The sequence below is a fragment of the Diplocloster hominis genome (genome assembly GCF_032380655.1).
Classification (GTDB): Bacteria; Bacillota; Clostridia; order Lachnospirales; family Lachnospiraceae; genus Diplocloster; species Diplocloster hominis.
This window is the reverse complement of the sequence record NZ_JAWDIY010000009.1, coordinates 1-115,343: the sequence shown is the minus strand read 5'-3', so window position 1 is coordinate 115,343 and position 115,343 is coordinate 1. Positions and strand designations below refer to the sequence as shown.

General features: G+C 52.6%; 116 protein-coding genes and 1 pseudogene (1 of these 117 running past the window's edge). 30 read left to right on the top strand and 87 right to left on the bottom strand.

What is annotated here, in order from left to right; translation table 11 throughout:
* From ABC831_RS10465 to ABC831_RS10425, 9 genes are all read right to left on the bottom strand, one after another.
* Positions 1-254, bottom strand: the 5' portion of a protein-coding gene (locus tag ABC831_RS10465) for a hypothetical protein (protein WP_343248074.1). 43 nt of this gene lie to the left of the window's left edge; the window shows 254 of its 297 coding nt (coding positions 1-254); its start codon is at positions 252-254; the stop codon falls past the left edge of the window.
* A 21-nt stretch (positions 255-275) separates the two neighbouring features.
* A complete protein-coding gene (locus tag ABC831_RS10460; protein WP_343248073.1) occupies positions 276-671 on the bottom strand; it encodes a Fur family transcriptional regulator in 396 nt (131 codons plus the stop codon).
* A gap of 616 nt (positions 672-1,287) precedes the next feature.
* Entirely contained in the window at positions 1,288-2,130 is an 843-nt protein-coding gene (locus tag ABC831_RS10455) for a DegV family protein (protein ID WP_343248072.1), read from the bottom strand.
* A 5-nt stretch (positions 2,131-2,135) separates the two neighbouring features.
* Positions 2,136-2,588: a MarR family winged helix-turn-helix transcriptional regulator gene (locus ABC831_RS10450; RefSeq protein WP_343248071.1), complete on the bottom strand. Its 453-nt coding sequence runs from the start codon at positions 2,586-2,588 to the stop codon at positions 2,136-2,138.
* 460 nt (positions 2,589-3,048) lie between these two features.
* Complete coding sequence (locus tag ABC831_RS10445; protein ID WP_343248070.1) at positions 3,049-4,791, bottom strand: ABC transporter ATP-binding protein; 1,743 nt, start codon at positions 4,789-4,791, stop codon at positions 3,049-3,051.
* A complete protein-coding gene (locus tag ABC831_RS10440; protein WP_343248069.1) occupies positions 4,785-7,991 on the bottom strand; it encodes an energy-coupling factor transporter ATPase in 3,207 nt (1,068 codons plus the stop codon). The genes ABC831_RS10445 and ABC831_RS10440 overlap by 7 nt, the downstream gene beginning before the upstream one ends.
* Positions 7,992-8,005: 14 nt before the next feature.
* Entirely contained in the window at positions 8,006-8,692 is a 687-nt protein-coding gene (locus ABC831_RS10435; RefSeq protein WP_343248068.1) for an energy-coupling factor transporter transmembrane component T family protein, read from the bottom strand.
* Complete coding sequence (locus ABC831_RS10430) at positions 8,692-9,279, bottom strand: MptD family putative ECF transporter S component (protein WP_069431337.1); 588 nt, start codon at positions 9,277-9,279, stop codon at positions 8,692-8,694. Before ABC831_RS10430 ends, ABC831_RS10435 begins: the two co-directional genes overlap by 1 nt.
* Before the next feature lie 144 nt (positions 9,280-9,423).
* A complete protein-coding gene (locus tag ABC831_RS10425) occupies positions 9,424-10,341 on the bottom strand; it encodes a helix-turn-helix domain-containing protein (RefSeq protein ID WP_343248067.1) in 918 nt (305 codons plus the stop codon).
* 455 nt (positions 10,342-10,796) lie between these two features.
* Between ABC831_RS10425 and dapD the strand changes: the two genes are divergently transcribed.
* From dapD to ABC831_RS10395, 6 genes are all read left to right on the top strand, one after another.
* Complete coding sequence (dapD, locus tag ABC831_RS10420) at positions 10,797-11,495, top strand: 2,3,4,5-tetrahydropyridine-2,6-dicarboxylate N-acetyltransferase (RefSeq protein ID WP_343248066.1); 699 nt, start codon at positions 10,797-10,799, stop codon at positions 11,493-11,495.
* A 65-nt stretch (positions 11,496-11,560) separates the two neighbouring features.
* Complete coding sequence (locus ABC831_RS10415; protein WP_343248065.1) at positions 11,561-12,640, top strand: M20 metallopeptidase family protein; 1,080 nt, start codon at positions 11,561-11,563, stop codon at positions 12,638-12,640.
* The gene (locus ABC831_RS10410) at positions 12,634-13,785 is read left to right on the top strand and encodes a pyridoxal phosphate-dependent aminotransferase (protein WP_343248064.1); all 1,152 of its coding nucleotides are present in this window, start codon (positions 12,634-12,636) and stop codon (positions 13,783-13,785) included. The genes ABC831_RS10415 and ABC831_RS10410 overlap by 7 nt, the downstream gene beginning before the upstream one ends.
* A 28-nt stretch (positions 13,786-13,813) precedes the next feature.
* Positions 13,814-14,701 (top strand): 4-hydroxy-tetrahydrodipicolinate synthase, encoded by an 888-nt coding sequence (gene dapA / locus ABC831_RS10405; protein WP_343248063.1) that lies wholly within the window; start codon positions 13,814-13,816, stop codon positions 14,699-14,701.
* A gap of 1 nt (position 14,702) precedes the next feature.
* Positions 14,703-15,446 carry a 4-hydroxy-tetrahydrodipicolinate reductase gene (gene dapB / locus ABC831_RS10400; protein ID WP_343248062.1) on the top strand — a complete coding sequence of 248 codons (744 nt, stop codon included), beginning with the start codon at positions 14,703-14,705 and terminating at the stop codon, positions 15,444-15,446.
* Entirely contained in the window at positions 15,443-16,759 is a 1,317-nt protein-coding gene (locus ABC831_RS10395; protein WP_343248061.1) for an aspartate kinase, read from the top strand. The genes dapB and ABC831_RS10395 overlap by 4 nt, the downstream gene beginning before the upstream one ends.
* Before the next feature lie 205 nt (positions 16,760-16,964).
* Here the strand turns inward: ABC831_RS10395 and ABC831_RS10390 are convergent, their stop codons facing one another.
* The 29 genes from ABC831_RS10390 to ABC831_RS10255 form a co-directional block, all read right to left on the bottom strand.
* The gene (locus ABC831_RS10390) at positions 16,965-17,729 is read right to left on the bottom strand and encodes a TMEM164 family acyltransferase (RefSeq protein ID WP_343248060.1); all 765 of its coding nucleotides are present in this window, start codon (positions 17,727-17,729) and stop codon (positions 16,965-16,967) included.
* On the bottom strand, positions 17,726-18,250 hold the full coding sequence (locus tag ABC831_RS10385; protein ID WP_343248059.1) for a YcxB family protein: 525 nt from the start codon (positions 18,248-18,250) through the stop codon (positions 17,726-17,728). Before ABC831_RS10385 ends, ABC831_RS10390 begins: the two co-directional genes overlap by 4 nt.
* 85 nt (positions 18,251-18,335) lie before the next feature.
* Positions 18,336-18,902 (bottom strand): hypothetical protein, encoded by a 567-nt coding sequence (locus ABC831_RS10380; protein WP_343248058.1) that lies wholly within the window; start codon positions 18,900-18,902, stop codon positions 18,336-18,338.
* Between the two features lie 132 nt (positions 18,903-19,034).
* Positions 19,035-20,252, bottom strand: coding sequence for a sensor histidine kinase (locus ABC831_RS10375; protein ID WP_343248057.1), 1,218 nt, complete (start codon positions 20,250-20,252; stop codon positions 19,035-19,037).
* Positions 20,249-20,950, bottom strand: coding sequence for a response regulator transcription factor (locus tag ABC831_RS10370; RefSeq protein WP_343248056.1), 702 nt, complete (start codon positions 20,948-20,950; stop codon positions 20,249-20,251). The genes ABC831_RS10375 and ABC831_RS10370 overlap by 4 nt, the downstream gene beginning before the upstream one ends.
* 91 nt (positions 20,951-21,041) lie before the next feature.
* The gene (locus tag ABC831_RS10365; protein ID WP_343248055.1) at positions 21,042-21,779 is read right to left on the bottom strand and encodes a hypothetical protein; all 738 of its coding nucleotides are present in this window, start codon (positions 21,777-21,779) and stop codon (positions 21,042-21,044) included.
* Between the two features lie 224 nt (positions 21,780-22,003).
* Positions 22,004-22,600 carry a helix-turn-helix domain-containing protein gene (locus ABC831_RS10360; protein WP_343248054.1) on the bottom strand — a complete coding sequence of 199 codons (597 nt, stop codon included), beginning with the start codon at positions 22,598-22,600 and terminating at the stop codon, positions 22,004-22,006.
* 68 nt (positions 22,601-22,668) lie between these two features.
* Positions 22,669-23,808, bottom strand: a complete 1,140-nt coding sequence (locus ABC831_RS10355) for a DUF4317 domain-containing protein (protein WP_343248053.1) — start codon at positions 23,806-23,808, stop codon at positions 22,669-22,671.
* 128 nt (positions 23,809-23,936) lie between these two features.
* Positions 23,937-24,149 carry a helix-turn-helix transcriptional regulator gene (locus ABC831_RS10350; protein ID WP_343248052.1) on the bottom strand — a complete coding sequence of 71 codons (213 nt, stop codon included), beginning with the start codon at positions 24,147-24,149 and terminating at the stop codon, positions 23,937-23,939.
* A gap of 185 nt (positions 24,150-24,334) precedes the next feature.
* Complete coding sequence (locus tag ABC831_RS10345; RefSeq protein ID WP_343248051.1) at positions 24,335-25,543, bottom strand: hypothetical protein; 1,209 nt, start codon at positions 25,541-25,543, stop codon at positions 24,335-24,337.
* 2 nt (positions 25,544-25,545) lie between these two features.
* Positions 25,546-26,157, bottom strand: a complete 612-nt coding sequence (locus ABC831_RS10340) for an ABC transporter ATP-binding protein (protein WP_343248050.1) — start codon at positions 26,155-26,157, stop codon at positions 25,546-25,548.
* Between the two features lie 93 nt (positions 26,158-26,250).
* On the bottom strand, positions 26,251-26,751 hold the full coding sequence (locus ABC831_RS10335) for a hypothetical protein (RefSeq protein ID WP_343248049.1): 501 nt from the start codon (positions 26,749-26,751) through the stop codon (positions 26,251-26,253).
* A 13-nt stretch (positions 26,752-26,764) separates the two neighbouring features.
* A complete protein-coding gene (locus ABC831_RS10330; RefSeq protein ID WP_343248048.1) occupies positions 26,765-29,491 on the bottom strand; it encodes an ABC transporter permease in 2,727 nt (908 codons plus the stop codon).
* Positions 29,488-30,171, bottom strand: coding sequence for an ABC transporter ATP-binding protein (locus ABC831_RS10325; RefSeq protein WP_343248047.1), 684 nt, complete (start codon positions 30,169-30,171; stop codon positions 29,488-29,490). Before ABC831_RS10325 ends, ABC831_RS10330 begins: the two co-directional genes overlap by 4 nt.
* A gap of 361 nt (positions 30,172-30,532) precedes the next feature.
* A complete protein-coding gene (locus ABC831_RS26510; protein WP_425524581.1) occupies positions 30,533-30,772 on the bottom strand; it encodes an ABC-2 family transporter protein in 240 nt (79 codons plus the stop codon).
* A 13-nt stretch (positions 30,773-30,785) separates the two neighbouring features.
* Positions 30,786-31,148, bottom strand: coding sequence for a DUF6483 family protein (locus tag ABC831_RS10320; protein ID WP_343248046.1), 363 nt, complete (start codon positions 31,146-31,148; stop codon positions 30,786-30,788).
* On the bottom strand, positions 31,145-31,837 hold the full coding sequence (locus ABC831_RS10315) for a signal peptidase II (protein WP_209284978.1): 693 nt from the start codon (positions 31,835-31,837) through the stop codon (positions 31,145-31,147). The genes ABC831_RS10320 and ABC831_RS10315 overlap by 4 nt, the downstream gene beginning before the upstream one ends.
* 114 nt (positions 31,838-31,951) lie before the next feature.
* The gene (locus ABC831_RS10310) at positions 31,952-32,956 is read right to left on the bottom strand and encodes a sensor histidine kinase (protein WP_343248045.1); all 1,005 of its coding nucleotides are present in this window, start codon (positions 32,954-32,956) and stop codon (positions 31,952-31,954) included.
* A complete protein-coding gene (locus tag ABC831_RS10305; RefSeq protein ID WP_343248044.1) occupies positions 32,953-33,624 on the bottom strand; it encodes a response regulator transcription factor in 672 nt (223 codons plus the stop codon). The genes ABC831_RS10310 and ABC831_RS10305 overlap by 4 nt, the downstream gene beginning before the upstream one ends.
* 30 nt (positions 33,625-33,654) lie before the next feature.
* Positions 33,655-34,641 (bottom strand): immunoglobulin-like domain-containing protein, encoded by a 987-nt coding sequence (locus ABC831_RS10300; protein WP_343248043.1) that lies wholly within the window; start codon positions 34,639-34,641, stop codon positions 33,655-33,657.
* 15 nt (positions 34,642-34,656) lie between these two features.
* Complete coding sequence (locus ABC831_RS10295) at positions 34,657-36,069, bottom strand: hypothetical protein (RefSeq protein ID WP_343248042.1); 1,413 nt, start codon at positions 36,067-36,069, stop codon at positions 34,657-34,659.
* A 42-nt stretch (positions 36,070-36,111) separates the two neighbouring features.
* Entirely contained in the window at positions 36,112-37,362 is a 1,251-nt protein-coding gene (locus ABC831_RS10290) for a serpin family protein (RefSeq protein WP_343248041.1), read from the bottom strand.
* 72 nt (positions 37,363-37,434) lie between these two features.
* Positions 37,435-38,091, bottom strand: coding sequence for an ABC transporter ATP-binding protein (locus tag ABC831_RS10285; RefSeq protein ID WP_343248040.1), 657 nt, complete (start codon positions 38,089-38,091; stop codon positions 37,435-37,437).
* A 23-nt stretch (positions 38,092-38,114) separates the two neighbouring features.
* Positions 38,115-40,160 carry an FtsX-like permease family protein gene (locus ABC831_RS10280; protein WP_343248039.1) on the bottom strand — a complete coding sequence of 682 codons (2,046 nt, stop codon included), beginning with the start codon at positions 40,158-40,160 and terminating at the stop codon, positions 38,115-38,117.
* A 257-nt stretch (positions 40,161-40,417) separates the two neighbouring features.
* Positions 40,418-42,181, bottom strand: a complete 1,764-nt coding sequence (locus tag ABC831_RS10275; protein ID WP_343248038.1) for a cyclic nucleotide-binding domain-containing protein — start codon at positions 42,179-42,181, stop codon at positions 40,418-40,420.
* 14 nt (positions 42,182-42,195) lie between these two features.
* Positions 42,196-43,407 carry a glycosyltransferase gene (locus ABC831_RS10270; protein WP_343248037.1) on the bottom strand — a complete coding sequence of 404 codons (1,212 nt, stop codon included), beginning with the start codon at positions 43,405-43,407 and terminating at the stop codon, positions 42,196-42,198.
* Entirely contained in the window at positions 43,404-44,564 is a 1,161-nt protein-coding gene (locus ABC831_RS10265) for a hypothetical protein (RefSeq protein ID WP_343248036.1), read from the bottom strand. The genes ABC831_RS10270 and ABC831_RS10265 overlap by 4 nt, the downstream gene beginning before the upstream one ends.
* 928 nt (positions 44,565-45,492) lie before the next feature.
* Positions 45,493-46,278: a class B sortase gene (srtB, locus tag ABC831_RS10260; protein ID WP_343248035.1), complete on the bottom strand. Its 786-nt coding sequence runs from the start codon at positions 46,276-46,278 to the stop codon at positions 45,493-45,495.
* A complete protein-coding gene (locus ABC831_RS10255) occupies positions 46,262-46,882 on the bottom strand; it encodes a recombinase family protein (RefSeq protein WP_343248034.1) in 621 nt (206 codons plus the stop codon). Before ABC831_RS10255 ends, srtB begins: the two co-directional genes overlap by 17 nt.
* A 241-nt stretch (positions 46,883-47,123) precedes the next feature.
* On the opposite strand from ABC831_RS10255, the gene ABC831_RS10250 reads away from it, so the two are divergent.
* Both ABC831_RS10250 and ABC831_RS10245 read left to right on the top strand, forming a co-directional pair.
* Positions 47,124-47,375 (top strand): hypothetical protein, encoded by a 252-nt coding sequence (locus ABC831_RS10250; protein WP_343248033.1) that lies wholly within the window; start codon positions 47,124-47,126, stop codon positions 47,373-47,375.
* Between the two features lie 39 nt (positions 47,376-47,414).
* Positions 47,415-48,542: a MobA/MobL family protein gene (locus ABC831_RS10245; protein ID WP_343248032.1), complete on the top strand. Its 1,128-nt coding sequence runs from the start codon at positions 47,415-47,417 to the stop codon at positions 48,540-48,542.
* On the opposite strand, the gene ABC831_RS10240 is transcribed toward ABC831_RS10245, so the two are convergent.
* The 3 genes from ABC831_RS10240 to ABC831_RS10230 all read right to left on the bottom strand — a co-directional run bounded on the left by ABC831_RS10240 (position 48,428) and on the right by ABC831_RS10230 (position 52,497).
* Complete coding sequence (locus ABC831_RS10240; protein WP_295718497.1) at positions 48,428-49,483, bottom strand: NAD(P)-dependent alcohol dehydrogenase; 1,056 nt, start codon at positions 49,481-49,483, stop codon at positions 48,428-48,430. The genes ABC831_RS10245 and ABC831_RS10240 overlap by 115 nt on opposite strands.
* Before the next feature lie 940 nt (positions 49,484-50,423).
* Complete coding sequence (locus ABC831_RS10235) at positions 50,424-51,722, bottom strand: tyrosine-type recombinase/integrase (protein ID WP_117822224.1); 1,299 nt, start codon at positions 51,720-51,722, stop codon at positions 50,424-50,426.
* A gap of 109 nt (positions 51,723-51,831) precedes the next feature.
* Positions 51,832-52,497 carry a helix-turn-helix domain-containing protein gene (locus ABC831_RS10230; protein ID WP_117822225.1) on the bottom strand — a complete coding sequence of 222 codons (666 nt, stop codon included), beginning with the start codon at positions 52,495-52,497 and terminating at the stop codon, positions 51,832-51,834.
* A 183-nt stretch (positions 52,498-52,680) separates the two neighbouring features.
* On the opposite strand from ABC831_RS10230, the gene ABC831_RS10225 reads away from it, so the two are divergent.
* Positions 52,681-52,896: a helix-turn-helix domain-containing protein gene (locus ABC831_RS10225; protein ID WP_117822226.1), complete on the top strand. Its 216-nt coding sequence runs from the start codon at positions 52,681-52,683 to the stop codon at positions 52,894-52,896.
* Between the two features lie 98 nt (positions 52,897-52,994).
* On the opposite strand, the gene ABC831_RS10220 is transcribed toward ABC831_RS10225, so the two are convergent.
* Positions 52,995-53,165, bottom strand: a complete 171-nt coding sequence (locus ABC831_RS10220) for a hypothetical protein (protein ID WP_343248151.1) — start codon at positions 53,163-53,165, stop codon at positions 52,995-52,997.
* On the opposite strand from ABC831_RS10220, the gene ABC831_RS10215 reads away from it, so the two are divergent.
* The 3 genes from ABC831_RS10215 to ABC831_RS10205 all read left to right on the top strand — a co-directional run bounded on the left by ABC831_RS10215 (position 53,154) and on the right by ABC831_RS10205 (position 56,114).
* Positions 53,154-54,575 carry a MobA/MobL family protein gene (locus ABC831_RS10215; RefSeq protein ID WP_343248031.1) on the top strand — a complete coding sequence of 474 codons (1,422 nt, stop codon included), beginning with the start codon at positions 53,154-53,156 and terminating at the stop codon, positions 54,573-54,575. The genes ABC831_RS10220 and ABC831_RS10215 overlap by 12 nt on opposite strands.
* A 185-nt stretch (positions 54,576-54,760) precedes the next feature.
* Positions 54,761-55,036: an autorepressor SdpR family transcription factor gene (locus ABC831_RS10210; RefSeq protein ID WP_117822228.1), complete on the top strand. Its 276-nt coding sequence runs from the start codon at positions 54,761-54,763 to the stop codon at positions 55,034-55,036.
* The gene (locus ABC831_RS10205; protein ID WP_181983873.1) at positions 55,029-56,114 is read left to right on the top strand and encodes an SdpI family protein; all 1,086 of its coding nucleotides are present in this window, start codon (positions 55,029-55,031) and stop codon (positions 56,112-56,114) included. The genes ABC831_RS10210 and ABC831_RS10205 overlap by 8 nt, the downstream gene beginning before the upstream one ends.
* Before the next feature lie 109 nt (positions 56,115-56,223).
* On the opposite strand, the gene ABC831_RS10200 is transcribed toward ABC831_RS10205, so the two are convergent.
* The 3 genes from ABC831_RS10200 to ABC831_RS10190 form a co-directional block, all read right to left on the bottom strand.
* Complete coding sequence (locus ABC831_RS10200) at positions 56,224-56,370, bottom strand: hypothetical protein (RefSeq protein WP_173826188.1); 147 nt, start codon at positions 56,368-56,370, stop codon at positions 56,224-56,226.
* Entirely contained in the window at positions 56,367-56,747 is a 381-nt protein-coding gene (locus ABC831_RS10195) for a TnpV protein (protein WP_117822230.1), read from the bottom strand. Before ABC831_RS10195 ends, ABC831_RS10200 begins: the two co-directional genes overlap by 4 nt.
* A 417-nt stretch (positions 56,748-57,164) precedes the next feature.
* Positions 57,165-57,683: a DUF1836 domain-containing protein gene (locus tag ABC831_RS10190; RefSeq protein WP_343248030.1), complete on the bottom strand. Its 519-nt coding sequence runs from the start codon at positions 57,681-57,683 to the stop codon at positions 57,165-57,167.
* A 179-nt stretch (positions 57,684-57,862) separates the two neighbouring features.
* Between ABC831_RS10190 and ABC831_RS10185 the strand changes: the two genes are divergently transcribed.
* Entirely contained in the window at positions 57,863-58,696 is an 834-nt protein-coding gene (locus ABC831_RS10185) for a DegV family protein (protein ID WP_343248029.1), read from the top strand.
* Positions 58,693-59,301 (top strand): hypothetical protein, encoded by a 609-nt coding sequence (locus ABC831_RS10180; protein WP_343248028.1) that lies wholly within the window; start codon positions 58,693-58,695, stop codon positions 59,299-59,301. The genes ABC831_RS10185 and ABC831_RS10180 overlap by 4 nt, the downstream gene beginning before the upstream one ends.
* 82 nt (positions 59,302-59,383) lie before the next feature.
* Here the strand turns inward: ABC831_RS10180 and ABC831_RS10175 are convergent, their stop codons facing one another.
* The 13 genes and pseudogenes from ABC831_RS10175 to ABC831_RS10115 form a co-directional block, all read right to left on the bottom strand.
* Positions 59,384-60,115, bottom strand: coding sequence for a GTP pyrophosphokinase (locus ABC831_RS10175; protein ID WP_343248027.1), 732 nt, complete (start codon positions 60,113-60,115; stop codon positions 59,384-59,386).
* Positions 60,073-60,399, bottom strand: a complete 327-nt coding sequence (locus tag ABC831_RS10170) for a transcriptional repressor (RefSeq protein WP_425524580.1) — start codon at positions 60,397-60,399, stop codon at positions 60,073-60,075. Before ABC831_RS10170 ends, ABC831_RS10175 begins: the two co-directional genes overlap by 43 nt.
* A gap of 16 nt (positions 60,400-60,415) precedes the next feature.
* A pseudogene (locus tag ABC831_RS10165) lies at positions 60,416-60,604 on the bottom strand (hypothetical protein); the annotation flags it as partial.
* A 239-nt stretch (positions 60,605-60,843) separates the two neighbouring features.
* Positions 60,844-62,256 (bottom strand): ABC transporter ATP-binding protein, encoded by a 1,413-nt coding sequence (locus ABC831_RS10160; protein WP_343248026.1) that lies wholly within the window; start codon positions 62,254-62,256, stop codon positions 60,844-60,846.
* Complete coding sequence (locus ABC831_RS10155) at positions 62,253-62,951, bottom strand: energy-coupling factor transporter transmembrane component T family protein (RefSeq protein WP_343248025.1); 699 nt, start codon at positions 62,949-62,951, stop codon at positions 62,253-62,255. Before ABC831_RS10155 ends, ABC831_RS10160 begins: the two co-directional genes overlap by 4 nt.
* Positions 62,948-63,550, bottom strand: a complete 603-nt coding sequence (locus ABC831_RS10150; protein WP_343248024.1) for an MptD family putative ECF transporter S component — start codon at positions 63,548-63,550, stop codon at positions 62,948-62,950. The genes ABC831_RS10155 and ABC831_RS10150 overlap by 4 nt, the downstream gene beginning before the upstream one ends.
* Before the next feature lie 40 nt (positions 63,551-63,590).
* Positions 63,591-65,354 carry an ABC transporter ATP-binding protein gene (locus tag ABC831_RS10145; RefSeq protein WP_343248023.1) on the bottom strand — a complete coding sequence of 588 codons (1,764 nt, stop codon included), beginning with the start codon at positions 65,352-65,354 and terminating at the stop codon, positions 63,591-63,593.
* Positions 65,354-67,108 carry an ABC transporter ATP-binding protein gene (locus ABC831_RS10140; RefSeq protein WP_343248022.1) on the bottom strand — a complete coding sequence of 585 codons (1,755 nt, stop codon included), beginning with the start codon at positions 67,106-67,108 and terminating at the stop codon, positions 65,354-65,356. The genes ABC831_RS10145 and ABC831_RS10140 overlap by 1 nt, the downstream gene beginning before the upstream one ends.
* A complete protein-coding gene (locus ABC831_RS10135; RefSeq protein WP_343248021.1) occupies positions 67,105-68,559 on the bottom strand; it encodes an ABC transporter ATP-binding protein in 1,455 nt (484 codons plus the stop codon). Before ABC831_RS10135 ends, ABC831_RS10140 begins: the two co-directional genes overlap by 4 nt.
* Positions 68,560-68,561: 2 nt before the next feature.
* Positions 68,562-69,260, bottom strand: coding sequence for an energy-coupling factor transporter transmembrane component T family protein (locus ABC831_RS10130; protein ID WP_343248020.1), 699 nt, complete (start codon positions 69,258-69,260; stop codon positions 68,562-68,564).
* The gene (locus ABC831_RS10125; RefSeq protein WP_343248019.1) at positions 69,261-69,863 is read right to left on the bottom strand and encodes an MptD family putative ECF transporter S component; all 603 of its coding nucleotides are present in this window, start codon (positions 69,861-69,863) and stop codon (positions 69,261-69,263) included.
* 84 nt (positions 69,864-69,947) lie between these two features.
* Positions 69,948-70,562 carry a TetR/AcrR family transcriptional regulator gene (locus ABC831_RS10120; RefSeq protein WP_343248018.1) on the bottom strand — a complete coding sequence of 205 codons (615 nt, stop codon included), beginning with the start codon at positions 70,560-70,562 and terminating at the stop codon, positions 69,948-69,950.
* A 544-nt stretch (positions 70,563-71,106) separates the two neighbouring features.
* A complete protein-coding gene (locus ABC831_RS10115) occupies positions 71,107-72,408 on the bottom strand; it encodes a transposase (protein ID WP_343248017.1) in 1,302 nt (433 codons plus the stop codon).
* 134 nt (positions 72,409-72,542) lie between these two features.
* Here ABC831_RS10115 and ABC831_RS10110 point away from each other — a divergent pair, with 134 nt between their 5' ends.
* From ABC831_RS10110 to ABC831_RS10075, 8 genes are all read left to right on the top strand, one after another.
* Positions 72,543-74,132: a PucR family transcriptional regulator gene (locus tag ABC831_RS10110; RefSeq protein WP_069431291.1), complete on the top strand. Its 1,590-nt coding sequence runs from the start codon at positions 72,543-72,545 to the stop codon at positions 74,130-74,132.
* Between the two features lie 158 nt (positions 74,133-74,290).
* Positions 74,291-75,478, top strand: coding sequence for an S-methyl thiohydantoin desulfurase domain-containing protein (locus tag ABC831_RS10105; RefSeq protein ID WP_343248016.1), 1,188 nt, complete (start codon positions 74,291-74,293; stop codon positions 75,476-75,478).
* Between the two features lie 58 nt (positions 75,479-75,536).
* Complete coding sequence (locus ABC831_RS10100; RefSeq protein ID WP_069431289.1) at positions 75,537-76,646, top strand: S-methyl thiohydantoin desulfurase family protein; 1,110 nt, start codon at positions 75,537-75,539, stop codon at positions 76,644-76,646.
* A 94-nt stretch (positions 76,647-76,740) separates the two neighbouring features.
* Positions 76,741-78,072 (top strand): cytosine permease, encoded by a 1,332-nt coding sequence (locus ABC831_RS10095; RefSeq protein WP_343248015.1) that lies wholly within the window; start codon positions 76,741-76,743, stop codon positions 78,070-78,072.
* Positions 78,073-78,078: 6 nt separating this feature from the next.
* Positions 78,079-78,795, top strand: a complete 717-nt coding sequence (locus tag ABC831_RS10090; RefSeq protein ID WP_343248014.1) for an aspartate/glutamate racemase family protein — start codon at positions 78,079-78,081, stop codon at positions 78,793-78,795.
* A 15-nt stretch (positions 78,796-78,810) separates the two neighbouring features.
* Entirely contained in the window at positions 78,811-80,253 is a 1,443-nt protein-coding gene (locus ABC831_RS10085; RefSeq protein ID WP_343248013.1) for an aminoacyl-histidine dipeptidase, read from the top strand.
* Between the two features lie 188 nt (positions 80,254-80,441).
* Positions 80,442-82,082 carry a tryptophanase gene (locus ABC831_RS10080; RefSeq protein ID WP_343248012.1) on the top strand — a complete coding sequence of 547 codons (1,641 nt, stop codon included), beginning with the start codon at positions 80,442-80,444 and terminating at the stop codon, positions 82,080-82,082.
* Between the two features lie 8 nt (positions 82,083-82,090).
* Positions 82,091-82,552: a GNAT family N-acetyltransferase gene (locus ABC831_RS10075; RefSeq protein WP_343248011.1), complete on the top strand. Its 462-nt coding sequence runs from the start codon at positions 82,091-82,093 to the stop codon at positions 82,550-82,552.
* Between the two features lie 97 nt (positions 82,553-82,649).
* Here ABC831_RS10075 and ABC831_RS10070 read toward each other — a convergent pair whose 3' ends face one another.
* From ABC831_RS10070 to ABC831_RS10000, 15 genes are all read right to left on the bottom strand, one after another.
* The gene (locus tag ABC831_RS10070) at positions 82,650-82,856 is read right to left on the bottom strand and encodes an ATP-binding cassette domain-containing protein (protein WP_343248010.1); all 207 of its coding nucleotides are present in this window, start codon (positions 82,854-82,856) and stop codon (positions 82,650-82,652) included.
* A gap of 32 nt (positions 82,857-82,888) precedes the next feature.
* Positions 82,889-83,107, bottom strand: a complete 219-nt coding sequence (locus tag ABC831_RS10065; RefSeq protein ID WP_343248147.1) for an ATP-binding cassette domain-containing protein — start codon at positions 83,105-83,107, stop codon at positions 82,889-82,891.
* Entirely contained in the window at positions 83,050-83,229 is a 180-nt protein-coding gene (locus ABC831_RS10060; protein ID WP_343248150.1) for a hypothetical protein, read from the bottom strand. The genes ABC831_RS10065 and ABC831_RS10060 overlap by 58 nt, the downstream gene beginning before the upstream one ends.
* Positions 83,230-83,284: 55 nt before the next feature.
* On the bottom strand, positions 83,285-83,557 hold the full coding sequence (locus ABC831_RS10055; RefSeq protein ID WP_343248009.1) for a hypothetical protein: 273 nt from the start codon (positions 83,555-83,557) through the stop codon (positions 83,285-83,287).
* Positions 83,558-83,650: 93 nt separating this feature from the next.
* On the bottom strand, positions 83,651-83,812 hold the full coding sequence (locus tag ABC831_RS10050) for a hypothetical protein (RefSeq protein ID WP_343248008.1): 162 nt from the start codon (positions 83,810-83,812) through the stop codon (positions 83,651-83,653).
* 44 nt (positions 83,813-83,856) lie between these two features.
* Positions 83,857-84,648, bottom strand: a complete 792-nt coding sequence (locus tag ABC831_RS10045) for a class I SAM-dependent methyltransferase (protein ID WP_343248007.1) — start codon at positions 84,646-84,648, stop codon at positions 83,857-83,859.
* Between the two features lie 250 nt (positions 84,649-84,898).
* Positions 84,899-85,600 (bottom strand): L-2-amino-thiazoline-4-carboxylic acid hydrolase, encoded by a 702-nt coding sequence (locus tag ABC831_RS10040; RefSeq protein ID WP_343248006.1) that lies wholly within the window; start codon positions 85,598-85,600, stop codon positions 84,899-84,901.
* Positions 85,601-85,615: 15 nt separating this feature from the next.
* Positions 85,616-86,221, bottom strand: coding sequence for a class I SAM-dependent methyltransferase (locus ABC831_RS10035; RefSeq protein ID WP_343248005.1), 606 nt, complete (start codon positions 86,219-86,221; stop codon positions 85,616-85,618).
* Between the two features lie 193 nt (positions 86,222-86,414).
* Complete coding sequence (locus ABC831_RS10030) at positions 86,415-86,993, bottom strand: TetR/AcrR family transcriptional regulator (RefSeq protein ID WP_119980289.1); 579 nt, start codon at positions 86,991-86,993, stop codon at positions 86,415-86,417.
* A gap of 226 nt (positions 86,994-87,219) precedes the next feature.
* Positions 87,220-88,665, bottom strand: coding sequence for a carbon starvation CstA family protein (locus tag ABC831_RS10025; RefSeq protein ID WP_343248004.1), 1,446 nt, complete (start codon positions 88,663-88,665; stop codon positions 87,220-87,222).
* 193 nt (positions 88,666-88,858) lie between these two features.
* Positions 88,859-89,605 carry a LytR/AlgR family response regulator transcription factor gene (locus ABC831_RS10020; protein ID WP_343248003.1) on the bottom strand — a complete coding sequence of 249 codons (747 nt, stop codon included), beginning with the start codon at positions 89,603-89,605 and terminating at the stop codon, positions 88,859-88,861.
* A 41-nt stretch (positions 89,606-89,646) separates the two neighbouring features.
* Positions 89,647-91,383 (bottom strand): LytS/YhcK type 5TM receptor domain-containing protein, encoded by a 1,737-nt coding sequence (locus tag ABC831_RS10015; protein WP_343248002.1) that lies wholly within the window; start codon positions 91,381-91,383, stop codon positions 89,647-89,649.
* Positions 91,383-91,631 carry a hypothetical protein gene (locus tag ABC831_RS10010; RefSeq protein WP_177809362.1) on the bottom strand — a complete coding sequence of 83 codons (249 nt, stop codon included), beginning with the start codon at positions 91,629-91,631 and terminating at the stop codon, positions 91,383-91,385. Before ABC831_RS10010 ends, ABC831_RS10015 begins: the two co-directional genes overlap by 1 nt.
* 8 nt (positions 91,632-91,639) lie before the next feature.
* Positions 91,640-92,152, bottom strand: a complete 513-nt coding sequence (locus ABC831_RS10005) for a ferritin (RefSeq protein ID WP_343248146.1) — start codon at positions 92,150-92,152, stop codon at positions 91,640-91,642.
* Positions 92,139-92,537 (bottom strand): Fur family transcriptional regulator, encoded by a 399-nt coding sequence (locus tag ABC831_RS10000; protein WP_343248001.1) that lies wholly within the window; start codon positions 92,535-92,537, stop codon positions 92,139-92,141. Before ABC831_RS10000 ends, ABC831_RS10005 begins: the two co-directional genes overlap by 14 nt.
* A gap of 193 nt (positions 92,538-92,730) precedes the next feature.
* Between ABC831_RS10000 and ABC831_RS09995 the strand changes: the two genes are divergently transcribed.
* The 5 genes from ABC831_RS09995 to ABC831_RS09975 are packed head-to-tail and all read left to right on the top strand — an operon-like array spanning position 92,731 to position 95,370.
* Positions 92,731-93,141, top strand: coding sequence for a rhodanese-like domain-containing protein (locus tag ABC831_RS09995; protein ID WP_343248000.1), 411 nt, complete (start codon positions 92,731-92,733; stop codon positions 93,139-93,141).
* Positions 93,142-93,143: 2 nt separating this feature from the next.
* Positions 93,144-93,560 carry an RrF2 family transcriptional regulator gene (locus ABC831_RS09990; protein WP_119980183.1) on the top strand — a complete coding sequence of 139 codons (417 nt, stop codon included), beginning with the start codon at positions 93,144-93,146 and terminating at the stop codon, positions 93,558-93,560.
* 9 nt (positions 93,561-93,569) lie between these two features.
* Positions 93,570-93,893 carry a thioredoxin gene (gene trxA, locus ABC831_RS09985; protein WP_333559093.1) on the top strand — a complete coding sequence of 108 codons (324 nt, stop codon included), beginning with the start codon at positions 93,570-93,572 and terminating at the stop codon, positions 93,891-93,893.
* Positions 93,894-93,903: 10 nt separating this feature from the next.
* Entirely contained in the window at positions 93,904-94,827 is a 924-nt protein-coding gene (gene trxB, locus ABC831_RS09980; protein WP_343247999.1) for a thioredoxin-disulfide reductase, read from the top strand.
* Positions 94,828-94,839: 12 nt separating this feature from the next.
* A complete protein-coding gene (locus tag ABC831_RS09975; RefSeq protein ID WP_343247998.1) occupies positions 94,840-95,370 on the top strand; it encodes a ClbS/DfsB family four-helix bundle protein in 531 nt (176 codons plus the stop codon).
* 127 nt (positions 95,371-95,497) lie between these two features.
* Here ABC831_RS09975 and ABC831_RS09970 read toward each other — a convergent pair whose 3' ends face one another.
* From ABC831_RS09970 to ABC831_RS09945, 6 genes are all read right to left on the bottom strand, one after another.
* Positions 95,498-96,397, bottom strand: a complete 900-nt coding sequence (locus ABC831_RS09970; protein WP_343247997.1) for a DUF4300 family protein — start codon at positions 96,395-96,397, stop codon at positions 95,498-95,500.
* Between the two features lie 307 nt (positions 96,398-96,704).
* The gene (hcp, locus tag ABC831_RS09965; protein ID WP_343247996.1) at positions 96,705-98,303 is read right to left on the bottom strand and encodes a hydroxylamine reductase; all 1,599 of its coding nucleotides are present in this window, start codon (positions 98,301-98,303) and stop codon (positions 96,705-96,707) included.
* A 23-nt stretch (positions 98,304-98,326) separates the two neighbouring features.
* Positions 98,327-99,016, bottom strand: coding sequence for a DUF2249 domain-containing protein (locus tag ABC831_RS09960; RefSeq protein ID WP_343247995.1), 690 nt, complete (start codon positions 99,014-99,016; stop codon positions 98,327-98,329).
* 4 nt (positions 99,017-99,020) lie between these two features.
* Complete coding sequence (locus tag ABC831_RS09955) at positions 99,021-99,278, bottom strand: DUF2249 domain-containing protein (RefSeq protein WP_343247994.1); 258 nt, start codon at positions 99,276-99,278, stop codon at positions 99,021-99,023.
* 25 nt (positions 99,279-99,303) lie between these two features.
* Complete coding sequence (locus tag ABC831_RS09950; RefSeq protein ID WP_154024935.1) at positions 99,304-99,459, bottom strand: rubredoxin; 156 nt, start codon at positions 99,457-99,459, stop codon at positions 99,304-99,306.
* A gap of 34 nt (positions 99,460-99,493) precedes the next feature.
* Positions 99,494-100,207 (bottom strand): ATP-binding protein, encoded by a 714-nt coding sequence (locus tag ABC831_RS09945; protein ID WP_343247993.1) that lies wholly within the window; start codon positions 100,205-100,207, stop codon positions 99,494-99,496.
* 103 nt (positions 100,208-100,310) lie between these two features.
* On the opposite strand from ABC831_RS09945, the gene ABC831_RS09940 reads away from it, so the two are divergent.
* Genes ABC831_RS09940 through ABC831_RS09930 form a run of 3 tightly spaced genes read left to right on the top strand, consistent with a single transcriptional unit; the run spans position 100,311 to position 104,562 of the window.
* Positions 100,311-100,970, top strand: coding sequence for a Crp/Fnr family transcriptional regulator (locus tag ABC831_RS09940; protein WP_343248145.1), 660 nt, complete (start codon positions 100,311-100,313; stop codon positions 100,968-100,970).
* Between the two features lie 17 nt (positions 100,971-100,987).
* Positions 100,988-103,504: a ribonucleoside-diphosphate reductase subunit alpha gene (locus tag ABC831_RS09935; RefSeq protein ID WP_343247992.1), complete on the top strand. Its 2,517-nt coding sequence runs from the start codon at positions 100,988-100,990 to the stop codon at positions 103,502-103,504.
* A gap of 14 nt (positions 103,505-103,518) precedes the next feature.
* Positions 103,519-104,562, top strand: a complete 1,044-nt coding sequence (locus ABC831_RS09930) for a ribonucleotide-diphosphate reductase subunit beta (protein WP_343247991.1) — start codon at positions 103,519-103,521, stop codon at positions 104,560-104,562.
* Positions 104,563-104,867: 305 nt separating this feature from the next.
* Here ABC831_RS09930 and ABC831_RS09925 read toward each other — a convergent pair whose 3' ends face one another.
* The 8 genes from ABC831_RS09925 to ABC831_RS09890 form a co-directional block, all read right to left on the bottom strand.
* A complete protein-coding gene (locus tag ABC831_RS09925) occupies positions 104,868-105,260 on the bottom strand; it encodes a S26 family signal peptidase (protein WP_343247990.1) in 393 nt (130 codons plus the stop codon).
* An 87-nt stretch (positions 105,261-105,347) separates the two neighbouring features.
* Entirely contained in the window at positions 105,348-105,863 is a 516-nt protein-coding gene (locus ABC831_RS09920; protein ID WP_343247989.1) for a sigma-70 family RNA polymerase sigma factor, read from the bottom strand.
* A complete protein-coding gene (locus tag ABC831_RS09915) occupies positions 105,860-106,324 on the bottom strand; it encodes a zinc-finger-containing protein (protein WP_302927870.1) in 465 nt (154 codons plus the stop codon). Before ABC831_RS09915 ends, ABC831_RS09920 begins: the two co-directional genes overlap by 4 nt.
* Before the next feature lie 416 nt (positions 106,325-106,740).
* Entirely contained in the window at positions 106,741-107,334 is a 594-nt protein-coding gene (locus ABC831_RS09910) for a hypothetical protein (RefSeq protein WP_343247988.1), read from the bottom strand.
* A gap of 76 nt (positions 107,335-107,410) precedes the next feature.
* On the bottom strand, positions 107,411-107,683 hold the full coding sequence (locus ABC831_RS09905; protein WP_069431245.1) for an HU family DNA-binding protein: 273 nt from the start codon (positions 107,681-107,683) through the stop codon (positions 107,411-107,413).
* A 603-nt stretch (positions 107,684-108,286) separates the two neighbouring features.
* The gene (locus ABC831_RS09900) at positions 108,287-112,618 is read right to left on the bottom strand and encodes a SpaA isopeptide-forming pilin-related protein (protein ID WP_343247987.1); all 4,332 of its coding nucleotides are present in this window, start codon (positions 112,616-112,618) and stop codon (positions 108,287-108,289) included.
* Positions 112,619-113,334: 716 nt separating this feature from the next.
* A complete protein-coding gene (locus ABC831_RS09895) occupies positions 113,335-113,748 on the bottom strand; it encodes a hypothetical protein (RefSeq protein WP_343247986.1) in 414 nt (137 codons plus the stop codon).
* A gap of 38 nt (positions 113,749-113,786) precedes the next feature.
* Complete coding sequence (locus ABC831_RS09890) at positions 113,787-115,193, bottom strand: S1 RNA-binding domain-containing protein (RefSeq protein ID WP_343247985.1); 1,407 nt, start codon at positions 115,191-115,193, stop codon at positions 113,787-113,789.
* Positions 115,194-115,343 lie beyond the last annotated feature (150 nt).

Genomic DNA, 115,343 nt, shown 5'->3' with positions numbered 1-115,343 from the left:
CGGACAAGCTCCGCGCAGGAGGGAATGACCCTGCACAGGGCATACCTGACCGCCGCGGCGAAAACCGCGGCAGCACCGGCAAGCCCAATGCTCTTGAGCAGATTTTCGCAGACCTGCAGCTGGTGGCAGATGGCGCAGTCCTCGCCGGAGCAGTTATGGTTGGCTTCGACCGCAATATAGACAGCGGAGGACAGCATGACAGCCGCCAGCACGGCTGCCAGCAAGCCTGTGATCAAACGAGATTTTTTGGTCATAGCCTGTCCTCCTTCCGAATGTTATTCTTCCCTGCAATCCGCGCAGGTGCCATAGAGAACCGTGTCGGCGGCGTCCAGCGTGAATTGCTCACTCTGCGCCAGGTGCTTTGCAAACAGGGCGGCGTTGCCGCTTGCCATGTGAAAGGTTCTGCCGCATTTTACACAGCTCATGTGCAGCGCACCCTTGCAGCTTTCGGCGTCAAGGTACTGAAAGTAGACCTCCCGCGTGCCGCTCTTGCTGCTGCGCCGCACTTTTTCTTCCGTCTCTAACTGTGCAAGGTTCCGATATACGGCGCTGAGGCTGATTTTTTCATCCGCCAGTGCGTCCGCAATTTGCCGTGCGGACAGCAGCTCATCCGGGTGCCGGCTCAAATAGGCAAGCAGAGCCTTCCTCTGCTGCGTGCTGTAACTGGACAAGTCACCACGCCTCCAATTTGCAATTCATTTGCAAATTAGTATACACAAGGAAAGCAGAAAAGTCAATATGCGATTTATTCGCAAATTAAACGCTTTCAATGAACGCCGCCGTGTAAAAGCACAACGGAAGCATCCGGCAGATTTTGGACTGAGGGTTTTTATCGTCTTTGCCAGGAGCCCCGCCTAACTGCGGTAATGGTGCACAGCGGCAGGTTTTTTCTCAAATGCTTTATGCTAATGTGTCCCAAAAGCGTGTTTGAGATTGCACTAACAGTAGAAGCATGGCAAGCCGAGAGGGCGGTATTAGAACAATTATTTTTTCGATGCTTTCCGGAATTGCCTGCATTGTTTACGTAACCGATAATCGTGGTGAATAATACAACTTCCACCTTATCAATCAAACCCTCGAAACACGAACGGCGGGACGGGCTTTACCGTCGCGCCGCTCTGCCTTTTCAGCGGTCGAGGTCCTGCCTGTGCGTAGGCTGCTCTTTGGGGTTTTCCTCCCGCAGCATCGCGCAAACGCCCTTCTGCACCACCGTTTTATTTGACGATGGTGCGGAAGGGCCATACCTTTATTGCAGCTTCTTCAATCGCTATTGTTCCGTTCTTCCTTTTATCTATTCTTGAAAAATGCCACCACAACGGCGCCGGGACCGAGGTGTGTTCCGATCACGCTGCCCACCGTTGTGTAGCGAACCTCCCGCAAATGCCCCTCCCAAATGTGGCGGCTGTCCTCTATGTACTTCAATAAAAGCGCATCGGAAAGTCCGCTGTAGCCAAGCAGCACCGGCTTGCTGAAATCAATGCCGCCCGCCTCATTGATCTCCTGAACGAGCAGATTGTTTCCCATCTTAGAGCCGCGCGCTTTTCCAAGCAGATGTATTTCACCGTCGGTGACGGAGATCACGGGCTTGATGTTCAGTATCCCGCCGGCAAATGCGGCTGTCTTTGAAATGCGACCGCCCCGTTTGAGGTATTCGAGGGTATCCACCAAGGCAACAATGACAATATTTTTCTTCTCTTCCTCCAAAGCCTTCGCAATTTCCTCTGCGGAGGACCCCGCGTCCAAAAGCCGGAACGCAAGCTCTACAAGGATGCCGGTCCCCATTGCCGCGCTTGCGCCGTCCACAACATAGATGTTTTCATATTCCGCCGCCGCAATCACGGCGCTTTGATACGTGCCGGAGAACTTGGACGCAAGAGTGATGACAACGGTGGCTTCTCCCGCCTGCCTTGCCATTTCAAACGCGCCGATGAAGTCGTTCGGGGTTGCCTGACTGGTGGTGGGCAGTACATCGCTCTCGACCAGCTTTTCATAGAAGGTCGTGTGGTCGATGGTCACGCCGTCGATATATTCCTCCTGACCGAAGTGAACGGTGAGGGGAACCGTATAGACCCGCTCTTTGATCTCGGGGATCAGGTCCGCAGTGGAATCAACAATGACCCTTGTTTTCAATTACATCACATCTCCTTTTCTTCACTGTTTTGGACGATAGCCTCAAGGCTTCTGCTGATGGTGGATAGACAACGGTAGAATTCAATCCGTTCATTCTCCGTGAGAGCATGGCTGATCGTTTCAAGAATGCCGCCGATCTTATCTGCAATTCTTTTGCCGGCATCCCGCCCCTTATCCGTCAGGCGCAAGGGGCTTTTGTACCGCTTGGCGCCGGTGTCGCGCAGGAGAAAGCCGTTGGTCTCCAGATAGTCCACCGCACGGGAAATGGTCGCCTTGTCCTCCTCGCAATGCTCGCACAGCTCCGCTGAGGTCACGCTTCCCAGCGAATAAATGTAGTACAGACAGGACACATGGACGCTTCTAAGGTGATAGTCGGCCATCTCCTGATTTTTGATTTTCCGTATGTCGCGGCTGATTCTGTTGATTAAAACTGTAAATGTTTCAAATCTCTCCTGCATGACTATCCTCCACTTCTGTAAATGTTGAAGTTTCAACAAGAGAACTTTAACACAGAGATGTTGAAATGTCAATATAGTCCCTGTGTAGCTTCTATTCATTGATTGAGGTATCCCGCGGCGTGAGGTGGCCTCGGCGCGGTTTTCGTGTTGCTCACAGAGAGGAAAAAAGCGGGACGCCGAGAATACAGCAAAGCCCCGCCGGAATTGCTCCGGCGAGGCTTTGCTTTTGACCACATAAAATGCCATAGGCAGATGTGGAACACAAAGTGTTAGGAAAGGGATTAAAATCAAGAGGAAACCGCTAAAAGCGGCTAAGAAGTTCAGGAAAGTGTTGCGGTACTGTCATATTGGAGGTAAAGGGATGACAAGCACAGAGTTGAAACACCGTGTAAAGCTGCAGGAGTGGGCGGCACGAATACAGGACTGCCGCAGCAGCGGCCTGTCAGTGCGGGCTCATAATCTACTGTGCTACTTTCCATGCCTTTGCGTTCTGGCGAATATTCCAGTATTTCTGATAAATACCCTCCTGTAAAACAAGCTCGTCATGCTTTCCATGCTGAACAAGTTTCCCGTTGTCGATGACTAAAATCTGCTCTGCGTCCCGAATGGTAGACAGGCGGTGTGCAATTACAATCAGTGTCTTATCTTTTACTAAAGTGCTGATTGCCTGCTGCAAATACACTTCATTTTCGGGATCAACGCTTGCGGTGGCCTCGTCCAAAAGGACGACAGGGGCATTTTTCAGCATGGCGCGGGCAATGGATATTCTCTGTTTTTCGCCGCCGGACAGAGTAGAACCGCCCTCTCCAATCATAGTATTGTAGCCCTCTGGTAATAAGGAAATAAAATCATGGCAGCGTGCCTTTTTAGCTGCTTCTACAACCTGCTCATGGCTTGCTTCCGGGCAACCAAACTTAATATTGTTTTCAATGGTATCTTTGAATAAATAGACATTTTGAAATACCATGCTCATATTTTTAAAAAGGCTGTCAGATGTAAATTCCCGAACATCTTTGCCACCTATGGTAATGCTACCGCCTTGAATATCCCAAAAGCGGGAGATCAGACGGGTAATCGTTGTCTTTCCACCGCCGGAAGGCCCGACTATGGCGGTCATTCCTCCCTGCGGAATGGTAAAGCTGACATCATCAAGAATTTTCGTTCCCTGTTCGTAGGAGAAGCTAACATGATCAAAGACAATATCATAACTTTTTAAGGAAATATCTCCGCCCCCGTCATCAATATTCTTTTCTCCCTTAATCCGTTCCACACGGTCAAGGCTTGCTTCCATGGAGCGTATCATGGCGGTCATTTGTCCCATTACCTCTACAGGATTGAAAATTGAGAATGAAGCAATGAGGATAACCGCAAGGCTTGAAAAATCCAGTTCCCCGCCTAAAGCGAAAATCTGTGATACTAATATGATAGCGCAGGCAGCTACACGGAAAACCGTAGAATATGCCATATTCATAGGTGCGAAATCCCGTTCAAGAGCGTAAGACGCTTCCATACTTTTTTCATAGGCCTTTTCAATGCCACTTAATTTTTTCTCTGCCATATTGAATGATTTGATGACGGATATTCCCTGCACATATTCCAACGTAGCCTCAACAGAAGCAGCCTGTACCTGCCGCTGTTTTGCAGTCAGTTCTTCTCCCTTTTCCTGCATACGCCCATAAATTAGGAACGAGCAGAGAACACCTAAAATAAAAATCACACCAAGCCGCCAGTCAAACATCAGAATGAATATGCTGGTCACCACCATGTTTACCATTCCGGTTGTTACACGGTCAAGAAGGTGCATGGAGTAGTTTTCCAAAAAATTAAGGTCAGTTGTAACCGTTGTTGTAATGTCCCCCATATTTCGCTCATGGAAAAACCCCATACCCACATTACGCAGCTTATCTCCTAAAGTAATTCGCTCTCTGGAAACAAACTCAAATCCCGCTGTGCTTTGAAAACTATACACCAAGTATTTGAACACCATGCGGACAACAAGAGAGATTAACAGTATACCAAAAAGTACAAGCCAGTCATTCCCTGTAAATGCTTTGTTGTTCTGTATTTTTGTGAGGGTATAGAACACAGCCCCGACAGGGAACATTGCCACAATTGAGTCTATAAAGCTGAATACAAAACTTGCATAGATACGCTTTGACAAATCACCACTCAACCGCAATACTCGTTTAATTACTTTCAGCATAATATTTCCGCCTCCTTGTTCATACTCCAATCCATTGCCGATATATGGGCTTTCCACATATCCAAATAGGTCTGTGAAGAAGATAATAGCTGCTCATGGGTTCCTTCCGCTGAAATCGCACCATCCTCCAACACTAAAATTTTATCTGCGTACATGATAGTGGACAGGCGGTGCGCAATCACAATCAGCGTTTTCCCTTTTGTCAGATGGTCAATGGACTGCTGCAATTTATCTTCATTCTCCGGGTCGGTAAACGCCGTAGCTTCATCAAGAATAATAATCGGAGCGTCCTTTAGAATTGCCCTCGCAATCGCCAAACGCTGCCGTTCCCCTCCCGAAAGGCGGGCACCTGCATCCCCGGCGTTGGTATCATAACCCTTAGGGAAGCGGGCAATAAAGTCATCACATCTCGCCAGTGACGCAGCCCGTTCTACTTCTGCATCCGTAGCATCCGGCTTACCGATTCGGATATTGTCCCTCAGGCTCATATTGAACAGAAAATTATCCTGTGAAACATAACTGATTTTTTCGGAAAGCTCGGATAACGGCAGATTGCGAATATCCGCGCCGCCCACAGTTACCGCACCCGCGCTCACGTCCCAAAAGCGGGCAATGAGTTTTGCCAGAGTTGATTTCCCCGAACCGGACGGACCTACCAACGCTGTGACTGTCCCAGCCTTTGCCGTAAAGGAAACGCCATGGATAACCTCGATTGCTCCGTAGCTGAAATGAACATCTTTCAGCTCCACATCATTGCCGCTACTGTGTTGTGCTTCTATCGGCTCGGGCAACTCCTTTGCTTCTAAAAGTGCCATAATACGGGGCTGTATCTCATAAATTGCGGCAATGTCATGCCAAAACTCAATCATTGCCTGTAAAGAGCCAACAAGCCCCATAGAGAGAAGAATACATAAAATAACCTCGTTTAATGTCGTAGTACCACCCGAAAGAAGTACAACGCCGACGGGCAAAACAAATGCAATCGTTGAGGGCATAACAACCTGACTGATACTCATAAAAGGATAGCAGTGCTTATACCATGCGGTAGTAATATCCCGCACTTTCAATACTGCTCCCTTAAACCGTCCCATCGAAGAAGCAGTCTGATTGAACATACGGATAACTTCCATACCATTTACATACTCAACAATGGTTGCGTTCATATCTCCATTCGCGGACATATATTCTTTCATCCTCTCGCTGCGCCCTATCATCATGCTATAATAGATAACATTTCCCAAAACAGCCGAAGCAAGAGAAGCAAGCGCCATACGCCAATCCACAAAAAGCAGATAGGCAAACACAAAAATCGGAATGAGAATACTTGCTGTCATTTCGGGAATGGCATGAGCAATCTGTCCTTCAAGTCGTTCCGTATCATCAATGACTAATTGCTTAAATTCGCCGGAAGATTTTTCCTGTATTGTCCCCATAGACATTTTTGACATCTTCCGCATAATTGCACAGCGGATATTCTGTATGATTTCATACGCTGCCTTGTGGGAGCATAGGGTTGATTTTGAATATAGAAAATGTTTTAGAAAATATCCTGCTAAAGCCACCAAGGTCAAGCTGACTGCCCATTCTATGGTCAAAGCATTGTCTAACGCTTTCCCAAGCAACACAGCTACAGCAGCGTATGGAACCATACCAAACGCAGAGGACAGAACAGAAAGGATAACAGAAATCCTCAAAAGTCCTTTCCTCTGACTGGCAAACTGCAAAATACCCCTTAAAGGCGATTGCTGTTTTTCTCTTTTGTCCATGTTTTCCTCCTTATTTGAAATAGTCAGTAATTCATCTGTTAATCCTTCAAGAAATTCTGCGTCATGGGTTACAATGAAAATCAGCATTCCCTGTTTTTTCAGTTCACGCAGAATATTCTTTAGACGGAGCATATTCCGTCCGTCAAGCCCACTCGTCGGCTCGTCCAAAACAAGAATATCCGATTTTGCAGCGATGGAAGCAGCAATCGTGACCCGCTGCTTTTGTCCGCCGGACAAGGATAGCGGGTGTCTTTCGGAATATTCGGCCAAGCCGAACCTGTCAAGAATGTTTGTTGTTTCCTCTTTTGAAGATCGAACGTTTTTTTGCTTATTTTTTCGTGCCGCCAATTCCATTTCATGTGTAACGCTTTCCGTAAAAAGCTGATAATCCGCGTCCTGCATAACAAAGTATGTTTTTTTCAGCAGCTCTCTATGGGCCATTTTTTTGCCGTTCAGACGAATTTCCCCAGTTCGCGGTGCCATAAGTCCGCACAGCACTTTAGAAAATGTTGTTTTCCCGGAACCGTTCGCACCGACAATTCCAATAATCCGACCTTCTTCGCCCCATGTAAAGCAAAAATTCAAATCATGGATAATTTCCTGCTTTCCGTAGTAAATACAGAGGTTTTGACACGTCAGCTCGTTTGCATCAGACCTCGCAGGAGTTTTCCTTGTAGGAAAAGGCACATTTTGTATGCTGCGTAAGCCGTATTCTTGCAGCACATCGGGCGAAAGGCAAGCAGCCTCCGCCGCACCCCATATTTTTTCAATTCTCCCTTTGCGCATATATACATATCGGTCGGCAATTCCTCCAAGCCAGGAAAGGCGGTGTTCAGAAATAATGAGAGTTTTCCCCTCGGCTTTTAGTGTAAATAAAAGCTCACGGAGATTTTGTATTGTTTCTCCATCAAGGTTTGCCGTCGGTTCGTCCAAAACAATGACATCGGTATCCATTGCATAGATAGAAGCAACTGCCAGCCGCTGTTTTTCGCCGCTGGATAACCCAAATAAACTCCGATCTCGCAGTGCGTCAATATTCATTCGGGAGAATGCGGCGTCCACGTTCTGATTTATCCGCTCCGTGGAAAAGGCAAGATTTTCACACCCGAAAGCTACTTCGTCCGTTGTGTTTACTGCAAAAAATTGTGAACGGGGATCTTGAAACACTGTGCCAATTTTGCGACTAACCTCATACTGTTCCAATTTGTTTACTGGAACACCCTCGTACAATATTTCTCCTGTAAGCGTTCCTTCAAAAAAGTTGGGTATTAAACCATTGAGGCATCGTGTTAAAGTTGTTTTTCCGCAGCCACTTTCTCCCGTTAAAATAACGCACTCTCCTTTACGAATTTCCAAATCAATTCCATAAAGAGCGTTTATCTCCGGGGCGGCATCATATTGAAATTGTAAATTTCTTATTGTGATCATACTCATTCTGAACCTCCGCGCTATCCGCACAATGAATAAAGAAGTGTTCCGATATTAGCGCAAATCACCATCATCAGATACACAATATCCTTTATTCTGATTTTCAGAGGAACTCTCATCCCTCTTGGCACAGGGTTTTCGATTGCACGAGTGACCGCAGCCGCAGATAATTCATCCGCTACCTTTATACAGCGCATGATAAAGGGAATAATTATGTATTCTGTGGTCATGGCAGGAGCTTTTACAAAAGTAATCACATTTAAGGGGACGCCCCTTGTTTTCATGCCGTTTCTAATCTGTTCAAGCTCATGGCGAATAGTGGGAATAAATCGCAATGCGACAGCAAGCGCAAGCGCAGCTGATTTAGGGCAATGTAATTTTTGAAGCCCCATGAACAGCTCACTCACGGTCAACGCCTTTAGTGACAGAACCATTACGCCCAGTAAGGGAGAGAGCTTGCGTAATAGGAAAACGGGCTGGACTATGATTTGCGGAGCGTTGCTCTCATTCAGTAAGGCATACAATCCGACAAGGAACGCAAACCATACTCCCAGCCGCAAAGCCTCCTTCGGGTGTTGCAAATATAACAGAAAGCTCATCAGAAAAATCACTTCACAAAGCATGGCTAACGGCTTAAAAATCCAAAATGCACATATCCCTGAAAGCGCAATCTGAATAATCACTATCCGGGGGTCTATGCGGTGCATTAAATCACTCCTGCTTTTTCAAAATGCTTCTTCAACATTCTCTTTGCAATTACAGCACCTATCACAATCGCGATCAACGTAACCGGAATTGCAGCAAGCCCAGTCGTAGAATGTGCTGCTGCAATCATTGCATCCACGGTTTCCTTTGGACGGTCAAATCCATACCAAAATGCGGGATAATAATAGAGGGGTGCGATGGCACCTAAATAATATCCAACTGAATACAATCCAAAAGAAACGGTAAGCATTTTGTAATTCTGATACTTTGATTTGCTGGCAAGGACTTCGCCTACAACGCCAAACCCTAACATCCAAATCAAGACAAAAATACCGCCAAACAGCCCCCATAGAATGCCGACAATAGCAAAAGTCAATAAGACTGCGCCTTTCTTATGTACTTTTGCCATAATCAGCATATAAAGCGGCGCAGATAAAACAGCAACAACCGCAACGGAATACATATTCAACACCATGCTAATTCCCATCAAAGCTCCTGCTACCATTGTCACCACAAAAAGGAGTGCGCTAAAGATGCCTATGGTTGCAATGTCCTTCATTTTTAATTTGTTTTCATTAGTTCTGCTCATAGCAATAACCTCCAAGTTTTTGGTTAGATAACGCTAACTGCTATTAGTATAGCACGATGATTTTCTGCATAGTGTCACTATCGGAAGTTCCTATGTCACAAAAGAAAGAACTTCATGCGGTCTTTTCAGACTTACATGAAGTTCTTATCTATTGTTTTTTAACATTTCGCCGGGGGATATTCCATAATGCTTCCGAAAAAGCTCGATGAAATATCCCGTATGAGAATACCCCACCATCCATGTCACTTCCTGCACTGTATGTTTCCCAGTTTTCAATAATCGTATCGCTGCTTCCAGCCGTTTTTCTACAACATAATCATTAACTGTAACTCCAAAGCACCGCTTAAATCCATCCTTTAATTTTTGCTCGTTGATAGCAATCGCCTTTGCAACAATTGGAATTGTGAGGGGGTGGGCGAAGTTCTCACCAATAAATTCTCGTGCCTTCAACAGCGCATTGTAATCTTCCACACTGATACGGATGCCAAAGTCATTTGTAGGAGATTTGCAAATAACCTCGTCGCAGTAAACAGCAATTAACTCAAAAATTTTTCCTTGCAGATAGATCTTTTTCATTTCATCACAAAAGTGGCAAGCAAGGATTTCAGAGAGAATTTTACTGATGTTTGGTGTGTAGGTATATACTCTTACGGGCGCTGTTTTTCTTGTATCATATAATGCCCCCCTTATTTTGATACAGGTGAAAATTTGCTCAAAGATTTTTTCATCCAAAGCAATGCTAATGCCTTTGAATTTTCTGTTTCCGCTTATTTTACTTCGGCACTCCTTAAATGTTCCGTAGCGTACTTGGCTCTGCTGTGCCGCAATTTGAAATTGATGAACAACCTCGTTATTGATGTAAGACCACTCCATATTGCCATCAATGCAAAAGGAAATCTGAAACAGGCTCAAATCGTCGTGTGTTGTTGTCATTTCAATATCTTCCTGTGAAACAAACTCTGATGTTGTCAACAATATTCCATCGGTAATATCAATGTTTTCAATAGTACCATCCATGAGGGGAATGAGATATTGATTATCGGCTGTTTTATTCGCCTGCATAATCTGACTTGATGCAGCAATGCTTACAGCGGTGGGAACAAAACGAGCCTCAGGGTATGAAATAATAATAAGTCAACACCTCCTTGCGGTTAGCTGCCTCTAACTAATGCGCAAAAATCAATCTGCCGAAAGTACTGGCAGATACTTATATGCAAGTATAGCATTTTTTTGAGTTGTATTCAAGGGCAAGAATCTAAATGTTTTTCCGCCTACAAACACAGAAAAGTTCCTTATGAAGAAGGCAAAAGAAAATTTATCTACACTGGAATCGACAGTGATTTATTTTTCTTTGTGGAGAAGATGGCTGTATGTTTATTTTCTTAATTCATCACTTGACATTGTGGCAAAGAAATGAGCATTTTTTGCAATAATCTGCGCATTGCTGTGCATTGTATTGCATCGAAGTATCCGATATGATGAATTTACAGTAAATAAGCATGAAAAGGAGCGCACACATGAACGCAGCGGAACTGATCGAATATATCCGCACTGCCGAAAAGAAAACGCCAGTCAAGGTCTACATTTGGGAGCGTTTTCCGACGAGTTTTCCGAACGCCAAGATCTTTCCGGCCGGGGACGGGGCAAAAATCGTATTTGGCGACTGGCGGGACATCGGCCCCGCCATCGAGGCGCAGCAGGACGCCATTGCCGATATCGTGATCGAGAGCACCTGCCGCAATTCAGCCGTTCCTCTGCTGGACACGAAGGGGCTGAACGCCCGGATCGAGCCGGGCGCCATCATTCGCGAGCAGGTCGAGATCGGAGAGGGCGCGGTCATCATGATGGGCGCCATCCTCAACATCGGCGCAAGCGTGGGCGCGGGCACCATGATCGACATGGGCGCGGTGCTCGGAGGCAGGGCGATGGTCGGCGCACGCTGCCACATCGGCGCAGGCGCGGTGCTGGCCGGGGTGATTGAGCCTGCGAGTGCACTGCCCGTCGTCGTGGAGGATGAGGTGCTCATCGGGGCGAATGCCGTGGTGCTCGAGGGCTGCCGCATCGGCCGCTGTGCGGTCGTCGCCGCAGGTGCGGTCGTCATATCGGACGTACCGCCTGAGAGCGTGGTCGCCGGATGCCCCGCGCACATCATCAAGCACAAAAGCGATGTGTCCGCTGCAAAAACAGCGCTGGTGGACGCCCTGCGGGAGCTTTGAGCCGCGGACGCACGACATTCAAAAAGCAGCAAGGAAGGTTTACAAATATGCAAACGCTCACCCCCATGACAGCGGACAGGCGCGCCCTGCACCGCATCCCTGAGCTGGGCGACGAGCTGCCCAAGACCATGGACTATTTACAAAACGTCCTCGGCACGCTCGGCTGCGAGGTGTTTTTCCCGCTTGACAGCGCCGTATGCGCCTATTTTGACTTCGGCGCGGCGGATACGCTGGCGTTTCGCGCTGAAATGGACGCGCTGCCCATTGCGGAGCAGACAGGTCTGCCGTTTTCTTCTCAGCACAGCGGGCGCATGCATGCCTGCGGTCACGACGGGCACATGGCGATGGCGCTGGATCTTGGCCGCAGGCTGCGCGGAAAGGAAAATCTGCCGCACAACGTCCTGCTGGTGTTTCAGCCCGCCGAGGAAACGACCGGCGGAGCCAGACGGCTTTGCGAAACAGGGCTTTTTGAGCGGCTGCGCGTCAAGGCCATTTTCGCCCTGCATCTCTGGCCGGGGCTTCCTGCCGGGACGCTCGCCGGTTTGCCCGGCCCCATGATGGCGCGCTCGGCCGAGGTGACGTTCACCGCCACGGGCCGCTGCGCACATTTCTGCTCCGCCGGCTCCGGCCGTGACGCGCTCGCAGCCTGCGTGGAGTTTTACAGCCGCGCCGCGGCATTGCCGCTTCCGCAGGCTCCGCAAAGTCTGCTCGGCTTCGGGCGCATGGAGGCCGGAAGCGTCCGCAACGCAGTTGCCGGAAGCGCACGGCTGGAGGGCAGTCTGCGCGCGCTCGATGATGCTGCGTTTTGCAGCATCCGGGAGGCGCTGGAGACGATCAGCCGCCATGTCGCGCAAACCAGCGGCTGTGCGGCCGCCGTCCATTTCAGCGAGGGCTACCCCGCTGTTGTGAATCCGCCCGATCTGCTCCGCAGGGCTTCTGCGCTGTTTCCCATCGAGGCGCTGACCGCGCCGAGCATGGCAAGCGACGATTTTTCATACTATCAGCAGCGGCTTCCCGGCCTGTTTCTGTTTTTGGGCTGCGGCGAGACATCGGCGCTGCACACGGCGGCGTTCGATTTTGACGAGCGCGTGCTTGAGGCCGGCGTGCGCTATTTTGAGACAGTCGCGGGAGGAACGGTATGGTAGACAGGCTCTGCACATCGCTCGCGGGGCTCTCTTTGAGCGCCATTCGCCGCTATACCGCCCTTGCCGCAGAGCGTGAGGACTGCATCACGCTGACCATCGGCGAGCCGGATCTTCCCACGCCCGCACCCATATGCGAGGCCGCCGTCCGCGCACTTGCAGGCGGCAGCACCCACTACACCGCAAACCAGGGCAGCGCTTCGCTTCGTGCGAAAATCGCCACCTATGAGGCAAAAACGCGCCATCTTGATTATGCCCCGGACGAGATTATCGTCACTGCCGGTGCAACGGAAGCCATTTACTGCGCGCTGACCGGCATCCTCGACCCCGGCGACGAGGTCGTGATCCCGACGCCTGCCTTCGGGCTTTATGAGACCGTGACGCGCCTTGCCGGCGCCGTCCCTGTGTATCTGGATACATCGCGGACAGGCTTTCAGCTGACGTATGAAGCGCTGTCCGCCGCCATCACGCCGAGGACAAAGGCGCTCGTGCTCAACAGCCCGAACAACCCGACGGGCGCGGTATATGAGGAGCCCTCTCTGGCCGCCATCCGCCGCGCAGTCGGAGACAAGCCCATCTTTATACTCTGCGACGACGTTTACCGCGGGCTGTGCATGCGGCCCTGTCCGGATCCTGCGGCCCTGCCCGGCCTGCGGGAGCGGCTTTTGATCGCCCAGAGCTTTTCAAAGCCGTGGGCGATGACGGGCTGGCGCATCGGATATCTCATGGGCAGCGCACCGGTCATCCGAAAGCTCACTGCACTCCACGGGCATATTCTGACCTGCGCGCCCAGCATGCTCCAGGCCGCCTGTGAGACGGCGCTGGAAACCGACACGGCGCCGATGCGCGAGACCTACGCAAAAAGACGGGCGCTGGTGCTGCGCCGCCTCCATGCGATGGGGCTTTGCTGCCCCGTCCCGGAGGGCGCGTTTTATGCCTTCCCGGATATCCGTGCCTTCGGCCTTTGCTCCGAGGCGTTCTGCCTTCGTCTGATCGCGGAGGCCGGGGTCGCAGCAGTACCCGGAAGCTGCTTCGGAACAGAGGGGCATATCCGCATATCCTACTGCTGCGGCGAGCAGACGCTCGAACGCGGCATGGATCGTCTCGAGGCATTTCTGGAAAAGCTCAAACAGGAAAGAAGAACTTGACGACCTACAGAAACAGGAGGTAGCTCAAATGAAACAGAAAACACTTTTCCGCGGCATCGCCACGGCGCTTGCCACCCCGATGACATCTTCCGGCGCCATCGACTATGACGCCTACGGCAGACTCATAGACTGGCAGATCGAAAGCGGCGTCGCCGGGCTTGTCACCTGCGGCACAACGGGCGAGGCGTCCACAATGACCGCTGAGGAGCACCGCCAGACGATCGCCTTTGCCGTAAAGCGGGCCGCCGGGCGCGTGCCGGTCATCGCAGGCACCGGCGCAAACTGCACCGAAAAAGCCGTCGAGCTGACACGGTTTGCCTGCGCCGCCGGAGCGGATGCCTGTCTGGTGGTGACGCCCTATTATAACAAGGCCACACAGCGGGGGCTGATTGCCCATTATACCGCCATCGCGGACGCATCGGACAGGCCCGTGATCCTCTATAACGTTCCCTCCCGCACGGGCTGCAACCTGCTGCCCGAGACCTGCGCCGCACTTGCAGCGCATCCGCGCATCGCCGCCGTAAAGGAGGCAAGCGGAAACCTCTCGCAGATCGTATCGCTGTTTCACAGGGCAGCGGCGTGTCTGGACGTCTATTCCGGCAACGACGATCAGATCGTGCCGATTCTCGCCATGGGCGGCGAGGGCTGCATCTCCGTACTCTCCAATGTGCTGCCCAGGGAGGCGGTTCAGCTGTGCGAGCTGTTCTTCTCTGGGGATGTGCGCGGCGCTGCGGCGCTCCAGTGCCGTCTGCTGCCCGTCATCGACGCGCTGTTTTCCGAGGTCAATCCCATTCCGGTCAAGGCGGCGCTGGCAAAAATGGGCTACGGCACCGACACGCTGCGTCTGCCGCTCACCCCGATGGAGGAAGGAAGCCGGGCCGTCCTTCTGAACACGCTCGAAGCATGGGGTGTTTGAGATGACAAAGATCCTTCTGCACGGCGCAAACGGCGCGATGGGCAGAGCTCTTCGCGCGCTGCTGGACGCCGGATTTGCGGACTGCACCGCAGGGCCCATGGTCAGCCGCAGCAGAAACGGCGCGTTTGCGTCCTTTTCTGAGATCCGGGAATCTGCCGACGTCGTGCTCGACTTTTCCTTTCACACTGCGACCGAAAGCGCGCTTGGCTTTGCGCTGGAGCACGGCCTTCCCATCGTGATCGGCACCACCGGACACACGCAGCAGGAGCGCGCGCGCATCGAGCGCGCCTCAGAGCAGATCCCCGTCTTTTTTTCCGGCAACATGAGTCTCGGCATTGCGGTGCTCTGCGGCCTTGTGCGCGAGGCCGCGCGCCTGTTTCCGGAGGCGGAGATCGAGATCGTGGAGACGCATCACAGCCGCAAGGCGGACGCTCCGAGCGGCACGGCGCGTATGCTCGCTGCCGCCGTTCAAAAAGAGCGGCCGGAGGCAGCGCTTGTGTGCGGCCGCAGCGGCTTTTCACCGCGAACTCACAGCGAGATCGGCATATCCTCCATCCGCCTCGGCAGTGTGACCGGCATCCATGAGGTGCTGATCTCGACCGGAGCCGAAACGCTGAGTCTGAAGCACGAGGCGCATGACCGGCGGCTGTTCGCGGAGGGTGCGCTGCGGGCAGCAGTCTTCCTCTGCGGCAGGCAGCCCGGTCTTTACGATATGGACGATCTTTTGAAGGGAGACGCCCTATGAAAACAGCAAAATTCGGCGGCACGTCTCTGGCAGACGCAGCCCGCTTCCGGCAGGTAAAGCGCATCGTATCGGCAGACCCGGAGCTGCGCTTTGTCGTGGTCTCCGCCCCGGGAAAGCGCTCTGCGGAGGACAAAAAGGTGACGGATCTGCTGTATGACTGCCATGCCGCTGTAAAAACAGGCGCAGACCCCGAGACTGCCTTTGCACCTGTCGCTGCGAGATTCCGGCAGATCGCGCAGGAGCTCCGTCTCGGCATCGATCTGGAGGCGGAACTCCGGCAGATCGAAAAGGACCTGCGCTCCGGCGCGTCTGCTGCATACTGCGCCAGCCGCGGCGAATATCTCAGCGGGCGGATGCTGGCAGCCCTGCTGGGCTGGCCGTTTCTCGACCCGGCGGAGCTGCACTTCTTTGACGCTGACGGCGTCCCGCAGTACAAGCTGGCGGAGCAGGCGCTAACGCGCAGGCTCCGCGACATGGAGCGTGCCGTCATGCCCGGCTTCTACGGCGGCGGTGCGGACGGCCACATCCACACGCTGCCGCGCGGCGGCTCGGATATCTCCGGAGCGCTGCTGGCAAGCGCCTCCGGGTCGGATGCCTACGAAAACTGGACGGACGTGCCCGGCATCTTCCGCGCCGATCCTGCGATCGTGCCCAGCGCAAGGGCGATTCCCGCCATGGCCTATGACGAGGTACGGGAGCTTGCGTATATGGGCGCCAACGTGCTGCACGAGGACGCGGTGACGCCAGCCCGGCGTATGGGCATTCCCATTCACATCCGCTCTACGATGCAGCCGGACGCGCCCGGCACCCTCGTCTCCTCGCAGAGCCCTCCCTCCGCCTGTCCCGTCACGGGAATCGCGGGGCGCAAGGGCTACTGCTCCATACAGGTGGAGAAGGAAAACATGAACAGCGCCGTAGGCTACTGCCGCAGGATTCTCTCGGTGCTCGAAACGCACGAGATCCCCTTTGACCACATCGCAACGGGGCTTGGCAGCATCTCGTTCATCGCCCCGGCCGCGGCGGTCTCCGCCTGCCGCGAGGCGCTTTTGTCGGACATTTCCGCCGCCGTCCGCCCGGACAGCATCTGCGTTGCAGACGGGCTTGCCATGGTGTCCATCGTCGGACGGGACATGGCGGGAAGGCCGGGCGTCTCCGGCCGGCTGCTCGGCGCGCTTGGACGCGCGGGCATCAACGTGCGGATGATCGTGCAGGGCACGCGCGAGATCAACATCACCGTTGGCATCAGCGAGCCGGAATATGAAAAAGCCGTGCACGCGGTGCACGGTGAATTCTTCCCGGAAGCGCCCCAGTGAGCCTTTGATCGCGCTCCTTCTTCGGTTCTGTTGACCTTGTTCCTTCCCCGGCGCGCCTCAGCCCGCCTTTTTTGATATCCTGCTGCGGAGCGCAGAAGCGCTCCGCTTTGCCGATGCATAAAAAGCGGCCGGCAGCGTTCAACTGCCAACCACCAAAAAAAGCGGGGCAGTTCATCGCGCCCAAGGCCGCTTTTTGTGTCCTGTTTTATGAAAAAGACGCTTCTTCCGCGCCTCGCGTCAGGCGGGACAACGCACAGACCGCGTACATATAGCCTGCAAGGATCAGCGGTGCCGGCAGCCCGTAGAGCAGCGGCGCCGGGATGATGCGCCAAAACAGCTTGAGCACGCCGATCTCCGCGCCATAAGTGAAGAAGTAGTTCGCCTCCGGGCAGAGCGTGAGGCGCAACAGGAGATTGATAAGGTGCGCACCTACGGCAAGCAGGCCAAAGGTCTTGAGGATCCGCGGGATATCCTTGGGGTCGGGGCGGTAAAAGCCCAGCGTCGCCAGACTCAGGCCGCAGACAACAAGGATTGCGTGGGTCACATAGTAGCCAAAAATCCGTGGCATTAACAGCGAAAAGCCGGAGAACAGAGGCTCCGGGAAGAGCAGCGCCATCAGTGCGCCAAGGGGCGCTACAAAGAAGGAAAAGCCCATGATCGAGCGGTTTCTCTTCCACACGCCCAGCGGGATCAGAAACAGATTGATGTTGCACAGGTGCAGCGGCAGCTCATTGAAAATGTTGAAGCCATTGGGATAGTACGCACGGATATACGCTGCGTCCATGGACAGTGAGAGCTTGTAGCCGGCAAACAGCGCGAGATTAAAAAGGCACACGCCGATCAGAAACCGGGAGCGACGTGCCTCCGGTTTTCCGCGCAGCAGCAAGAATATGAGCAGCACCGCCGCTGCCGTAAGCAAAAGCAGAAGCAAATGCAGCCCTCGAAAGGGCGTTATAGAAAATCCGTTCATTTCACACGCCGGAATGTCTTTCCGGTCTTCTCCTCAAGAAATCGTTTGAATTCCTCCACCGTCCCGCCGGTGAGGGTGCGCTTGTCCAAGGGCTGCGCATAGCGTTTTTTCATCAGAAAGATGATATAGTCCTGCGACTCCGCCATGGCGTCGATCAGCTCATAGCGGAAGGTGGAGGTGGTGGCCGCCGTAACGACGGTATAGGACTCCTCGCCGAACGCAATATGATAGTCCTTTGTGCCTGCCAGCGTGTTTTTACAGGCGATCATGCCGTTGAACCGATCCTGAAACAGCAGAACGGACAGCAGCATCACCTCTACCAGCAGGGAAATCATCGTGCTGGCATCAAGCGTAAAAGACTCTCCATCAAATGGGATCAGCAGCAGAGCGTTGATGAAAAAGACGCTCCAGCCGAAAATGGCCCATATAATGCTTCTCTTTCGCCGCAGCACCCTGCGCATCGCACGGGAGGCTATGGCCATAGAGCGATTTGTGATATTGCTGTGAATTTCAAATGTCATGCATATTCTCCGTCGTAAGTAATTCTGCAACCGCAGGGCGTTGGGGGCCTTGCAGCTGCCGCCGGACAGCGCGGCGGGCGCTCGTTCATCGCATCAGCCGCATCTCATTCTCAAACTGCTCCATGGCCTCCTGCCGGCTGGGGACTTGTGCAAGCGTACAGGAAAACGGCTGGCCGAACAGGGGTTGGGACAGTGTCTCCGCCCAATGCGTCAGCACCTCCGGAGTGAGGGGGCGCTCCTCCCGGAGAAAGATCACCCCGTAATAGGGCGGTACAGACGGGGAAAGCAGCTGTGTCAGCGGGACGCCGCTCCGGACGGAGGCGTTGCAGAAATGCATCTCCGGTGAAAAAAGCGGATAGTACAGCGCCCCGACGAACCAGTCCTGTTCACCGCTTCTGAGCCGCCTTGCCTGCTCCAGAAAGTGCGGAAGATCCGGGTTATCCGGCTCCACAAACTCACCGTCCAGAATGGTCTGGTGAAGGGCAGGGAGGTTATGGAAATCAAAGTGGAAAAAGGGCGCCTTTCCTGCCTCGTCCTCGGAAAGAGAAAACTCCGCCGCATGGAAAGGTTCCCAGTCCTTACAGCAGCGGTAATAGCCCCACCAGTAGTTCCAGTCATAAATATGCAGATATTTTTTTGCTTTGCAGTCCATAGATGTACTCCATTCTGACAATGTGGGCACAAGAGGAAATCACAGGAAACTCTCCACCCGGTACCAGCAAAGATTCTTTCCAGGCCCGTCCTTTTTGCAAGAGGGGCGCTCAAAGGCGGCGCGGTGATCTTCTTATCTGCTCACCGGAATGGAGATCTCGAAAACGGCGCCGATGTCCCCGTTGCGGGCGCGGATGGTTCCCTTGTGCAGGTGGATGATCTCCCGTGTCAGCGCAAGGCCGATGCCGGATTTTCCGCTCCGCCCCATGTAGAAGCGATCAAAGATGTGGGGAATATCTTCCTCGGCGATGCCGTCCCCGTCGTCCTGTATCCGGATGGTCACCTGCCGCCTGTCTGCGCGGCAGGTCAGGCGCAGCTCGCTGCGGGCATAGCGCACGCCGTTGGATAGGATATTGGTGACGGCTCTGCGCAGCCGGGTATCATCGCAGCTGACCATAATGGGCTCCTCGGGGAAGTCCGGCGCGATGGTAATGCCGCCGGCGGCTGTCGGCTCCACGGCGCGTATGCTGTCGTATAGCAGCTCCCGAATATCCATCTCGGAAAAGGCAAGCTGCTGTCGCCCCATATCGATTTTCGAGATGTCCAGGAGCTCTTCCACCAGCTCCGTCATGCGGTCGCTTTCCTCCAGGATCACCTCCGCCGCGCTGCCCGTGTCCATTACGCCCGCCTGTATGCCCTCCGCATAGCCCTGTATCGCCATCAGCGGCGTTTTCAGCTCGTGGGAGGCATTCTGGAAGAAGGTCTGCTGCCGCTCCGCTTCCTTCTCAATATCCCTGCCAAACCGGAACCCCAGCAGGCACATGACGGAGGAGATCGCCAGCAGCACCGCAAAGAACGCCCAATTCAGCGTCACGATATAGCGGGTGATGGGCCCGATGTCTATGTACATGATATAGGCGTACGGCTTTTCCCAATCGTCCTGCTCCTCCTGCACGGACATGAAGATCAGGTGATGCCTGTCCGTTTTGAAGGTATAGCATTGGTTGAGCGATAGATCCCGCCCCTTGCAGTATTCCAGCAGTTTTTCCTCCAGGCGATATGCGTCCCTGTTCCAACCGCTTGATTGATTGGCATTATCCAGCTCTAAAAATACGATGCTTGGCGTAAGGAAGTGCTCCTCCGTGTCATTCCATCCATCATCAAAAAAGGATCCATCGTCGGTATAGGGGATGGTGCGGTTTTGATACTCGGCCTCGCTGATGAGCGCTTTTTTTGCCTCACGCACAAAGTGTGCTGGTATAATGAGGTTCACCGCCAGCATGAACAGTGCAAAGAGCAGCAGAGCCGAGCAAAGGATCAGGTACACGATCCGCAGCTTGATGTTTTTCATGTGCGCTCTGCCCCCTTCAGCTTATAACCAAAGCCCCAGATGGTGCTTACGCTGACGGTGCTGCCCGCTTGCAGCAGCTTTTTTCGGATACGGCGCAGCGTTTCGTCGGTCACGCGGGTCTCCACCTCCGAATCAAAGCCCCACACCGCGCTGAGCAGCTCCTCACGGGAATAGGCCTTTTCCGGCTGCTTCATCATATAGCTGAGCAGCCGCAGCTCGGTCTGGGTCAGTGCCACGATCGTACTTCCGCAAAAGACAGCATTTTCCGTAGCGGAATAGCGGAGATCCCCATAGCGCAATTCATCTACTGCCGCCGCTGTTTTCCCCCTGTCCATCTCCACCCGGCGCAGCAGGGCTCTCACCTTCATGAGCAGTATGGTGGGGCGAAAGGGCTTGGTGAGGTAATCGTCACTGCCCTGGCTGATGCCCATGACATAGTCCAGCTCGCTGTCCTTGGCCGTAAGCAGGATAATGGGAATATCGGAAACAGAGCGTAGCTCCCGGCACACGGCAAGGCCGTCCGTGCCGGGCATCATAATGTCCAGTATGACAAGCTCCGCAGGCTCCTGACGAAACGCCTCCAGCAGCGCGTCGCCGCTTTCAAAGGAGCGCACGGTATATCCGTCGCTTGCGAGGAAGCTATGGAGCAGCTCCCGGATGCTCTTTTCATCGTCCGCCAAATAGATGGAATGTCCCATGGTGACCTCCCAGAAAGCAGCGCCAAATGCTGCGCGTGGGCGCAGCATCGGCATGATGTTGATTTTATACTATCAGAATATCGCCTTTCCGTCAAAGGGGGCAGATGCCGCTTTCGCAGCCGGTGTTGCCCCAGATGGAATTGTACAGCTCGCACAGCCGACTGTCGATCTCCGTAAGACGGTTGTAGTCGGCGATCAGCGCGTCCTTTTCCGCGTCGGTCAGGAAGCCCAGGCTGCGGATGAAGGCTGCTTCATCGTAGTTGTCGAAATCGTAGTCGTCCGGCAGATCAAAGTACGCTTCATCTACCTTGTCCCACAGGTCGGCGTGCTTTTCGCAGACGCGGTCATACTCCTGCTCCAGGGTGTCGATCTCATCCAGCACCTTGGGGTCGGCCTTTTCCAGTGCCTTCTCGTAAAGCGGCATATTGTCGCAGTCGGGCAGCTGAGCGTACAGTGCCTCCATTTGGGCGTCCAGCTCGTTCAGCTCCTTGATGTCTGCCAGAAGCGTTTCCTTCTCCGCTTCCGTCAGGGCGTTGCTGCTGCGGATAAACGCTGCTTCGTCAAAGTCTGTGAAGTCGTAGTCGTCAGGCAGGGTGTTGCAGATTTCGTCCAGCTTTTCCCACAGCGCCGCGTTTCTTTGGAAGATGGCGTCGCTCTTCTCTTCCACCGCCTCGATCTGCTCCCAGACGGCGTCCTCGTTCTCGGTGGCAATTTTAGTAACAGGCTCCATTGGCGCGGGTGTGGCGGCAAAGGCGGAGGTTGCTGTGCCGATGGCTGTTACCGTCAACGCAAGTGCCAATACAAGGCTCCAAATCGTTTTCTTTTTCATGGTATTTTACGCTCCTTTTTTAATCGTTTTGGTTGGGCTTCAACCTTGATTGTAGTATACAGGAGAGCGCCAAATACTTCCCCCGCAAAAGTGCATGGAAAGTGTCACAAAAGTGCAACGAGACCAGCCCGGAAAATGAACGAAAGCCCGCTCCACGCCTCAAGGGCAGAAACGGGCGGACGTTCTTATTCTGATTTCACTTCGCGCATCAAGATGGACCTCATTCATATATTTCCCGGTCCGTTTGCAAAGGCAAGCCATTTTGCACCGTAAAAATCAAAGTAGAAGCGCTGCCCCACCTCGTTTTCCACAAAGCGTCTTTTAATATGATACCAGCCGCGAAGCTCATCCCGCAGGGCGGCGTCCATGGAGATTGGCTCTACCCATACGCAGTCGTACCCGGTAAGTTCGTCCCTTTTCAACGGCATGGATACTGCCGCGCCGGGTGTTGCAAAGGCCGGAGGCAGAACATACACTTCGGTCGCATCTGCCAGCGACAGACGCATCCCGCTTGCGAAAAGAAGCTCTCCTTCTATCGCATTCACCATTGCCCAGCCATATCGGCTTGAGAAGACGGGCGTATCATGAAAAGCCGGCAGAGCTTCCGGCGGAATCGGCTGAAGCATATCTGCCCGATGATATCGAGCTTCCGGAAGGCCCAGAAGAAAGTCCACGCTCACGCCGTAAAGCTCGGACATCTGAATCAGGGATTCCACAGAAGGGTTCTTCCTCTCGCCCTCCCACGCGCTCAATGTCGGCTGCGAAACGCCAAGCATTTTGGCCGCCGCCGTTAGCGTAATCCTTTTCTGTTTTCTTGCCAATCTATATCGCCGAGCCGTAAAAATACCCCCTTCGGCATACCGCGAAGCTTCGCAGCGCGCATTGTCGGTTATTCTTTGTCCTTATTGACATTGACGGCAACCCCGTTGAATTCCAAATGATCTTCTACCGGAACGATTAACACCTTTTGACCGTCGATGACCTTCGCTTCCACAAGATGGCTGTATTCAGGGTCAATGGAGAGTGATAACTTCTCTGTTTTCAGCTCCACTCTCTTTGCATCAATCAGGTTGGCCGGATTGAGAACGGCGCCTACGCCGAACCGTTCCCCACAGGCAGCTTGAAAAGCTTCCGCCTGTTCCTCCGAAGCACCGCAATCCAAAATAATCTTGCTCACTTCACAGGGGCTGACAGTCAGCGGCTCCGGATCCTTTGTCTCCCGATGCTCTTCAATCATTGCGGCAAGCTGGCCGTGGATTGCCTGCACGATCTCAAGGCTGCAGGCGCTGCCCAACGACTCGGAAAGAGAGGCCTCAAAGGCCTCCCGCTGTTCTGCAGCCGACATGGGCAAATCGGTATGGAATACTGCATCGATAAACTCCTGATGCAGTTCTCCCTCTTTGCGGGAATAAAACAGTGCATTGTAGATGTTGGCGCTGCGGTTATCAAAGGCCGGGAACAGGAAGCCCAGCTCCGGCGCGATGACAGTTTGACTGGCGGCACAATGAAACTCATTGTCTCCGGAGAAGTAGCCCAATTCCATTTTTCTCGTTTTAACCGGGCAGACCGCACACAGAATATAGGAAAAGACCTCATCCGATTCCTCGGCTCGCATGGCGTCGCGATTTCGACGGGGTACATCATAGCTGTCGCTTGCCAGCAGCAACAGATAATTGCTCTCGCCCATGTCCAATGATTGAATGACTTTCTGATAAAATGCCTGCCGCACCCGCGCATCCTTCGCACCGGATGTGCGCAGTTCCATCAACATTCTGTGTTCTTCCCCCGTCATGACCTGCTGGGTGGAAAACACAATATCGATCAGGTTTTTCCCGAGTATTCCTGACAGTGCCTTTTTCAGCAGGCTGAGGTATTTTTCGGCTTCCTCCTGTGTCATCATGCCAAGCGACTCGTCCAAATCGGTTATAATCTCCTTATTGCTATTGACAAAACAGCCGTAAATACGGTTGATGGCATTTTTATCCGGCTTCCAGCGGCGCCGCAGCTCGTTGAGTTCTTTTTGGTTCATTGGTTTTAACAGACCTTTCATTATGATATTTGGCTGGTAGTATTGTGACAATTCAGATACATATTCGGCTTTTCACCGTACTCGACATTCCGCATCAGCATTATGCCTGTATTTGAGCATCATTTCTTTTACGACAGGCGGTCAACCTCTTCACAAGAGAATTCCAAATGATGCTCTTCACAGTATCTGCAGATCACGAGAAGCATCATTTTTGTCGGAAGTGACCTTCCGTTTTCCCATCGGTTTACGGAGGTATAGCTGACACCCAATTCTTTGGCAAGCTGAGTTTGGGACAGCCTCCGTTCACTGCGCAGTTTCAGAATCGCATCTGCAAAGGTCATTTGCTCCACCTCTCTTATGTAGCACAGTATAGCATATTATGCCTTCTCTAAGCAAGCCCGGAATTGTACATCCCATTCAACAACCAACAGGAGTGTTAGTTTAAAAAATTAGAGTTGACTGGATATCCCTCCATATTGCAAGATGGCCGCTCGGCAGTTTTCGCTGTCGGGCGGCCATCTCATGCTTAAAGCAATATATTCAGGGGCTGCAGAGCAATGCTGATTACGGAAATAAGCACCTTGTATCCGTTCTCGCCTTTGAAAGATTGAACTTTAGAGAAACATGCGCCACAGATGAAGGCGGAAATGAAGTTATTACAAATAGTGGCGATCATCAAGCCGCAGCTAAGCCTGCAAGTAGTATTGATTACAGGAAAGGCAATCAGGCACAGTATGGTAGAGACAATCCCTGCGCTGATGCTCTTTTCACACACTCTATAAAATGCCGATATTTTCATTGCCTGAAAGACCTCATCTAATTTGCTCCTGTTTTCTCGAAGCGATGAATAGTATACCAAATATATGTTGACAACAGCTGGTATCGCTGATAAAGCTACAGATACAACCAACTCAGCCGGGAAGTATTTCTGATAGTGGGCAGCAAAACCCGCTAATATGGGAGCAACGAGCGCGATAATCGTCTGCAATATGGCATGGCTGTGGAGCCTCGTTTCGGAAAGATTCTTCCTGAAAAATGCGCCGTAGATAGAAATCCTGTTTTCACCAAACAGTCGGGTAAGTGCGTAATTGCTTTTCTTGAGGCTAAATTGATGGCGCTTCTCTAACAGGATCAGAGAAAATCCGGCCAAGAAAGCAGGGCATAGGAGCAGAGCCAGAATAAAACTCAGAAAAAGTCCGTTTGACCACAAATAAAACGCGCCTAACATAGCCATCAACCCACCGGCCAATAGCAGAAAATGTATGTTAATGTTGTTCTTCCTCATGATTAAAAGGACTACAAACTCCAGCAGTGCGGCAAATAGCGCTCCAAAAATCAGGAGGGCACTTGTCCCAATCGAGAATTTCCACAGCGTGTAGCGGTAGAATTGAGCCAAAAAATTATTTGCCATTAAGGAGCCAAAGGAAAACAGCACACCACTCACAACAGGAACGAATAATTTACCGAACAGGATGCGCAATCGCGAGACAGGGCTGATTAAAATGATATCAAAAATTCCGTCTTTTATCTCATCGACTGTCAGCCAATGGAGAATTTCGCCGCTCAGCATGGAAATAAGCCCAGCAAACAACGCCATTAAATATTCAGCCGGGATCCATGAGTTGGAGGCATTGTAAGAACAGAACAGCAGTAAAAGAGGCGCAAATAAAAGAGTTCCCATGAGCCGCTTTGATTTCCTTATGCCCAATAATTGCGTCCTTATAAATACCTGCATGGTTACACCTCCAGCGGAAACGAAATAACGCGGCAGGCAGGCAAGGAATCTAAAAAAGTCTGGTCATGCGTAGAGCAAATCACCATCGTCGAAGGGGAAATAAACTGCGTCAGCATTTCGGCCAACTCCGCCTGTGCGTCTGAGTCCAAACCGCCGGTAGGCTCGTCAAGAATCAGTACAGAAGGCTGGACTGCTAATGCGCAAATCAGTGCCACCTTTTTCTTCATGCCCAAGGATAGATCCTTAACCAATTTATTTGTTTCACCATCAAGATTGTAGCTGGTCAACATTTGCTGAATCTTCTCTTTTTCGTTTTTGTAGTTCATTTTATACAGGCTCAAGCGAAACTTGATGTTTTCAAGAACAGACAGCGAATCGTACAGTCCGTTATAATCCGGCACAAAGCCAATCGTTTCGCGCTCTGCTCCATAAACCTCACCCTCTGTCGGCTTTAACAGCCCCAGGAGAATTTTCAGGAAGGTGGTCTTGCCGCTGCCGTTAGGTCCAACTAAAGCATAGATATTTCCCGGTTCAAAACAAAAAGAAGGACAGGCTATCAAGCTCTTGCTTTTATCAAAAGAGAACTTCAAGTTTTTGATATTTAACTCGCCCATGAACAACAACTCCTTCTTAACTTACTCGCAAACACTGTGACAGCAAGAGGTCGCATATTGTCCTGATAACATTTTGCCGCCCCTATATCTTGCTTATGGTTCATTCTCCGCCCGCTTTTGCAGGAGGGACAAGCCCAAAAAGCAGAGTGCAGAGAAGGCGATGCCGCAAAGAATGTATGCCCAGTTAAAGAACAGCAGGTTGACTGCGTACCGCATGGGCATCCGTGTAAAGAGTACCGCATACGGCTCGATCGTTCCAATTGCCTCCATGACCGCCGTGACACGGAACGGATTGACCCCGCATAGATACGCTCCGAGGAAATACAGCGTCAACTTCTCGACAATAGCCGGGAGCAGAATACCAAGCGCGTAAAACAGCGGTTCCCGATTCTTGCAACACTTCCACAGATACAGCGCCCCAAAGCAGTATGGCAGCAGCGCAAGGCAGATGCCCTGAGCGGTCAGGTGCAGCTGCAGCCCGAATACAAGAAAGACCATACGGATCAAAAGGTATCCGCCGAGAATGATCAGCCAGCAGATCAGCAGGGATTTCAGGTTGAGTTTTCCATGTGCGGTTGCTTCATTATTGTACATTTTCGCATCCTCCTTACAGATTCTCATTTTTCAAGGCGTCGATGGGATTGTCCTTTTTTACCTTGCTCATTGAATACATCATGGTGGCGAATACGACCAGAAACACACTCAGTACGGCGATGCCGATGGCTGCCCACGGCAGATGGAAGGAGGTTTCATAGGCCGTTGTGACCGCACGGTAGATGAGATATGTAATGCCGCAGGATACCGGCAAGCCGAGAAGCAGTGCCTTGGATCCGTACAGCAGGCACTCGTAATTCATCATCCTGCGAAAGCCCTTCTGCGTCATGCCCACCGATTTCAGCATGGCAAACTCCCGGCGGCGCAGGCTGATATTCGTGGAGATCGTATTGAACACATTGGCCGCGGCAATCAGGGAGATCAGCACGATAAAGCCGTAGGCAAATACCCGGATAATGGTTATGACATTCCGGTTTGTCTCGGCGTTTGCGGCGTAGTCGAAAAGCTGCCGGCTGCTGAGACCGTTTTCCGTCAGCACGGTCGCCAGATTTTCAAAGCTCGCGGTGTGATTGCTCGATGTGAGGAAATACTCTGTATTACGGAATTGATTCAGCGCCGCCTCGGGAACCACGCTCTCCAGCATGCTGTACGGATAGATCATATTGATGGCTACCGGCGTGCTGCGGCTGACAAAGAACGGAGCCTCCTCAATGGTTTTTTCGGACCGCAGCGTGTATTTTGCAAAGGATTCCTCATAGGGCAGCTCGATGATGTCGCTCTCGTTGTCTCTGTTTTGATAGAGAACGACCTTATTGCCATTCTCATCGATCCGGCTGTCTTTTCTGTAATATCCGTCGATCTCTACATAGTAAAGCCCCTCGATTACGCACCCATCGCCCTTGAGCGTGTCCAGCGTGACATACTTCTCAAGCCGGCGATCAAGCTCAATGTTGCGATCCAGAGCAAGGCCCAGGGGCTTCTCCCGGTCATAGTAATCCGCTTCCTTCAGGTTGTACTTTTCCAGTAACCTGTTGAACTCGGCGTCCGCAACGAAGTACAGATAACCGGAGATGCTGAGCTCCTTCGGCGCTGCGTCCTCACGCTCCATGCCGAAGTCGGCAAAACGGCCGGCATACATTGCCGTGACATATTCGCGGGAGATATCGCCCTGCAAAAACTGTTTCTTGGTATAGGTACCTCCGGTGACATTCTGATCGGAGAAAAGCAGATCCAGAAGCTCATCGGGCGTCATGGCGGAGGAAGCGTCCGACTCTGCCGCGTAGATCAGGTCGAATTGATCGGAGGCCAGCCCTCCCTCGGCGGATTCCATCATGTAGTCGGTGAAGGCCGCCGCAGAAACAAAGAGGACGATGCTCATAAAGAGGCTGACGACGGTGGTTCTGTATTTTTTCCGGTTGCGCTTATAGTGCTTGCCGGCAAGGACGCCGGGAAGTCCGAACAGCTTGTAGGCGAGCTTCGAGGTTCGGACGGGTCTGCCGCTCACCTTGATGTCCATGCTCTGGCGGATCGCCTCCACGGCGGAAACTCTGGTTGCCCTTTTTGAGGGAATCCATGCCGAGATCAGAACCGTGACAAGTGCAATGACCGCAGCAATGATGACAGCCTGCCACGAAACACAGAGCCGCATGGGAATGTCCACACGGACAATGGAGAAAAATTTATCTCCGATCAGGAGGAGCGTTATGCCGATACCGCCGATACCCACCAGAATGCCCAGTGGGATGCCGACAATGCTGACCGCCAGCGCCTCAAACAGCACCATTCTTCGAAGCTGCTTTCTGGTGGCGCCCACCGAGGACAGCAGGCCGAATTGCCTTGTCCGCTCCGAAACAGAAATGGAGAATGCGTTATAGATGAGCGATACAGAGCCGAACACGATCAGCGCGATGATGATGGCGGCAAGACTGTAAAACGCGGTAAGGAAGGAATCGAACGGAGCCGTGCCGGAATACAGCAGGACCTTCGTGTTGTAGGCATAGCGATACTCTTGCGTATAGCCCATTTCCTTCATGAAGTCATACACCCCGGCGGGCTTGTGCAGCTTGAAATAACAATGAATCGGAGCCTGATCGGCGGATTTGGTGTCCGCTGCCGTAAGCGCTGTGTACCCGGGCGCGGAATAGTCCTCAAAGGTAGGTCTTTCATAGATACCGACCACCGTGTAGGTTCTTGGTTCGGTGTTTTCGAGCCTTTCGCCGCTCATAATCTCCACCTGCGTTTCGCTGTCATAGGTGTATACGGGCGTGTCCTGTCCCAGCCTCCGGCCGTCAAGTGTCCTGTCCCCCACGTCAAGCGTGACGGTGTCGCCGAGCTTATAATTCACCTTGCCGTTTGATGTCAGGTGCTCCGGCAGAATAATTTCCGTGGAGTCCTTCGGCAGCGTACCTAAAATGAGATGCACCGGCATTGTCTTAAAATAGCCGGAGGCCACATCGCCGCCAAGCACATACAGATAGGGCTTGCGCTCGTTGGCGCTGTCGATCTTCGCGTAACCCAGAACCTGCGCGTAGGCTGCGGAGGAAACCCTGTCGGAATCGCGGATGTCCTCATAGTCCTTATATGCGGCGTCATAAACCGCTCCGTACCAGTCCCCGTCGATGTGGATCGCACAACGCAGCACGAAATTCTGCATACTGGAGACAAGGGTCGTGGACGCGCAGATCATCGCCGCCGAGAGCATAATGCCGATGATCGTGACGATGGTTCTCGTCCTGTTTTTCTTCAGGCTCTCTAAGGTTACCTTGTTGAAAACATTCATCTGCGGATCACCTCGTCTCTGGTGATTTTCCCGTCCTCAATGGAAAGGATTCGATCCGCCTGCAGTGCGATGCTCTCGTCGTGGGTGATGACAAGGAGGGTCTGCCCGTATTTTTCGTTGGAAACCTTCAGCAGCTCCACGATCTCCCGGCTGCTTTTGGAGTCAAGATTTCCGGTGGGCTCATCGGCAAGCACCACCGCAGGCGCATTCATCAGAGCCCGGCCGATGGACACCCGCTGCTGCTGGCCGCCGGAGAGTTGGTTCGGCAGGTGGTTCTCCCGGCCGGTAAGATTCAGGGTGGCCATCAGCTCAGCCAGTCGATTTTGATTGACCTTCTGCCCGTCCATAAGCACGGGGAGCGTGATGTTTTCCGTGACATTGAGCACCGGAATGAGATTGTAAAACTGATAGATCAGTCCCACCTGACGGCGGCGGAAGATGGAAAGCTGTTCCTCGTTCTGCGCATACACATCCTTGCCGTCCATAAATACCTTGCCGCCTGTAGGCCGGTCTACGCCGCCGAGGATGTGAAGCAGTGTGGATTTGCCCGAGCCGGAGGGGCCGATCACGGCGACAAACTCTCCCTTCTCCACCGAAAAGGAAACGCCGTCCAGTGCCCGCACCTCGTTCTCGCCCTTGCCATATACCTTTGTCAGGTTTTCCACTCTCAAAATCTCCATATCGGGATACTCCTTTCGCTTTTTACACCCCCATTCTATTTTGTCAAGGTGACACGGCGGTGACTTTCAGGTGACGGATCCGTCACTTAGTAAAAAAGGGAGCCGCCGGTCCCTCGCCTCCTAATAAGAAAACATAAGAAAGTCAGTAAAATCAATGTTTTCAAAGGCAGGGCCCATGAAATCTGTGTTACAGGGGGTATGGGGAACGCCCCATCAAGCAAAAGGCGGGGACTCGTCAGAGTCTCCGCCTGCTGTCTTTTGGCTCCAAAAGACCTTGCTTGCCAACTTCCAGAGCCTTTCAGTTTCACTAATTGTTAAGAAGACATTCCATCTAACCTTTTAAGTCCTTCACGAAACAGAATTAGCCCTGACACGAAAAAAATGCAGAAGTGCTGGCAGAATACCCTATAATTGAATAATCCCCCAAAAACAATAGTGTAGGATAGTAACTGGTAATAGCAATTGGAATGATCCAGGTCAACAAAACAACTATTCCATCGTTAAACAGTGACAGCGGATATTTTGTAAACTCTTTTAACGAAATGATCATCGAAAGTGGAGAAAAAGTGCCTTTCGAAAACAAAAGAATAGCTGACGAAATAATCGATAATGGACTAATTGCTTACCAAAAAATCATAACCAAACAACGTGCAGATGTATCGAAGTCCTTGATCAATTTCTTCACGAGAAAAATCATGCATTGCTAAATAATCATCAGAGCAGTTATTTAGCTTTGAATAGAAATCAAGGGCTATCTGAAGCCATGATAAATCCGACTGATCCAAGTCATTGAACAGCAAATCTTCTGCTGCACAAATGTCCCCATCGTCAATCATTTTTTCAAGCATTTTTCCATAACTAGAATCTTCAATTTGAGTTGCAGTCTGTTCGTTGGCTGATATCCCAAGTGCAACAGCCAAAATTGCTTGGATCATAGCTTCAATTTGACGCATGAGCCAGTCTTGCTGATAAATCATTTTGCCTCCATGTTCGTTGTTTTCTTCTGCATATTTTTCTCGTTTGTTGATATGATTGACAAAATGCAACCTGCTCCTAAAAAGGCAAATACATCCTTCAAATCCACAGATGAATACAAGGGAATTAAGTAAAAATAGTCTGGTGTTCCCTTATAAATTAAACTGTCTAGGACCGTCGATAAAATTGCCGAGGAAATTAGGGTTACACCAGCATAGCCGATAGGCGTCTTGAAATTAAAACGATTTTTACTCTTTGAGAGCAGATAGAGCAATAGCAAAAAGAAGGGAAGCAGCAATAGTTTTGCACACGCAACAATATAAGGCGATGCGAATTTATCTGCTGCTTGAAGTACTAAGGTCTGGTACTTGTTCAGAATTACGAGGATCGATAGAATATTGGGAATAACAGGAATGGAGATTTCGGACGGAGCAAAATATAGTAGCGCTTTTATAACCTGATCTATGATTAAGAAAATCAGCACTAGTAGTATGCCCCGTACCTTCGTAAATGCTTGTCTAGTTAGAAATTGTAGTATAATTATTGAAAAAACTAGTACGATGCAAAGCCAAACTATTGCATTAACTACGGCTAATGTTGTCCGCGTATAATCAAATTTTAAAAAGACTACGGCAAAAAATAGAAGCCATAAGAACTCGGATATAACAATGGATTTGCTGATTTTGCTCATATATGTACCTCCACATATACATGAAAAACCCTACAAAAAGCTCTATTTAAGAGTGCTGGTGTCATGAACTACATGTTTAGTCCAATGCCGTGGCTAGGATATCGGGAGGCACCTTCAGACGGTTCCCTTATAAAATCGGATGGTGAACATGGCTCCTGCGGGCTTGTGGTTCTGTGCCTTTACGGTTCCACCCTGACCGGTTATGATCATGCGCGACAGCGCAAGCCCGATCCCAAAGCTTTTGCCGTCGGAATCCTTGCCCTTATAGAAGCGCTCAAAGATATGCGGCAGATCCTCCGGAGAAATGCCCGTGCCGTTGTCCTTAATTATAATTTCGGAATACAGGGCGTTTTCGGCTGCGTCAATTTCGATCCTGCCGCCCTCGGGGGTGTGTTCCATGCAGTTCTTCACAATATTGCCGATGGCTTCGCAGGTCCACGAGAGATCTCCCCGGAAAGCGCCGTCCGCATGGATGAGCAGCGCCTGCCCGCGCAGCTCCATGGGAATGAGCAGGGTCACACAGGACTTTTTGAGCAGCTCCTCCAGACTGACCTGCTCCTGCTTGAACTGCACCGTGCCGGCGTCCAGCCGTGAGATCTTCAGAAGTGTGGTGATCAGCCAGTCGATGCGGGAGAGCAGCTCGTAGAGCTCATGGATCAGCTGCTGCCTGCGCGCGTCGGTCAGCTTCGGCTCCGACAGCAGTCCAATCAGCAGATTGATAGAGGTCAGGGGCGTGCGGATCTGGTGAGAGATGTCCGCGATGGAATCGGCAAGATATGCCTTTTCCCTTGTCAGCGTTTGCTGCTGCTCACGCAGGCGTATGGTCATCTTATAGATCTCACTGTGGAGGATGCTCAGCTCACCCTCTGAATAGCTGTCAAAATCGATCGAACTGTCGCCGTGCAGAACCTGATTGATATCATCCGCAAGGGAAGAAATCCTCTGATACCTCTTATAAGTGCTGATGCAGAAGACCAGCATGAGGAGCAGAGAAAGCCCTGAGGCTGTCAGCCCGGCGCGAATGTCGAAGAAAAAGCAGACGGCGCAGGCGGCTGCGGAGAGCAGCAGCTGCCACAGCAGTGCCTTTCGCACCTCTTTGTTTTTCAGCAGCTTGATCATGCGTCCACCTTATATCCTGTCCCGCGAACCGTCAGAATGATCTTCGGGTCGGTGGGGTCATCCTCAATCTTCTCCCGCAGCCGCTTGATGTACACCGTCAGCGTATTGTCATTGACATACTCGCCGGCAACATCCCAGATGGCGTCAAGAAGCCGCTCACGGGTAAGCACGATTCCCCGATTGTTGATGAAAAACAGCAGAAGCCGGTATTCCAGTGCTGAGAGGAACAGGTCCCTGCTGTTCTTCACCGCCGTGCCCTTTTCGGTGTCCACCACCACATCACCGAGCTTCACCGTTTTGCCCATGCTGCCGGTGAGTCGGAGCACATTTCGGATGCGGGAGATAAGCTCTCGTGGGCGAAACGGCTTTGGAATGTAATCGTCGGCGCCCAGATCGAAGCCCGTAACGGTGCTGAACTCGTCGCCGGAGGCGGTCAGGAAAATGACGGGGACATCAAACTCAGCCTTGATCGCTCTGCACGCCGCGAAGCCATTACCCTCCGCCAGAGACACATCCAACAGCACAAGATCCACCTTTTCCTCCGCAAGCAGCTTCATGGCCTCTGCCTGCCCGGATACACTTCGCACAAGATAACCTTCGCTGTTCAGATATTCGCTCAAGCTCGCAACGATAATTTTATCGTCTTCTACCAATAGTATCTTTATCATAGTCAGTCCTTTATTCTAATTGCCGTGGAATTACAACCACTTCCCGATGAAGCCATATTCCACACGGTTGCCATCGTCCCATTCTGCAATCACACGGTAAACAAAGCTGCCGCTTTTCAGATCGAACGCATATCCTCCGTCATACGGAAGAATTTCTGTGATTGTCTCAACCTCACCGCCGTTTTGGGGGACGCATTGTATCCGCACTGTATCCGGCTGCACCTCGAAATATAACCAGATCTCGTTTGACTTTCTGTGGGAAATCAGTCCTGCTCTGGCCGCCGTGATCTCCGGCAGAGAAGTCTCTTCGCCGATCTCGGGCCCGCATCCAATGATGGAGCTCATGGTTCCATCCTCATTCGGTTCCGGGGCCTGCCAGTAGTAGGCACAGGGGGAAGCCGTGATTTCATCTGTTTCACCCATTGCCCCAGACATGGCATTCACCTGAAGCTCCGGTATGGTGATTGGGTCGGAGGGCTGTGCCTCCTTATACGGCAGATTCATTTTTACTTCAAACTCTACCCAGTTTGCCATCGGCTCGGAATACTCTGTTCCGTTTTCATACTGAAACTCTGCCTGGAAACGGTATCGTTCCTCGGCTATCAGGTTATATGGAGCCGTCAGGTCATAGGAGAGTTCATAGTCCCTGCCGCTGGGAAGGCTGTACTGGATGGCTTGATAATAAACTTGCCGTGCGGGCGTGACCTTTTGCCATACACCGTCTTTCATTTGATACAGCTCAAACGCCAGCCCGTAGGCAATCGTCTTGCCGGAATCGTTTTTCCAGCGCAGGTCGAGCCGGAGATTCTCGCTCCCGCCGCCAATGCGCATAACCTCAAAGCCTACTCCCTCGGCATCGCTTCCTGCGTCAAGAATGCGAAGCAGCTCGTTCTCCGGAAATTGTGGCTCCGGCTGCTTCCCGCAGCGATAATATGTCACCGCCGCAAACGCACATGCGGCGATGGCAATCAGCGCAAGAACGACCACCCATATCACGGAAACCTTTCGTTTTATCATGGTGCACCTTCCTTTCTATCTTTTTGTTCTCTTTTTCCTGCGGCTTAGCAGAAACACGGCTACGCCAACGGCGGCAAGCACTGCCGCCATTACAATGATAAACTCTGTCGGCATAATGTACAAGCTCGACCACTTCGGGGGCTGAGGGGTCTCCGATTCGGAAAGCGTAAAGGTCAGTTCGCTTTCCGGCAGACCCGGCAGGGTCAGCGCATACCCACCGTCCGTCTTTGTAAAGCCGTCAATGCCGCTTTCCGGCATGTAATAGGGCGTTTTTACCACAACTTCCAATTCTCCGAACTGCGCCCAGGTTTTTGCCGGGGAAAGCAGATAGGTATACGAATAGAGGCTCGGTGTATAGCCCGCATCAATGGCGGGATACAGCGGCGCTGTCACCGCGTTTTTCAATGTCTGCCCCGGCTCCAGTGTGAGGGTGTACTCATACCATCGCATCAGTGAAAAATCTCCCTCTTCGATCTGGATCAGACCGTTTCCCCATGTTTCGGAACTGAGCCGCAGAAGCTCGACCTGAGCATTGTACCAGTCAGACTCCAGAATGCCGGAGTTTTCGTCATAGTCACGCAGAGCATAGTCCTTGAAGGTCATCTCGGAAATCTCCGGCGACACTGTGCCTTCGATAACCTTTTCGCAGCCGCCATTTTCATACAGCGTCCATACAAGACCCTTCTTCGGCAACTCGCCGAAGATATACACCGTGATCGTATCGCCGTTTTGTACCCAGCAGGAAGCTTGCACCCCCTCCTTCAGCCGCGCTCCGCCGGTTTGCTCCTCGCACAGTACCCGCGTTTTTGTGCTGTCTGCATTTATGACAAATGCGGCGGTGGCCGCGCCGTATTCCTTATCTATGCCCGTGACGGAATACCTCTGCACCCAGACCGGCAGATCGGGATTGAAAAAGCTGTCGGAGATATAGCTGTCCGCCAGCTTCGGCAGATCCTCGTCAAGGGAAAAAGTTGTGTGCCGTGCCTTCAAGGTGTGCCGAACGGTCGCCTCCACTGAGTTTCCATCCAGCGTAACGCCGTATTTTAGGGTATCGGAAACATCGACCGGCCGACCCGTTGCACGGTCATAGATGTATTCTCCGTAATGTGGAAGATTACCGAACGGGAAAACCAGCGTGGCCGTGACCGCATAGTCGGCGGGATTGCGGAAGATATATTCTGCCGTGACGTTCCCGGTATAGGCGAGGAAACTGTCCGTATCCGGATAATACTGTTCCGGGAATTCCTGCACATCGAAGGTCAAAAGCTCTTTGTCCACCACAATGGGGCAATCCTCTCCCGTCACGACTGCGCCCGTGCCGTCTGTGCCGCGCCAATGCCGCTGGGCGGAATTGGCATAGGCGGGTTGTATACAAACTCCTGCCAGCAGCAGGATTAATAGAACTCCCGCAGTTATTTTCTTTTTCACATATATCGCCTCCTTGCTTACAGACTGCCGCTTGAGTCTAAACTACTTCTGAATGTCCGTGACTGCGCCGATGAATATGGGCAGCCCGGCGGCATTATCGATGATGGCATAGACGAACGGCCGGTCGAGGATAACACGGCGCCTATCTTCCCAATCCCCTGCGGCAGGCGCCTCAATCGCGGTTGCCGCGCCCGCCTTTGTGCCCTTTTCATCCACGGCGATATATGCCTTGTGGAGCACACGGCTGATATAAATGTTGCCGTCGGACGAGTGTCCGAGGCCGGAAAAATCCGCAAGCGCCGCGTCAAACGGTACGGTCATGCCGAGGGCTTTCAGCGCATCGCTCATCTCGATGCCGTAGTCATAAGAGAACTTCGGCATGGCTGCCTCCACAGGACCTTCCTTCGCATTTTTTACTGTGGTGAGAAAGCCCTCACCGGTCAGGGAAGCGATGTAATCATCCAGCGCAACCCCCTCATTCGGGAGGAGCGCGGCGAAGCTGTAGCCGTTCTTATAGGGCTTGAGAAATCCGGTCGCTTTCCCATCATCCAGATAAAGGCTCTCATTCGAGTACATCATGGAGACGGTTCTCTTTGCGCCGTCGATAGCAGTAAAGGTTCCGTCTCTCACCTCATGCTTGCGGTAGATATTCTGCCACTCCGCATCGAACAGCACGGTATTGACAAGATACATAGCGGCATAGGGATCCATCTGGTCAACGATCTTATCAATCACACCATCGGTATTCTCCTTGACCCAGTTATTGATATCCCTCAGCGTTTTTTCATCAAAGGCAGACTTGTAGGCCGCGGCACCGTAGTAGTCAGCGTTTCTTTGCAGGAAAGCCTCTTCCACCGTAAAGCCGCTGTCCTTGAACCAGATGGAATTGGCCAGCGTCAGCTTTGCCTTTTCCACAGAGGGCAGGCCGCCGACATAGGCATGGAGATATTTGTTGAGCGTATCGATCGGGATACCCCCGCCCAGCAGAACTTCCATCTGCGCAAGGGTCTCGCCCTTGGCGCCGTTTGCGGTCATGGAAAGCGCCAGCATGACCGACAGCGGCGAGATCAGGCTGCTTTTTCCTTCCTCCCGCGTGTTCTGGAACAGGCGGACGGCGAAGTTTGCCGCTCCGTTTTTGAAGGCGTCATCCGCCGCCCTTCCGGAAGTCTTCTCCGGCGTGATGCCCTTCATCAGGTCATCCGCCTGCACCTTTGCGGCGCAGCCGGTCAGCCCCAGCAGCCCCGTTGCTAACAACGACAGGCAAAGGAATATAGCAATCCATTGTTTTTTCATTCTAAGCACCTCTTTCCGTTTCATTTGAGAAATTTATTCGCCCGATTTCTCTGCTCTGATCGGGGTGAAAGGTCAAGTCTTCCCATCGCTGATTTCGATCTTTCTTCCGCACAGGTCGGCGTACCGCTGCTCATGCGTCACCAGCAGCACGGTGTTTCCGCGGCGGTTGACGGCGAGCAGCAGCTCCATGATCTCGTCCGCCGCCTTCTTATCGAGATTACCGGTGGGCTCGTCGGCAAGGAGAATCACCGGGTCGTTGATCAGGGCGCGGGCGATGGCCACGCGCTGTCTCTGCCCACCGGACAGCTCACTCGGCAGATGCTTCAGGCGGTTCTCAATGCCCAAAAAGCCCGCCAACTCCCGCAGCTTTGCCTTATCCGGCTTTTTGCCGTCCAGCAGCAGCGGCATGATGATATTCTCCTCCGCCGTCAGAATGGGAATCAGGTTGAAGTCCTGAAAGATATAGCCAAGCTTCCGTCTGCGTATTCCGGAAAGCGTCTCGTCATCGGCTGAGCAGATGTCCACACCGCCTACCTCCACGCTGCCGGAGGTGGGGTGCTCAATACCTCCGATCAGGTTCAGAAGGGTGGTCTTGCCGGAGCCGGACTGCCCCACGATGGCGACCATTTCACCCAGCGCAACGGTGAAGCTGACATGATCCACGGCGTAGATATCCTCATCGCCCTGCCGGAACACCTTGGTCAGATTTTTTACAGTCACTGCATTCATCGGAAAATCTCCTTTCTGCATGGTCATAGCGGACGAAGTACGCGCTTGAGTGAGCGGTGTACGGGATGCCAGTAGGTAAGCATCAGCAACGCCGCCAGAGCCGCGTATGCTGCGAGCATCCCGCCGTCAAGGTGCAGCGGGGCTTTCTGCCATGCGCACAGCAGCGCCGTCAGCGGAAGGCTGATCAGAAACGGCGCGGTGACAGCAGCGGCGGCGGAGATCCCGTCCTGCCGGATATAGGAGCGGTACAGCGTCCGCTTTGACGCGCCCAGCCTGTGAAGGGAGCGGATCAGCGGTCGGCTGCCCTCGATGTAGTCGCAGAGCCGGACATAGAGGATCAGCAGGATGAGCAGAAACAGCGCTGCAAAGATGTATCCCAACAGCAGATACACGCCGGAGGACATCTCCCGCAGGAAATCCGACCCCGACTGACGGTTGGTGACAGCATACTCCGCGCCTGCAAAGTGCGCCCGCAGGGCGGTCTCCACCTGTGCGTTCATGGTAGGGTCGGTCAGGGCGATCTCGATGCCGGTTGCCGGCTCTGAGGCGATGATGTCCACATACAGCTCATCGCTCACATAGATATCCAGCGCCCATCCGGACGGCTTCGTGTCCGTCAGCGCGGCCACCGTCAGCGCGGTCATATCCTCCGGTGCGGGCTGCTTGATACCCCCGTTTACATCGTAATACGCTTCCGACCGGCAAAGCCGCAGTACATCCCCGACGCCGCGTTCCGCTTTGCGGCTGACGGCGATCTCATACTTGGAAAGCGTCTGATACGCCGCGCCAAGATCGCTGTACGGTCGAATGCGCAGCGGCGTCTCCACCTCCTCCGGGGACTCCGGCAGCAGGATATAACCGTCCGGCTCATATACGGGGCGCATCTGCTTCACACCCACCAGAGAGGAAACATACGCTATGTCCTCAGTCGAAAAGCCTTCTCCGTCATGGGAGGAACGGGAAACCTTTAACCCCCATTCCTCCTCCGCGCCCGTGACCTGCAAGGCAACAGTGAGGATGTTGAACAGAAGCAGAAAAACCGCCATGACGGGAACGGAAACAGCAAGGCAGGAACGGAGGCTGCGGTTCGTGCGGCTTCGCCACAGGCCGCAGAGGGTTGCCGCCGGGGTGAAACGCCGCCGGAGGGGCTTTCGTCCGCGCTTGACCTTCGGCATTTTTCCCGTATCGTTCAGCAGCACCCGCGCAGGCTCGCGGCTGTATCGGTGCAGGGTCATACCCAGCGACAGTCCCAGTGTAACGAAGAAAACCGCCAGATGGAGCAAAATATTCATCGGCTCCACATGAAAGATCAGCCACGCGAGGCTATCGTGACGGATCTCAAGAAACGCCGTGAACAGCGCTTTCAGCGATACGACGGAAAGAACCACGGCGCAGGCTGCCGCAAGCAGGAACACCGCCGCAAGCTCCGCGGCAAGCAGAGCGCTGATCTGACGGCGGCTGGCTCCGCAGGTGCGGAGCGTCCCAATGTCAGAGGTAAAGCGCTTCAGGTGACTTCGGTAAGCGGAACGCACCACCGATACCGAGAGCAGAATGACCAGCATATTGACGAGCAGAAGGCTTCGCTGCCCCGAAAGGTGGGACGGATCGGTGGAGATCCCGTGGGCGTATTCATAGCTGAACGCAGTCGGGAGCAGGGCTTCGTTTCCAGATGCTTCCATGCGCTTGCGGATCTCGTTCTCAAAAACGGTCACGCTCTCCGAATTTCTCCATTCCTCGTCCGACAGAATATGCAGATAGATGGTACCGTCACGATAAATGGGCGCAGACAGTCCGCGGATACCCTCAAAATATGGCACATCCGCTTCCGTTGCGTTCCCAATGTGATAGGTTTCACCCGCGGAACGGGCAAGGAGATATTGCCGCGTGCCCCATGCATTGCTGTCCCGATAAATGGAGATCAGCAGCGGCAGCAGAAACGCGCAGGTCAGCACCGCAAACAGCACCGCATGACGGCGGGGGCTGCGCGTGAATGAGCGTTTCATATAGAGCAGATAGGTCATAAATAAGCCTCCTGCCATCCAGCAATCTTGTTTCGGAACAGAAGCCAATCCCGTTTAGAACTCCAATTGGATTGCATGCTTTTGCCTCCCCTCCTTGAGCTTTATCAGCGATCCTGATTTCTTTCAAATTCACGGAACAGAAAGCGGAAACGCTGCTGTGCCGCATCATACACATCAATGTCCAGATATCCTTGTTTTAGCTCTTTATTGTATTATAGTAATGAGCTTTCCTGCACCCACTGCACCGATCAAGTGCGGCGCGCCCAACGCTCCGGCGTTTCATTTGCTGGCAGAAGCGCCCGTGCTCATTCCTCCAAAATCCCGTTGACCGCATTATGGTCATACGCTGCCGCTTCCTTCCGCAGCTCGTTGGAGCGCATGATCTTCTCGGACAGGCTGGCGAGGAAGCACTGGAGCAGCTTGACGCCGATGGCGGGATGCTCCTCCAGCAGAGCCTTCAGCCGCCCTCTGGAGATGCACAACAGCTCAGTGAACTCCGCTGCCGTCCCGCTGAGGCGGAACACACTGTGGGAAAGGCAATTTTCTCCCAGGAAGCTGCCCGGCGTGAGATACGCAATCTCCAGCGGCGCGGAGCAGCTATTTGCTTCCCGGTTGGCAACAAGCCGCAGCTTGCCCTTGAGAACAAGACAGACCTCCTCATTGTAGTCGCCGCTGGTGAATACGGTTTCATGCTCATAGTAGGTTTTTACATGGCAGTAATCAAAGAAAACCGCATGCTCTTGCTCAGTAAAAACAGAAAATATCGGAAGCTTCGCCAATACAGCCAGAAGCTCCTCCCGGGTGAGTCTTCGGCGGTGCTCCTTGTCGAGATGAATCTCCGGTGCGGAAATATTGTGCCTCTCCAGCACGGCGCGGACGGCGTATCGCTCCTGCCGTACAAAGCGGATGAGCCTCTCCCATTGTGTTTGGGTGTCCAGATAGGCACGGAAGGCATCAAGGGCGGGCGGGGCATTGTGCTTGGCAATATAGATGTTCCGCATGGCTTCCATAGCGGCATCAGGATCGTTATTTGCAAGGTACTGCGATGAGAGCATCATGCTGCTTCGATAGATCTTCTCGTCCAGATCCGGCTTGAGAAATTCCCCGGGATAGGGGTCAAAGTCCTCCGGACTGACATGGACAAGATTCCCTGTTTTGTGCTGAGACTGCATTTTGGCGCGCTGATATACAAAACGGTAAATATCCTCCCGCAGACGCTTCCATTGGGGGTGGGACTTAGGCTGCGGCAGATGCTTGATGGACAAGGTATTATCCAGAAAGAAGCTGAAGCCGAAGATCCGACTGTTTATAAGATAATCCACATCCTCACCCCGGGTTACAAGGGGATCAAAAGGGACACACTCGAAAAGCTCTCTGTGCAGGATCATGGCGCCGCCGAAGGCAAAAGTTGTGCGCTTAAGCCGCGGCCCGCTGCCGATGATCTGGTCAAAGGCTCGCGCCTTGCAGCCGAAGCGGTCCCAATAGGTCATCCACGGCTCCGGACTCACATCATCGTAGTATTGGCCCTTGCTGTTTAGGTAGTAGCCGGCAACGCCATGCACGATGTCTCCGTAAACTCTTCTGCCCAGAAATTCCAGTGAGCGCGGCACAAAGTCCGGCAGCTCGAAGACCTCGTCATCGTCGATGAGCAAAGCAGCGTCCGCCGTCAGGGTAGCGGCGACCAATAGGCATATATTGCGCACGTTTGAGTATCCGAACATGGACAGGAGCTGGACTCCTCGATCGTTCAGTCCGGCTTTTCTCAAGATTTCAGTTATCTCACGCAAATCTCCCGCAGTGAACAGGTATGTCTCCGCATTCAGCTGCGCCCGGACCACGATACGGAGCGTCTGCTCATAGGCCGCCGTCTCTACCTCCGGGGTGGTGGGGCAAATCAGAATCACCAGCTTGAAGTCTTTTTCATGGAACTGCTTCATGCTGACTAAGGTGCGCTCCAGCGTTCCCTCCTGATCCACCGGAGTAGGATGGTCATAGACGGCGTCGCCCTCCTGCCAAGGGTTGCCTGTTTTGCGGCACCAGTAGGTGGGGATTATCATGGTTTTCCTCATACGACTCGCCCTCCTTAGCCCGAAAAATCTCTTACAGCGCGTTGGTAGACCTGCTCCAGCTTTGCCACGAACTGTGCCTGCGCAAAATTGCTGCTGGCATAGTGTGCGATGATGTCACGCCGCTCCGGCTCTGTATGATGTCTCGTCAGTTCATTCAAAATCGCAGCGCAGAAAGATTCCTCGTCCTCAGGAGAGACCAATGTTCCCACTTGACTGTTGATAAACTCCGGCAAACCACCTTCATTGGAGCCGACAACAGGCAGTCCGCAGGCCATCGCCTCCAAGGCGACGAGTCCGAATGGCTCCCGGCGGGAGGGCATTACAAAAACATCCGCCGCATTGTAGAGCCGCCGCAGCTCGTCCTGCTTCTGGTTGCCAAGGAAGAAGGTGTTCCTCAGACCGAGCTGCTTGTGCAGCTCTGATAATCGCTCCCGTTCCTCGCCGTCGCCGGCAACCAGTGTGATGAACTCCCGATCCGCCAGCCACTCATAGCGGCGCGCCGTGCGCAACAACGTGTCCACACCCTTAAATGTTGCAAGCTTCCCAACAAATAGAATGACATACTCTCCGCGATAAGAAAGGCCGAGTGAATCGAAAAGCGTTTCCCTGTCCACTTCTTCCCGATAGAAAATGTCCTCATTGTATCCGTTGGGCAACAGCAGAAGATTGTCCGCCGCCAAAGGAAACTGCTCAATAGCAAGGTCCCGATTGTCTGCGGAGATGGCAAGCACTTTCGCGCTTCCCGCGACAGCCTCTTCGGCAAAGCTCTGAAAGGCAGGCCACTTTTTGCAGCCCATCAGCTCCGTCCCATGTATGGTTATGACCAGAGGAAGGTTACACAGGGAAGCCAGCCAAGAGAGACACCATGCGTGCTGTGCATGAATGATATCTGGGTGAAACTCTTGCAATGCCTGTCTCAAGGCAGCGGAGAATGCTGTAAGATACCGTGTAAGCTGACCGACACCTAAGTCCGCAAATGTAGTCCGGCTTTGGGGATGTGTGGTGAAGCAAGGAAAATTAAAGGGGAGCTCATCTCTCTGCGCTTTACCCTTTGAAAACATCACCGGGTGCATTTGGATCCCGGGCAGCATAGGGAACGGCTGGTTTTCAGGAAAAATGACCGCAACCTCATGCCCGCGCTTGCGCAAATGCAGCGCAATATTTTTGGTGTAGGTGCCGCTACCCGATCCTTCCAGCGGGAAATGATTGATCAGCAATACTTTCATCGTCTAAACCACCTTTCTGTTAACTCGGCCCATGCCTCCTTCGTCTTTTGATGCTGTTTCACCATATCCGGCAGCCACGCTTCCGCTGCGGACTGGATATCCGGAAGATATAAGAAGCGCCTGTCGTTTGTATGGCGGTACAGTGCTTTCGCTCCATCCGACAGCCTCCGGCCTCTCTCAAAAAACTCCGTGGGCGCATGCCCCGTCTTCCAGCGGAGAAACACATTGCGGCCGATCCAGCCCGTACAGGCATAGTAGAGCCTGTCCCGAACACTGCTGTCATTTTTGAGATCCGGAATCTTGGGGTAATCCCCATAAGTATCATGGAAGATAGGCGTTTGGATATCCAGACATTTGATCTGACTTCGGGATGCCGCCAGTCCCATGAGCGTATCCTCACCTCTGGCGAGGAGCGGAGTCTTATTGTAAAAATAGTAAGGCGAGAAAAACGGCGGCAGTGTCGTCAATGCGCTCATGCGAATTCCCATGTTTCCACCTAGAACCTTTGTGGTGGGCTGCAGCTCAGGTGTCCCTGCTTCCTGTACAATAAGCCCGCCGTGAACCTCGCTGCTCTGCCAAAACTCCGCCATATCCTCCTTGTGGAGGCCCCATAGCAGGGCTGTCATTCCCTCAAAGGAAGCCGGAGGCAGGATGTTGTATCCGCTGTAATCACTGCTGGTGATGGTCGCCCCCAGAGACATCCCGTATAGATGCGCTCCGATAAAGTCTACCTCCTCAAACCCAGCCTCTCCGTCAGGTGTTCGATGCAACACGCTAGGCTGCACATCCGAGTCCACAAAAATCAGATAGTCCACGCCTGTGAACAGCGCTTCCATCAACACATGGTTCCGATTAAAGCCATAAGGAATCAGTCCGTGCGTATCAATCAACGGGCAGAACAAGAGCTGCTGAATGGATGAGAAGCGAACGCCGAGCTGCTTCAAAATCATATGCGCCCTTTCGTAGCTTTGAAGCCGGATCAGAGAAACCTTCGCCTTGCGCTGCAATTCTTGAATCGCCTCCGGATCAGCCTCATGAGAGTATACGACAATCACGCGTTCAATCGGGTGGTCATACTTCTCGGCATTATCCAGAAATTCTGTCAGCGGATGCGCAGATATAAGATTCCGCACAATCATTCCGATGGCAATTTTCATTAAAAACCCTCCTTGCTCTATCCTGTACGGCCGCACATTCTCATTATCTCAAAGGAGCGAGAAAACACAGGCTTGAACGGAGCAGGAGGGCTCTTGCCGCCTTCTTTATTGATACAGAGGAGATTCTCTAAAGTGCCGTCCTATGCGCCCGTCGTTATTGTTTTCTGAAAACAATAAATGGACAAGGATAAGCACCCTGAATACACCGCCGTCTTTTCTATAGGCATCTCATGTTATGATACCGCCTACATCTCCTGCCTCCTTCGCACTGCCTGATCTCAATTGGTAAACAAAGAACCATCGTAAAAAGGTTCGTGTTTTTCCGTTATGACGAAAGATCTAAATTTCCAAATTCACTTCATACCCTAAAAAAGAAAATCGCACAAGCAGACCGCTCGGTCTAGCTTATGCGCCGCTAATCCTAATTTGGTTTTGACAACTCCTACTGAGGAGGCTACACCAATATTGCATTCGCACAAAGCTAAACCGGATAAGATAAATGATAAACATGGCAGCAGCCTCCCTTCTATCAACGAATACTTTGGATTATTGTTATACTTTTCGTCAAAAAGCCCTTTTGCGCAACTCTTCTCTTTCGCCGCGGAGATTCTTGACAGGGGTTGCAATGGAATATGTGCTGAGATACGCAAGCGCCTCTCCATTTGGAACCGCCTCCGCGCCTGATCTTATTTCTCCGCGTTTTCCGTGGCTGCTTCTACCGGCAATTTTAAGTCAGACGCTGTGCGGATACGCTTTTAAAACGCACATTTCTTCCTCTCCCAACAGAAGAGACAGTTTTATTATATGAAAAAGATGGCACATTTTCAAGAGGTTTTTGAGTTTATTACAGCTTGAGCTGATTGCTTCGATGTTTTTTCTCAGATGTTGCTCTGCCATACAGTGGTGTCTTCTCCGGCACAAGCGTTTTTTATCGAAGCGCTCCTACCAACACAAAACGGGCATCATCAAACTCATAGCTGCATGTAGAGAGTGTCAGAATACGATTAGCGGCATTCGGTGCAATCTCGCTGGTAAAGCAGGAACGGTCAGCCGCATTCTGAAGCCAGACTTCAAATTCCGCTTCCGTAAAACCAATTTCCCACGCATCGTCCTGTGGTGCGGCAACATACCCCGCGAAAAACTCTACTTTATAGTTTTTATCTGGTGTTATCAGCAGCGCGACCGGATGCTCGTCAAAGAAATCCTGCTTTTTATATTTATCAATGTCTGTAAACATTGTGCCGTTCTTCATATGATGTCCATAAATTATGGAGTGCCGGTCGGCAAAGCTTGCATCGTTTCGGAAGTCCAGGAATATACAGCCGGATCCATTCCACTCGCCGCTGAACAGGTGCTTCAAATAATAGCTGTTATCCTCTCCCTGTACAATCGGATAGTTGATCTTCGTTCCTTCAATGTAGATCCATGCAACGATATCAGGGTTGGTCTCACGCAGTGCAGCAAAATCCACCTCAGGCCAAATCGTGTCGTCCTCATCAGGAAGTGTTTCTGCCCCGGCTGGCTTGTTGATGACAGGTGGCTGTGGTTCGGCAGTTTTCTGTGGAAGCGAAATCATGTGACTGATATCCTCGTAAGCAGCTTCACCAGCGTGATACTCGGATCTAATCACCCATATCTTCCATGCAGAAAACGACATGACTGCGAGAAGAACGGCTGTGAGGCCGCCTAATAACAATTTATTTTTCAGTTTCATGTTTTTCCTCCTGCTGCTTCACTAATCGGTAAAATGTGCTCCTCTTTAGGCCGAGCTGGCGCATTGCAGCAACTGCCGTAATCGTACCGGCCTTCCAGTCTGAATAGAATTGATTCCAGTTTGGCGGAAAGTCTATCATTGGACGCCCCAAATGCTTCCCCGCCTCTTTTGCAATGGCGATCCCTTCAGACTGTCGCCGCTTTGTTGTGATACGCTCCTGTTCAGCAATACTCGCAAGCACTTCAATCAGAATGTTGTTTATCATTTCAAAAATCCAGTCCTGCTCATCAGGAAGTTCCACCATGGTAGTCGGGATGTCAAGGATTTTGATCCGAATGTGATGCTCCCGGAAGTATTCCAACTCTTTCTTGATGTCAATCTTTCTCCGACTGAGTCGATCCAGCGATTTAACAATCAGGGTATCTCCGTCGCGGAGAAAGTGATTCTTCAGCGACTGATACCCCTCACGCTCCAAATCCTTGCCGCTTACCTTGTCCGTAATGATATCCCGCTCCTCTACACCGGCATCCATGAGGGCTTTGAGTTGCCGATCCAAATGTTGTTCTCTCGTAGATACACGGGCATAGCCGTATGTCTTTTTCAACTTGTTTTCATCTCCTTTTCCGTTTCAAAAGCTAATGCCTTTTTCGGACATATCCCAAAATGACAAAATAACTTTTTCGGATACAAAATCATATCCCGATTGTACGCCTGTTGGTAGCGCCGAAAAGGTCTACCTTTTCAGATATCTAATTACACGGAGGAGAGAGCTGAATCACAGCAAACAGTCGTTGCAGTTTCCAATAGGGGGCAGATAAGAGACCCGGAAAGGAGATTTCTGAAGTATGGCAAATAGCGCACCGCCTTTGAGCTGCAACGATCGTCCTGTTTTCTCAAAAAGCCTCCCTCAAATCAATGCAAAATATAACCGGACGGAAAATGGCTTTCTCTTTTGCCATTGCGATAGACATTTTTTGATTTTGGGGATAAAAAGACCGTTGACTGTACGCACACGGCGCGGGTCAACGGTCAGTTTTTCGGCGTTCGGTTTTTGTGTTCAGCTTGACAAACTTGATTTTATTCTCCAATTGAACTAATCTTTTTCATGGTTCTTTCTTAAAGCACACAGTCTAACAATGTGTGGAATTGCAGACGGAAGAAAATGCAAGTCCGTCCCGGCCACCGACTGGAACGAGCAGACCAAAGCGGAGGAATGGCGCAGGGCATGGGCTGAAATCTGCAATTCCTATCTGGAAAAAGGGAACCATGTCGAGCGGATAGACCACCGCAGCTATGAACGGCAGAGGATAGACCAAATCCCAACCGTCCATTTGGGCGTAGCCGCTTTTCAGATGGATAAGCGCGGAATACGCACCGAACGGGGAAACCTCAACCGCGAGATCGAAGTCACAAATCAGAAGCAGCGGCAGTTGAAAGCCCACATTTCCAAGCTGCAAAGCTGGCTGAAAAAGGAAGCGGCGAACACCGAGCCGCCCACTCTTGCAGAGGTGATACAGGGTATCCTTTCGCGGCGGGAGCAGACGGGAAAACCGGGCTGTTATACCGCCGTCAACAATCTGAAAGCGGCGACAAAAATGCTGAATTTCCTGCAAGAGAATCAGATCATGGATATGGACGGCCTGACGGGAAAAATGGCGGGTATGTTCAAGGAGCAGCGCGAAATATCCGAAAAGCTGAAGCCCATCGACAGGCGGCTGAAAACCCTTGACGGGCATATTTCAAATGCCGAGCGGTATTTGCAGTATCGCGATATTTACAGGAAATACAAACAGCAGAAGCCGAAAAAGCAGGAAGCGTTTTACGAAGCGCACCGCATGGAGCTGACCCACTTTGAAGCCGCAGAACGCTATCTGAACGATGTGATGAACGGCAGGACGGGGATTCCCCTGAAGGCATGGAAAGCGGAACAGGAAAAGCTGACCGCCGAGCGGAAAAAACTCTCCCGCCGCTATTCCACGCTGAAAGACGAGGTAAAGGAAGCGGAGCAGATACGGAAGGGCGTTTACAGTATCCTGCGGGAAGAAAATCGCAAAGAGCAGCCTGCGCACAAGCAAGACCTTGAACGATGGAAAACGGCCACGCAGAGAGTAAAATGCCCTGCGTGGCCGACTGCTTTATGCCTCTCACATCATAACAGAACCAACGGCTTGATAAGGTCAGCGGGCTTGTCCTTCATCAGCATAAGTGCGGGTTCCACATTTTTCAATCCATGGAACTTGTGCGTAATGAGCTTTTCGGGATGAATGCGACCGGTCTGAACCAAACGAGCCAGTTTCTCCGAACGTAATCTCCCACCGGGCATTAGCCCTCCGACGATCTTTTTATGTCCCATCCCGCAGCCAAGCTCAATTCGAGGAAGCCCGATGGTGTCTCCTTCTCCGAGGTAATTGACATTGCCAATCACCCCGCCTGGCTTCAACATTTGGATGGCCTGAGAGAATGTATCATTGTCGCCCCCAGCAACAATAATACGATCCACACCTTTGCCGGACGTTTTCTCCATGATCTGCTCTACAATGTCACCCTCCCGATAGTTGATGATGGCTGTTGCACCAAATTCCAAAGCAAGTTGGGCGCAATTCTTTCGCGATCCCACCGCATAAATATCGGCCGCCCCGCGAATGGCTGCGGCAGCAACAGACATGAGACCGACCGGACCAATACCAATCACAGCTACGGTGTCGCCAAACTGAATATCCGCCAATTCCGCTCCATGAAATCCGGTGGGAACCATATCGCTAATCATACAGGCCGCACCGAGATCCATTCCATCCGGCAATAGCGCAAGGTTCCCATCTGCATCGTTGACATGGAAGAACTCTCCGAATACGCCGTCTTTGAAATTTGAAAACTTCCAACCAGAGAGCATTCCCCCAGAGTGCATGGCAAATCCGCCCTGTGCCTCCAACGAGTTCCAATCTGGCGTAATCGCCGAAACAAGCACTCGATCGCCAACCTTGAAGTCCTTGACGAGTTTACCAACCTCGACAATTTCACCGACGGCCTCATGGCCCAGGATCATGTCCTTTCGGTCGCCGATTGCCCCCGCCCAGACGGTGTGAATGTCGGAGGTGCAGGGAGCCAGGGCAAGGGGCTTGCAGATAGCATCCATCGGGCCACAGGTGGGTTCTTTCTTTTCGATCCAGCCGGTCTTTCCGATCTTGATCATTGCGAATCCTTTCATTGCAGAGACTTCCTTTCTTTATTTATTTTTATCTGGCAATTAGAGGACGATAGTCGATGGTGGGTAGCGTATACCGGCCTACTACTGCCAGATTTTTTCATGAGCAAAATTTTCTATAGAAATTATAGCACAGTTTTGTGAATATTTCTATCATTTTCTGCATCTTTCGCATATAACAGATGCTCCACCCGCTCCGGCTATCCGGACCGTCAAGGGACGAGTCGTATTTTCCTGCGCACAGCGCGAAAAAATCTCCACTCTTAAACCCTTGACCGTCTGGATTTTTGCCGCCGTCCTTTCGCCGCCGAAAACGGGGAACAGGATTTTACAACCCTGCCTCCCGCTTTCGTCCGCTCCATTTTAGCGGCAAAAACGCCTGCACTGCTGCGACGGTCATCGTCAGTCTTTGCAGGGTTGCGCGCCCCGCGCCCCCGACCTCAGACAAGGAACAGAATGATGACTGATGCGTAACGGGGAGATGCGGACAGTTAGGAGATGCTTATAGTGCAAAAAAGTGTGCGAATATGGGCTTTTTATCCCTGCCCTGACCTCATTTCCGAGGAGGGCAAGGGTTTATATTACTTGCATCGAAAAGACGTTTCAGCCGCCAACAGAGCGCATTTTTCGCCCCTTTTGCCCCGTTTGCTTCCCCTAATCAAAACCTTTTCCCCGCCCCTAAAAAGTTCCTCTTGACAAAAGCCCCAGCGGGTAATCCATAACTGATACTATAACCGCTCCTACAAGTGAAATTGCCAATCTAACAACCGATAACAGAAAATCTATTTTCTTATCCATATAGATTTCTTCATTAAATTCCAGTTTTTCTATTTAACCCTCTGAAAACTCTGTATTTTCAAGGCTTTTCGCCAGTGTAATTCTCAAACCTTATGTATTTTCCCTTGTTTTTGCCCTTATGAGCGAAAACAAGGGAAACTTTTTGTTATTCGCCGCCGACTACCTTATCCAGCAGCCTTGCGGAAGTACGCTTCGCTTCCCTTGTAGCGTGAGCGTAGATATTCATTGTGGTACTGACATCAGCGTGTCCGAGAAGCTCCTGCACATCCTTTGGGGCAGCCCCATTTGAGAGCAGATTGCTTGTGAATGTGTGACGAAGCTGGTGGAAATGGAAGTCCTCCAACCCATCGACCTTTTTCCTTGCCGCCCTGCACATAATCCCTACCGTACTCGGCGATTCAAACGCCCCGTCCGGTCTGAGGCAGACAAAGGATATTTCCTTGTATCCCTCCGGGACTTCTTCCGTTCTCGGCAGACTGTAAACCTCGTAATAAGTACGGTCTTTTTCTTTGACCTCACTGTAATAGTTGAGGCTGTACAACTCTCCGTATCGGAAGCGGTTTTTATGCTGTTCGGCTTTGGCTGTTCTAAGAATTTCTGCCAGTGTGTCGCAGAAGTCCACAGTACGGATTTTCTTTCGCTTGGTCGCTCCGATTTCCGTCTTGTGCCTTGCCCCGTTGTAGCGCATACTGCGGCGTACTGTAAGGTACTGACCTTCAAGGTTAATATCCTGCCAGGTCAAGCCGCAAACCTCGCCGATTCGAAGCCCCGTGTAGTAGGCAATCTGAATGGGCAGCAACGCCGGATTGTCTTTCTTTTTCAGAAAGTCCTCCAGCTTCAGATACTGCTCATGGCTGATTGTGGGGGCGGAAGTCACATTCCCGTCCTCGTCTGAGAACAGTTCGTATTCTTCCTTTTTGCCCCTCCACACTACATACTGCATCGGGTTAAAGGAAATCAGCCTTTTCGGGAACACCGCAAAACGGAACGCCCCTTGCAGGACTGCCGAGAACAATCGCAGATACCCCTTGCTGAGAGCCTTTGCCTGTGTGCCATCGGGATTTGTGCCACCGAAACTGAGGAAGTCGATATATGCCTGTAAATGGTCAGCAGTTACAGTTTTCAGCTTGCGTTCCCCAATCGGGTACTGCTTGATACGGTTTACCGTACCCTGATATGCCATTACTGTACCATTGCTCAGATTGCCGGGCTTCAGTTCTTCTTCCACCCATTGATCCAGCAACGTTCCCACCGTAACATTTTCGGACTTGGCTACGAATTTCTTTTCCTCGTAGTCTTCCATTGCCTTTCGCATAAGGGCTTCTGTTTCAGCCTTGCTTTCAGTGCCGGGAAACTCCTTCTGCACACGGTTTCCGCTTTCATCTTCGATATAGAAGCGGTAGTACCACTTTTTGCCTTTCTTTCTTACAGAACCTTTTGCCATAGATAAAATTTCTCCTTTCTATCCGTGGCAATCGGAACTGTGACATATGGTGTGCGTAAAGTAAATAGTGTCACTTCTGCCGATTGGTTTCAATCGGCTTTTTTAATTGTCAAGGTGCCACGGAATTGTTCTTTTCGGATAGCCTTTTTTCAGCTTCCGTCACTATCTCGAAGAGATCGCCCATCTTTACAGCGGTACGACCTTCATCGTAGATATGTAAAATCCCGTCAAGAAATCGTTTCATATCTTCGATAGGTAATTCCATTTCGTTGCGATAGACCTTTTCGGTAATCGCTCCCGACTCGATAGCGTATCGCATAAGCGATTGCTTCAAGCCTTCATCGTTTGCCACACGGTCAACCTCTGTCATAGCATCGGAAAAGTAGTGGCAAAGCACAGAGTACAAATCAATTATCTTCCCGAGAAATGTAGTGAGCATCTGTTGGTGCGGCTCACCCTTTACGGTAGAGGACACCGTATCAAGATATTTCTTGATGTGCTGCTCAATGTCCTTTTGGCAGAGTGTATAGCTGTCATATTCCTTATCATCAGAAAGACCTGTCAGCCATTCGGGAGTGGTAAGAAGTGCTTCGGCAAGACCGTTGATAATCATTGTTCGCTTCGGATCAACGCCGTCAGCTTCATACCTTTGAATGGTAGACTTGTTCACGCCGATACGCTTGCCAAGTTCCGGCATAGAAAGTTTGAGTTCTATTCTACGCTCTTTAATGCGTTCCCCGACTTGTTTTGGGGTAAACATTGTTTCTTCTTCCAAGGTATTCACCTCCTGTTTGAGTACAGTATAGCACAAACAAGCTCAATTTGCAACCCCTATTTCCGAAAAATATTAAAAATAATCCTTAAAAGGTTGCAAAACAGGTTGACAAGTGATGGCAAAATAAGTATAATGATAATACCAAAGTTGCATTTTGAGTATTTAAGAAAGGAGAACAGCACTATGAACGCAATCAAAATGGGAATGACAATCGAAGAAGCGGCAGAAACCAGCGGCATCGGCAGAAACACAATGCGAAAGTTGGTGGACTGGGGCAAGCTGCCTGTTCTGAAGGTCGGACGTAAAACCATTATCCGCAGGGATACCTTAGAGCGTTTTATGACCGTCAATCAGGGCAGAAACCTACTGTGTCAGGATGATGTCCGTAAGGTAGAGTAAACCGTTCTCAAAGCCCTCGGCGTTTGAGAGCGAAATACACCCCTCGCACAAATCTACGATTTGTTCAAGTGATATTTCGCCCTTGCAGGGAGCCTGTATCACAGCTTGTCGGCATATACCGCCGCTATGATACAGAGAAAATTGCTGCCGCAATTTTCATTGGCTGTCTCGTCAGCACCCGCCGCCAAAACAGCCGCAACCGACAAGTCGGTTGCAAAATGAGAACGCACCTTTACAACACAGAACGGAGATGATTTATGACACGCCACAGCTTTATTCAGATGTCAAAGCTGTATAATGTCAAGGGAAGAATATCGTATATTACAAGCCATGCAAGACAGGAAAACCTCTATGCCACTTACCGCACCGCAGACAATTCCTTTTGGCGAAACCTTGCAAAAGAATGTCAGCAGGAATTTAAGCGAAGCAACTCGCCGGGGAAGTGTATCGAAGCAAGGGAATTGATAATTGCCCTGCCCGAAGTTTACACCACCTATGAGCCGCAACAGGTACTTGAAGATTTCACAGAGGAATTTCGCAGACGGTACAATGTGGAATGTGTATCGGCACTCCACCACAACAAGAGAAAGACCAATTACCACATCCACCTTATATTCAGTGAAAGGCGGCTACTTGCCGAGCCGGATATAAAGATCGCCACCCGAAGCGTATTCTATGATGAAACGGGCAAGCGGGTACGCACCAAGAAAGAGATCACCGATGAAAGCGGCAAAGTCCGTGAGGGCTGTACCGTTATCCCCAAAGGCGGCATATACGAACAGCACCTTTTCACCGTAAAGGATGACCGCTTCAAAAGCGACCCTTTTCTTCGGGAAGTAAAGGAAATCTATACCGCCCTTATCAATCGGCATATCTCAGACCCCGAACAGCACCTAAAGGTGTTCAATCTCGACAGTATCTATCTGCCAACCAAGAAGATTGGCAAGAACAATCCCAAAGCCGCAGAAATTGAAGCAGACAATGCCGCAAGGCAGGAATGGAACAGAACGGCGGATATGGCACTCATATCAGGGATTGAAGAAGCCAAGATACTGGAAATCAAGAAAGATGAGATCCACCAAAAAGCAAGTCAATCCATTAAAGCGAATGGATGGCTGCCAAATCTGTTCCGCAGTATTGTGGGCAAGGCAAAGGAATTTTTGCAGAACCTGATAAGGCAGACGGCACTACCGCCCAAACCGGTACTCAATATGGATATGGCAGAGTTCCGCACAATGCAGAAGCTGATGATACGGGTGCAGGACAGGGCAAGAGAAATCCGCAGCTTGCAGGATGAAGTACCCAAGTTAAAGGCACAGCTTGCCGAAACAAAGGGTATATTCAAGGGCAAGGAGCGAAAGGCGTTGGAAACGCAGATACAGCAGAGGGAAGAAAAAATCTCCGCTATGCTTGAAACAATACCCGATATTCTGAAAGATGACGGTTATCCCGACGTGCAAGCATTTATGGCAACCTACTGCAAGGCAGAAGTCATAGTTAATAACTACAACCGAGAGCTTGCAGAATGGGAACGCAAGGTCAAAGAAAAAAGCAGACCCGCCGAAAAAGAACGGTATGCACCGCCAGAAAAGCAAAGTGTCCGTGACCAGCTAAGACGGTTGCAGGCAGAGGGCAGACAGACCAAACCCAAGCATCGATCCCACGACAGAGAAAGATAGCTTTAACACCGAAAACAACACCGCAGGGCAGTTTCCCTGCCTTGCGGGATTACATATTACGGGCGGCAAAGAGAAAGCCGCCCCTTTCAATTTGTATGAAAATCTTAGCGAACCTATTGACAATTATAGTCTCTATTCGTATAATATAATTAACAATTTGGTTAAATGTTAAGGGAGGATGTCAAATGGGACTGCAACAGACATTAAAAGCTCTTGCTGACCCAATTCGCCGTGAAATACTAAATATGCTGAAAAAGGGGCGAATGTCTGCGGGAGAGATTACCAACCATTTCTCTGTAACAGCACCTTCGATTTCAAGACATCTATCGGTGTTGAAGGATGCTGACTTAATCAGAGATACAAGAGAAGGAAAGTTCATTTTCTATGAAATCAACACCTCTGTTTTGGAGGAAACTATGCTATGGATTGCAGATTTGAAAGGGGATAATGATAATGCTTAAAAAGAACAAGATTAAGGTTATAATATCGTCAATTATTATTTTACTTCCGGCTTTATTCGGGATCATTATGTGGAATGATTTGCCTGACATTATTACAACCCATTGGGGAGCTGACGGCAATGCGGACGGATTAAGCGGAAAGGTCTTTGCTGTCTTTGGTACACCTATCATACTTTTGATTTTCCATTTTGTTTGTTTGCTTTTTACTTCATTGGATAAAAAACAAAAAGATCAAAATCAAAAAGCATTGGGAATGGTTTTTTGGATTCTTCCGATTATATCCCTTTTCGCAAACGGAATAATGTATCGTGCAGCTTTTGGCAAAGAATTTGATTTAGCATTTTTTATGCCGGCTATGCTCGGAGTAATGTTCATCTTTATAGGCAATTACTTACCCAAAGTTAAACAAAACAGAACGCTGGGTATCAAGATTTCTTGGGCGTTGAATAACGAGGAGAATTGGAATAAAACGCATAGATTTGGCGGTAAGGTCTGGGTAGTTGGAGGACTTATTTTATTGCTCTCCATTTTTCTTCCTCTAAAAGTGATGGTATGGGTTGTAGTATGTGTGATTGCTGCTTTGGCGATTATTCCTATAGTTTACTCTTATTTCATTTACAAACAGCATCAAAAGGAAGGAATTGTATATGCTGAAGCGCCCAAAAGCGGTGCGGAAAAAATTGCGCTTAGAATAACCGCAGTTATAGTACCCATCATTTTATTAGGTGTTGCTCTTTTAATGTTTACTGGTAACATCGAGGTAAAGTGCGAAGATACAGCATTAACGATCAATGCAACCTATTGGACAGACCTGGAGATCGATTATTCCGAAATTGAGACCATTGAATACCGTAAGAATTTAGATGTAGGAGTGCGAACAAGCGGTTTTGGTTCTCCCAAACTATCTATGGGCATTTTCCAAAATGATGAATTTGGATCATACACCTTATATTCCTATACAGGTGCTAAAGAGCATATTATCTTGACTTCCGGCGAGAAAACTCTTGTCATTGGAATGAGCGATCCAAAAGAAACACAGGCAATTTATGATGCGATGTTAGAGAAAGTAGACAAGTAACGAAAATGGGATGAAAAGCCATATTTCAAGCTATTTTCTGACCGCAAAAACAGAGGGGTAAGGTGTTTGTACCTTACCCCTCGATTTTGTGTATTTTGGCGTTACAGTCTCATTTTGCGAACTTTATCATAACCTCGTCAACGGCATCCGTATATCTGCCTTGTGCTATCAGTCTGTTGCGGAAAGCAAGCAAAGCATTGAAGATATACCGCCGCTCCTCTGCTGTGAGGTAAAGGTAATACTTCCGTTTTCTCATACGAAGATCACCTCGGCATTGACAGTTTCCGTAACCGCAGACCGCAGATTGCTCATTCTGCCAACCCATTCCATTTGGTTGTCTGCTTTCAGTTTTTCGGTAATGCCCTCACGCTCTGCCCGTTGTTTCATAAGATGGTCAAACAGTTCCTGTGCCTGTTCTTCAACATCGGCAAGGTGGGATTGCAGTTTGCCGCTTGTCAACAGCTTGATGTAGAACACTTTTCTATGCTCACGGATATACCGCAAATGCCGCTGTCCCCATACTCCGATATGCCTTTCTTCTTTTTCGGCAGGTAATACCAAACAGGGGATGTAATAATCTCCCTGTAATTCATACCATAAGCCGTTGCTGTTATCGTAAATGTACTTGTCCATTATAAAATCCTCCAGTATAATATATTCGCACATATGTCACAGTTTCCTGATTACCACATTTTGTTATATTGTGTTACGAGTTTTTTCTTCCCTTGATTTTTCCCTTATGAGGTCACGAGGGAAGCATAAACAATAGTGAAATCGTATAAAGGGATAAGGCGAGCACACAGCGAAAAATCCTTTATTTCCAAGGCTTTTGGAGGATTTTATTGATAACCTATAACCTCTGTTAAGAGGTCATAATTTATAGAAATTCAAATTCCGATTTATTTGCTTCATATTATTCGCTTTCAATCTTGCTGGCGGCGAACAGCATTTTATGCTGCTTGCGAACGGCAAGTCCACAAGGAATAGACGCGCAAGCATTGCAAGGTAGTGTAGCTCCTTTGGCGGAACGAGATAGCGAAACATTCTCGATCATGTTTGCTGTTCATCTGGGGCTTTTCCCCTCTGCTTTTGATATTCTTCCAAATACCGATCCAGATAGACCTTGTTGACAATGGCTACGATCGTGTTGCGGAGAAGATCCTTTGCGTCGGACTGTGTCTCGCCGAGGCCATCTCTCGCGGGGGCTATGCCGAACGCTGCGCCGAGCATATTTTCAAACTCGTCGCAGAAATAATCATAGGCGGTCTGAAGGGTATAGTTGTCCTCCTGTATACTGAACATCATTCGAAGCCCTTCCAACGGGACAACGGGCTTAACTACGGCAATGAACATGAGCCGTGCAAGGTGCTCCGCCGTGTATGACTTCTTTATGGGGGATGAGATCAGCCCCTGCTTCACGTAATTGCTCACCATGGAGCTTGTCAATTCCGGTTCCCCCAACGGCGCAAGGTGCGTGTTGACATAGCGTACCACCTGCTCCAGATAAAGCCCGACATCCGGAATCTGTGCATACCGCGGTAAGCGAAAGCCCTCAATAGCCTCTATCATATTATTCACTCCCTTTTCCATGCAGCCATTATACACGGGTATCTTCAATCTTTCAACGGTTTTTAAAATCTTTTTATCGGCTTTCTAAAAGCCGTTGACGGAGTGATGAAAATCTGATAGAATTCCTGTGTCGATTTACAAAATCGAATGAAATGCTTTTGTTATTCGGAGGACACACCATGAATCAGTTTCGTATCGTTGCAGACTCCAGCTGCGACCTTCTCACACTGGATGGAGCGGACTTCGTCAGTGTCCCGCTCTCAATACGCACTGACGCCGAGGAGTTTTACGATGACGCCAACCTTGATGTTGACGCGATGGTCAGTACGCTCCGCGACACCAAGGGGCGTTCCTACAGTGCGTGTCCGAACATCGCAGACTGGGAAAGCGCATTCGGTGAGAGCGGCGATGTGATTGCATTTACCATTACGAGCGCTCTTTCAGGCAGTTATAATGCTGCCTGCGTGGCAAAGAAGAATTGTGAGGAACGCAACCCGGCCCGGCGCATCTATGTTGTGGACTCTCTTTCCGCCGGGCCCGAAATCGCCCTTCTCATTGAAAGGGCTTTATATGAGCTGCGTTCTCATGCGGACTTTGATAAAGCCTGCGAAGCATTGAATACGTATCAGACCCATACGCACCTGCTTTTTGCACTGGAATCCATGCACAACCTTGCACAGAACGGCCGTGTCAGCAAGCTCGCCGCAACGATGGCAAGCGTCCTCGGGATCCGCGCCATCGGGCAGGCCAGCGCTGAAGGTATGCTTGAGATGCTTGGAAAATGCCGTGGGGTTCGTAAAGTGCGGCAGTTTATGCTGAGCGAAATGGTGGAGCTTGGCTACAAGGGTGGAAAGGTTCGAATCGGGCATTGTCAGAATGCGGCGCTTGCGCTGGAGCTTTGTACCGAGATCCAGCAGCGATTCCCGGAGGCGGAGGTGAGGAACTATCCGCTGCGGGGACTGTGCAGCTATTACGCCGAGCGTGGCGGGATTATGCTGGGCTTTGAGTCATGAAAGCAGGCGCAACCAATGAAAAGGGAAGAGGAGCCGGAATCTTTCATCTGATCGTGCGCATTCTGACCCTGCCACCCATCGTCATCGGCATAACAGTGCTCCTGATGTATGTCCCAGCAAATCTTTTGACACTGCGGGAGCTGCTCCTGTGCGAGTTGTTTTTGCTGCTCATCCCCATGGCTGCATACCCTGTACGGGAGATATTCCGCATTGGAAAGGATCGGAGAAAGGGACAGCGCAGCACGGCGCTGGTATGCAGTGCCATCGGATACCTGTGCGGGTTTCTCTGGTCAATGCTGACCCCGTGCTCCTGGCTCGTCCACATTCTATTCCTCTCCTATATCATTTCCATCGCAGCACTGCTGATTCTCAACGCCTTTTTCAAGCTGCACGCAAGCGGCCATGCCTGCAGCACGACGGCGCCTGTGTTTCTGCTGACATGGAAGCTGCATCCGCTTTTTATGATACCGTCCGTGCTGCTGATCGCAGCGGTCTATCGATCCTCTTTGAAGCTGTCGCGCCACACCCTGCCGCAGCTCCTGATTGGCTCGGCAGTCAGTCTGCTCGCCTGTGGTATTTCACTGCTGATCTACGGACTCGGCTGACAGCCACGCAACCCGAACCCGATAACTAAAAAATGCGCTGTACCACTATTTCGCAATGTGGTATGGCGCATTTTCTGTGCAGTCACTCCCGATCCTGTTTCTTTGGCTCCCTCAGGGCTGGAGACGCTGTGTTCTTTTCCGCCGCCTTGATCCGCTTGTACATATCCTGCATCTTCCGGTCAATCTCGGCAATCTTACCTGAGCATTCGAGCATCTCCTCGTTAATGCCCTCCGGCAGCTTTGTTTTGTCTACCTTATATCGGATGTCATGCTCCAAACTGGCCCAAAAGTCCATGGCGATCGTGCGGATCTGTATCTCTGCGGTCACATGCTCCGTCCGATCTGACAGATACACCGGCATACGGATATCCAAATGCAGCGACCGGTACCCATTGTAGTTTGGCGTGCGTATATAGTCCTGTCGTTTGATGATCTCAATATCCGTCTGGCGCTCCACCATTTCCGCCACCCGGTACACATCGTCAATATAGCTGCATACCACTCTGACGCCGGCAATGTCGTTGATGCTCTCCCTCGCCGCCTCAATCGTCGGCGGAAGACCCTTCTTTCGTAGCTTTGCCACCATGCTTTCTACGGCCTTTACGCGGCCCTCGATGTGATGGATGGGATTTCTGGCATAGAGCACTTTGAACTCATTGTTTAGTATTTCAAATTTGAGGGATAATTGCTTTACCGCTGCATCATATAGATTTTGCATCAGCCGGATCTCATACGGGTCGTTTCGAAGCATTTTACCGTTTTCCCCATTTATCATTTCTTTGTCAACCATCCTTTTTCGCATTCTCTCTGGCATTTCGAACAGAGGTCTTCCACAATGATCCGATGCCGGTTGATTTGACGGCCGGTCATCCCTGCAACGGTTGTATCGATCTTTGTCCGGTAATCTAAAGGAGCATCTACTGCCGTACCGCATTGCATACAGTTCAGATGATTGTGCATGTCTGTTCGGCTGTCATACCGATCCGTACCTGGAACGCGCACATGACAGATTTGCCCGTCAGCAGTTAAGCGCCCCAAGTTACGGCAGACCGTTCCGCAGCTGATTTTATCATCCACTTTGCAGACATCCTCATATATCCTTTTATTGGCGGTCTTTTAGGAAGAGAGCAGCCATCTGCTCATAGCCCTCCTTCCTGGCCTTGGCTGCGAAGCAGGTGTACTTGTTCCGGGTCTAAGGCTCTCAGGCAAGGGGCTTTCAAAGGTTCTTTTCCGTCTGTGTGCCTGCGTATTTGTTGGTGTTTCCAATATTGACACACCCCTTTCTCGCCCGGAAATCAAGCATATTTGTTACACTATCATCAGGAAGTGTTCCTAATAATAGTGTAAATGAAACGAATTTGCATGTCAACCGATCGTTGTATGAGAACTTGCTTGCGGAGATCATCCTATTAGAGGAACGCTATGCGGAAAAACACTCTGCCGGCATTCCATCGCTGCCAACAGAGTGCTATCATGACTTCTATATTATACGATTTAGATTCGAAGAAACAAATACGCTACATTGCTGATCTTTTGTTTCATCTATGCAACATCTCCCTCTCCAAACTTTACACCGATCTTTGCAATTCTGTCGCAGCAGCTCTCGATCAGCTCCTTATCATGGGTGATCACAAGAATGGTTCTGCCGCGCCGCGCTTCGCTTCTCAGCCTTTCCGCGATCAGGCGCATATTTCGCCCGTCAAGGCCGCTGGTGGGCTCATCGAGTATCAATATCCTGCGGCCGGAAAAGATGGCGCAGGCAATGGCAAGGCGCTGCTTCTGTCCGCCGGACAGGGCGGACGGGTGCGCATCCCTGTACTCGTAAAGGCCAAGCTCTTTGAGCAGGCTCCTTGCACGGCTCTTGTTTTCTTCCGTCAATCCGGTATTCAGCAGCAGCTCCTCCGCCACGCTTGCCGTGAAGAACTGCGTTGACGTGTCGTTGCCGCAGTAATAGATCTCCCTGCGCCGGACTGCCGCTCTTGCTTTTTTCCCGTCTATCAGGATATGTCCCCCGGTCTGCCTTGCCAGCCCGCAGAGGATCTGCGCAAGGGTGGTTTTCCCCGCGCCGTTTTGCCCCGTTATGGCGGTCACTTTGCCCTTTGGAACGGACAGCGAAATATCCTCAAAAATAACTTCTTTGCTTATTCTTTTCGAGAGCCCCGCTGTCTTCAAGACGGCAGGGCTTTCGTCCAATACGGAGGGAGCGGGAAGGCACTTTCCCTCGTGCGGAGAGCGCAGACCCATGTGCAAAATGTCCTTCTCCGGCAGAAGAAGCAAATCCTCCGGTGTATACTCGACCTCTATTCTGCCGTCCCGCAGATATAAAAACCGGTCTGCGATCCCCATCAGCCAGTCGATCCGATGCTCCGCGATGAGCAGGGTAAAGCCCTGCTCCTTGAGCTGCCGGAGGGTCTGCGCAAGCTGCCGCGTCCCGGCGGCATCGAGGTTGGCCGTCGGCTCGTCGCACACAAAGACCTTTGGCTTCATGGCATATACGGACGCAATGGCCGCCCGCTGCTTTTCTCCGCTTGAGAGGACGTCAACTGCCCTGTCTTTCAAATGGGACAGCTTCAATGCCTCTATGGCGGCATCCGTCCTCTCCCGTATCTCCCGGGCGGACAGGCCGTAATTCTCGCAGGGAAAGGCCACCTCTCCGGCAAGCTCGGAGGAAAAGAACTGGCTTTTGGGGTCCTGAAAAACGCTTCCCACCAAACGTCCTATCTCCCATGTGGAAAGGCCGGATATGTCCTTGCCGTCTATCCTCACGCTTCCGCTGAAGGCTCCGGGGTAATAGGACGGCGCAAGCCCGTTGGCAAGCCTTGTCACGGTGGTCTTTCCACAGCCGGAAAGCCCCGTCAGCACGACGCATTCGCCACCTTTTACCAAAAGGGAAATGCCCTGTACGCCTCTGTCCGAGTTTTCGTATTGAAAGGAAGCGTGTGTAAGCTCAATCATGCCATGCTCCTTTCCAAAACCAAATAGGAAGCCGTGACCAGCGCACATGCGGCTGCCGCGATGTGATCCCGCGCCCCGGCCCTTTTCTCATAATAGCTGCCGCGCACGCCCGGGCGCTCCGCGCCCCTTGCAACGGCAGAAACGGAAAGCTGATCGGCAAGCTGCAACACCCGAAGGAGAAACGGAACCAGCACATACTCCATGCTCTGCACGGGATGTGCGAGCAGCTGCCCCGCCGCGGTAAGCCCTCGGTTTTTCATGGACCTGCCTACACCCTTTAGCTCCGTCCGCATGGTAGGGAAGAAGCGAAAAACCACAAGAAGCCCGAGAATGAACGGGGTGGGCATACGGAGGCGGGATAAAAACGCGGAGAGCATTCCCGGCGGCGTGGTGATCAGATCCCATGACACCAGAAAGATCGGTGATAGATTCCAGAACATCAGAACATAAAACTCCGAAAAGACCGGCATATGCAGCCCGTGGAAGCGGATACCGTACAGCAGCAGCGCCAGCAGCAGATAAAAGCAGCCATAGGACGCGGCAAGGCGGAAGCTCCGCTGTAAGACGAGATAAAGAAGAGCCCCGCCGGTCAGGATGCAGGTGAGCAGCACATTCCCGCCGATAGTTACTCCGGCAAATGCACACAGCAGCGCCCACAGCTTGACCGGCACCGCAAAGGATGCGTCCGCCCTCATAGAACGCCGGCCTTCTGAAAATGCCTGCGGATCAGCCGGCTGCCCACCATGCAGCCTAAAAAGCCCATCAGCGTTGTGAACAGCAGAATAAAGGCCAGCCAGCCGGGAGAAGTGTAGTAACGCACATAGGAATCGATGTAGCTCTGCTCCATGCCGCTTGCCAGCGCAAAATCGTAGTAGGTGTCCCAGAAGAACCAGATGGGCAGCAGATTGACCCCGTTGTACAGCAGGCTTGCCGCCGTCCAGGCGGCAGTCATGCGCTTGGGATTGCCGCAGGCTCCGCGCTTCCACAAAATTACCTCGCAGATGACGCCCGTAACGATAAAGTAGGGGAGCAAAAACCAGTTGCCCATCAGCAGGAAAATCACGCCAAGCAGCGTCATATAGATCAGCGTCACAAACCGCTTTCCGATCCGGCTGACCATGAGCATATAGACCGGCGCGCAGAGGAACATGGTGATCCCCACCGACAGCACCATGCTGACAAAGTCGTTGGCCATGCAGACCATGTTGACGACGAGCTGGATGACAATCAGTACTGCGGAGAGCAATACCGTTGTAATAACATCCTTAACCGTCCACTTTTTCTTTTTGTCCATAAATCCATTCCTCCGTTTTCTGTTAATTTATACTAACCTTCTATCCATGTGCTTTCCCGCCTTTCAGCGTCCAGCCGATTGCCTGGCTGCGCATTCCCACAAAGCGCCTGTACAGGCCGTCTTCGCGCATCAGCTCCTTATGGTTTCCGCGTTGAATGATCCTGCCGTTCTCCAGCACGATGATTTGATCTGCCGTGCGCACGGTGGACAGACGGTGGGCGATCATCAGGATCGTTTTGCCTTTTGTCAGCTCCCGGATGGCCTTTTGCAGCTCCTGCTCGTTTTCGGGATCCACGCTGGCTGTGGCTTCATCCAAAATGACGATGGGTGCGTCCTTCAGAATTGCCCTTGCAATGGAGATTCGCTGCTTTTCCCCGCCGGAGAGGCTGGAGCCTCCTTCGCCGATCTTTGTCTGATAGCCATCGGGCAGCGTCATGATAAAGTCATGGCAGCAGGCTTTCTTTGCGACCGCTATGATTTCATCCTCGCTCGCGTCCGGTCTGCCAAACCGGATATTGTTCTCGACGGTGTCCTCAAAGAGATACACATTCTGAAATACGATGGCGAAATTCTTTAGAAGGCTGCCGCTGGTATATTCCCGCACATCCCGGCCGCCGAGCGTGATCTGTCCTTCCTTCACATCCCAGAAACGGGCAATCAGACCGACCAGCGTGGTTTTTCCGGCGCCGGAGGGACCAACAATGGCGCAGGAGCTTCCCTGGGGTACGCTTAAGCTGATTTGATGTAATACCTCCTTTTCCCCGTATCCAAAGGACATATTCTTCACTTCGATATTGAAATTTTCCGGCACAAGATCAGCCCCGTTTTCGTCCAGGGATGGAATGTCCATGATGTTATCCAGCCGGTCCAGGGAAGCCTCCACCGCGCGGGCAATGGAGGACATACTACCCGCTACCTCCACGGCGGCATAGATCATGAAGCTGGACACGAGAAGCAGCAGGCACTTCTCCGGCGTGATGCTTCCTCCTGCCAGAAGATAGGGCGCAAAAACCAGAATAGCCGCCCGTGCGAGCTTGAACACCGTCTGATAGAGCGCCGTCATTTTGGAAAACGCCTTTTCAAGCACGATATTTGCCTCTTTGCTTTCCTCAATTGCGGCATCAACTGCTTTTCCAGTGCGCTCCGCCAGCCCAAACGCCTTGACTACGCCCATGCCCTGCACATATTCCAAAACGGCAGTGACCAGGCCAGCCTGGGCTGCCTGACGGCGGGGCGCGTATTTCCTGCCGACATTGCCGATAAACGAATAGACGATGAGCGCCACAGCAAGTCCGGCCAAAGAGATCAGCCCGGTCCGCCACTCATAGATCATAAGCCAAACGCCAATCACGATGGCGTGGATAAACCCGCCCGCCACATTTTCCATAATGGTAACGGACTGCTGCTCCAGATCACCAAGGGTGGTCGTCACCGCCGCGGTGATATCCCCGAGCCTGTTTTCATTGAAATAACCCATAGGCGCCTTTTTCAGGCGTTCGCCGATCTCCATGCGCTTTTCCGACCCGAACGCGAAGCTGCCAAGAGTTCTGGCATTGGCAGAAAGATTGACAAATACAATTCGCCCTACAATGGAAACAATCATGATGCCAAGCGAAATCCAGATTATGCTTTCAGGCATAACATCGCCGGAAAGCTGCTTCAGGATTCCCGTGAGCACCGTTAGAATGGCCATGATTGGGATCATCTCAAAGAATGAGCTGACAAGGTATGCAAGGAAAGAGCGGATAAGACGCTTCTTCTGTAAGCCCGAGAACAACAAAAGTCTTTGAAACAACCTTATCATCACGCCACCTCCTCTGCGGTATCCTTGCCCTGCATATGGGCTTTCCATAATTCCTTGTATAGATTGCTTGTTTCAAGAAGCTCCTCATGAGTTCCTTCCGCAGCGACATTTCCTTTATCCACGACAAGGATCTTGTCTGCTTTTGTAATGGTAGACAGCCGATGCGCAATGACAATTAAAGTTTTTCCTGCTACAAGCCCTGCGATGGATGCTTGAATAACGGCCTCATTTTCAGGATCGGTAAATGCCGTGGCTTCATCCAGCACCACGATCGGGCTGTTCTTTAGGATTGCCCTTGCAATGGCGATTCGCTGCCTTTCTCCGCCGGAGAGATGGCCTCCCGCATCGCCCGCCAGCGTATCATAGCCCTCCGGCAGAGCGGCGATGAAATCGTGACAGCTCGCTTTTTTTGCCGCTGCCTCGATCTCTGCGTCTGTGGCCTCCGGTTTTCCGATGCGAATGTTTTCCCGGATAGACAGATGGAACAGGAAGTTATCCTGTGATACATATGAGACAAGCTCCATTATCTGAGGGAGAGGAATGTTCCGCACGTCCACGCCGCCAATACGGACGCAGCCGCTCTCCGCCTCCCAGAAGGAGGCGATGAGCCGCGCAATGGTAGATTTACCGGAGCCGGAGGGACCCACAATGGCCGTCATACCGTTTTTTGCGCAGGCAAAGGAAATTCCATGCAAAACCTCCGTCTCTTTGTATCGGAAGGTAACATGATCAAAGGATACATCGGCGTCTGCAAGGATAGCTCTCTCGGTCGGCCGCACAAGCTCCGGCTCATCCAGAAGATTCCCTACCTCTTTTACGGTGGAATCCACCATGGCCAGGCTGTCGGTGTACTGCAATGCCTGAATCAGTGGTTTTACAAGTCCAAGGGCGAGAATGATGCAGGTAATCAGCGTACCCGCTTCGACCCTTCCGTTTATAAAGAGCCAGCTTCCCAGGGGCAGCACGCCCACAAGTGTTGCCGTCAGGATGGAAAGCCCCATCACATAGTAGCCGTTGGTCTGCTTGAACCATGTCGCTTTGGCTGCCTCGTTTTCCGCCACGGCGTCGGCGTATTTTTTATATGAGCGTTCACCCTGATTGAACGTCTTCACCACTTCGATGCCGCCGATGTATTCCACCGTTGCGGCATCCATGTTTTTCCCGGCGGCAAGTACTCTGGCATATCTCTTCTCGTAATCCTTCATCATTCCCGTATAGCAGAAGGCACCCACCGGAATCGTCACAAGAGAAATCAGCGCGAGTCTCCAATCAAGGCTAAAGAGGTATACGAGCATTAGAATTGGGATTAGGATGTTGGCAGTGAGCTCCGGTACCATATGTGCCAGCGGAAGCTCCAGCTTTTCCACGGTATCCACGATGATCGTTTTGAATTTCCCGGACGGCGTATCAAGGATCGTTCCCATGGGGACACGGGAGAGCTTCTCTGTTATCGCCATACGGATATTCCGCAGAATGATAAAGGCAGACTCATGGCTTTTCATTGTAGAAAAAGTTCCAAACCACACCTGCCCGAGATAGCCCGCAAAAGCAATCAATGCCAGAAACGCCAACTTGCTGAAAGCATAGTCTTCGTGGCAGATCATAATGATCCCGCGGGACACCGCGAGGTAGGGAATCATGCCGCAAAGCGCCCCCAAAACCGCAAGTATGACGGAGCCGATCAGTTTCCCTTTGCACGGCTTCGCAAAATCCATCAGAATCGTCATCGCCGAGTTTTCTTTTCCCGCCATCATTCCTCACCTCGTAAAAGTCTTACAATCTTTTCTTTCTGCCCACCGGAGAGATCCTTCACGATTTCTCCGTCCCGGATGAACAGTATTCTTGTGCAAATCCGCATCATAAACTCAATATCATGTGTGATGATCAAAAGCACCTTGCCTTGCGCCGCAAGGCTTCGTGTCAAGGTGCCGACCTCTTCCATGCTTTTCAGATCCAGTCCGCTGGTAGGTTCATCGAACACCAGCAGCTCCTTGCCGCAGATATCGCTCACCACAACCGCAAGGCGCTGCATCTGCCCGCCGGAAAGAGACAAGGGATGCCGTTCCTTATACGCCAGCAGATCCACCTTTTCTAATGCGCGGTCAATCTCGTCTTTGTTCGGAGCTTTTATGCCAAGCGCGCATTCTGCCGCCACGCTGTCGGTAAAGAGCTGGTGTCCCACATCCTGCATGACCATGTATGCCTTTTTCCGTCTCAACCGCCGGCTCATCGGTTTTCCAGCCCACAAAACAGTGCCGGCGCTGTTCTTTTGCAATCCGCAGAGCATTCTGGCGAGGGTCGATTTCCCGGCGCCGTTGACGCCCGCAATGGCGATGATTTCTCCGCGGCTTGCCTGAAAAGAGATATCATTCAATACATTCCGGCCACCGAGACGGACGCTGATTTTCTGAGCGGAAAGCAATCCATCGGCAGCGATTGTTTTCACATCGCCCGATTCGGATACCGACAGATCCCTGACACGCAGTCCCATTCTGCGAATATCTGCTTCAGGCAGCGCCTTGAACGCTGAAGCCTCCATGTCCGATGCAATCCGGCCATCCTGCATATAAACGACGCGATCCACAATGTCCATCAGATACCAGATGCGGTGCTCTGCGATCAGAATGGTCTTTCCTGATATTTTCGCGCGTTGGATCAAATCAGCCAATTCTCCGATGGCCTTCATGTCGAGATTGGATGATGGCTCGTCAAACACAAGGACATCGGGAGCCGAAGCATACACGCTGGAAAACGCGATCTTCTGCTTCTCGCCGCCGGACAGTTCAAAGATATTTCGACCCCGGAGCTCGCTAAGATGCAGCTCCTCCGTAAGTTCATCTAATCGGGAGCGCAGAGTCTCTCGCGGAATGCCCCGATTTTCAAGCCCAAACACGATCTCGCTGTCCGTATCCGTATTGAAAAACTGCGTTCGAGGATTCTGAAAAACCGTCCCTACCGCATCCGATAGCGCAGCAATCTCTGTCTCCCGGGTATCCATACCGTTTACGTTCACCTGCCCCGAAAGATCGCCACGGAAGAAATGGGGAATCAGTCCGTTTGCGAGCCGTGTAACCGTTGTTTTTCCGCACCCGGACGGCCCGCAAAGCAGCACGCATTCGCCGGGCCTGATCATAAGGTTCAAATCAAGGACTCCGCCGTTCCCACTTTCAGCGTATGTAAAAGAGACATTTTGGAACGATATCATAATCAAAACACCCCTTTCACGCCCGCGTATATCATGCCGACAACGAGCGCCGCGTAAGCAATTACCACCAGCAAATCAGCAAACGAAAACGCGATTTCCTCTATACAGCTTCTTTCACCTGTGTGCTCAATGCCTCTTGTAATCGCTGCCTGCGTAATCTCGTCCGAAATCCTGGAAGCAGAAACAAGCAGGGGAACATAGACATGCTCCATCGTCTGTATAGGATGGCTAATCAGCCCAGCCGCGGACGCTGATATCCCTCGCAGCGCCATGGCATCCCGTATGGAGGCCCACTCTTCTCTCATGGTCGGGAAATAACGGAGCGTAACAGCAAGAGCGATCGTGAGTCCTTTCGACAATCGGAGCTTTGTGATCGCCGCAAGAAATTTACTTACGCTTGTCGTTACAATCAGAAAGCTGCCCAGCATAAAACAGGGAAGAAGCTTGCGGATATACACTGCAAACATATAGACGATTCCGCCGAAAGTCACGGGCAGCCTCGGTACGATAAAAAGCTGGATCAGCAGAAGCGCGAGAAAAAATGCTGCGTATTTCAGCGTCCTTTTCAGATTGCCGGAAACGCTCAGAAGTACAAGCGGAATCCCCGCAAGCACACACTCCACCGCGATGCTTTTATTCATAAAAACGGAAACGCTTGTGACCGCGAGAATCAGAAGCTTCGTCCGTGGGTCGAGTCTCATTTATACAACCCCTGCTTTTTCAAAGTGTTTTTTCATAAGCTTCTTTCCAATCAGTCCGCCGATGATCGCGCAGACGATCGTCCCGATAATCATTGCGGGGATCGCCCACCAGGTAGCCCCGATCGAATGAATCACTCCTTCAAAGGAGGCGAAGTCGCCTTTATTCTTCATAAAAGCATCAAACTGTGCGGGCATGACAACCATTGGAATGTATGCCCCCATCGGCGCAAGCGCCATGACACAGTAGGCAAGCAGGTTTTTCTTAAAGGATCTGAAATCAGCAGAAGCGCAGATAAAATCCGCGATCAAGCCGAAAACCAGGAAGAATACGGACATCATCCAGAACATTCCTGTAACAAACAGCAAAATCGCCGCGATTACACCGAGAATGGAGAGAGCTCCCTTCTTCGGTATTTTTGCCACATAGAGCATGAAAACTGTCCCCGTAAAAAGCGCCACGATCATTGGCATAAACGGGAAAGTGACCGGCGTCATCTGCGCAACACCGCCAATCACAAACGCCACCACAGCATAGATGAGCGAAAAGATGCCCACTGATATAAAGTCCCTTGTTTCCAGCTTCTTCGAATCTGTTTTACGCATAATAAAAGACCTCCAGTTTTATATTGTTCAGTTAGAGTACGCTAACTCGCGTGTAAAAAATTAAAGTGCTGGTGTGATTGTGCATTATTCCAGCCGGAGCAAGCCTTTCCAGCCAGAGTTGAAAAACCTTGCAAGCTCCTCAACATACCGCATAGCTTCTTCTTTGGGCATATCATGGGCAATCGTCTCACATACCGCCGTAAAATAGGCGCTGGTAATCATGTGGTGAAGCTGCTTTGTCATTTTCCCGGAGAGCTTTCCTCTTTTGCGGAGAAGTGCATAGTATTCCTCTGAGCACTCTACCTCCAGTTCCACAAGCTCCTCCAAAAAATTTGCATAGCGCGTACCTTCCGCCCGGCAGAGGATCAGCTTGAAGGCATCAAAATGGGCGTACATATATTCCACAAAGACGCGCAAATACTCAGTGGACAGCTTCAGGCTGTCCTTCGTCTTTTCCTCGGAGATAAGATCGAAATGGGCGGACTGTGCGGCTTTGAACTGCTCCAGCAGTCCCTTTGCTGCCTCGCCCACAAGATCTTCAAAAAGCGCGGCCTTATCCGGGTAATAGCCGTAGAAGGCGCCTTTCGTGAAGCCCGCCTCTGCGACGATTTTATTCAGAGATGCGTCCTTAAATCCTTTTTCCAGGAATTCTTTTTTCCCAACTTCGAGGATCTTCATTTGAGTCTCTGTACGTTCCATTGATTCCTCCTAATATACCTGTAGTATATACCGCTGGTATATTATAACCGAGCAGATTGAGTTTGTCAATAGGATCTGCATTTTCCGGTTGCCGTGCTTTTCTACCTCGTGGGGCTGAAGTGCTATCGGGCAGTACGCTCAGCTGATTTAACATATAGCAGAGCAGCACCAGATCGAGGCCACTTTTCCTTTGGATACAGGAATATATAGAAGATTTCCATACGCTTTTGTTTTTTCGCTGTACTTTGAGAAGAAATCTGTGATATACTTTCAATTATAGGGATGAGCAAAACGTGAGTTTTGCAAAACCGATACACAATATATAGTGTTCGAGTAAGTTAAGCGGAACCGTTTATTGTATTTCTTCTTGAGCAAATCGGAGTTTTGCTCAACCCTGTATTTAATTAAAGAGATGAGCAAAACAGTTGGAAGGAACTGCCCCCAAACAAGGCAAACGGGAATCAAAAGAGTTTGGGGCATCTCAAGGGCGCAAAAACCACAGCGCGGTAACCGCCGCACCTGAAGAAGGTATGGAAAAGGCAGATCAGGCGGAACGCCGAAGCTGTTTGGCAGAACGGTAGGAGTGAGAGCCGTGCAGAACGGCGGCCAGCGCAACCACTAAGGCAGAGATATGAGCCAGTGTGTTGAGATTAGCAGCACTGCTGCCATTTCGAACCCAGAGCCTTTCTTGACCAGATGCCTTAAAGCGGGAGTTATAACGCTCACACTCTGTACGCAAGGCATAGATACGCTTAAAATGCAGGCATTCCCTGTCAATGGAAAGTCTGTAGTCTGTTGGAATGGTCTTATATTTGGTGCATCCCCGGTTCCTCTTGCCGTTGTTCCAGTTTTTGTGGTTACAAGGGCAAACACCGGTTTTGGACTGGCGGAAGGGGCAGCAGTATTTCTGCCGGATCCCCCCTTTGCCATCGGTGGTCTTACCATCCTTGTGCATAGCCAGCCCGGCCTCACAGACCGGATTACCGGCAGAAAGCGTTTTAGAGGCTTTCGTGCCGCGTGGATTGAGAGGGATAAATGCCTCGCCCTCATAGACTGTTTTTACGGTATTGTAGATGCTTTTCACATCGTAGCCCTTGTCGGCAAGGAAGGCGCACTCTTTCAAAGAAATCGTCTGATCCACGGCCGCGAGGATGTCAGCGGCGACGGCAGAATCGGAGATATTGCCCGGCGTGGTCAGCTCGTAGAGCGGCAGACCGGAGATGCAGTCCACCAGCACATGGCTTTTATAGCCCCAGTAGAACTCATACCGCCGCTCATTGTGCTGGTTGGAGGCCGAGTGGACACCCAGGGCGCAATCCGGATCTGCTTTGGGCTGCTTTTCCGGGTTGAATTTATCCTTGGTAAAGGACTTGGGATTGTTCTGCTTTGTATTTGCTGCAACGGGTGTGGAGTCCAGACCAATAAATGAGGCATCCACAATCCCCATCTCATAGAGCTTCTTCACCAGATCCGCCATGATCGACTTCAACGCACTGTTGTCCAACTGCCGCAGGAAGCGGTCATACGTCCAGTAGGACGGCAGCGGCTCCATGATGTTAAAGCCGCAGTAGTGGGCAATGAGCCGGTTGTTGTCCAGATAATCCGCCAAATCTGCGATTTGTGAGAAACCCTCACATTTCATAACGATAAAAGCACAGACCATGGCTTCTTTGGGGAAGCCCCGCCGCCCGGTTGCCGCTTTGGGCAGCGTGAAGTCCAGACTGCTGAAAAGCTTGTCGTAGAACATGGCGGCGCTTTGGGATGTAAACAATGTCACATCCTGAATGATTTCCTGTCGGTAGATAGCGGCCAGCCCCTTTCTGGTTGGTGTGATTTGCAACTTCATTTTACCAGAATGGGGCTCCGCTTTCTATATCAATGGAGTGATTTTCGGTTTCAGCCATGGCCGGAATCCCTTACAATCTCTACTCTTTTGGAGTTTTGCTCATGGCTGTTTAATTACTGTAGGAGGTGATGCGAATGATCACGGTCGCGGATGTCATGAAACTACCATCTATGTATGGCGCAACTATTCTCGCAGGCCATGCCGGAATGTCAAACCCTGTTGAATCAGTTACCGTTTTGGAGTATGGGTGGATTACCAACACGTTGGATGAATTATTTTCCAAAACCGAGTTTCAAGGGAATGATCTGATTATTACCTCGTTTGCCACAATTGCAGACAATGTTGAGGCACAGTGCGAAAACATCCGTAGATATCAAGCAATGGGGAGCGTTGGGTTTATCCTTTTTTACATCGGGTTGATCCTTCCAAGCGTGGATGATCGGGTTATTGCCTGCTGCAATGAACTTGATTTAGTATTGATTACCATGCCCGAGGATATAAGGACCCATAAATATAGTGACGTGATTGGCGACATATATCATGCGATTTTCAAGGATCAACAGGCAGGTTCAAATTATGTAAGTACACTTATTCGCCGGTTTTCTAATCTTCCTGCAGAGCAGCGCAACACAGGCACATTACTTCGTATGCTCAGCAACCACCTGCAGGCATCGATTATTCTAACTGATTACAAAAAATCAATCAGCAATATCGTGTGCTGGCCGCAATCGCTATCGGAGCTATTAAGCAAGGACCTGAAAAAACAACTGCAAAAAATGCAGGGTGAACAAGCGGTCAAGATTTCTTATGATGATGGTGCAGGTTATTTGCAACACTGCCCAACACTTTTGGAGGGCAAAGAAGGTTTCGACTTATATACATTTAAGTACAATGAATTACTATCAAGGGAAGATCTGTGGCAAGCGAGTGAATTTGTCCAGCTATATAGCCATATTTGGAATAAAGATCTGGGAAAACTTGTAACATCAGAACTGGTTCGAGCCATCATTGACGACGACCCCTTGAAAATGAGGCGATTAGCAGACTTGTTCCAAATTAATGTTGCAGAGTTGAATCAAATGTGGGTGTTTGATTCTGTTGATTCTTCAGAGCCGGATTTGAAATTGCTGAGGAAATGCACAGAGTACTTTTCCGGAATATACAAAACGGTTTTGGTCGGTTACTATGAATCCAATATGGTGATTTTTGCCCATGCTCCCAAAACGGCAGGTGAACGAGATGCTATCGTGCAAGATTTCATTAACGAGTCGGCGGATTCTTATAGTAACTACATAGTGGTTTGCTGTGATTGCCTCAATACGACCAATGATGCCCATAACGCATACTTTGATGTCATGCAGTATGCTTCTTATGCCAGAAGCATCTACCCACAAAAGCGCGTCTTACGTCCATCGGATGTGTCCTTCGCCTCAATATGCGCAAAGGAAGCTGCTTGCAGGGAAGCTCAGATTCACTATCTAAAAATCATAGAAGACATTGAAGCAACGCCTGAGTTGCTGACAACCTTGACCGCATATTTGCTAGACCATGAGAGCAGCATGGCCAATACCGCAAAAGCACTTTGCTGCCACATCAATACGATAAAATATCGATTAAATGCTATCCGCGACAATACGGGCTATTCCCCATCTAAACCAGCAGACGTATATCCACTACTGATTGCTGTAGCAATCAATCGCATGAGGAACTCCGAAAATGAATAATAAAAGAAAAGAGCGGCGGATTTGTCCATTTGGACAAATCCGCCGCTCTTTTCTTTTGCCCTTATAATAAATACAATCGCACGCAACTGGACTTATAATAGTTATTAAGCTGTAGTGCATATTGCACACAGAAATAATTTACATAGGAGGACTTCAAGATGCCGCGTGAACTTACAGCTTGCGAGATCGACAGCATCATGGTCGGAGCGACGTTCCTTGGTGCAGGTGGCGGTGGTCCGCTGGATACCGGCCGCGAACTGCTGAAAAAGCAAACATCCGGTTCGTATTCTATCGACCTCTATTCCATGGACGAGATCCCCGAAAAGGAACGGGATGCAACGTATGGCGCGATGGTCGCCTGTTTGGGTTCTCCGCAAAAGATCAAGGAGAATGGTACCTTTGGTCCAGATGGAGTGGCGTGCTTTGATGCCTTCAAAAAGGCGATGCTGCTGCATGGCAAGGAGATCAAGTATCTGTACTCCGGCGAGATGGGCGGTATGAACACGATGGTTCCGATGTTGGTTTCCATTATCGCAAAGCAGCAGGGTGGATCTTCAATTGGCCTTCTCGATTTTGATGCCAACGGAAGAGCCGTCCCCGAACTCAACACCAGTCTGAATGCCGCTCGCGGCTTCGCTCCGAATCCTGTCGGGCTGGGTGCGCTGCCTACCGTTGGAGGGAAATCTTGCACCGAGTGTATTATCGAGTGCGAAACCGACACCGAATCTGAGGCGATTTGCCGGAAGCTGTGCGAGATTTACAACTCTCAGATTGGATTCTCCACTTGGGCAATGAGCGTGAAGGAACTCAAGGATAACAGCGTGCTCGGCTGCGTAAGCACCGCCGAAAGGATCGGTGAGAACATCAAGATGATTCAGAAAAAGCCAGAGCTTGATCTGACCGGCGTTTTGAATGATGCCGGGTATGCTTGCCGCCGTTTGATCCGCGGAAAAATCAAAGACAAGATTATTGAGGTCGTTCATGGCTTTGATTTGGGGCGAACGGTCATCTGTGACGATGAGACGGGTGAGGATTACACGATCTGCTTCCAGAACGAGAACCTCTATGTGTATAAAGGACCAGAGCCGACGGAAGAGAATGTGCTGATCACAGCGCCGGAGCTGATCTCTGTATTCTGCCGTCTGGACAAGAACGGAGACCCCTATTATCTGCCTGTTGACAACTCCACGACTGAAGTCGGCATGTCCGTTGATGTTATTGTCTCCCCCGCTGACAAGAAGTGGTGGGCGGAAGATAAGCGTGCATACCGCTGCTGGGTAAAAACGCTGCGGGATGCCAGATATCACGGTGCACAGATCGACTACAACGGCGCGCACATTAAGTAAAATCACCAAATAGGGACAGCTCTACATAATTAAAAAACAAGAAAAGGAGATTTTCAAAATGAGAAAGCTGTATGAACAGGACATTATTGAGATTCTGTATGGTGCGACCCTGCTGGGCGCAGGTGGCGGCGGTTCTTTGAAACAGGGACTTGGGATGCTGGACGGCCTGAAAAAGGACGGCAATGCGATTGAGGTTGACCTGCTGGATTTGGATGAAATCGGTGATAACGAGTATGCAGCCGTGGTTTGCGGTCTTGGCTCTCCTGTTGCCATGCTGGATCCCAGCAAGCCTGCGTTTGGCCCCGATGCGGTTCATGCGTTCAAGGCCTTCCAGAAGGCATTTATTGCCGAAGGCAAGGAAGTCAAGTATCTCCAGTCTGGCGAGATGGGTGGCTTTAACACGTTCACTCCTATGCTGGTGGCTATTCTGTCCGACAAAGACCCCGCCAAGCGTATCAAAATGGTGGACGTGGACTGCAATGGCCGCGCCTGCCCGGAGCTGAATACCACACTGACAGCTTACTGGAATCATCCTCCCAAGCCCATGGGACTGGGTAGCCTGCATGGCGATGAGGTTGCTGTTTATCCGGTCAGCGACCATTCCGGCGAGCAAATTGCGCGTGCGCTGTGTATGCTGTATGACATGCGTATCGGTTTCTCCACATGGGGCATGAACAAGGCCGAGATGCGTGAGGCACTGGTTCCCGGCTGCGTTACCAAGGCGCAGAAGATCGGTAAGGCGATTCTGTCCGTCAAGGCCAATGGCGGCGACCTGATGACTGAGCTTAAGAAAGCGTTTGAGGTGCGTGAGTTCTGTCATGGTACCATTGAAAAGCTGGACATCACAGCCGAGGGCGGCTTTGACTTTGGTACGACTGTTGTTAAGGGCGAGGACGGTCGCAATTACTTCATCGACTTCAAGAACGAGAACCTCATCCTGCGTGATGAGAAGGGCGATACCATCATGACTGCTCCCGAAGGTATCGGCATGATCGACATGGATACCCTGATGCCTCTGACCAATGCCGATACCAAGGTTGGGATGAAGGTGCTGGTCACTATGACTCCTGCCCACCCCAACTGGTGGGATGCTGACCGCAAGCCCTATGAGTGCTGGCTGCCTGAGCTGAAGAAAGTCGGCATGAAGGGCGACCAGGTTCGTTACTAAGCGTATATTTCCAGGGGGGAGTGCCAATTCTCTCGGCACTCCCCCCGCCCATCTCACGACTCAACAGTACTAAAAAGAAAGAAGGGAGAACATTATGGAAGAGAGAAAGCAAAAGAAACCCAGCTCCGCAATGGAAACCACGACATTGACGCGAGTACCCGAGAGCGAAAGACGTCCTTGGTGGAGCTTGGCATTTATCTGGGCCGGCAGTGTCATTTGTATTCCCGCGCTGATGGTGGGCAGCATGGTTATGGCGGGTATGGACTTCAAGCAGTCCTGCCTGTGCATGGTCATCGGCTACGTCATCGTAGTATTCTATATGTGCTTAATGGGCATTCAGAGCTCCGATTTGGGGTTGCCCTGCACCGTTGCGATTTCTCGCGCTTATGGTGTGCGAGGATCATCCTTCCTTGTATCACTCGTGATCGCTATCAGCAATATCGGTTGGTTTGGTTCTCAGACAGCTCTGTGCGCCACCAGCTTCTGTAACATTATGAGTGGATACCTGCACATCGATTTCCCCCTGTGGCTATCCTGCATCATTTGGGGCTCGTTGATGTTTATCACCTCCGTCTATGGCGTGAAGCTCATTGATTTTTTGAATCGTGTATCTGTTCCTGCGCTGTTCATCATGCTTATCTGGGGAGTTATTGCTGCGCTTATGCGTGGTGCGGCTGCCGCAGTGACGGTCTATCAGCCGCCCATGGTTCTTGGCTGGACCTATGGAATTACGCTGGCGGTGGCAGGCTTCGCCTCTGGTGCAGTTACCTGTGGTGACTATACACGATATGGAAAAAACCGGAAAGACACCATTCTCTCCTGCGTCGTTGGTGTTCTGCCTGCCGGTATTGGCGCACTGGTCATCGGTGGTTTCTTAGCTGTCGCTATGGGCAACTTTGACCTTTCTGTGGTGTTCTCCAGCTTCGGGTTTCCCATCATCGGCATGCTTGTGCTGATTCTTGCCACGTGGACAACAAATACAGGCAACGCGTATATCTCTGGTATTGCTATCTGCAATATGTTTAAGCTGAAGGATGGTCGGCGTCCGGTCGTTACATTGATAGCAGGCGCAGCAGGAACCGCACTGGCGCTACTCGGCATCGCTGATGTGTTTGCCGGCTTCCTAAATATCATTGCGGCACTGGTTCCCGCTGTTGCCGGCGTTGCTATCGCCGACTACTGGATTATGGGAAAAGGGCGCGCGGATCTGTGGGAGCCGTTTGAAGGAGTAAATTGGATCGGTGTTGTATCGTGGCTGGCAGGCGCCGCTGTCGCCAAGTGGGGAACGTTCTTTGTACCCACGCTTATGGGTATTGTCGTGGCCATTGTTGTTTACTGCCTTGGTGCACTGATCATCAAGAATGAGAAGATCAATCCTATTTATGCGATGAACCTGAAACTTACACAGACTGCTGAAAAGGAGTGAATTGTAATGAGTGTCAAGATCCTGAACCTGCTTCCCGTCACGGGGGATGTGTTGACACCGGAAATGTTCAAGTATATGTGCAAATATTTGGAACCTGATACGGAAGTACAGACGTATCAGATCACTTCCGGACCTCCCTCTATCGAATGTGAGTATGATGAGGCTTTGGCTGCGCCAGATGTTCTAAGACTTGCCAAACAGGGAGAAGAAGACGGCTTTCAGGCAATCTTTATCAACTGCTTTGGCGATCCTGCAGTAAAGGCAGCACGCGAGTATGTGGACATTCCTGTTTTTGGCGGCTTCGAGCCAGCAACACACTTTGCACTGGGACTTGCCGATAATATTTCCATCGTGACGGTGATGCCGAACGTGGTATCCCTTATGGAAGGGAATGTATCTAAGGCTAAGCTGAATGGCCGTATTGTCAGCATCCGTAATGTCAACATCCCAGTAGAGGAATTGCAGGATCATGAGAAGCTCTGCAAAGCATTGGTCGAACAGTCCCTTCTTGCTATCCGAGAGGATGGCGCACAGGCAATCGTTATGGGCTGCACAGGTTTTGTGGATGTGGCAGAACGCATCAAGCATGATCTGTTGGCTGAGGGCTACGATGTTCCCGTCCTGGAGGCAGCGCAGTCTGCTTTAAAGCTGTGTGAGGTATACGCCAAAATGGGGTTGCGGCAGAGCCGTTTGACGTACATGACCCCACCGAAACGAAAGTAACAGGAGGGAAAAAACATGAGTGTGCTTGCTAATTACGAGCCGAAAAGCGTGTTCTCATATTTTGAGAAGCTCTGCACTATTCCCCGCGGATCAGGCAACACAGACGGCATAGCATCCTACCTGATCAGTTTTGCTAAAGAGCGCGGACTGGAGAGCTACCGGGATGCGGCAAATAATGTGATTATCCGCAAGCCCGCCAGTGCAGGGTACGAAAACGCTGATACGATTATTCTGCAGGGCCATCACGATATGGTCTGCGAGAAGAACGAAGGCGTGGACTTCGACTTCCTCACCGACGGTATCCAGATTTATGTGGACGGCGATGACATCCGCGCCAAGGGTACAACACTGGGCGGCGACAACGGTATTGCTGTGGCAATGATCCTTGCGATCCTGAGCGATGACTCTTTGGCACATCCTCCTATTGAAGCCCTTATCACTGCCGACGAGGAAATCGGAATGCTTGGCGCGTTTGCTCTTGACTGCACCAAGCTGACCGGTCACAAGCTGATCAATCTGGACTCTGAGTATGAGGGTGTACTGATGTGCAGTTGCGCTGGTGGTGTGAATGTGCGCGGCAAGCTGCCTGTCTCCTTTAAGGAGGCTACGGGCACTGCTGTGACCGTTCAGATCAAGGGCCTTACCAGCGGTCACTCCGGCGTTGAGATCGACAAGTGCCGTGCCAATGCCAATGTACTTATGGGCCGTCTGCTGGCTGAGTTGAGCGAGAGCACCTGCTACAAGCTGGTCGCTCTGGAGGGTGGCGCCCGTGAAACGGCTATTGCCCCCATTGCTTCCTGCGTGATACTGGCTGATGATGCCGCTGCAGTGGTACAGAAGGTCTTGGAGCTAGGTGCCGTGTTCGCCAAGGAATATGCTACCACCGAGCCCAATATGGTCGTTGATGCCGCCGCTGGTGATACCAGAACAGTATCTGCATTGACCTGTGCCGACACGAAAAAGGTTGCCAAAATGCTGGTGGCTCTGCCCGACAGCGTACAGGAAATGAGCGTGGACATGCCTGGCCTCGTCCAGACTTCCACCAACCTTGGTCTGATGAAGCTGACTGATAGTGACATGACCTTCTCCACCACGACCCGCAGTTCCATGACTACCCAGAAAGAATGGATCGTCCGCAAGGTGCGCGCCATTGTGGAACTGGCCGGCGGAGAAGTGACAGTGGACGGCAACTATCCCGGCTGGGCTTACAACCCCCATTCCGTGGTGAAGGATACCGTACTGGTATGCTATAAGGAACTGTTCGGCAAGGAAGCCACCGTGGATGCTGTACACGCCGGCATCGAATGCGGCCTGTTCTCTGACAGTATCCCGAATCTGGACTGTGTATCCATCGGCCCCAACATGGGTGATGTTCATACTCCTAATGAGCACCTGAGCATTGCCTCCACAGAGCGTACCTATCGACTGCTCTGTGCTGTTTTGGCAAAGAGCAAGTAATTACTCTCTAACTTGCATCGTTCATTTCCAGGGGTCCTGCCCTGTTCTTGCTACCTCTAACTTCGGGGCAGGCCCCTCTCTTTACGCGATTATATCTGCGATGCTGTCCGCCAAGTGTTTTATAACACCGACCGGGGTATCCTCTAAATTCACGCCGCAATGCGGCATCAATCATGGAGGTCAGTATCATGAATAACAAGTACACATTACCCGTTCCTGCGCCCCATCATTTTTCTTTTGCTGTCCGCGACATCCCCGATGTGACGGTAGAACAGCGTGAACGTGTGCTGAAAGCACTGCACTACAATGAGTTTGCTTTCCCCGCTGGCATGCTGACGGTGGACATGCTCTCCGACTCCGGTACCACTGCCATGACCAACCACCAATGGGCAGCTCTCTTTATGGGCGATGAAGCCTATGGCCGCAATACCGGCTATTATGTGCTGCTGGATACATTCCGCGACATCTTTGAGCGCGGCGGCGAGAAGAACTGGAAGAAGATTCTGGATCTGGTCCGTACCGACTGCCGCGATGTGGAGAAGATGATAGAAGAAGTCTATCTCCGTGAGTATGAGGGTGGTCTCTTTAATGGTGGTGCTGCCCAGATGGAGCGCCCCAATACTTTCATCATTCAGCAAGGCCGTGCTGCCGAATCTGTGCTGATGGAAATCGTGAAGAAGATTCTCGCCGAGCGTTATCCCGGTAAGATCTTCACCATCCCCTCCAACGGTCACTTTGACACCACTGAGGGCAACATCAAGCAAATGGGCTCTATCCCTCGCAATCTGTACAATAAGCAACTGTTGTATGAGGTTCCCGAGGACGGCCGCTATGAGAAAAATCCCTTTAAGGGCAATATGGACTTGGATAAACTCCAGGAGCTCATTGATGCTGTTGGTGTAGATAATGTCCCGCTGATTTTCTCCTGTATCACAAACAACCCCGTCTGTGGTCAGGCCGTGTCCATGGCCAACCTGCGTGCAGTCAGCGAGATCGCGCATAAGAACAACATCCCCTACATTCTGGATGCTGCCCGTTGGGCTGAGAACGCGTATTTCATCAAGAAGTTCGAAGATGGATATGCCGACAAATCCATCGCCGAGATCGCTACCGAGATGTTCTCCTACTGCGACGGCTTCTGCATGTCCGCCAAAAAGGACGGCCACGCCAACATGGGCGGTATGCTGGCCTTCCGCGACAAGGGCCTATTCTGGAAGAACTTCTCCGACTTCAATGAAGACGGGACCACGAAGATGGACGTGGGCGTTCGCCTGAAGGTCAAGCAGATCTCCTGCTATGGCAACGACTCCTATGGCGGCATGTCCGGCCGTGACATTATGGCGCTGGCTGTTGGTATGTACGAAAGCTGCGACTTCAACTACATGGAAGAGCGCGTGGCACAGTGCAACTATCTGGCTGAGGGCTTCTACGATGCCGGCGTCAAAGGCGTGGTGCTGCCCGCTGGCGGCCATGCCGTCTATATCAATATGGATGAGTTCTTCGATGGCAAGCGCGGTCACGACACTTTTGCCGGCCAGGGCTTCTCCATCGAGCTGATCCGCCGCTACGGTATCCGCACCTCCGAGCTGGGTGACTACTCCATGGAGTACGACCTCAAGACGCCCGAGCAGCAGGCAGAGGTGGCCAACGTGGTACGTTTCGCCATCGACCGCAGCCGTCTGACCAAGGAGCATCTGGACTATGTCATTGCTGCTGTAAAGGCACTCTATGAGGATCGTGAGAGTATCCCCAATATGCGTATTGTTTGGGGCACGAACCTGCCTATGCGTCACTTCCACGCATTTTTAGAGCCCTATCCCAACACCTGATATTGTGTGTGGAGATAAAGCTTTTTTGTAGCGGCAACGAGCATCCGATTTCTTCCCTCATCCGCCGTACACTGGTGGAGGTAAATGCTATCGACTGCCCTTCTCATGAGATCGCGTATCTCTATGGCAGGTATGAACCTGATACGATTGCAGAAATCGCAAAAGCGGGTCATACCTATGTGCTTTGGCATGATGGTAAGATTATCGGTTGCGGCTCGGTAGTTCCTGATGAGAATACGCCAGAGATCGTTGCCGCGTTCTTGCTTCCAGAGTATATAGGGCGGGGGTACGGACGGAAGCTTTTTGAAGTGTTGGAAAGTGATGAACTATGCACAATTGCAGGTCGCGTATGGCTCACATCTTCTGTGACCGCCATGCCATTCTATGAAAAGATGGGGTATACTTGCCGCTTCGGCTATCGAAACAGAGGCGGTGAGGACAACCTAATCGAGATGGAAAAGAGTTTGTGATTAGAATGGCCATTTTTTCTCTCCCTACGGAATTGGGCACCTCTCTACGTTGCTTGCGTAGGTAGGTGCTCAATTTTTTCGAAAAAATATAAAAATATCAATAACAGGAGCGTATCTGATTCTGAACCGAAACATCAAGCGCGGAAACCGGCTCATCGCAGACAATGAGTGCTGGGTCGAGGGCGATGGCGCGGGCAATACCTATCCTCTGGCGTTGCCCGCCGGAGAACTTGTGGGGGTAGCGGAAGAGGAACTCCTCCGGGATACCGACGTCGCGCAGAAGCGAGGGCACGCGTTCGGTCATTTCCTCCCTTGTGTGGCAGAGCTTGTGCGTTTTCAGCGGTCCGCCACAATGTCGCGCACGGTCATGCGCGGATTAAGGGAGGCGTAGGGATCCTGAAATATGAACTGCATACGACGACGGTATGGGCCGAAATCATTCTCACCAAGCGCGGTGATATTAGTTCCGCCGAACGTTATCTCTCCAGACGTCGCCTTTATGAGCCGGATAAGCGCTCGTCCAAGTGTCGATTTGCCGCAGCCGGACTCACCCACGAGGGCAAGAGTTTCACCCTTGAATATCTCAAGTGACACGTCGGAAACGGCGTGTACTTTTTTCTGTTTTTCAGAGTGAACTCCTTTGCCAGCCCCTTGGCCTCAAGCAGAATTTCGCTCATAGATGCACCTCCGGTATGCTGATACAGCGCACAAGATGACCGGGAGATACCTCTTTTAGCTCTGGCACGGCATTGCAGCAGCTCGGACGCCTGCACATTCCGCAAATTCCGCCGCAGTCCGGCGGGGCGGTATAGGTAAAAGGAGCGCCTGCCCCAGCAGAAAGTGGAGCGGCAGCAGGCACGGCCCCTTGGGCGACAGCCGCCGGTTCAGCTGCCGGATGTCGGCGAGCAGCGCCTCGCGGTTCTCGCAGGGGCAGGGAAACAAGCTCCCCGTCTTGATGTCCGCCAGCGTGGGCGCGCCCTGCCTGACTAGTATTTCTTCGGACATTTGCTCTCGCCTCCTTTGAATGTTTATTGGTTAGCATGCTCTAACCATATAGTCCTTGAGAAGCCGCCCGAAAGCGGCTCTCCAAAGATCACCTCAAGAACGGGAACGGCTCCTTCTTTTCGCATATCTTCTTTTGGATATCCCCGTGGCATAACCGGTGGCGTCAATGACAGCGCGAAAGGCTTTTTCGTCCAGCGGCTCCTGAGAGAGGATCACCGCCTGCCGCCGCGCCCCAATGCCATGGTTCTCATCCAAGTAAGCCTCAGATGCAGACCAGCATTGCTGATGTCATCGATGCTTTACTTTATTCCCAGCAGCAATGTTGAGCCGCGAAGCATCAGGCGTTTGGCTTCCTTCGGTGTCATGAAGCTGCCGTCGGTCGTGTCGATCAGCTCCACGCGCTCATAGTCCATATCCCTAAGCTTTTGGACAAATGCCTGCATATCGCCGTATCTACTGGGCGACATCAGGTCATGGATGGCATATGTTCCACCCTTTTTCAGAACCCGCAGTGTTTCCAGCAGAAGTGCCTGCTTGTCTGCTCCTGTGATATTATGATAGACATAGTTGCTGGTCACCGCGTCGAAGCTCTCGTCGGGGAAATCCAGCTTTACGGCGTTCCCGCGCCGGAACGAAGCGTTTTTCACGCTCTCCGCAGCGGCGTTTTTTTCGCACAGCGGCAGGCTGAAGGAGGCGTATTCCTTGCCCCAACGGTCAATGCCGACCATTTTCCCCTGCGGATTGCGCTTTGCGCAGGCAATGGTCAGCGCGCCGCTGCCGCAGCCGATATCCAGTCCCACGCCGCCCTCCGGCAGCGTGATATGCTCCGCCGTGCCGTCAATGATCTCCTTTGAGAGTTTGCGTTCGCCGTCATAGGAAAAGCTCCGATAGGCATACACGCACCACTCGGTGTACTTTGCATAGATGACAAAGGCGATGCCGAATACCACGCCCAGCACGACGCGCAGCTTTCCGCTCACACCGATGCCAAATACACCGAAAACGAGCAGCAGCGCAAGGGACAGCACCGTCCCCGCGATGAGCAAAAACAGCATTTCCTTGGGGATCCAGTTTTTGTAGTCAGGCTTCATTCTTGGGACTCCTTTCTTTTCTAACGGTCTTCATGCAAAAATCCCAGCGGTCGTCGCCGCGACCGAGCGTTTTCCTTCGATGCCCGACGATCTTCGGATGCAGACCGGCGTAGCTGATGTCATAGCTGTTGCAAAAGCAGCGGCACCTCCTTCAGCAGCGCCGTCAGGCCGCGCCCAGTGTTGTTCCCAGGAAAGGAATCATGATTCCGAGAAAAGTTTCCATTTGCTTCACCGCCTTTGCGTTGCAGTATCATTTGTTTCTTCTGAATCCTGCCTCGTCCCGGTATTCGGGATGTTCCTTTAAGTACGGGTCTTTGTCGCCGCAGATGGTATAGTCGCATTTGCAGCCGTCCACGCAGGTGGTCGTCCGCACCAGCCTTGCGTGGAGCAGCTCCATGGAAGCATAGTCCACATTGCACAGGGCGGGCATGATATCCGTAAGGCCGTGCCGGATGGCAAATTCCGCTGCCGGACACGATGTAAATTCATAGTAAATAGGTTTGTCGGTTTCATACGGTGCAACCGTCATCTCGTAATCGTGCCATTTGTCGCAGCCGCCTTTCGCCTGCACAAACGCTCTGTACATCAGCTTCCTCCAGAACGGCTTGTTGCAGTCCACAAACCGCAGCCTGCGGAAGATCGGCAGGATCAGGTTTTCCTCCATCTCCTCGATCTCGCGGAAGGATGTGACGGCTTTGCAGACTGTGTAGTAGCTCATGATGGCGATGCAGTCGTAGGTGCCGCCTACGCCGTTGTGGAAGTTCCGCTTGCCGCCCAAATCGGTACGCCAGTCGGAGAGAAAGTCCGCATACTGCCGCTGTACCTGTTCCCATATCGTCTCCCGCTCCGCTTCCGGATAGTGCAGGGCGATTTTCGCCAGGATTTCTTTCTTGCAAGGCTTTGAATACAGCACATGGCCTTTGCGGTCGAATAGGAGCTTCTTGTCTTTCATCTGTCTGCTTCTCCCTCATTTCCGCGCCGTAATGCAGAGCCAGCCTTTCTTTTTGTGTATCTGTACATCGTGAAAGCCCGCCTGCTCCAGATACGTCTTCAGCTCGGCGTCCTTGTAGATGGTCATGCCGCCGATGATCTCCGTCCACTTCTTGTCCTTGTCCGTATCGCCGTTGCTTTCGTTGCAGATGAGTAATGTCCCGCCGGGCTTCAGCACCCGGTAAACCTCCCGGAAGCACTGCGGCAGATTGGGCCAGAAATAGACGGTTTCAAACGCCGTGACCGCATCGAACCAGTCCTTTGCGAAAATGATACGCTCCACGCTGCCCTGCCACACCACGCAGCGCCCCTCCTGAATTGCGGCTCGGTTGAGGCTTCGAGCCTTCTCCACACTGACGGGCGAATAGTCGATGCCCTTGACAATGCCCTGTGGGCATTTTTTCAGCAGCCTTTTCATGTTCGCCCCGCCACCGCAGCCGCAGTCCAGCACCTTGGCGTCCGGCGCAGCATTCAGAAATTGAAGCCCCCACCGGGCCACGGCGCTGTGCCCGACATTCATCATGGCGACCATAATTTTCCCGCCAAAGCCTACGGGCTTGCGGGTGTTTTCAATGAATGACATATCACACCTCCATTTTTACACACTCGGCTGAAGCGATCGTACCAACCGGCATCTCTGTCCCAGAAATTCTTTCGTCCTTTCATAGCCGTCCTTTTATCTGCGGGAAATAGCTAACCGATGCTTGTGCGGTTTTGCGGTTAGATGCAGCTAACCGCCCCGCCGTGGAAAAGCCGCACCTCTGCGGCATTTTGTCTTATTCAAATAACTCCCTGCAAGCGCCGCATACCAGCGTTTGAAGCGCCTGCGGGTACAACTCCCCGATCTGCTCCCTGTGGGAGACCGTCAGGATCAATCCCCGAACTGTAGCGGCGGCAAGAGAAACGCCGCGCTTAGGCACGAGGTCGTGTTTCTCCAGCAGCTCACGTATGTGCGCTTCGCCGTCGTGATAATGCTCCCTTTTGACGGGTTCCGGAAGCCTTTGCAGGAGCAGCTTCGCGTCGTTTTCGATGAAAACCATATCGCCGGTGTCGGAAAGCCGCTTGCAAACGGCAAGAACCGCCTTTGCCACGCGCTCCGATGGCGGCACGCCGCCATTTTCGCTCAACGCCCGGTCAGCTACATTGTAAAGCTCCGAGTGGACTCCCTCTAAAACCGCGAAGAAAAGCATTTCCTTGGATTCGTAGAATTTATAAAAGGAGCCCTTGGCGATACCCACGGCCTTCGTCAACTGATCCACGGAGGTCTTCTTCATTCCTAACGTCACCGCGCAACGTCTCGTTTCCTTCAGCAGCGCCTTGCGAAGCTGTTCGGTTTCGTAATCGGTAAAAGCCAAGACTGTGCCTCCTTGAAATATGACCACTTCGGTTCTTTCAGTCATATTATACCGTGTTTCCTTCAATTTGGCAAGGGGCGGGATAAATATACTGCGTTAAAAAGCAAAAGACAACGCTTGGGCGGCTATTGCCGCGGAGCAAAATAAATCAGGGGCGAAGTCATTCCCATGAATGTCCCCGCCCCTTTGCGTGTTCTATATTATCTTCGACAGGCTATCTTACGGCTTACTGCGCTGATTCGTAAGGAGTTTCCTGAACAGGCGTGTTGGCGTTTTTGCCCTTGCCCATTACGCAGCTCCACAGAAACACCCCGAGGCAGGCCGCGGCGAAAGCGATTCCCACCGGATATGCAACGGAGGTGGGGAGCTTAAAGCCCTCCTGCGCCATCAGTATATAGGTGCAGGATACGGCGGACATGAAGCTCGCAGGAACCACGGTGATCCAATAGTTCCTCTTCCTGCGGAACAGGTACACGCTGGCCGCCCAGAGGGCGATCATGGCAAGGGTCTGGTTGGACCAGGAGAAATACCGCCATACGATCTGCACATCTACCTGTGTCAGCACCGCGCCTACGGCGAGCAGCGGCACGGTTAGAATCAGGCGGTTCTTGACCGGCTTCTGATCGTAGTTAAACCAATCCGCCAGGGTCAGCCTCGCGCTGCGATAGGCGGTATCCGCGGAGGAAACGGGACAGGCGATAACGCCTATCATGGCGATCACCGCGCCCACGGGGCCAAGCAGGGTAAAGCATATATCGTATACCACTACGGACTGTCCCTGAGAGAGAGCCTCAGCAAGGCCGCCGGTACCGTTGTAGAAGGCCACTCCCGCAGCAGCCCATATCAGGGCTATGATGCCCTCCGCCACCATAGCGCCGTAAAATACCTTTCGTCCGTCCTTTTCCGTCCTGATGCAGCGCGCCATCAGTGGCGACTGAGTGGCGTGGAAGCCGGATATGGCCCCGCAGGCCACGGATACAAACATGATGGGCCAAATGGGAGTGTTAGATGGATGCAGGTTTGTCAGGGTGATCTCGGGGATGTGGTAGCCCTTTAGCAGTATGCCGCCGCCCACGCCGAGCGCCATGACGATAAGGCATATACCAAATACCGGGTAAATTTTACCAATCACCTTGTCGATGGGGACGAATGTGGCGATGAAGTAATAAACAAGCACCACGACCAGCCAGAACTTGGTATCCAGCACCTTAGGGGTGAGCATGGCTAGAAGATTGGCAGGGCCGGTAGAGAAGGTAACGCCCACGAGCACCAGCAGCACCACGGAGAACACGCGCATCACCTGAAGCATACCCTTGCCCAGGTAGGTTCCGGTAAGTTCGGAAACGCTGGCGCCCTTATGCCGCATAGACATCATGCCTATCATAAAATCGTGGACTGCGCCGGCAAAAATGGTGCCCAATGTGATCCAGAGAAATACGCTTGGGCCCCAACACGCGCCGGCAAGCGCGCCGAATATCGGGCCAAGGCCTGCGATGTTCAAAAGCTGAATGAGAAAGACCCTCGGCGTGCTCATAGGCACATAGTCCGCGCCGTCCGTCATGGCAAGGGAAGGCGGCGTCCTGTCATCGGAGCCAAAAACCTTCTCCGCTATTTTCCCATAAGTGAAAAAGCCTACGATCAAAACCACAAGACATACAAAAAAGCTAATCATTCTTTTTCCCTCCTTATTTTCTTTTTGTACGGTTCCATCTTCCGTTTATCCGAGGTTTTGGGTATTTTGTATTATACATAAAAGAAAAGTTAAGGGAAGCTTATTTGCGCCAAGTGTATATTGCGCTGTGTAAAGTGTAAAATGCGCGGCATAAACGGAGCCAGCACATCGGCTGCCGGCTCAAAGCGTCTCTTTAGAAATCCCAAAGCTGACGCAGGGTTTTTATCTTTTCCCTGCTCACGGGCAGTATATTTTGCTCATAGCCCTGCATTTTAAGGGCAAATCCATTATTGGCCCAGGGGAGGATCTCGCTTATGTAGCTCAAATTGACCAGAAAGCTCTTATGTATCCGGCAAAAGCCGCTGCCGGCGAGCTTCTTTTCGTATTCTCCCAGCAGCGCGTTTTCAACGTAATCCTTGCGGGTGGTGTGGATAACGCATCCCCGTCCCAGGGTTTCGATATATACGATCTGGTCAATATCCAGCAGCACGATAGTCCTGTTGATATTCACCGGCAGGCGGCGCGAGGTATGGAGCTGTTCCCTGCCCTGCCGCGTATCCGCTGCTTTAGCAGCCTCGCCCTCCAGTTCCCTGCGGCACTTTTCCAGCACGGTATGCACCCTCGCCGGGTCAAAGGGCTTTAGCAGGTAATTGTTTACCCCCAGCTCAAAGGCCCTTACCCCGTATTGGGAATAAGCCGTGGCAAAGACTATCTGGGCGGCGGGCAGCAGCTTTCTTGCCGCGGCGGCTAACATCGTGCCCTCCATATCGTTTAACCCGATATCCACGAACAATATATCAAAGTCATTCTCGCTCATCAGCGCAAGCGCGCTGCTTCCGCTGTCCGCCTCTGATATCTCGCTCTCCGGCATCGTATGCAGTATCTGATATATCAATTCGTTTCTGGCGGAGCGCTCGTCGTCTATCACCGCAATTTTCATACGCTTTCTCCCCCGTTCATCCTTCATACCCATGCTTTGCCTCAAACCGCCCGTCCCTGCGCCGAAATCGCCGCAGGCTCCCCAAGATCCTCGATCTTCCCCAAGGGGATGCGAAAAGCCACCCGGGAGCCATTTTCTGTAACGGTGATCTGTAATCCCCCGTCCTCTCCGTAAAGGCTTTGCAGCCGCTTATGCACATTGAGCAGGCCAACGCCCTTGCCTTGCCCTGCCTTTAAGCTCCGTACCACCTCGTCGGGTATGCCGGAGCCATGATCCGTCACAGCGATGACCGCCGCATCCTCCTTTGTCTCCGCGCTGATGTTTATAATGCGGAAGCCCCTTTTATCCACGCCATAGCGCACCGCATTTTCCACAAGAGGCTGCAGGATAAAAGAGGGCAGGACGCAATCCAGCTCCTCCTCAATATCAAATTCCACAGCCAGCTTTTCTTCAAAGCGGGCCTGCTCCAGCTTGAGATAGTTCATTACCTGATATAGCTCTGTGGAAAGGCGTATCATGTATTGTTCATTCTCCAGGGTCTGCCTGTAGTATAAGGACAGGGTCAAAAGCAGCTCTCTGGCTCTGTCCGGGTTTTCGCGGCATACGCTGGATATGGTGTTCAATATGTTGTACAGAAAATGCGGGTTGACCTGATTTTGCAGAGCCCTAAGCTCGGCCCGCTTTCTCAGCCGCCTCTGATAATCCAGATCCGAAAGCTCAAGCTGGGTAGAAAAAAGCCGGGCCAGCTCCGTGACGATTATCAGGTGGGGCTTATAGCCATGCCAACGCTTTTTCACGATGATAGCCAGTGAGCCCACCACCTTGTCCTGCTCCACGAGCGGCGCGGCGATCACCACATTACCCTCCAGCACCGGACAGAAGATCTCCCGCTGATCGCCTTGGGCGGTATATATCTCCATCAGCGCATTTCCCGTCCGGATTGAGTCGGGTATGGGCGCGATGAGCGGGCAATGCTCGAGCGCCTCAAATTCGCCCCCTCCGCCGACCTTTGCCAGCACCTCCTTAGCGTCAGTTATCATGACCGCCTCGCAGTCGGTGGAGTGGTGGATTATCCTCACCGCCTCCGCCATATCCTCCCTGCTGTGCAGTCCGTTTCTTAAATGTGGCAGGCTTTTTTCCGCAATGGCAAGGGCTATCCTCATTTTCTCACCGTACAGGCTTTCCTCCACCAGAAAAATACGGTTGAAGACCCCGATAAATACCATCATGCCAAAAGAATTCATCAGTATCATGGGAAGGGCTATCTTCTCCACCAGCGCGATCGCCGCCGAGTATGGCCTCGCCACCAAAAGGATGATGGCCATCTGCCCCATCTCAGCCACCGCCGTGAGCAAAAACAGCTCCCCGCCTCCGATTTCCCCCGCCTTGAATTTGCGGGAAAACGCAGCCCCTATGGCGCCCTCCATTATGGTAGACAGGGCGCAGCTTACCGCAGTAAAGCCGCCGATGTCGAAAAGATATCGATGGATCCCTCCGATCAGGGCGGCTCCGACGCCCACGTACGGGCCGCCCAAAAGCCCCGCGGCCATCACGCCGATGACGCGGGTGTTAACGATTGCGCCCTGAATAGGCACCCCGATATAGGTGGAGCAAATGCTGACCATGCCAAAAATCAGGGAAAGCCAAAGCCGACTGCGGAATGTCTGCTTTTCCTCCAGCAGGAGGGCCCTCACCGGTGGCAGATTGGTCAGCATGGTAGCGATCAGAACGAGAAGCCCTATATTGAGAAGCAGGTTAAAAAGCATGCTGTCCGCCATTATCCGTTCTCATCAGGCAGCTCCGGATCTTCCTTGGCATTCTCCGTCGCGCCTGCCTGTTCCTTAGGCGTCCCATCGCAATTCCTGCCCATCCTGCAATAATGCGGACAGCCGCCGCAGAGCTTGCCGCCCGCCTTCGCTCCTTTTTTTCGGGAATCCTCGATGAGCCAGTAGGCTCCACCTATCAAGGCAAGCACCGCTATCATCACGGCCCAGTCTACCGGGGTCATATTTGCAAATACGCTCATCTTCTCTTTTACAACACCAGCGAGGGCACGGCGTAGACCCGGGCCTTCAGCTCGCTGTTGAGCATATACAGCCCCTTGCTGTCACCGCCGAACAGCTCCATCTTGGTGATGAGGTCGGCGGCATTCTTCTCCTCCTCGCCCTGCTCCTTGATGAACCAGTCCAGCATCTGCATGGCGCGGAAGTCCCTGGCCTCGTATGCGGCGGCGAAGATGGCGTCGATGCTGGCGGTGACGAGCTTCTCATGCGCCAGTGCCTTTTTCAGCGGGGTCATGTGGTCGCCGCGTTCCCACTCCGGCTTTGCGACGGCCTCAAAGGTGACACCCTCGCCGTTATTCTGCAAATACTGATAAAACAGCATGGCGTGATCCCGCTCCTCCTGCGCCTGCACCCGGTACCAGTTCTCAAAGCCGTCTAAGCCCACGGAGGCGTAGTAATTGGCAAAGTCCAGATACAGATAGGCGGAGTAGAACTCCTTGTTGATTTGCTCGTTGAGCAGCTTCGATACATTAGCGTTCATGATGCTTCTCCTCCATAATATTGTCTTTTTTTTGCTCCCGGCAAGCGGGGCAGATGTACCGGATCCTAAGGTCGTAGGAGAGGATCTTCTGCCCCAGTGCCTTCTGGATCCGCTCCTGCATATCCGGCAGGCGAACGTCCGTGATTTTCCCGCACCGGCTGCAAATCAGGTGATCGTGCCGTTCCGTCCGGTCGTACCGGTCCGGCGAACCCGGCTCGGTGATGCGGAGCAAAAGCCCCTCCTCCGCCAAACCGTTCAGGTGCTTATATACCGTACCCAGAGCGATGCTGGGGTGCTCCTTTTTCATCTCCAGGAACACCTGCTCCGCAGTGGGATGCCGCTGCAGCTCCGTGACGGCGGCCAATATCTCCTCTGCGTATTTCGGCATACTGCACCCCTCCAAAAGCAAGAACTATTCTTATTCTCGTTTTCCATTATACGCATATTCACCCTGTTGTCAACAGCTATGGAGGGCTTCCGTTGAAAAAATTGGTGGAAAAGCTTGACACACCAAACTATATCTGTTATAGTTACAGTATAAACTGTACCAGTGACAAACACAGTTACATTGGAGGTTAATTATGCGTCAGATATTACTCTTTGCGGCACTTGCCGCCTCGCTGGCACTGCTGGCTGGCTGCACGCTGTCCAAAACAAAAAAGGACGCGCCCGGCAAGGCGGCGTATCATAAGCTCAGCGCCGAGGAAGCCTATGAGATGATGACCTCGCAGGAGGTCGTGGTGGTGGATGTTCGCACCCGGGAGGAATACGACGGCGGGCATATTGAAAACGCCGTCCTTGTGCCCAACGAGAGCATCGGGAGCGAAATGCCCGAGGCGCTGCCCGATAAGGAGGCAACGCTGCTGATCTACTGCCGCAGCGGCCGCCGCAGCAAAGGCGCCGCGGAAAAGCTGCTATCGCTTGGGTATCAGAACGTCTACGACTTCGGCGGCGTCATCGACTGGCCCTACGAGCTTGTGAAGGAGGGATAAGGGTGGACAGTTCCTTTAATCTGGCGGTTCACGCGCTGGTCTGCCTGAGCCACAGCAGACGATCACTCAGCAGCGAAGCGCTGGCGGAGAACATCTGCACCAACCCCACTCGCGTCCGCCGCGTGCTGGCGGGGCTGAAAAAGGCAGGGATGGTGGAGACCCGGGAGGGCCTGGACGGCGGCTATCGCCTGACGGCAGACCCCGTGAGCCTGACTCTGCGGCAGGTGGCGGAGGCGGTGAACGCCCGCTTTGTGGACTGCGCGTGGCACAGCGGGGACATTGACCGGGACTGCGCCATCTGCTCCGGTATGGCGGGCGTGATGGATGCGCTCTACCGGCAGATGAATGAACAGTGCGCCGCCTATCTCTCGCACATCACGATTACAGATATTGAAACACAACTTTTTGCACACAAATAGGAGGATCTTATGATGCTTACCATTACGACCAACAGCTTTGAAAACGACGTTCTCCGCGCGGACAAGCCCGTGCTGGTGGATTTCTGGGCACAGTGGTGCCCCTACTGCCGCCGCATTGCCCCGGCCTTCGACAAGGTGGGCGAGCAGTACGCAGACACGCTTATCGCCGGCAAGATCAACTACGACGAGGAGCCGCAGCTCATCGAGCGTTTCGGCATCGACACCATCCCCACGCTGATGCTCTTCAAGGACGGCAAGGTGCTCGGCTCTGTTGTTGCTCCCGCCTCCAAGGCGGCTATCGAGGCGTTTATCAAGGAAACGCTGGCACAGTGAGGACACGATTATGGATCAGATCTATGATATGATCGTCATCGGCGGTGGACCCGCCGGTTACACCGCCGCCCTGTACGCCGCCAGAAGTGGACTTTCCACGCTGGTGCTTGAAAAGCTCTCCGCCGGCGGGCAGATGGCGCTGACGGAGCAGATCGACAACTATCCCGGCTTTGAGGACGGCATCGACGGCTTTACGCTGGGCGAAAAAATGCAGCAGAGCGCGGAGCGTTTCGGCGCGGTGACGGAGCTGGCAGAGGTGTACAAAGTAAGTCTTTCCGGCAAGATCAAGACGTTGGAAACCAGCGAGGGCGTCTTTCAGGGGCGCACGGTGGTCATCGCCACCGGCGCGTCGCATCGTCCCTTGGGCGTTCCCGGCGAGGAAACGCTCGTTGGCAAGGGCGTTCACTACTGTGCCGCCTGCGACGGCGCGCCCTATCGGGGCAAGACCGTGGCGGTGGTGGGCGGCGGCAACTCCGCCGCGGCGGACGCCCTCGCCCTGTCCCGCATTGCAAAGAAGGTCTATCTCATCCACCGCCGCGACAGCCTGCGGGCGACGAAGGTCTATCATGAGCCGCTGATGAACGCGCCCAATGTGGAATTCCGCTGGAACAGCACCGTTTCCGCGCTGCTGCACGAAAGCCGCCTGACGGGGCTTCGTTTGAAGAATGTCCTGACGGGTGAGGAACATGACCTTGCCTGTGACGGCGTGTTCGTCAGTGTGGGACGCGCCCCGGCGACGGAGCTGTTCCGAAGCGAGCTGGCACTGGACAAATCCGGCTACATCATCGCGGACGAATCCACCCGCACGAATCTTCCCGGCGTGTTCGCCGTGGGCGACGTGCGCACCAAGGCGCTGCGGCAGGTGGTCACCGCCGTATCGGACGGCGCGGTGGCTGTCCACTATGCAGAGGAATATCTGGCGGAGAATTGGTAAGGGAGGGATATTTTGAGAACATACAAGGATAAAGCGGAACTCAAAAATGAGATCAATCAGAGCTTTGAGGAGTATATTTCCGAATTTGATACGATCCCGGAACCCCTGAAGGATAAAAGAGTTCCCGAGGTGGACAGAACCCCGGCAGAGAATCTTGCGTATCAGGTGGGGTGGACAACACTGCTTTTGAAATGGGAGGCCGATGAGAAGCACGGAATGGGAGTGAAAACACCATCAGAGCAGTTCAAGTGGAATCAGCTGGGCGACCTGTACCAATGGTTCACAGATACCTATTCTCCTTTGTCCTTGGCGGAATTGAAGGACAAATTAAATGAAAATATCGCCGCGATCCAGACCATGATCGATTCCATGAGCGAGGAGGAGCTGTTCCAGCCGCACATGAGAAGGTGGGCGGATGACGCCACCAAAACAGCGGTGTGGGAGGTGTACAAATTCATCCATGTCAATACCGTCGCGCCCTTTGGAACGTTTCGGACGAAGATCAGGAAGTGGAAAAAGGCAGTGCTGATGGTAAGGAAATAAACAGCAAACCCAGTCGAGCCTGTCAGCGGTCAAGATGAACGGCGCAAAAGCACCATCACTGATAGTCCCGCCCGCCTTTGCTGTTCGGGACTCAAGAGGGCGGCAGCACACATGCTGCCGCCCTCTGCTATTGTTTAGAATGAGGGGACTTTACGTCCATGAGCTTGTCATTCTCCATGATAAAGGGGCTCGCCGTATCCTGTCCCCATGAGGTGTCATATTTCCTCATAAGGTAATCGCTCAGCACCGTTCGGTCCGCAAAGCGCAGCATCCGATACGGCTCCTGAAAGGCGACCTTTTCTACAAAGTACAGCGTCCCGTCCTCCGCCGTCAAAAGTACGCCAGCATGCCCGACAAACAGCAGAGATTCCTCCTCGGTCGGCTTATCATGGAAGAATACCGTGATGAGGCGGATCCGTTCATTCTCCCGAAACGTAACGCCGCGGGATGCCCATTCCTCTTGTACGGTTTGTACATGACGCTTGATCTCCGTGGTATCCTCCGCCTTCATGGAGGAATACAGTGCGCGGAAATCTGCAAGGCTGCTTCCGCCCAGCGCATCGGGATCTGTTTTCAGCGTCTCCTCGTCCACAAACAGCACATCTTCACCGGCATTGATTTGAGAGTCTGCGCTCACGGAGAGGAAGTCCCCAAACAGGTTCATGGCGGTGATCCGGCAGTTATAGCCCGGAAACGTCCCGTTTTTCGCCGTCCATTCGTCCTGCATCGCGTAAGGGTCATATTTCGTATACAGCAGCTCCGCTTCCTCAAAGCCATCCGTAAGCCATTCCTGCTTCACGCTGTCATTAAAGCGATCCACACGACGGAAAAAGCCCTGAATACGCCCATCTGACACGCCTGCGTCGGAGAGCAGCTCCTGCAAAAGCTCCCTCGAACCACTGTCGTTCAGGTTCGTGTACTCGATCCTTTCCAATGCCGGTCGCTGCTCGGCTGTGCCGCAGCCTGCAAGTACGGCGGCAATAAGCACAATGCATAAAACGAGAAAGCTTTCCCGTCGTGATCTCATAGTCCTAATCTATCCTTTCTTTGGCGATTGCCCAGTTTGCTGAGGTTATTATAGCACCGAGCCATAAATCTTATGTTAAGATACAAAGTGTTGCGGCTTTTGCAGCAAGCAGCTTTCCTCACATCTCCAGGTGTTCTGCCATGAGAAGCATTATCTGGTGCAGGCGGCGTGTAGGAGTATCGAAGCAAAGAACAAAAAGCAAACGGACAACTCATGAGTGGCGCGGATAAATGACCGCGCCTCCAATGATTGCTTTTAAAAAAGGCGGCTACGGAGATGTTCCTCTCCGCAGCCGCATTACGGTTTGTCAGCGCTTCAGCAGCACCTTCAGATCCTCCTCCGGGGTGGTGACCGGAGCAATATGGAAATTCTCCACCAGATAGTTCAGCACACCCGGCGAGACGAACGCCGGCAGCGTGGGGCCGAGACGGATATTCCTGATGCCCAGATACAGCAGCGTCAGCAGGATACACACCGCCTTCTGCTCATACCACGAGAGCACCAGAGACAGGGGCAGGTCGTTGACCCCGCAGCCAAAGGCGTCCGCCAAGGCCAGCGCGATCTTCACAGCTCCGTAGGCGTCGTTACACTGTCCTACATCCATCAGCCGCGGCAGCCCGCCGATGGTTCCAAGATCCAGGTCGTTGAAGCGGAATTTGCCGCAGGCCAGCGTCAGCACCACAGTGTCGGCAGGCGTCTGCTTGACAAACTCGGTATAGTAGTTGCGTCCCGGGCGCGCACCGTCGCAGCCGCCAACCAGGAAGAAGTGCCGGACGGCGCCGCTTTTTACCGCGTCAATCACCTGCTCCGCCACGCTCAGCACCGCACCGTGACCGAAGCCGGTCACGACCGTGCTGCCGCCGTTGATGCCGGTAAACACCATATTCTCGGCGTAACCCCCCAGAGCCAGTGCCTTTTCGATGACGGGGGTGAAATCCTTATCTTCGCCTATGTGGGTGATTTCAGGATAGGATACCAGCGCCGTGGTGAACACACGGTCTGCATAGCCGGGGCGCGGCGGCATCAGACAGTTGGTGGTGAACAGCACCGGTGCAGGGATGTCTGCAAACTCCTTCTGCTGGTTCTGCCACGCCGTGCCGAAGTTACCCTTGAGGTGCGGGTATTTCTTCAGCTCCGGATAGCCGTGGGCAGGCAGCATTTCGCCGTGGGTATAGACATTGACGCCTTTGCCCTCGGTCTGCTCCAGAAGCAGCTTCAGGTCGTGGAGATCGTGGCCGGTGATGACGATGAACGGCCCCTTCTCCACGGTCAGAGGTACGGTGACGGGCACAGGTGTGCCGTAGCTCTCGGTGTTGGCTCTATCCAGCAGCGCCATGCACTGGAGGTTCTTCTCGCCCACCTCCATCACGATGGGCAGCAGCTCATCCATGCCCCAGTCCTCGCCAACGGCAAAAAGTGCTTTTCCGAAGAAGCGGTTTACCTCATCGTCGATATAGCCCAGTACCATGGCGTGATGGGCATACGCCGCCATGCCGCGCACACCAAAGAGGATCAGGGATTTGAGACTGCGCACATCCTCCTGTGCGCTCCAAAGTAGGCGCATGTCATAGTCGTCGTTCCGCCCACAGCGGGAGGTGCAGCCGGAGCAGCCAGGAACAAGGCAGGCCTTTTCCTCGTGTACCCGGTCAATCAAATCCCGGATAGTCTTTTCGTTAAAGTTCACATTGGTGACGGTGGTGAACAGTCCCTCGACCATCAGCCGCCATGTATTTGACGTTGCCAGCGTATCGCCGTCAGCGGCGCGTGCCAGACCAATGAGTGCGCCGGTCAGCTCGTCCTGAAGCTGCGCCACCTCGGCGCTCTTGCCGCAGACACCTGCCTTTCCCGTGCAGCCGGTGCAGAGCGCCGTCTGCTCGCACTGAAAACAAAACATCCTGTTATCCATTGTCGTTCGTCTCCTTCTGCTTTTTAGTTCAGAACCTGCATTTCCGGGTTCTTCTCTCCGAATTTCTCGCGCAGCATGTTGCAGATCTCATCCCGGGACTTGCCCTGCTTCTCGCTATTTTTAATGAGCTTATATGCCTGAAACAGCGCCGAGGGGCCGATCTCACTGCTGAAAAAGCCGATGCCCTGATTCCATGCCAGCAGCTCGAACACATCGTCCAGAGCTGCGCTTTCCAAGCCATAGATATATGCCTTTACCAGTTCCCGCGCCGCCTGCCGCATCCGGCCCGCACCCACAGCATTTGTCAGGGACAGCAGCAGCCGCGTTTCGTAGGGAAGCGTGCGCTTCTCGCTTTGCCATGTGGTCTCCCAGAAATCCACGGCGATCTGCCCCAGCTTTTCGTCGATCATGGGATAGTTCAAAAGAGCCAGCGGCTTGAAGGGGGCGGAGCTGTCGCCTACATTCTTCTCTGTGCGGCAGAACCAGACATGGAACTCCGCCTCACCCCGCTGCTCGGTGTGGTGCTCGTAGCCCAAGCCCTCCATGACAGCGTACAGTGGATGCGGCTCAAAGGTCTGGATGATGTGTAACCCTTCGCCCACCTCCAACGCCTCGACTCGTTTCCTCAGCCCTTCAAAAAAGCTGCCCTGTATATGGCGCACATCCACGGTCTGAAACCCCTGCGCCTTATCCTTCCAGTTTTCGTAGCTCATGCGGTTATTCTCCTTTCCTCACTCGATAAAACCAGACGTGATATTCACTGCCGCTCACCTTCTCCGTGTGACGCTCAAAGCCCATAAGGGCCAGCACCGGGTACAGGGGAACAGGCTCGAAGGTCTGGATGATATGCAGTCCTTCGCCATTTTTCAGCGCGGCAGCCTTTGCCTTCAATGCGGGGAAGAAGTCCATCTTTTTGCCCCGCACGTCCATCACTTCGAATGCGCTGATTTTGTCCTTCCAGTTTTCATAACTCATAGTCTTTGCCTCTCTTGCAGAAAGCTCACGCCTCTTCGAAGGAATCCTTACCCACGCCGCACAGGGGGCACTCAAAATCCTCCGGCACCTCGCTCCACGGCGTACCGGGAGCGATGCCGCCCTCCGGGTAACCCGCGCTCTCGTCGTATTCCCAACCGCAAAGACTGCATACATACTTCATTGTGCTTCTTCCTTTCTTTTTTCTGATGAGTTTATCATTCTTCCTTCAGCCGACCGTCCACCGTGACGGTGACGACCTGCCACGGGATAAATTTCCCGCTCTGTTGGAGCGCCTTTTTCGCCGCCAGCTCCAGCCCGCCGCAGCAGGGCACCTCCATCCGCACGACGGTGACGCTTTTGATGTTGTTCTCCCGGATGATCTCCGTCAGCTTTTCGGAATAGTCCACGCTGTCCAGCTTGGGGCAGCCCATCAGGGTGATGTGCCCCTTGATGAACCGCTCATGGAAGGCGGCGTAGGCATAGGCGGTGCAGTCGGCAGCGATGAGGAGCCGCGCGCCGTCGAAATACGGTGCGTTCACCGGCACCAGCTTGATCTGCACCGGCCACTGGGAAAGGCGGCTCGTCTGCTGCGCTTGCGGCGTTTCCACGGCGGGCGCGTCCTGCCGCTGAATATTCCGGGACTGGCTGCCGGGGCAGCCGCAGGGCAACGTCATGCCCTGCTCCCGCATTTTCCGCTGCTTGTTCTCCATGACGGCTTTTTCATCGTAGGCGGCGGCCTCCCGCTCCACAAAGGTAATGGCCCCGGTGGGGCAGGTGGGCAGACAGTCTCCCAGCCCATCGCAGTAGTCGTCCCGCATGAGCCGCGCCTTGCCATCCACCATGGCGATGGCGCCCTCGTGACACGCCTCGGCGCAGGCGCCGCAGCCGTTGCATTTTTCCTGATCGATCTGGATGATCCTTCGAATCATTTTGATACCCCCTTGCGGTTTCTCTTGACTTTGTGATTTTATTCTACTATCATAATTTATGAAAGTCCGTTGGCACACCAACATGGAGGCGAAAAATATGCAGATCAATTTAGCAAACACACGGCTTTTTCGCGGAATGGAGCCGTCGGACATTGAGGAAATGCTCGGTTGCCTGCACGCGAAGGAGCACGCCTTTCAAAAGGGCGAGATTATTTTCCCGGAGGGGGTTGCCACGGAGCAGATTGGCGTGGTGCTCTCCGGCCGAGTCATCATTGAGATGGGGGACGTGTGGGGCAATAACAGCGTCCTGAGCAGTATCGGACCCGGTGGCGTCTTTGCGGAGGCGTACGCCTGCGTACCGGGCGAGCCGCTGATGGTCAACGTGACCGCCGCCGAGGATACGCGAGCGCTGCTGCTGAATATCAGGCGCGTACTGGAACCCTGCGCCAATGTCTGCCCGCGCCATGTACGGCTTGTGCGGAACCTGCTGACGCTTTGCTCGGAGAAGAATTTGCAGCTCTCCCGCCGGGTGCTGCACACCGGCCCCAAGTCCATTCGAAAGCGGCTGCTGTCCTACTTTTCGGAGTGTATCAAGCGCACCGGCAGCTATTCCTTTGATATTCCCTACAACCGCCAGCAGCTGGCGGATTATCTCAGCGTAGAGCGCAGCGCGCTTTCCAACGAGCTGTCCCTCATGCGGCGGGACGGGCTTATCCGGTATGAGAAAAACCATTTTGATGTTATGGAGCAAATTGATGGTTAATGTAAAGGAGGTCGCCGATGAATATCAGAAAGCGAACGGGCGAAGTTGTCCCGTTTCAAGAAGAAAAGATCCTGAACGCCATGAAAAAGGCATTTTCCGGCCAAGGGCAGGAGATAGACGACCGGGTGCTCGATGAAATGCTGTCTGTCGTGCTCAAGCGCCTGCCGGAAAACAGTGGGCTGACCGTGGAGCGTGTACAGGATGAGGTGGAGCGCGTACTCATGGAGTGCGGACACTATGCGGTAGCAAAGGCATATATTTTGTACCGTGAAAAGCGCGCCGCCCTGCGCCGCGTCCGCGCAGACCTCGCCCGCGAGGTGGGGGATGATGCCCTTGAGGACCTCCTACGACAGATCCAGAGGGATTTCGAAGAAGAGGTTTATCCCCTCAGCGCCTTGCAGTTGAAATTTGAGAGCTTCTGCAAGCCCGCCATGACCATGGAAGCGAAAATGGAAGCCCTTACCAAGGCGGCGGTGGAACTGACCACAGTGGAGGCGCCCAAATGGGAGTTCATCGCGGCACGGCTTTTGAATCACACCTTTTCCAAGCGCAATGCCTCGCGGTGGACAGAGCGCGGTGTGAAAGGCCTGTATGAAAAGCTCCGCTATCTGACGGATAAGGGGCTGTACGGCGACTATATCCTCGCCCGCTATTCCCGTGAGGAGATCGACACTGCGGAGGGCTTTCTATGCCCGGAGCGGGACACGCTGTTCACCTATTCCGGCCTTGACCTGCTGCTCAAGCGATACGTCATCCAGTCCCGCAGCCGTGAGCCGTTGGAAACGCCGCAGGAGATGTTCCTGGGCATCGCGCTCCACCTTGCCATGAATGAGGCCTCTGACCGCATGGGCTGGGTCAGGCGGTTTTACGATATGCTCAGCCGCATGGAGGTCACCATGGCCACACCCACCATGTCCAACGCACGAAAGCCCCATCACCAGCTTTCCAGCTGCTTTATCGACACGGTGCCGGACAGTCTGGACGGCATCTACCGCTCCGTTGACAATTTTGCAAAGGTGTCCAAGTTCGGTGGAGGCATGGGGCTGTACTTTGGCAAGGTACGGGCCACCGGCAGTGCCATCCGGGGCTTTCAGGGTGCGGCGGGCGGCGTCATCCGCTGGATCCGGCTGGTGAACGACACTGCCGTCGCCGTGGATCAGCTGGGTATGCGGCAGGGCGCAGTGGCGGTCTACTTAGATGCGTGGCACAAGGATCTCCCTGAGTTTTTGCAGCTGCGCACCAACAACGGCGACGACCGCATGAAGGCGCACGACGTGTTTCCTGCCGTGTGCTATCCCGATCTGTTCTGGAAATTGGCGGAGAAAAATCTTGACGCGCCGTGGCATCTCATGTGTCCCCACGATATCCTCACCGTCAAGGGCTACGCGCTGGAGGACTATTGGGGCGAGGAGTGGGAGAAACGGTATCTGGACTGCGTCAGTGACCCCCGCATCGAAAAGCGCACCGTCACCGTCAAGGATATCGTGCGGCTGGTGCTGCGCTCGGCGGTGGAGACCGGCACGCCCTTCGCATTTTACCGCGACGCCGTCAACCGCATGAACCCCAACGGCCATGCGGGCATGATCTACTGCTCCAACCTCTGCACAGAGATCGCCCAGAATATGGCGCCCATTGAGCATATCAGCACCGAGGTGCGGACGGAGAACGGCGATACGGTGGTGGTGACGGTCACCCGCCCCGGCGAGTTCGTGGTCTGCAATCTGGCCAGCCTCTCCCTCGGAAATCTTCCCGTGGAGGACGAGGCCTACTTGGAGCGTACGGTGGAGACGGCCATCCGCGCGCTGGACAACGTCATCGACCTGAACTTCTACCCGCTGGAATACGCCCGGCTCACGAACCACAAATACCGCAGCATCGGCCTTGGCGTCAGCGGCTATCACCACATGCTGGCAAAGCGCGGCATCCGCTGGGAGAGCGAGGAGCATCTCGCCTTCGCCGACGCGGTGTTTGAGCGCATCAATTATGCCGCCATCCGGGCGGACACGGCACTGGCACGGGAAAAGGGCTGCTATGCGCTGTTTGAGGGCAGCGACTGGCAGACCGGCGCGTATTTTGAGAAGCGGGGCTACACCTCCGACAAGTGGCAGGTGCTTGCCGAAACGGTGGCAGCGCAGGGGATGCGCAACGCCTACCTGCTGGCCGTCGCCCCCACCTCCAGCACCTCCATCCTCTCCGGCACTACGGCTGGGATCGACCCGGTCATGAGGCGCTTCTTTTTAGAGGAGAAGAAGGGCAGCATCCTGCCCCGCGTGGCCCCGGAGCTGTCGCTGGATACATGGTGGTACTATAAGGCGGCTCACCTCATCGACCAAAGCTGGTCGGTACGGGCCGCAGGCGTGCGCCAGCGGCACATCGATCAGGCACAGAGCATGAACCTGTATATCACCAACAACTACACCATGCGGCAGGTACTGGCGCTGTATCTGGATGCGTGGCACAGCGGCGTCAAGACGATCTACTACATCCGCAGCAAGTCCCTTGAGGTGGAGGACTGCGAAAGCTGCGCGTCATAGGGAGGAGCAGTACCATGGTAGAACTGAAGAAAAAGCCACTTTTTAATCCGGAGGGTGACATCGACGTGCGGCTGCGGCGGATGATCGGCGGCAACACAACGAACCTCAACGATTTCAACAACATGAAGTATCCGTGGGTCAGCGACTGGTACCGGCAGGCCATGAACAATTTCTGGATTCCGGAGGAGATCAATCTCTCGCAGGATGTGAAGGACTATCCCCGCCTGCTGCCGGCCGAGCGCACGGCCTACGACAAAATTTTAAGCTTTCTCGTCTTTCTGGACTCCATCCAGACGGCGAATCTGCCCAACATCGGCGCGTATATTACCGCCAACGAGGTCAATCTCTGCCTGTCCATTCAGGCGTTTCAGGAGTGCGTCCACTCCCAGAGCTATAGCTATATGCTGGACACCATCTGCTCCCCCGTGGAGCGCAACGACATCCTCTACCAGTGGAAGACCGACGAGCACCTTCTGCGGCGCAACACCTTCATTGGGAACTGCTACAACGAGTTCCAGGAGCAAAAGGACGCCCCTACGCTGCTGCGCGTGATGATGGCCAACTTCATTTTGGAGGGCATCTATTTTTACAGTGGCTTCATGTTCTTCTACAACCTTTCACGCAATGGCAAGATGCCCGGCTCGGCACAGGAGATCCGCTACATTAACCGGGACGAGAACACCCACCTGTGGCTGTTTCGCAACATTATTTTGGAGCTACAGAAGGAGCAGCCGGAGCTGTTCACGGCGGAAAACGTGCAGGCGCTTCGGGAAATGATGCTGGAGGGCGTGGAACAGGAGATCGCGTGGGGGCATTATGTCATCGGGGACGAGGTGCCGGGGCTGAACCGCCGGATGGTCACAGATTACATCCGCTACCTCGGCAATCTCCGCTGGACAAGCCTCGGCTATTCGGCGTTGTATCCCGGCTATGAGAGTGAGCCTGAGAGCATGGCATGGGTCAGCCAGTACGCCGACGCCAACATGGTCAAGACGGATTTCTTTGAGGCGCGCAGCACCGCCTACGCCAAGAGCACCGCACTGGTGGACGATCTATAAGGGATAAGGAAAGATAATGTACAATATTCTCCGTCAGCAGAAGAAAACTGCATGACCGAGAATGTTTCGTCACTTCGTTCCGTCAAGGTGGCTACACCCCCTTGCACCGCTTATGCGGTTATTCCCTGTGGACTTGCCGTCCGCAGAGACGGTTTTGAGAACCGTCCGCCGCCAGCAAGTTTGAAAAACTACTATGGAGGGAGTTGTAAAAATGCAGAGCTATAACATAAAGGATTATTCAGTCGAATTTGATAGAACCGCATGAATAATTCCTCTTGCAAAAGCCCTAACAGTAGAATAAAGAATCAGCCCAGCAGCTTTGCCTTTATGCTGCTCTCCTTTACAAACGGATCCGACCAGAAGCGGGAATCATAGGAGTGGTTGGCATTGTCGCCCTGAACGTAATAACAGTTTTCCGGCACAATCAGCGTAATGCCATTCCGAACGACAGCTTCGCCGCCGGATGCCGTAATTCGCTTTACAAGAAGCCTCCCATCCCGCTCAAAAATGATAATATCCCCATCGGTCAAATCTCCGTACAGCCGTGTCCCCAGAATAAATGAGTCTTTCTTCAGTGTCGGTTCCATGGACTCAGTCGGGACATATCCGAGAAAGAGCACTGTTTTCATAAGGACAAGCAGCAGGAGCGAGGACAGGATCGGGATAAGCAGCCAGCGGTTATTCTTGAAGAGTTTCATAACTTCCTCCAAAATGCAAAACCCGCCCTCCGCAGTGTTTATACTGGGGAGGGCGGGTTTGCTGTATCATTTTCAATTGTGCATAAATCAGAATGCCGCAAGGTCCGGATGCGACCTGAGATATTTCCTGGTTCGGGAGATTCGGGCGGCGACACATTTGTCGCTTTCCCCGAGTATGCTGCCGATTTCCGCGTGGGAATAGCCTTCGGCGCTGAGACGGATCGCCCGGATGCCTTTCGCCATCGCCTCGGAAGCGTTGGCCTCCAGTCGGTCAAGTATCATACTCAGTTCGTGATGCTCGTCTAAACTATCTTCTTTCCCGAGCACCTCCGGGATCAGCTCACACTCCTTTGCCGCCCGACGGTTGGCATAGATTAACGCCGTGCATATCTCGTTCCAGATTAGCCTGTATGCATACGTAGAGAAGCATCCTCCCTTATCGCTGTATGCCGCCTTGCAGAGGCCAATGCAGCCGATCTGATAGAGGTCATCGTAACTGTAGATAATGTTTTGACCGGGATTATGGACCTTGTCCTTGATCACCTTCCCGACCAGGCCGAGGTTTTGCTCCACTTTTCTCTGCTGGGGTTGTGTAAGCGTCATGATGCTTCGCCTCCTTTGCATGGGCGAAATCCGGCCGGCTGTTGTTTCCTGCGCCGCTCCAGGAGCTTCTTGCTTTCGGCGATGACCTCGTTGCAGTAATATTCACCGAGAAAGCCAATGTGCGCTTTGGAAAGCGGTACCTGCAGAAGCCCTGCCAGCCACAGGTAGGCGTCCTGCTTACTCATCAAACCGCTTAGATAGAGTTGGTCGAAATAGTGGTGCGCCTGATTCCGAAGCGTGCGCAGCTCGCGGTTAGCCAATGTGCCGACGGGGATATTCGTGCCCGGATGGGTGCGGACATAAGCGTCACACCGCGGATAATTGCTGCAAACATAGAGCATGGTATGGCTGTGGTTCTCATGGTAGATGCCGTCTGCGGAGCGCAGCACAACGGTGCCGCCGCAATACTGACAGCGCATGGCGGACGGGTTGATTCCTTTCTTCCTTTTCTTGTGTTTCACGGTTCCTTTCACCTCCGTCAGGATATAGAGAAAGGCCGGAAAACTGCATGAAAACCAAGGACGGCAAAGTCGGTTTCTACATACCGAGCACGTTCCTGTCATCAAAGCAGCTTTCCGGCCAATGAGTTCAGTTGTGGCTTGCACCGTATGGATCGCTCAGTGCGCAAATCCGTAACAGTTTCTCTCCCGCGGGGAGAGTCTAACTCCGGGAGCTCTTCCGAAGTACTGAAAGCCTGAGTGCAAGCCCCTGCCACGGTTACAGCTTAACATATCAGGATCCAAAAGTCAAGCCCTAAAGTAATGTTTTTAATTATTTTATTATAATATTTCTAAAAGTTTTGTATTTTGCGATTCAGAACCGGTCTGGAGGAAAGATACACCTCTCTAAACTGCCCGCGCTCTCCAGAATGGCGATGTCAATATTCGTATTCATCCTCGTCATCGTCCTCATCGTCCGGATCATACGGCGAGCGTTCTGATGGGCGCCGGTTCCGAATAAAGCGCATGGCGACCAGCGAACCTGCCGCAAGAAGGAGCCCTCCGACAAACAGGATAATGTGCATCACGGGAATCCCGCCGACGGTAGGATGGCCCGAATCCTGCTCTTGCACATTCTGCGAAGCGGCGTCCGAGTTCTCCGCACTGCCTGTTGTCAGCGGCTCCTGTTCTTGTTGCGTCACATCAGGACTTGGGATATCGCCCGGCGCCGGCACGGCGGCATTTAGAGTCAGGCAAGAAAGGACGTAGCTGCCGCTATTGCCCAGCTCGGTTCGTAAAATCCCGTCCTGCCCCACGGCAATCGTGCCCGGATAAAGGCCTGCATCCGTTTTGAGCTGGAATTCAACACCCGCCCATTGGGGGCCAAGCTGTACCTCAAGGATGACGGGCTGCGCGACTTGAAGCTCCGTGCCGTCCGTGTCATCGCCGGTAGCATAGACAACGCCTGTACACATGAGGATGCAGCACAATAGCGCCAGCATTACGCCGATGCCTGTTTTCATCTTTTTCATAATGACCTCCTGTAATTTGCATAGAAAAAGACGGCCTGATTTCTCAAGCCGTCCTCTCTGATGCTGTATTTTGTTTTTACTTGATCGTGTCCTTGAGCGCCTTTCCCGCCTTAAAGGAAGGGGATTTGCCGGCTGGGATCTCAATCGTTTCGCCGGTAGCCGGGTTTTTGCCCATCCTCGCGGCGCGCTCCTTCACTTCAAAACTGCCGAAGCCGACCAGTTGGATCTTGCCGTCGGTTTTCAGAGCTTCCGTGATGCCGTCAAATACGGAATTGACCGCTATTTCCGCGTCCTTTTTGCTGAGATTGGCCTTTTCAGCCACATAAGAAACAAGCTCTTTCTTTGTCATAGACTTTATTCCTCCTTCTGCACCCGTTTACAACCGTGCACCAATTATCCTTTGGTCTGAGCGCAGTCAGTCATAGCCTCACGAGTGATGTGGGTATATTATAGCATGAAGAATTCTGATTGCAATGCTCTTTCAATACTACGTTCATCACCGGCAATAACTGAGAAAGGGACACCATGTCCGCTGGGGATGAAAAAGCCCATCGGCCCACAGGAGAAAGACGTGGATGCTTTCGGCTTCTTGTATAAGCTCTCCGGCAGCGGGCACAGCCGGGTGGAGCAACTTGCGTTTACGCCAGACTGATTTTGTAAAAAGCTTCGGTCATGCTCTTCCCATCAACTATCTCTGAGATCTGTACTGCCCGCATGATTTTGTCCTGCGGGCAGTTTTTCACTGTTTGAGCGCGGGTTTTGCTGCAAGCACCCGCATTTAAGGCATACGCCGCCCGACCATACGTGCCGGCATTCCTTGCCCGGGGACTGCTTGACGCCCTTCTTCTCACGGTTCCGCGGCCGATTTCTTCTACGCCTGTCGTTTTTCATATCGTTCCTCCATAACGAATCCGGGGATGCGCGTTCAAGCGTATCCCCGGATTGGTGTTATTTACTTCTTCATGGCAATATGCTTGCCCGTTCTGCGCTTTTTCAGGTAGAAAAACGCTGTGCAGCCCGCTCCTGCCGCCGCAAGCCCGAGCAGTGAGATCCAGAGCATAAGATCGGTGTCGTCTCCGGTCTTGGGAACATCCACCTTCGTCTTGTCGTTATGGATCTTTACCGTCAGCGTTTCGTTTGCAACAAGCGTGATTTTGACGGGGTCTGCGATCTTGTACCCTTCGCTGGCGCTGTTTTTCAGCTCCGTGACGGTATACTCGCCGATGCGCAGCTTCTCAATGAAGATTTCGCCCTTGGCGTCGGTCGTAAACGTCATATCGTAGCCGTTGGCGCCGGTGATGCGGAACGCAAAGCCCTCTCTCTTTCCGTCGCTGGTGGTCTTAATAATCTTGAGGGAGCCCTTCAGAGCATGGTTGATAAAGCCCTTTCCGGCTTCGTTCTCAACGGTGTAGGTTTTTCCGTCGGTATCGATCTCCACATAGTAGGCTTTCTCGTCCGGAATAAAGCCCTCCGGTGCGGTTTTCTCCCTTACCAGTACGCCGCCGTACTCCAGATTCTTCATCCAGTAAACGCCGGCAGAGGACTCCTCCATGGTGCCGAGCAATACATCGTCCTTGTCCAGCGCCTTGTTCCCGTTAACATCACGGTAGACCTCGAATACCGCGCCGCTGAGTTTATTCTCGGGATAGTCTGCGTCATACTTTGTCAGCGTGACGCTGCCGCGGATTAGTTTGTTCTCAATCTTGATCTCAATGACCTGTCCCTGCTCCTTGACCGTTACCGGGAACAGCTCTTCGTTCAGAACGAAGCCCTTGGGCTGCTCGATCTCGCGCACGAGCCAGTTGCCGGCGGGGATCTTTTCGAAGCGGAATCTGCCATCCTCGGCGGATACGGCTGTCAGCAGTGCGGTATCCTTCGTGAATCTCGTTTCGGATGCAGCAAACAGACCCATGACTGCACCGGAGAGTGGCTTATCGTTTGCATCAACCTTCAGACCCGAAACGGAGCCGTAGATCAGCTTATTCTCAATGGCTGCGCCCTCGTTGGCAATCAGCTTGACAAGCTTCTTGTCTTGCCCGGCATAGTCAAACGACACCGGATACTTCGTATCGCCAAGCTGGTAATGGCTGTCGGTAGATATCTCCTGCAGGTAGAAGCGTCCAAAGGGGAGATCCGTCTTGCACGTCGCTTTTCCGTCTTTATTCAAGGACACCATCTCGATCAGGCCGTCCTGCGGGATGCTGCTGCCATCAGCTGCCACAAGCTTCTCCGCGGCATAAAGGCCGAATGTAACGTGCGTGAGCTCGTCTCTTTGGCCAATGCCGAACAGCGTATCCGTTTCCATGGTCTTTACCAGACTGATCTCAACACGCTGGCGTTCATTGTACATATCTGCCCGAAGCTCGGTGACCGTAACCTCCTGTCCGGCATATACCAGCTCAACCGTATGCGGTTCGGTCTGAAGTGCCATGCCGTGCGGAGCTTGCTTCTCGGTGATCACATACTTGCCAAGGTAGAGTGCCTTACTGGCGGCCATGCCGTCCGATTGCGTGGTGACGGTGTCTACAATATCTCCGGCCTTTGCGCGCAAGGTTCCGTCGGGGGTGTAAATATCCTCCGCAGCAGCGATATCAAAAACTGCGCCCGGAAGTCCGGCATTCTCATATACAGGCCGGAAGATGGATCCCTCGTTTACAACGCTGCTGAAGACCTCGCCGGCCTTTCGGATGCGGATGACGCCTTTTTGCGCCATGTTGGACTTTGTAACTGTCACGACAGCCTCTGACCCATCCACGGTAAACGGAACCGGGGCGGTATCCAGCACATAGCCATGGCAGGTTGTCACCTCGATCAGCTCATAGCGGCCGTAGGGCAGCTCGCAGGGGAGCATCAGCGTGCCATCGTCTGCGGTATAGAATGTGGAGATGGTCACCGGAGCCGGATAATAGACGGTCTGTGAAATCAGTTCACCGGAGGTCAGGTCTCTGACCTGAAAACCGATGCCCGCTGCCGGAATGATCTTTCCGGTCTCAGCATCGCGTTTTTCCACGCGGACAAAGCTGGTGATGGTCTGGTTGTTCAGGATATAGGAGTATAGGTGTCCGTTGGAGCTGATGAATACGGTGAAGTCCGGAACAAAGGCCTGTCCTTCCCGACCCTCGATCTGGTGTACGGTATAGCGGCCGTAAGGCAGATCCTTGGAAAGCGCCACGCCGTTTTCATCCGTCACGAGCAGATCGCGCTCGCTATCTTTGGCTGCGTCATAGCTTCCGGCACCGGAGAGATAAAGCTGGAACATCGCGCCTGCTTCCGGCTGCTCGATAATGCCTGCATTGCCGGAGGGCTTGAACTCCGCCGTCGGTACAGATCCGTTTCCGGGCTCCGGCTCCGCTTCATTCTGACCGGGAATCAGCGTATCGGCTGCTTCCGACTCAGACTCGGCCGGCGTTTCCATGTCGGCTTGATTGGGCATTTGTGTTTCTTCCGCTGCCGGTTCGGCTGCGTCCTTTGCATCATCGGAAGCTGCAGTTCCCTGCGCATCCTCCGGTGCGGCAGCGTCCGGGCTAACAAAATATGCGGAGCCTTCCGGCGCGGTGGGGTCCGTTGCCGCGGGGATCTCAGCCTCCGCCTGCGGGGTTGGCGCGTTCTCGGGGTTTTCCAGTTCCGCATCAATATGCTTGATCAGGCGGATGCTGCCCTTGATTACCGTTTCGGTCACGGCGTTAGCCGTTGTATTGTGTTCAACCGTATACTGACCGGGCGCTGCACCAACGGCGTGTTCCGTCGTATCGAGGAGGTACCCCTCCGAGGGTTCCATTTCACGGATCGTCCAGTCGGTATCGCAGATATACTCTTTGCTGGTGAACTGACCATTGGCGTCTGTGTAATACACATCGACAAGATTCCCACCCTTGTAGATCCCGTATTTAGCGCCTGACAGCGTGGCGTCGCCCTGCGGTGTTCCGGTTTCTGCGTCCGTCTTGGTTACGGTCACGGTAAACTTTTTGAGGATATTGGCAAAGCTGCGCTCTGCAACCCGGTTCCACTGGATAGATACCGACTGGGGATCAGGGATAACGTAACGAATGGCCGTATCGACCTCCTCGATGGTATATGGGCCGCCAATCAGGACATTACGGAACTTAGCCACGCCGGTGGAGTCCGTTACCGCATACTCATCGACGCTCAGGCCGGAAAGGGATTTGCCGTACAAGCGAAACTTTACGCCCTCAACGAATCCGTCTTCTGAAGTCTTGGTCACCTCCAATGCGCCGCGCTTGAGCACGTTGTTGAAGGTCACGGTCGAGGTCTGACCACCGACAATGGTGACCTGCTGTGAAGTCTGGGGCGTATAACGCTCAATGTCCGCTTCTGTTACGGTATAGGTGCCGGCCATGAGTTCAGATACGTCAATCGTACCGTCGCGGCCGGTAGTCACAGTCTTGGTAATGCCGTTGCCGGAGATCGTGAAAGAAATGCCGGCCACAACGCCATCCTCGCTGGTCTTGACCAGGTGCATGGTGCCGAGCGCCTCCATCTCAAGCCGAAGATAGGCGCTGACAGGATCTGACACGTTTTCGCCGTAGGTAACAACGTCCTGAATGCCGGCGCCTTTGTTGCCGTCCGTCCAGACGACCACACCGCTTCGCACGCCGTTGGTCTTGCCGGCGCTTACGCGGATATCGCCTGCAATCGGCGTATCGGAGGTGATTGTCAGGCGGTTCCCGCTTCGGGAGAAGCTGATTCCGGGTTCCGGGGAGCTGAACGAGAAGTTCGACAGCACTCCATTGGTATCCGTCAGTGTCACGGTATATCGCGTGCCGTCGTATTTGAGTTCATAGCTGCGTGCGCTGCCAATGCTTCGTGCGCAGAAGCTGGGGATCTCTGCGTGACTCTGCACGCTGGCGGCCATGGAATTATAATAGGAGCGGATCTGGCTGCGAAGCGGATGCTCATCCCGGATATAACTCCAAACCGCGCTCTTCCCATAGCCGGAGGGGTCCACCTTGTTGAAGCTTGCGTCACGCTCGCCGACAACCGTCTCCCAGACCAGCAGCTGTGTAGCGATTATATGGCTTAACGCAGCTGCATCCGAGGCGTTCTGAGAACGCCAGGATGTGGATACATTGCCCTGATAGCCATACTGCATGATCCGGCCAAGCAGGACCTTGATGGTATCCGGGGAAATGGTCGGATTGAGATGGCTGGGGTAGTTTTCCCAAAATGTCTCATCCTTGTGGGAGAGAGTATCGCCGGCATTTTGCCCGATGCCGGGCTCGATGCAATACGAAACCTGACCGTTATAGGTGCCGATGCTATGCACCGTTGTGTATTTGCTGTTGAGAAACCGCCAACCGCCCATCAGAGACGTGGCAGAGTGGCCCCACGCCGTCGCAGAGTAGTTGCTGTCACCGTCGCGTGGGAAATCCACCATGTAAGCGTCTACCGTCGTTGCGGCAAACACAGGTGTGCTGATAGACAAAAGCGTCATCATGCACATGAGCAGGGACAAGAATGCCGAAAGGGCTTTCTTGAGTGTTTTACGTTTCATCGGTCCTTTACCTCCTGTTTTTTGCAGCAAAGAAGCGCACCGTTTCCGATGCGCTTCTCGCTGCGTGATGTGGTTTGGCTCAGGCGCAGCCGATATACAGATCGTATCGTCCGTCCGCTCTCGGCAGTGCCCAAACGCAGAAATATATGATGCCGTCTGCTGCGTTCAGTTCCGGCCATGATTTGATATCCCGCGCAGGATGGATGGATATATCTCCGGCGATAATGGGGGTATCCCGGCGTTCTGTTGCGGTAGAGTCATAGGTGAAACCAACTCCAACGCCGCGGTTTCGCGCAAATGAGGTTCGTTCATGGCCGGCTCTTCGAGTATGGCTGGTTCTGATTCCGGAGGGCTTGACGGCTGTAAGGTGTACTCCGGAGTGCCGCAGTATGGCTCCCGGCTCTCACTTGAGGCTTTCCCCGGGTACTGCCGGGAGGCGGTGGGATTGTCCGGTACGCGGATACGCACTGAGCATTACGGCAATATACTCATCCTGCCAGATTGAAATAGCCACGATCCGCTTCGTCAACGCAGCGGCTGAGTATTTCAAAGAACCGTTCCGGCGTGAGCTCCGTATCCAGCCAGTGGGTGGCGCGATAGGAATAACAGCCGACGTCCTCGTTGATGGCGTGGCTGCCCAACACGCTGTGCAGGTTCAGTTCGTTGGCAAGCTGCTGTTTTCGTGCGCCATCCGGGTTTCGGATCGCCTTAGCCAGGCAGACGACCAGCAGCGGGTGCAGCGGCGAGAACGAGATCTGCATATAGTAGCCGCGGTGATCCAGCGTCAGCGAAGTTTCGTCCTCCGCCTCCACCTTCATGTGGGACAGGATCATCCTGCGGGCTTTTTGCACAAGATCCGTTCTTCTGACCTGCTCTGCGCGGGTCAGATCGTAATCAAGCATAGTTGTTCAACCTCCTTGTCATTTTCTGTTCGCTCCAGTCATCTCGGGGTAGCGATGTGTGTGATCGCGCCCCAGATCCGATTGGATTCGTTGTTGATGCCCAGAATCCGTACCGTTACGCGAGAGCCTCTGGGCGGGCGCCCGCGCTTAGGATAGCTGCACAGACAGTCGATGCCGCCGTCCAGTGAGACGAACACGCCGTTCATGTCCACCATACTGACAGTACCTACATAGCGGTTGCCCACAGAATAACGCCGCAGCGCCTTTTCATAGGGGTTCTCGCCGGCCTGCTTGATGGAGGCGCTGACCCGGATACGGGTTCGGTCACTGCGGTCGATGCTCAGGATCTTAACCAGAATGCGCTGCCCGGGCTGAAAGCTGTCCTGCGCATCCAGCATACGCTGGTAGCTCAGCTCACGAAGCGGGATGTAGAGCTCCAGGCCGAACAGATCCACGAAGATGCCGGCACGAATGACGGATACGACGCGAGCTTCCGCACAGATACCTTCGTAGAGAAGATTGTTTCCATCCCGGTCTGTACCGAAATAGTACGCGCGGCGCTTGGCGGACATAGCCTCAAGACGACTGCCGACTGCAACGCCCGCCTTGGCGTCGATGCCCTTGATGATGTAATCCACCTCCGCCCCCAGGCGCTTGGTGACCATGTAGTGCAGCACATCCTCCGGAAGTCTGCCACGGAAATCCTCCGGCGGCTCCACCGCCTCCTCCGCAGGAATAATAACCTTGATATCGCCATGATAAATGACTGCAAGAGAACGTGAGGGATGGTCAGCGGGGCGCTCGATGCCCTGAATGGTCCCGGTCAGGATCCGTTTGGTCTTTAAGGATTCTACCAAGTCCAGCAAATCGTTGCGGGCTTTGTCCGCTTCCGTTTCCACACTGGGGCGCTCGTCGATGGATACTACCGGCGACGCCGGTCTGGCAGCGGCGCGCCTGCGCGGCTTCTTCTCCGGAGCTTCGACGCCGTCGGATGCATCCCCGGACAGTTCTGCCGCTGCTGTGTCAGACTCACTTTTCTTGGCTCTTGGTTTTCTGGTTCGGCGGGCCGGCGGGCTCTCTTCAGGTTTTTTCTCCTCCAAGTCGGAATCGGTCTGGGACACCGGAGCTTCCGGCGCAGTTAATTCATCGGATCCGGCCGGAAATTCTCCGGGAAGTTCAGTGCCCGATCCGGTCTGGGATACCGGTGCTTCCGGGGTGTTGCGCGCGGCGTCTTCGATCGGCATCCCTTCGGGATTCGCAGATTCGGAATCAGTCTGGCAAATGTCGATGGGATCAGCGTCTCCGGGCGCCCCTTCAGCGCTGAGCACTCTATCCGGCTCAGGTTCAGTTTCAGTCTGATGTAATGCGTGTTCATTGATGTTTTCTTCCGTTGCGGCCGCAAGAATTTCTTCTTCCGGAATCACCGCCGTTTTTTTCGTTGCCATTGTTTGATCCTCCGTTTCTTTTGTTTGAATATGAAAAAGTGTCTTCGACACTTCAACCCCCTAGCCCCCATTCATGGGGGAATTAGGGGTTTCTTTTTGTGTCGGTTTCCTGCATAATAGTCTTATGAGTATATTACAAGATATTTTTAA

Excerpts from the sequence above, each read along its gene's own strand:
- ABC831_RS10080 (WP_343248012.1), top strand. The coding sequence starts at position 80,442 with ATGAATAACAAGTACACATTACCCGTTCCTGCGCCCCATCATTTTTCT.
- ABC831_RS10130 (WP_343248020.1), bottom strand. The coding sequence starts at position 69,260 with ATGAGACTCGACCCACGGACGAAGCTTCTGATTCTCGCGGTCACAAGC.
- ABC831_RS10315 (WP_209284978.1), bottom strand. The coding sequence starts at position 31,837 with ATGAGCAAAATCAGCAAATCCATTGTTATATCCGAGTTCTTATGGCTT.
- ABC831_RS10055 (WP_343248009.1), bottom strand. The coding sequence starts at position 83,557 with ATGTCCGAAGAAATACTAGTCAGGCAGGGCGCGCCCACGCTGGCGGAC.
- trxA (WP_333559093.1), top strand. The coding sequence starts at position 93,570 with ATGATGCTTACCATTACGACCAACAGCTTTGAAAACGACGTTCTCCGC.
- ABC831_RS10380 (WP_343248058.1), bottom strand. The coding sequence starts at position 18,902 with ATGGACTGCAAAGCAAAAAAATATCTGCATATTTATGACTGGAACTAC.
- ABC831_RS10330 (WP_343248048.1), bottom strand. The coding sequence starts at position 29,491 with ATGAATGTTTTCAACAAGGTAACCTTAGAGAGCCTGAAGAAAAACAGG.
- ABC831_RS10145 (WP_343248023.1), bottom strand. The coding sequence starts at position 65,354 with ATGATAAGGTTGTTTCAAAGACTTTTGTTGTTCTCGGGCTTACAGAAG.
- ABC831_RS10275 (WP_343248038.1), bottom strand. The coding sequence starts at position 42,181 with ATGAGGAAAACCATGATAATCCCCACCTACTGGTGCCGCAAAACAGGC.
- ABC831_RS10135 (WP_343248021.1), bottom strand. The coding sequence starts at position 68,559 with ATGATATCGTTCCAAAATGTCTCTTTTACATACGCTGAAAGTGGGAAC.
- ABC831_RS10285 (WP_343248040.1), bottom strand. The coding sequence starts at position 38,091 with ATGAATGCAGTGACTGTAAAAAATCTGACCAAGGTGTTCCGGCAGGGC.
- ABC831_RS10270 (WP_343248037.1), bottom strand. The coding sequence starts at position 43,407 with ATGAAAGTATTGCTGATCAATCATTTCCCGCTGGAAGGATCGGGTAGC.
- ABC831_RS10235 (WP_117822224.1), bottom strand. The coding sequence starts at position 51,722 with ATGGCAAAAGGTTCTGTAAGAAAGAAAGGCAAAAAGTGGTACTACCGC.
- ABC831_RS10225 (WP_117822226.1), top strand. The coding sequence starts at position 52,681 with ATGAACGCAATCAAAATGGGAATGACAATCGAAGAAGCGGCAGAAACC.
- ABC831_RS10410 (WP_343248064.1), top strand. The coding sequence starts at position 12,634 with ATGGTAGACAGGCTCTGCACATCGCTCGCGGGGCTCTCTTTGAGCGCC.
- ABC831_RS10200 (WP_173826188.1), bottom strand. The coding sequence starts at position 56,370 with ATGAGAAAACGGAAGTATTACCTTTACCTCACAGCAGAGGAGCGGCGG.
- ABC831_RS10290 (WP_343248041.1), bottom strand. The coding sequence starts at position 37,362 with ATGAAAAAACAATGGATTGCTATATTCCTTTGCCTGTCGTTGTTAGCA.
- ABC831_RS10110 (WP_069431291.1), top strand. The coding sequence starts at position 72,543 with ATGATCACGGTCGCGGATGTCATGAAACTACCATCTATGTATGGCGCA.
- ABC831_RS10435 (WP_343248068.1), bottom strand. The coding sequence starts at position 8,692 with ATGCACCGCATAGACCCCCGGATAGTGATTATTCAGATTGCGCTTTCA.
- ABC831_RS10015 (WP_343248002.1), bottom strand. The coding sequence starts at position 91,383 with ATGGCGGACAGCATGCTTTTTAACCTGCTTCTCAATATAGGGCTTCTC.
- ABC831_RS10450 (WP_343248071.1), bottom strand. The coding sequence starts at position 2,588 with ATGCAGGAGAGATTTGAAACATTTACAGTTTTAATCAACAGAATCAGC.
- ABC831_RS10425 (WP_343248067.1), bottom strand. The coding sequence starts at position 10,341 with ATGCAGGCGAATAAAACAGCCGATAATCAATATCTCATTCCCCTCATG.
- ABC831_RS10060 (WP_343248150.1), bottom strand. The coding sequence starts at position 83,229 with ATGAGCGAAATTCTGCTTGAGGCCAAGGGGCTGGCAAAGGAGTTCACT.
- ABC831_RS10355 (WP_343248053.1), bottom strand. The coding sequence starts at position 23,808 with ATGAACCAAAAAGAACTCAACGAGCTGCGGCGCCGCTGGAAGCCGGAT.
- trxB (WP_343247999.1), top strand. The coding sequence starts at position 93,904 with ATGGATCAGATCTATGATATGATCGTCATCGGCGGTGGACCCGCCGGT.
- ABC831_RS10305 (WP_343248044.1), bottom strand. The coding sequence starts at position 33,624 with ATGATAAAGATACTATTGGTAGAAGACGATAAAATTATCGTTGCGAGC.
- ABC831_RS10240 (WP_295718497.1), bottom strand. The coding sequence starts at position 49,483 with ATGAAAGGATTCGCAATGATCAAGATCGGAAAGACCGGCTGGATCGAA.
- ABC831_RS10385 (WP_343248059.1), bottom strand. The coding sequence starts at position 18,250 with ATGACATTTGAAATTCACAGCAATATCACAAATCGCTCTATGGCCATA.
- ABC831_RS10325 (WP_343248047.1), bottom strand. The coding sequence starts at position 30,171 with ATGGAGATTTTGAGAGTGGAAAACCTGACAAAGGTATATGGCAAGGGC.
- ABC831_RS10345 (WP_343248051.1), bottom strand. The coding sequence starts at position 25,543 with ATGCAGGTATTTATAAGGACGCAATTATTGGGCATAAGGAAATCAAAG.
- ABC831_RS09925 (WP_343247990.1), bottom strand. The coding sequence starts at position 105,260 with ATGAAACTCTTCAAGAATAACCGCTGGCTGCTTATCCCGATCCTGTCC.
- ABC831_RS10115 (WP_343248017.1), bottom strand. The coding sequence starts at position 72,408 with ATGAAGTTGCAAATCACACCAACCAGAAAGGGGCTGGCCGCTATCTAC.
- ABC831_RS10040 (WP_343248006.1), bottom strand. The coding sequence starts at position 85,600 with ATGAAAGACAAGAAGCTCCTATTCGACCGCAAAGGCCATGTGCTGTAT.
- dapD (WP_343248066.1), top strand. The coding sequence starts at position 10,797 with ATGAACGCAGCGGAACTGATCGAATATATCCGCACTGCCGAAAAGAAA.
- ABC831_RS09905 (WP_069431245.1), bottom strand. The coding sequence starts at position 107,683 with ATGACAAAGAAAGAGCTTGTTTCTTATGTGGCTGAAAAGGCCAATCTC.
- ABC831_RS10195 (WP_117822230.1), bottom strand. The coding sequence starts at position 56,747 with ATGGACAAGTACATTTACGATAACAGCAACGGCTTATGGTATGAATTA.
- ABC831_RS10025 (WP_343248004.1), bottom strand. The coding sequence starts at position 88,665 with ATGATTAGCTTTTTTGTATGTCTTGTGGTTTTGATCGTAGGCTTTTTC.
- ABC831_RS09895 (WP_343247986.1), bottom strand. The coding sequence starts at position 113,748 with ATGCTTGATTACGATCTGACCCGCGCAGAGCAGGTCAGAAGAACGGAT.
- ABC831_RS10365 (WP_343248055.1), bottom strand. The coding sequence starts at position 21,779 with ATGAAAAAGAAAACGATTTGGAGCCTTGTATTGGCACTTGCGTTGACG.
- ABC831_RS10160 (WP_343248026.1), bottom strand. The coding sequence starts at position 62,256 with ATGATTGAGCTTACACACGCTTCCTTTCAATACGAAAACTCGGACAGA.
- ABC831_RS10085 (WP_343248013.1), top strand. The coding sequence starts at position 78,811 with ATGAGTGTGCTTGCTAATTACGAGCCGAAAAGCGTGTTCTCATATTTT.
- ABC831_RS10120 (WP_343248018.1), bottom strand. The coding sequence starts at position 70,562 with ATGGAACGTACAGAGACTCAAATGAAGATCCTCGAAGTTGGGAAAAAA.
- ABC831_RS10375 (WP_343248057.1), bottom strand. The coding sequence starts at position 20,252 with ATGAAAAACATCAAGCTGCGGATCGTGTACCTGATCCTTTGCTCGGCT.
- ABC831_RS10205 (WP_181983873.1), top strand. The coding sequence starts at position 55,029 with ATGCTTAAAAAGAACAAGATTAAGGTTATAATATCGTCAATTATTATT.
- ABC831_RS10445 (WP_343248070.1), bottom strand. The coding sequence starts at position 4,791 with ATGCTGAAAGTAATTAAACGAGTATTGCGGTTGAGTGGTGATTTGTCA.
- ABC831_RS09955 (WP_343247994.1), bottom strand. The coding sequence starts at position 99,278 with ATGAGTTATGAAAACTGGAAGGACAAAATCAGCGCATTCGAAGTGATG.
- ABC831_RS09930 (WP_343247991.1), top strand. The coding sequence starts at position 103,519 with ATGGTAGAACTGAAGAAAAAGCCACTTTTTAATCCGGAGGGTGACATC.
- ABC831_RS09960 (WP_343247995.1), bottom strand. The coding sequence starts at position 99,016 with ATGAGCTACGAAAACTGGAAGGATAAGGCGCAGGGGTTTCAGACCGTG.
- ABC831_RS09935 (WP_343247992.1), top strand. The coding sequence starts at position 100,988 with ATGAATATCAGAAAGCGAACGGGCGAAGTTGTCCCGTTTCAAGAAGAA.
- ABC831_RS10180 (WP_343248028.1), top strand. The coding sequence starts at position 58,693 with ATGAAAGCAGGCGCAACCAATGAAAAGGGAAGAGGAGCCGGAATCTTT.
- ABC831_RS10105 (WP_343248016.1), top strand. The coding sequence starts at position 74,291 with ATGCCGCGTGAACTTACAGCTTGCGAGATCGACAGCATCATGGTCGGA.
- ABC831_RS10335 (WP_343248049.1), bottom strand. The coding sequence starts at position 26,751 with ATGTACAATAATGAAGCAACCGCACATGGAAAACTCAACCTGAAATCC.
- ABC831_RS10390 (WP_343248060.1), bottom strand. The coding sequence starts at position 17,729 with ATGAACGGATTTTCTATAACGCCCTTTCGAGGGCTGCATTTGCTTCTG.
- ABC831_RS10370 (WP_343248056.1), bottom strand. The coding sequence starts at position 20,950 with ATGGGACATTCCATCTATTTGGCGGACGATGAAAAGAGCATCCGGGAG.
- ABC831_RS10300 (WP_343248043.1), bottom strand. The coding sequence starts at position 34,641 with ATGATAAAACGAAAGGTTTCCGTGATATGGGTGGTCGTTCTTGCGCTG.
- ABC831_RS10010 (WP_177809362.1), bottom strand. The coding sequence starts at position 91,631 with ATGAGCGTATTTGCAAATATGACCCCGGTAGACTGGGCCGTGATGATA.
- ABC831_RS10150 (WP_343248024.1), bottom strand. The coding sequence starts at position 63,550 with ATGGACAAAAAGAAAAAGTGGACGGTTAAGGATGTTATTACAACGGTA.
- hcp (WP_343247996.1), bottom strand. The coding sequence starts at position 98,303 with ATGGATAACAGGATGTTTTGTTTTCAGTGCGAGCAGACGGCGCTCTGC.
- ABC831_RS09970 (WP_343247997.1), bottom strand. The coding sequence starts at position 96,397 with ATGAGATCACGACGGGAAAGCTTTCTCGTTTTATGCATTGTGCTTATT.
- ABC831_RS09995 (WP_343248000.1), top strand. The coding sequence starts at position 92,731 with ATGCGTCAGATATTACTCTTTGCGGCACTTGCCGCCTCGCTGGCACTG.
- dapB (WP_343248062.1), top strand. The coding sequence starts at position 14,703 with ATGACAAAGATCCTTCTGCACGGCGCAAACGGCGCGATGGGCAGAGCT.
- ABC831_RS10175 (WP_343248027.1), bottom strand. The coding sequence starts at position 60,115 with ATGCCAGAGAGAATGCGAAAAAGGATGGTTGACAAAGAAATGATAAAT.
- ABC831_RS10100 (WP_069431289.1), top strand. The coding sequence starts at position 75,537 with ATGAGAAAGCTGTATGAACAGGACATTATTGAGATTCTGTATGGTGCG.
- ABC831_RS10125 (WP_343248019.1), bottom strand. The coding sequence starts at position 69,863 with ATGCGTAAAACAGATTCGAAGAAGCTGGAAACAAGGGACTTTATATCA.
- ABC831_RS09950 (WP_154024935.1), bottom strand. The coding sequence starts at position 99,459 with ATGAAGTATGTATGCAGTCTTTGCGGTTGGGAATACGACGAGAGCGCG.
- ABC831_RS10095 (WP_343248015.1), top strand. The coding sequence starts at position 76,741 with ATGGAAGAGAGAAAGCAAAAGAAACCCAGCTCCGCAATGGAAACCACG.
- ABC831_RS10250 (WP_343248033.1), top strand. The coding sequence starts at position 47,124 with ATGGCAAATAGCGCACCGCCTTTGAGCTGCAACGATCGTCCTGTTTTC.
- ABC831_RS10440 (WP_343248069.1), bottom strand. The coding sequence starts at position 7,991 with ATGAGTATGATCACAATAAGAAATTTACAATTTCAATATGATGCCGCC.
- ABC831_RS10070 (WP_343248010.1), bottom strand. The coding sequence starts at position 82,856 with ATGACCGAACGCGTGCCCTCGCTTCTGCGCGACGTCGGTATCCCGGAG.
- dapA (WP_343248063.1), top strand. The coding sequence starts at position 13,814 with ATGAAACAGAAAACACTTTTCCGCGGCATCGCCACGGCGCTTGCCACC.
- ABC831_RS10190 (WP_343248030.1), bottom strand. The coding sequence starts at position 57,683 with ATGATAGAGGCTATTGAGGGCTTTCGCTTACCGCGGTATGCACAGATT.
- ABC831_RS10215 (WP_343248031.1), top strand. The coding sequence starts at position 53,154 with ATGACACGCCACAGCTTTATTCAGATGTCAAAGCTGTATAATGTCAAG.
- srtB (WP_343248035.1), bottom strand. The coding sequence starts at position 46,278 with ATGAAACTGAAAAATAAATTGTTATTAGGCGGCCTCACAGCCGTTCTT.
- ABC831_RS10310 (WP_343248045.1), bottom strand. The coding sequence starts at position 32,956 with ATGATCAAGCTGCTGAAAAACAAAGAGGTGCGAAAGGCACTGCTGTGG.
- ABC831_RS10155 (WP_343248025.1), bottom strand. The coding sequence starts at position 62,951 with ATGAGGGCGGACGCATCCTTTGCGGTGCCGGTCAAGCTGTGGGCGCTG.
- ABC831_RS10340 (WP_343248050.1), bottom strand. The coding sequence starts at position 26,157 with ATGGGCGAGTTAAATATCAAAAACTTGAAGTTCTCTTTTGATAAAAGC.
- ABC831_RS09890 (WP_343247985.1), bottom strand. The coding sequence starts at position 115,193 with ATGGCAACGAAAAAAACGGCGGTGATTCCGGAAGAAGAAATTCTTGCG.
- ABC831_RS10185 (WP_343248029.1), top strand. The coding sequence starts at position 57,863 with ATGAATCAGTTTCGTATCGTTGCAGACTCCAGCTGCGACCTTCTCACA.
- ABC831_RS10210 (WP_117822228.1), top strand. The coding sequence starts at position 54,761 with ATGGGACTGCAACAGACATTAAAAGCTCTTGCTGACCCAATTCGCCGT.
- ABC831_RS10415 (WP_343248065.1), top strand. The coding sequence starts at position 11,561 with ATGACAGCGGACAGGCGCGCCCTGCACCGCATCCCTGAGCTGGGCGAC.
- ABC831_RS10350 (WP_343248052.1), bottom strand. The coding sequence starts at position 24,149 with ATGACCTTTGCAGATGCGATTCTGAAACTGCGCAGTGAACGGAGGCTG.
- ABC831_RS09910 (WP_343247988.1), bottom strand. The coding sequence starts at position 107,334 with ATGAAAAAGATGAAAACAGGCATCGGCGTAATGCTGGCGCTATTGTGC.
- ABC831_RS09945 (WP_343247993.1), bottom strand. The coding sequence starts at position 100,207 with ATGATTCGAAGGATCATCCAGATCGATCAGGAAAAATGCAACGGCTGC.
- ABC831_RS10000 (WP_343248001.1), bottom strand. The coding sequence starts at position 92,537 with ATGCCGAAATACGCAGAGGAGATATTGGCCGCCGTCACGGAGCTGCAG.
- ABC831_RS10090 (WP_343248014.1), top strand. The coding sequence starts at position 78,079 with ATGAGTGTCAAGATCCTGAACCTGCTTCCCGTCACGGGGGATGTGTTG.
- ABC831_RS10245 (WP_343248032.1), top strand. The coding sequence starts at position 47,415 with ATGTGTGGAATTGCAGACGGAAGAAAATGCAAGTCCGTCCCGGCCACC.
- ABC831_RS10320 (WP_343248046.1), bottom strand. The coding sequence starts at position 31,148 with ATGATTTATCAGCAAGACTGGCTCATGCGTCAAATTGAAGCTATGATC.
- ABC831_RS09920 (WP_343247989.1), bottom strand. The coding sequence starts at position 105,863 with ATGACGCTTACACAACCCCAGCAGAGAAAAGTGGAGCAAAACCTCGGC.
- ABC831_RS10020 (WP_343248003.1), bottom strand. The coding sequence starts at position 89,605 with ATGAAAATTGCGGTGATAGACGACGAGCGCTCCGCCAGAAACGAATTG.
- ABC831_RS10430 (WP_069431337.1), bottom strand. The coding sequence starts at position 9,279 with ATGAGCAGAACTAATGAAAACAAATTAAAAATGAAGGACATTGCAACC.
- ABC831_RS10265 (WP_343248036.1), bottom strand. The coding sequence starts at position 44,564 with ATGAAAATTGCCATCGGAATGATTGTGCGGAATCTTATATCTGCGCAT.
- ABC831_RS10395 (WP_343248061.1), top strand. The coding sequence starts at position 15,443 with ATGAAAACAGCAAAATTCGGCGGCACGTCTCTGGCAGACGCAGCCCGC.
- ABC831_RS10035 (WP_343248005.1), bottom strand. The coding sequence starts at position 86,221 with ATGTCATTCATTGAAAACACCCGCAAGCCCGTAGGCTTTGGCGGGAAA.
- ABC831_RS10045 (WP_343248007.1), bottom strand. The coding sequence starts at position 84,648 with ATGAAGCCTGACTACAAAAACTGGATCCCCAAGGAAATGCTGTTTTTG.
- ABC831_RS10140 (WP_343248022.1), bottom strand. The coding sequence starts at position 67,108 with ATGATGGCGGGAAAAGAAAACTCGGCGATGACGATTCTGATGGATTTT.